Source organism: Pseudomonas brassicacearum subsp. neoaurantiaca (genome assembly GCF_013608025.1).
Taxonomy (GTDB): domain Bacteria; phylum Pseudomonadota; class Gammaproteobacteria; order Pseudomonadales; family Pseudomonadaceae; genus Aquipseudomonas.
Genome location: NZ_VDLV01000004.1, coordinates 1 through 112,285, shown reverse-complemented (window position 1 = coordinate 112,285; position 112,285 = coordinate 1). Strand labels below are relative to the sequence as shown.

The window sequence follows — 112,285 nt, the reverse complement described above, 5'->3', positions numbered from 1 at the left end:
GATGCCCTGACCGGCCTGCCGAACCGCAACAAGTTGGCGCGTCATCTGGATGATGCCCTGGCGGCCAAGGAACATTCCGCGCCGCTGGCGCTGCTGATGGTGGACCTGGACAACTTCAAGCCGATCAACGATTCGCTCGGCCATCCAGCCGGTGATGCGGTCCTGCTGGAGGTGGCCCAGCGGCTTCGCGACTGCACCCGCGAGCACGACCTGGTGGCGCGCCTGGGCGGTGATGAATTTGTCGTCGTGCTCAGTGGGATGGAAAACACCACCGAAATTGACCGGTTCTGCGCGCGGCTGATCGAAAGCCTGCAGCAGCCGATCCACTACGAGGCCCACTCGCTGCACATCGGTGCCAGCATCGGCATCGCTGTCAGCCGCCGCCAAGGCTACGTGCCGGGCGAGTTGATCCGCTGCGCCGACATCGCGCTCTACCAGGCCAAATCCGAGGGCAAGAAGACCTGGTGCTATTTTGCCTCGCACATGAACGATCAGATCCAGCATCGTCGCCAATTGGAAAGCGACCTGCGCCAGGCGGTGAAAAAAAACGAATTCGTCCTGCATTTCCAACCGCGCTACACCGTCGATGGACGGGAGATCGTTGCCGTCGAAGCGCTGGTCCGCTGGCAGCATCCAACCCAAGGCCTGTTGGGCCCCGATGCCTTTATTCCACTGGCCGAGCAAACCGAGCTGATCGTTCCGCTGTCACGCTGGGTGTTGCGTGAAGCCTGCGAAACCGCGCTGACCTGGCCGGGCGCGCTGATGGTTTCGGTCAATCTGTCGCCGGCGCAATTCGAACGCAGCGACGTGGTGGAGGATGTGCGCCAGGTCTTGATCGAAACCCATTTCCCGGCGAGTCGGCTGGAGTTGGAAATCACCGAGAACGTCATGCTCAACGATGTGGACGGCGCGCTGCAGGTGATGAATGCGCTCAAGGAACTGGGCGTGCGCTTGAACATGGATGATTTCGGTACCGGGTATTCATCTCTCGGTTATTTACGCACTTATCCGTTCGATGGCATCAAGATCGACAAGCGCTTCATCGCCTCGATGAGCAACAGCAGCAATGACCGCGCCGTGGTCCAGGCGATCATCAATTTGGGCAAGGCGATGGGCTTGACCGTGACCGCGGAAGGCGTGGAAACGCTGGCCCAACTGGGTTCGTTGGGCACCGATCAATGTCACGAAGTGCAAGGCTATTTCCTCAGCCGGCCCATCGACAAGCAGGCGTTTGCGAACCTGCTCGAGAGCGGTCGATCGCTGCCGCGAACCGGTTCCTGAGGATTGCTTGCAACCTGTGCAGCTTGTCGCCGGTCACAGATAGTGTCTTCGCATATCGAGTTCATGGCCCATGAAAAACCTGCGGATCGCGACCTTCAACATCAACGGCATCCGGGCCCGGCTACCTAATCTGCTGGAGTGGCTGGAGCGGGAGAAACCAGACGTCGTCTGTTTGCAGGAGCTCAAGGCGGCAGACAAGGACTTTCCGGCGGCGGAGTTGGAGTCCGTGGGGTATGGGTCGATCTGGCACGGCCAGGCTTCGTGGAATGGCGTCGCCATCCTGGCCCGCGATGCGCAACCGCTGGAAAGCCGACGCGGTCTGCCGGGTGGCGACGATGACAGCCACAGTCGTTATCTTGAAGCAGCGGTGCATGGCGTCCTGGTGGGGTGTCTTTACCTGCCCAACGGCAATCCACAGCCTGGCCCGAAGTTCGAATACAAACTGGCCTGGTTCGAGCGGCTGATCGATTATGCGCGGGGGCTGCAGGCGAGTGACCATCCGGTGGTGCTGGCTGGCGATTACAACGTAGTGCCCACTGACATGGACATCTACAACCCGCGGTCATGGCTCAAGGATGCGCTGCTGCAGCCAGAAAGCCGTGAATGCTATCAGCGGTTGCTGGATCAAGGCTGGACAGACGCGTTGCGCCATCTCTATCCCGAGGAGCGGATCTACACCTTCTGGGATTATTTCCGTCAGCACTGGCAGAAGAATTCCGGGCTGCGCATCGACCATTTACTGCTCAACCCACTGGCCAGTGCCTACCTGAGCGAGGCGGGCGTGGACGCCTGGGTGAGGAACCAGCCACATCCCAGCGATCACGCCCCGACCTGGATCCGGTTGTCTTCGCGCAAACGGCGCTGAACAGCGCAGTACCCTGTAGATTGTCCGTGGACGGGAAATGCCTTATACCTGCCCGATCGCAGTGCGCTTATTGAAAGCCCTGCATCGGACAGGAAAGGACATCCCCATGAGCCAACCCCGACTGAGCGATACCGGTCGTTATCTGCGACGCCTGGGCTTCGACGCGGCACCCCCACCCACCCTTGAAACGCTACGCCAGCTCCAAGGGCGCCACACCGCCGAGTTTCCTTTTGAAACGCTTTCGACGCTGCTGCGCCAGCCGGTACCCCTTGATCTTGAGTCGGTCGAGCGGAAGGTTTTCGAACAGGGACGCGGCGGTTATTGCTACGAACTCAATCAACTGTTCTTCGTGCTGTTGCAGACGCTCGGCTTCAACGCACGGGCCGTCACCGGACGGGTTGTCATGAACGCACCTGAAGGTGCCTGGACCGCACGGACCCATCGCTTGAGCCTGGTGACGATCGATGATGTTCGCTATATCACCGACGTCGGCTTCGGCGGCATGGTGCCGACTGCGCCGCTGCTGTTGGACAGCCGTGAGATTCAGATGACCCCGCACGAGCCGTACCGCATTGAGGTCAACGAAGACGGCTACCTGTTGCGTGCAAAAGTTGCCGATGAATGGCGTCCGATGTACCTGTTCGACCTGCAACGCCAAGAGGAAATCGATTTCACCGTCGGCAATTGGTACGTCTGCTCCCACCCGGAATCACCGTTCATGGGGCGCCTGATGGTTGCTCGCACCGGCGATGGGTTGCGCAAGACCCTGAACGGCAATAGCTATGCCTTGCACCGAATCGGGCAAGAAAGTGAGCGTCGCACCATCTATGACGCCGATGAATTGATTGAGGTGCTGGAGAAGGAGTTCAGCTTGCGAGTGCCGCCATTGGCGTCGCTGCGCCCGGCAATCGAGCAGCTATTGGTGTGACGTTTTGATCGTTATGGTTTGGAAATTGCAGCCCTGTTGATGCCGCCACTGACAACAAGTTGTATACAACTCTATGGACATTTGTCCTGACTTTTGAATACAGTGTGCGCATAACAAAAAACAGGGAACCCCCGAACCATGAAAACGCCCCATGTTTCACTCCCACGGCCCGAGGACGAAAACCTCGGCGTCGGCGCGAATATGGCTTACGGCCTGCAACATGTGTTGACCATGTACGGCGGCATCGTCGCGGTGCCCTTGATCATCGGCCAGGCGGCCGGATTGTCGCCGGCTGACATCGGCCTGCTGATCGCCGCTTCATTGTTCGCGGGGGGACTGGCAACCCTGCTGCAAACCCTCGGGCTGCCGTTTTTTGGCTGCCAATTACCACTGGTCCAAGGTGTTTCGTTCTCAGGCGTCGCGACCATGGTCGCGATTGTCGGCACCGGTGGCGAAGGGGGATTCCAGGCGATCCTGGGCGCGGTCATCGCCGCATCCCTGATTGGCCTGCTGATCACTCCGGTGTTTTCGCGAATCACCCGGTTCTTCCCGCCGCTGGTCACCGGCATCGTCATCACTACCATCGGCCTGACGCTGATGCCAGTGGCGGCGCGCTGGGCGATGGGCGGCAACAGCCACGCCCCTGACTTCGGCAGCATGGCCAACATCGGCTTGGCTGCTTTGACGCTGATACTGGTGTTGCTGTTGAGCAAAATGGGCAGCGCAACCATTTCCCGGTTGTCGATCCTGCTGGCGATGGTCATCGGTACGGTTATCGCGGTGTTCCTCGGCATGGCGGATTTTTCATCGGTCAGCGAAGGCCCGATGTTCGGTTTCCCAACACCGTTCCACTTTGGCATGCCGACCTTTCACATCGCCGCGATCCTGTCGATGTGCATTGTCATCATGGTGACGCTGGTGGAGACCTCAGCCGACATCCTGGCGGTGGGCGAGATCATCGACACCAAGGTCGATTCCCGACGGCTGGGCAACGGCTTGCGGGCCGACATGCTGTCGAGCATGATCGCGCCGATCTTCGGTTCCTTCACCCAGAGCGCCTTCGCTCAGAACGTCGGCCTGGTGGCGGTGACTGGCATCAAGAGTCGTTTCGTGGTGGCCACTGGCGGGGTTTTCCTGGTGGTGCTCGGGCTGTTGCCGTTCATGGGCCGGGTGATCGCCGCCGTGCCGACGTCCGTGCTCGGCGGTGCCGGTATCGTGCTGTTCGGTACCGTTGCGGCCAGTGGTATCCGGACCCTGTCGAAGGTCGATTACCGCAACAACGTCAACCTGATCATCGTCGCCACGTCCATTGGCTTCGGTATGATCCCCATCGCCGCGCCTAACTTCTACGACCATTTCCCAAGCTGGTTCGCGACGATTTTCCATTCAGGTATCAGCTCTTCGGCCATCATGGCGATCGTCTTGAACCTGGCCTTCAACCACCTCACCGCCGGTAATTCCGATCAACAATCGGTGTTCGCCGCCGGCACCGAGCGGGTCTTGCGTTATCAGGATCTGGCCGCGTTGCGCGAAGGCGACTATTTCAGCGACGGCAAACTGCACGATTGCGACGGCAATGAAATACCGGTGGTGGCGGTGCCTGACCATCTGGCGCCAGAGCATGGCCCGGCGCGACTGAAAAGCAGCGAGCATGTCTGAACCCTGAGTATTCGCGCCAAAAAAAGCAGCCTGCGGTTCTTGACCGCAGGCTGCTTTTTTATTGCCTCATGGCTGATTACCAGCGACCGTAGTGACCGCGTGGCGGGCCGTAGTAATAGCCCCGTGGTGGCCCGTAATAAACCGGCGCCGGGCGGTAGTAGATCGGTTGTTCCACATACACCGGCTGCGGTTGGTAGTAGACCGGAGGGGGTTGCTGTACGTAGACCGGTTGCGGTTGCACATAAACGGGTTGCTCGACGTACACCGGCCGGTCACGGTTGATGAGCGCGGAGCCAACGATGGCAGAGCCGACGATGGCGCCGAACACTGCGGGCCCCTCCCAACCACCGCGACCATGGGCGGATGCCTGGCCGGTGACCGCGAGTGCCCCCACGAGCAGGGCGATGATGGGGAGTTTGCGTTTCATGGCGATTCCTCGTTCCGGCCCCGGCGCCTGTGGTCTGCAACAGACCCGAGTAGGGGCGCGGGGATACTTCCTATGACAGCGATTTTCCCAGGATTTGCGACGCCGTTGGGTAAATATTGTGTAAGGTCTGTCGCTGTTTTTTTTACACAAATGGGCGAGTCGCTGCGCTACGCCCGGTGTCTGATCATCGAATAAACCGGTCAGGACGGCGATTGCGTTTGTCCGAAAAGTGCTCGAAGGAGACCCGTATGCAAATGAACCCCAACAAAGACACCCAGTTGTGCATGTCCCTGTCGGGGCGCCCAGGCAATTTCGGCCTGCGTTTCCACAATCATCTGTATGAACAATTAGGGCTGAATTTCTACTACAAGGCGTTCAGCAGCCAGGACCTGCCCGGGGCCGTGGGTGGTATCCGCGCGTTGGGGATTCGTGGATGCGGCGTGTCGATGCCGTTCAAGGAGGCTTGCATAGCCTTGGTCGATGAGCTGGATCCTTCCGCTGCGGCGATCCAATCGATCAACACCATCGTCAATACCAACGGTCATTTGAAGGCCTACAACACCGATTACATTGCGATCGCGCAACTGCTGCAAAGCCATGCCGTGCCCAAGGAGTCCACGTTCGCCCTGCGCGGCAGTGGTGGCATGGCCAAGGCGGTCGCCAGTGCCTTGCGCGATGGTGGCTATAAAAACGGGCTGATCGTGGCTCGCAACGAAACCACCGGACGAGCCCTCGCCGACTCATTGGGATACGACTGGCAAGCCGAACTGGGTGATCGTCGGCCACAGATGCTGATCAACGTGACGCCAATCGGCATGACCGGCGGCGCGGAGGCGGATCACCTGGCGTTCGAACCTTCTGCTATCACTGCCGCAGAGACCGTGTTCGATGTCGTGGCGATCCCCTCGGAAACGCCGCTGATCATGCGCGCGCGGGAGGAGGGCAAGCGGGTCATCACAGGGCTGGAGGTCATTGCGATCCAAGCCCTGGAGCAGTTTGTCCTGTACACCGGCGTGCGGCCCAACCTGGAACAGTTCGAAAAAGCCGTGGCTTTTGCCCGGGCCGCGTAGCGCTGTTACTCCAACCGCGCCAACCGTTCTTCCAGCGACGTGATTCGCGCTTCGAGCTCTTCGATGCGCTCCAGCGACACGCCGCTGGCAGCGTTGCGCTCGGCTGGCTGGTGGCGGGCGGCGAGGATGGCCTCGATGTCCGCCGGGTCGCCCATGGCATGCACATAACGGTCTTCACGCTGGCCCGCCTGGCGCGGAACCAGTAGCGCCAGTCCGCGGGCGATCAGGCGCTCAAGTTGATGGACCACCTGCTCGGTATCTTCGAAGTCGTGCATGCGGCCGCTGCGGGTCAGCAGTTCATTGACCGTTTGCGGGCCGCGCAGGAACAGCAACCCCATCAGGATCACTTGGGCTGGCACCAATTCCAGCGCCTTGTCGACCCGGTGCTCCCAGCGGTCGGCCCGGCTGCCCATGACCAATCGGGTAAAGCCGCGGCCTTCCAAGGCCCGCAGGCTTTGGCCGACCTGGCCTGGATTGAGATTGGTCACCGGCTCCCGGCTGGTTTTCTGGTTGCAGGCCAGCACCAGCGCATTGAGGGTGAGGGGATAGGTCTCGGGGTTGGTGGCCTGTTTTTCGATCAGTGCGCCGAGAATGCGGATTTCCGTGCTGTTGAGCCGTGGTTCGTCGGCCGGGCTTTGTTCTTCGATGCTCATCGCGCGTTCCCTATGCTGTGGAAGCCGCCTAGCCTAATCCTTGCGCAATAAAAGACAAGGTGCGTAACAAGCCATGGCTATAATCGCCCACGTTCGATGTATTCCCTTCTATCACTCCCGTGAGATTGCCATGACTATTTCTCTGTATGCCGCTTCCGTCCCGGTTTTCAAGCAGATGCTCAACGCCCTGAGCGATGTCCTGAACAAGGCCGAAGCCCACGCCACCTCGAAGAACATCGATCCGAACGCTTTCCTGCAGGCCCGCCTGTTCCCGGACATGTTCCCGCTGGTGCGGCAGGTGCAGATCGCCGTGGACTTCGCCAAGGGGGTTTCCGCGCGCCTGGCCGAGGTTGAAGTGCCGAAATATGAAGACAGCGAGACCACCTTCGCCGAGCTGCAAGCGTTGATCACCAAGGTGCTGGCCTTTATCGAAGGGATCAAGCCAGAGCAGATCGATGGCAAGGAAGGCATCGAGATCGTGACGCGTCCTGGCACGCCAAAGGAAAAGCGCTTTACTGGCCAGAATTATTTGCTGACCTACGGCCTGCCGCAGTTTTTCTTCCACGTGACCACGGCGTACGCGTTGTTGCGTCATAACGGTGTGGAAGTGGGCAAGCGCGATTACATGGGCGCTTTCTAAAGCCACAGCCATGAAAAAGCCCGGAACGGTGCAAGCCGTTCCGGGCCTTTCTTTTTTGCGCTGTTGTACGGTTTACGCAGTACGCTGCGCCCGCTCTTCCTCGCCCAGGCAAGCCGCCGCCGTAAACAAGACATCGGTAGACGAGTTCAGGGCTGTTTCAGCCGAATCCTGCAACACACCGATGATGAAGCCCACCGCAACCACCTGCATGGCGATTTCACTCGGAATACCAAACAGGCTGCACGCCAGCGGGATCAGCAGCAGCGAACCACCGGCAACGCCGGAAGCACCGCAGGCGCAGATCGCTGCGACGACGCTCAGCAATACGGCGGTGGGGACATCCACCACGATGCCCAGGGTATGCACGGCCGCCAGTGTCAGGACCGTGATGGTGATGGCCGCGCCAGCCATGTTGATGGTTGCGCCCAACGGGATGGAAACCGAGTAAGTATCCTCATGCAGGCCAAGACGTTTGCTCAGTTCCAGGTTCACCGGGATGTTCGCCGCCGAACTGCGGGTGAAGAACGCGGTGATGCCGCTCTCGCGCAGGCAGGTGAACACCAGCGGGTACGGGTTGCGACGCAGCTTCCAGAACACGATGAGCGGATTGACCACCAGCGCCACGAACAGCATGCAACCGATCAGCACCGTCAACAGATGCAAGTAGCCGAGCAGGGCGTTGAAACCGGAGGCAGCGAGGGTCGATGCCACCAGTCCGAAGATCCCCAGCGGCGCGAAGCTGATGACCAGCCGTACGATCACCGTCACGCCGTTGGACAGGTCTTCCAGCACGGTGCGCGTGGTTTGGCCTGCGTGGCGGATGGCGATGCCCATGCCGATGGCCCAGGCCAGGATGCCGATGAAATTGCCGGTCATCAACGCACGGACCGGGTTATCGACCACGTTGAGCGCCAGGCTTTGCAACACTTCGCTGATGCCGCCGGGCGCCGTGACGGCGACGTCCTGGGTGGCCAGCACCAGGCTGGAGGGAAACAGCGTGCTGGCGATGACTGCGACCACTGCCGCGGCAAAGGTACCCAGCAGATACAGGAACAGGATGGGCCGGATGTGGGTTTCCTGGCCGTGCTTGTGGTTGGCGATCGAGGCCATGACGAGTACGAACACCAGGATCGGTGCTACGGCCTTGAGTGCCGATACAAATACCTTGCCGATGAACTCGGTGGATTTCGCCAGATCTGGCGCCAGCCATGCCAGGACAATACCGGCGATCAGGCCGATGATGATTCGTGTGACCAGGCCAGTCTGTTTCAGGCGTTGCAAAAGGGAAGGGGACACAGCAGTCATAACGGCATCTCTGATTTTTTTATGTGCAACGGTCAGCCAATCAGGGCAACAAGCGGGCAGGCCACATGAGCTGGACCGAAAAGAAGATAGAGCGATTTTGCAGGCCGCGGACTTTATCACAGCCCGACGAAAAATCTGACGGACCTGTGACGATCCGTCACCGCATGTTTAAGCGCGTTTTGCCAGAAGGGACATTCTGTTAGGCTTTGCCTTCCTCATCTTTCAATATCTCCAGCGGGCCTTTGGCTAACGCTGGTGTCGTCGTTTTGTTGGAGTCTTGCATGCTGTTGCCCATTTTTCTGTTGTCTGCCGCCGGATTTACGGTGCTGACCACGGAATTCATCATCGTCGGTCTGCTCCCCGCCATTGCTCGCGATCTTCAGGTGAGCATTCCCCAGGCCGGGCTGCTGGTGACCTTGTTTGCGTTTACGGTGGCGGCGTTCGGGCCTTTCCTGACCGCTTGGTTCGCCCGTGTAGAACGGCGCAAATTGTTTATCAGCGTGCTGGTGATGTTCGGCTTGGCCAACACATTGGCGGCGCTGGCCCCGAATATCTGGGTGATGGCCGTTGCCCGGTTGATCCCGGCGCTGGGCCTGCCGGTGTTCTGGGCGTTGGCCAGTGAAACGGCGGTGGATATTGTCGGGCCGCAGTTCGCCGGGCGTGCCATCGCCAGGATCGGTTTCGGCATCGTCTGCGCCACCGTGTTCGGCATCCCGGTGGGCACGCTGATCTCTGATGCGTTTGGCTGGCGCAGTGCCTTTGCGATCCTGGCGGTCATCGCGTTTGCCAAGGCGTTGCTGCTGTTCATTTACCTGCCGAAGACCAACCTGCATCTAAAGCAAGTGAGCTTGCGCTCGCAATTCAAAATCTTGCGCAGCCCGTTGATGCAAGGGCATGTGCTGCTGTCGATTCTGGTCTTCAGCGGCATGTTTACCGCCTATACCTACCTGGCGGATATTCTTGAACGCCTGGCCGGCTTCGACGGCACGCTCGTGGGCTGGTGCCTGATGGGCTTTGGCGCCGTGGGCTTGCTGGGCAATTCCCTGGGCGGTCGCGCGGTGGACCGGCACCCGCTGATCGCATCGATGGTGTTCTGCCTGTTCATGATCGGCGGCATGGTGGCGCTGGTGCCAAGCATCCATTCGACCTTGGGTCTGGCGGCTGCGATGGGCATTTGGGGCGTGACCCAAGCAGCCTTGTTTCTGGTCAGCCATGTACGGCTGATGAAGGCGGCACCCGAGGCGCCGGCGTTTGCGGCGTCGCTGAACATCGCCGGCGCCAACCTGGGCATCGGCCTGGGCGCGATGGTGGGCGGGCGGGTCATCGATACCCTCGGCTTGGGCAATGTCGGTTTCGCGGCGGCCGGATTCATCCTGGTGTCGATCTTGCTGGCGTTGCTGTTGATGACATTCAAGCCTCGTGCGGCCTGCGCTTAGGCGCTGAACAACTCGCGGCGTGCGCCATCTGCGATCGCGACGATGCCTGGATGGCTGACCTTGCGTTCCACGGAAATGGCGTAGAACGACTCGCTCACGGCATCGGTCTGGCCGATGACCTGCACGCCGTATTGCTGCTTGACCTCTTCAGCGATCACGCTGGGGCCGATGAAAATCCCGCTACCGGATTGACCAAACGCCTGCATCAGCGCGCTGTCGTCGAATTCACCGACGATCCGCGGCTGGATCTGCTGCTCGGCGAACCAGCGTTGCAGGCGGCTGCGGACCACAGTTTCCGGCCCCGGGATCAGCAGCGGCGCGTCATGCAGGCCGTGGGGGAAATCCCGCCCATGCCGAGCGGCCAGCGCGGCGGTGGCGAAAAAGCTGATTCCGCATTCTCCCAGCTTCTGGCTGAAGCCCTTGATATCCAGGTGGCTCGGCATCGGGCTGTCGGAAATCACCAGGTCCAGGCGTTGAATCGCCAGGTCGGCCAACAGCCGTTCGAGCTTGTCCTCGCGACAGGTAATGCGCAGCGGTTCAGTCAATTCCATGGTCGGCGCCAGCAGCCGATAAACAATCGATTTGGGCACAACATCCGCCACCCCGACCCGAAACAGCGTTTGTTGCTCGTTGGGCTGGGCCCGCAGCATCAGTTCCAATTCGCCGCCCAGCTGAAACATGTGCTCGGCGTACGGCAATGTCTGGCGGCCGGCCTCGGTCAGTTCCAGTTGGCGTCCGACACGACGGAACAGCTTGATGTTATAGGTCTGTTCGAACAGTGAAATCTGCCCGCTGATGGTCTGCGGGGTCAGGTTCAGTTGCTCACAGGCCCGCACAATGCTCCCGGTTTTCGCCACCACCCAGAAATAATGCAACTGTCGATAATTGAGCATGACATTCGCTGATTCGTAAAAACCGAAGTATAGCCGCTAAAAATACGAATTTTCCTGAAGTATTTCCGTCTCTAGAATTCCGGGCCATCGGTGAGCCATCTTTTGTGCTCGGTCTATTCTCTGAGAGGCACTGTCCATGATGCATAGAAACCTGGGGCTCGCAGCCTTGCTGTCGTTGTCGTCGATGGCCCTGGTGGGCTGTGAACAAGCGGAAAAAAGCGCTCAGCAACTTGCCCAGCAAGTGAAAGAGCAAGCGGTCGAAACGGCCAAACAGGCCATCGACGATACGCACAAGGCGGCCGAACAAGCCCTCAGCGAGGCTACGGGTGGGCTGATCAGTCCCAAGAAGGCGCCTGAAAAAAACGCTGAAGAATCCGAATCTGCCACCAAGACCCTCTAACCCCGTCACATCGAGTCAGGACTGACCCATGGATTATCTGTTACAACTCGCCGCCAGCCCCACCGCCTGGATTGCCCTCGCAACCCTGGTCGTCATGGAAATCGTGCTCGGCATCGATAACCTGATCTTCATTTCGATTCTGACCAACAAGCTGCCCGAACAACACCGTGTCAAGGCACGACGGGTCGGCATCGGCATGGCCCTGATCCTGCGCCTGGGCCTGTTGAGTACTATCGCCTTCATCGTGCAGTTGACGGAGCCGGTCATCGAAATACTCGGCCAGGCGTTTTCGTGGAAGGACATGATCCTGATCGCCGGCGGTCTGTTCCTGCTATGGAAAGCCACCACCGAGATTCATCACAGCATGGACCCGGCGCCCAACGACCCCAAATCGGCCTCGTCTGGCGTGACCTTGGGTTTCGCCGCCGCGATCGGTCAGATCCTGATGCTGGACCTGGTGTTTTCCATCGACAGCATCATCACCGCAGTAGGCATGACCGAGCACCTGCCGATCATGATTATCGCCGTGGTGGTTTCGGTCCTGGTGATGCTGCTGGCGGCCGAGCCGTTGGCGAAGTTCATCAATGACAACCCGACGGTGGTCATGTTGGCCCTGGGCTTCCTGATCATGATCGGCATGACGCTGATCGCCGAAGGTTTCGGTGCCCATGTGCCCAAGGGTTATATCTATGCGGCGATGGCCTTCTCGGCAGCGATCGAGGTGTTGAACATGTTGTCCCGGCGTGCCAGGGAAAAGGCGATGGTCGAGAACAACTGATTCCAACGCGGACAAAAAAGCCGCCCCGGTCCAACGCCGGGGCGGCTTTTTTCATGAGTGGCCGATAAATATCAATGTGCCGTGGCGTGGCGCCTGGCGGGTTTCGAGGTTTGCTGCGCTTGCTGCGCAGGGCTGTGGTGGTGGCGCCGGGCGATCCGCAATACGCCCCACAACATGGCCGTGGCTACGCTCAGCCAGCCGAATATCAGCATCAGAATAGTCGTCGTCAGGCTCATCTGTGCCTCCTTCTGCCCAAGGTCGGGCAATGCACTCATTACAATGGACAGTCTAGTCGCTGGAGTGTTACGGGCAGTCGATCCGAAGAATCGACCAACGGATCGGTTCGTTCTATCGCGATGGCGAAACTGTCGTTAATCGCTATACCCAGGCCTGCGGGCGCCTTATGATCGTCCGCCCAAGCCCGGCCCGGATGCCGGGTCTGCCTTAACGAGAGAGTCGTCATGTCGCTGGTCATTTCATCTTTTCGATCACTGGTATTGGCGGTGTCCTGCCTCGTCGCCCTGGTGGGGTGCGCGGGAAGCGTGTCGCCGCAGATCAAGCGCCTGCCTGAACGGGTGGAACTCAACAGCGTGCCGTTCTATCGGGGCGAAATGTACCTCGGCGCCCCGCAGTCGCTGGCGGCGCTGCTGACGTTGCAGGGCACCGTCATCACCCCGGGACTGTTGGAAAAACCCTTGCACTTGCCGGGTGGCGAGCCTCGGTTGCAGCAGAGCCTGCAAACCCTGGCACGTGAGTATGGGCTGATGGTCTATCCGCTCGAAAGCGAGCTTGGCGCGTTGCTTGAACAGGTGGCGGCGGGTTATCCCGTGCTGTTGCGCTACACCGAGGGTTCGGCGTTCTGGTCCGGCCCGCGATATGCAATTCTCGCTGGGTATAACCGACAGAAACGCACGGTACTGCTGCGCTCCGGGATGAATCGACGGGCATTGATGAGTTTTGGTGCGTTCGAATCAGCCTTCAAAGATGCTGGTGGTTGGGCGGTGCTGGTCCAGCAACCTACGCAGCTTCCGGCCAATGTCGACTCGCAGCGCTGGTTGAAGGCCGCCGGTGAATTGGCCGGGGCAGGGCAGGAACAGGCGGCAGCTCGCGCCACCAAGGCGTTGGGGAATGCACACTGAAGTGACATTCCCGTTCGTCACCTGCCGGGCACAACCTTGCCTGCCTCGGGTTCTTATCGTCAGGGCCTGGAGTCTCCGGGCCATGATTCGAGGAGGCAGCAATGGCACAGTCGAAAACACCTTCGGGGCCGCATTCTTCCGAGCATTCATCTGGCGATGACGATCTGGGGTTCGATCCGGATTCACCGGATCTCGACGATCCTCAAGTCGACCCGATAGGTCCCGCGAAGGCGCCCCGGGATGAGAAGGATCAGGATCCGCCTTCTTCCAGGCCTTATGATCCATTGGGTGATCTGAAGCCCTGAATGTGAATAGCCCCGACGAGTCGGGGCTATTCAATGTGGGCGTATCCACCTTACTTGGACGCTTCCACCACGCCGCTCTGGCGACTCTTGAGGTTCTTGGCGGCTTTGTATTGCAAGGCGACTGCCGGAACGCTGGCGCTTTTTCCGGTCTCAACCCAACTGCGAATACGGCTGGCATCGGCAAAATGAGTGTATTTGCCGAATGCATCGAGAATGACCAGGGCCATCGGCCGATTACCCATTTTGGTCAACAGGACAAGGCAATGACCGGCCTCGTTGGTGAAGCCGGTCTTGGTCAGTTGGATGTCCCAGTTGGCCTTGTGCACCAGATGGTCAGTGTTGCGGAAACCGAGGCTGTAGACCGGTTTACGGAACGTCACGGTCTTTTCCTTGGTAGTGCTCAGTTCACTCAACAGCGGGTATTTGCGAGCGGCCATCAAGAGTTTCGTCAGGTCGCGGGCGGTGGACACGTTGTGGATAGACAGGCCGGTCGGCTCGACGTAATGGGTGCTGGTCATGCCCAGCGCCTTGGCCTTGGCATTCATCGCCGCGATAAACGCCGCGTAGCCGCCAGGGTAGTGATGGGCGAGGCTGGCCGCAGCGCGGTTTTCCGAGGACATCAATGCGATCAGCAACGTATCCCGGCGTGACAGTTCGCTGTTGAGCTTGACCCGGGAGAACACGCCTTTCATTTCCGGCGTGTTGGTGATGGTCATGGAGATGTATTCGTCGAGGTCCTGCTTGGCGTCCAGCACGATCAGGCCGGTCATCAACTTGGTCACCGAAGCGATCGGCACCACGACGTCCGGATTGCTCGAATAGACCACTTTATCTGTCTGCAAATCCAACAGGATGGCACTGCCGGAGGCGACCTGAAGTTTCGATGTGTCCCGTGGCGCCGCGATGGTTTCCTGCGCATTGACGTTTTGCGTGATGAAGTTGCCTGTGAAAACGAAAAACAGGCTGAGGATCGAAAGACGGATTTTCACGCGAGTAGACTCGATAGAGTTAAAGAGGCCGTTGAGCAGCGGCTTGTTAAAAAAAACGCCGCATTTTATGAGTATGGGCGAGGACAGCGCTATATGCCCATGCCACCGGGGCTGAAGAATAAATAAAGTTTAATGGATGGGGATTCTGGCGAATCGGATCTGAAAAATTTGTAATCCGAGCGCCACGAGGCTGATCAAAGCTCCGGACCCGGAAAAAGCTGTGGGAGCGAGCTTGCTCGCGATAGGGTCGTGTCCAGTCAACGGGTATGTTGGCTGGTGCGCCGCTATCGCGAGCAAGCTCGCTCCCACAGGTTTGGGTGGGGCTTTTGTCAGCTATGCAGCGTCTCGGCCGCGTACAGCGTGTTCTCCAGCAAGCAGGCGCGGGTCATCGGGCCGACGCCGCCGGGTACCGGGGTGATCCAGCCGGCGCGGGGCAGGGCAGTCTCGTAGACCACGTCACCCACCAGCTTGCCGTCATCCTGGCGATTGATGCCCACGTCGATGACGATGGCGCCTTCCTTGATCCACTCACCTTTGACCAGGCCTGGCTTGCCTGCCGCCACGACCACTAGGTCGGCACGGCCGACGTGGCCCGCCAGGTCCTTGGTGAAACGGTGGGTCACGGTGACGGTGCAACCGGCCAGCAGTAACTCCATCGCCATTGGACGGCCAACGATATTGGACGCGCCTACGACGACGGCATCGAGCCCGTAAAGATCCACACCGGTGCTTTCCAGCAAGGTCATGATGCCCTTGGGAGTGCAGGGGCGCAGCAGGGGGATGCGTTGGGCGAGGCGGCCGACGTTATAAGGGTGGAAGCCATCGACGTCTTTGTCCGGGCGGATACGCTCCAGCAGCTTGGAGGCGTCGAGGTGTTCGGGCAACGGAAGCTGGAGCAGAACGCCATCGATGTTCGGATCGTCATTGAGACGGTCGATCAGGTCGGCCAGCGCTTGCTGAGTGGTTTCGGAAGGCAGGTCGTAGGCCTGGGAAAGGAAGCCGACCTCTTCACAGTCTTTACGCTTGTGCGAGACATAAACCTGAGAGGCAGGATCGCTGCCGACCAGGATCACCGCCAGGCCGGGCGTGCGCAGACCTTGCTCGCGGCGCTCGGTGACTCGTTGGGCGATCTGCTGGCGCAGGCTGGCGGCGATCGATTTGCCGTCGATAAGTTGTGCAGTCATTGCGCGTGGTTAACCATCGAGAGGGGAAAAAAAGAGAACGCATTCTCGCATGCCGAGGCGTGAGGGCAAAGGCGCTTGGTCTGCAAATTCCCCTAAGCCCTTTAATTAAATGAATTTTTTTCAGAAAAGAGTTGACGACCTATCAGGCCGTCTATAACATTCGTCGCACTTGTCGGGCACAGCCTAGCACTGGTTAAGAAGGTGGAGCGGAGTTGGTTGTTTCAACTCGGTAAAACTGAAAGCACTTAGTTTGTAATCGTCCAAGAATACAGATTAATAAGGCGCCCGTAGCTCAGCTGGATAGAGCATCCGCCTTCTAAGCGGATGGTCGCAGGTTCGAGTCCTGCCGGGTGCGCCATTAGGCAGCTTTGGCACAAGTAACGCAACAAGGCAATATGGTGGGCGTAGCTCAGTTGGTAGAGCACGGGATTGTGACTCCCGTTGTCGTGGGTTCGATCCCCATCGTCCACCCCATATTCTAGAAAGGCGCCAGATTTAACGGTCTGGCGCCTTTGCTTTAAACAGCTTGAAACGCGGATGTGGTGGAATTGGTAGACACACTGGATTTAGGTTCCAGCGCCGCAAGGTGTGAGAGTTCGAGTCTCTCCGTCCGCACCATACAAGTGGCTATTTGATTAGCAGAGAACGGCGCAGAACCTGAAAAGGGCTGCGCCGTTTTTGTTTTCAAGGATTGTGTGTTCGCGCCGGCTAAGGTTTCACGCGGGCGCGACGTGTCGATTCGTCGTAAAAGTGTTTCGCGATGATGCTCGACGCGTTCGCCGGCCTTCCTCTGGAGGCTGCATGCCAGGCAGTTGGAAATGTCGCTTCTATATATAGAAGCGCTTTGCAGAGCCTTGGCGGTGAACGACTGTATTTGCAAACCGGGCGGGGCATGACCGATTGTCCCGCTCCTTAATTCGGCGCCTGTTTCCTGCGCGTTTTCAGTAGGGTGACTTCTTGAGTTTGACCTACTAGAATGCATGCCCTTGATTCTGGGGTCGGAAACGCCCGGCCAACGTCTGTGCAACGAGGAATATCCATGCAAGTTTCTGTTGAAAATACTTCTGCTCTTGAGCGCCGCATGAGCATCACCGTGCCAGCTGAGCGTATCGAGACTCAGGTCAACAAGCGTCTGCAGCAGACTGCCCAAAAGGCCAAAATTCCAGGTTTCCGCCCAGGCAAAGTGCCAATGAGCGTGATTCGTCAGCGTTATGAAGCTGATGCGCGCCAGGAAGCCGTGGGCGACGTGATCCAGTCTTCGTTCTACGAAGCCGTTGTCGAGCAGAAGCTGAACCCGGCTGGCGCTCCTTCCGTCGAGCCTAAAGTGCTGGAAAAAGGCAAGGACCTCGAGTTCGTTGCCACGTTCGAAGTGTTCCCTGAGTTCACTGTCGCCGGTTTCGAGTCCATCGCCGTCGAGCGCCTGAGCGCTGACGTGTCGGACGCCGACCTGGACAAGATGCTGGACATCCTGCGCAAGCAGAACACCCGTTTCGAAGTGACTGATCGTGCCGCTCAAACCGAAGATCAACTGAACATCGACTTCGTCGGCAAGGTCGACGGTGAAGTGTTCGCTGGCGGTTCCGCCAAGGGCACTCAACTGGTGCTGGGCTCCGGCCGCATGATCCCAGGCTTCGAAGATGGCCTGGTCGGCGCCAAGGCTGGCGAAGAGCGCGTCCTGAACGTGACCTTCCCAGAGGACTACCAGAACCTGGACCTGGCTGGCAAAGCCGCTGAGTTCACCGTAACCGTCAACAGCGTTTCCGAGCCGAAGCTGCCTGAGCTGAACGAAGAATTCTTCGCCCAGTTCGGTATCAAGGAAACCGGTTTGGAAGGTTTCCGCGCCGAAGTTCGCAAGAACATGGAGCGTGAGCTGCGCCAGGCCATCAAGTCCAAGGTGAAGAACCAGGTCATGGACGGTCTGCTGGCCTCCAACCCGATCGAAGTGCCAAAGGCCCTGCTGGACAACGAAGTGAACCGTCTGCGCGTGCAGGCCGTCCAGCAGTTCGGCGGCAACATCAAGCCGGACCAATTGCCTGCCGAGCTGTTCGAAGAGCAAGCCAAGCGCCGCGTCGTGCTGGGTCTGATCGTTGCTGAAGTGGTCAAGCAGTTCGAGCTCAAGCCTGACGAAGCCCGCGTCCGCGAACTGATCCAGGAAATGGCCTCGGCCTACCAGGAGCCTGAGCAAGTCGTGTCCTGGTACTACAAGAACGACCAGCAACTGAACGAAGTCCGTTCGGTTGTGCTGGAAGAACAAGTTGTGGATACTGTTCTGCAGAAAGCTAGCGTGACCGACAAAGCGGTCTCTTACGAAGAAGCGGTCAAGCCGGTGGAAGCTCCACAAGCCGATTGATGGTTTCGCGGTAAGAAACACACCCATAAGCCAGCCTTCGTGCTGGCTTATGCGTATTCAAGACATAACTATTTGGGAGTGACTGCGAGACATGTCCCGCAATTCTTTTTATCAGCAGAGCTCTGACATCCAGGCCGCAGGCGGTCTGGTCCCGATGGTTATCGAGCAGTCCGCCCGTGGCGAACGTGCCTATGACATCTACTCGCGTCTTCTCAAGGAGCGAGTGATCTTTCTGGTGGGCCCGGTAGAGGACTACATGGCCAACCTGATCTGTGCACAGCTGCTGTTCCTTGAAGCGGAAAACCCGGACAAGGATATCCATCTCTATATCAACTCGCCGGGCGGTTCGGTGACTGCCGGCATGTCGATCTACGACACCATGCAGTTCATCAAGCCGAACGTCTCGACCACCTGTATCGGCCAGGCGTGCAGCATGGGTGCGTTCTTGCTGACCGCCGGTGCTCAGGGCAAGCGTTACTGCCTGCCGAACTCGCGTGTGATGATTCACCAGCCACTGGGCGGTTTCCAGGGCCAGGCATCGGATATCGAGATCCATGCCAAGGAAATCCTCTTCATTCGCGAGCGCCTCAACACCTTGATGGCCAAGCACAGCGGGCGCACCCTTGAAGAAATCGAGCGCGATACGAACCGCGACAACTTCATGAGCGCCGAAGCCGCACGTGAGTATGGCCTGATCGACGAAGTGATCAGCCAGCGCCCCGCTTAAAATAAGCCGCTCAAAATGAAGGTGGTCGGCACGTCCGATCACCTGCGGGCTTGAAAAAGCCCGCAATTGCCTTCATCTTGTGTTGCAAGCCTATCGGATTTGGATCGATCGAATGACTGACACCCGCAACGGCGAGGACAACGGCAAACTGCTTTATTGCTCCTTCTGTGGCAAAAGCCAGCATGAAGTACGCAAATTGATTGCCGGCCCCTCGGTCTTCATTTGCGACGAGTGCGTCGACCTGTGCAATGACATCATCCGTGAGGAGGTGCAGGAAGCCCAGGCCGAAAGCAGCGCGCATAAGTTGCCTTCGCCCAAAGAAATCAGCGGCATCCTTGACCAGTACGTAATCGGTCAGGAACGCGCGAAAAAGGTACTGGCCGTAGCGGTCTACAACCACTACAAGCGCCTGAACCAGCGTGACAAGAAGAATGACGAGGTCGAACTCGGCAAGAGCAACATCCTGCTGATTGGCCCGACAGGCTCGGGTAAGACCCTGCTTGCCGAAACCCTGGCCCGCTTGCTGAACGTTCCGTTCACCATCGCCGACGCAACCACCCTCACCGAGGCGGGTTACGTGGGCGAGGACGTCGAGAACATCATTCAGAAGCTGCTGCAGAAGTGCGATTACGATGTGGAAAAAGCCCAGATGGGTATTGTCTACATCGATGAAATCGACAAGATTTCCCGCAAGTCCGACAACCCGTCGATCACCCGGGACGTTTCCGGTGAAGGCGTGCAGCAGGCCTTGCTGAAGTTGATCGAAGGCACGGTTGCCTCCGTTCCGCCCCAAGGCGGTCGCAAGCATCCGCAGCAGGAATTCCTGCAGGTCGACACCCGTAACATCCTGTTCATCTGTGGTGGTGCGTTCTCTGGCCTCGAAAAGGTCATCCAGAATCGTTCCACTCGCGGCGGCATCGGCTTCAACGCCGAAGTGCGCAGCAAGGAAGAAGGCAAGAAGGTCGGTGAATCCCTGCGTGAAGTCGAGCCTGACGATTTGGTCAAGTTCGGTCTGATCCCTGAATTCGTAGGTCGTCTGCCGGTCCTGGCGACGCTGGACGAGTTGGATGAAGCGGCGTTGATGCAGATTCTGACCGAGCCGAAAAACGCCCTGACCAAGCAATATGCCAAGCTGTTCGAAATGGAAGGTGTAGACCTGGAATTCCGTTCCGACGCGCTGAAATCAGTCGCTAAGCGTGCCCTGGAGCGTAAAACCGGTGCCCGTGGGTTGCGCTCGATTCTCGAAGGCGTATTGCTGGACACGATGTACGAGATACCGTCGCAGTCCGACGTCAGTAAAGTCGTCATCGACGAAAGCGTCATAGAAGGCAAGTCCAAGCCACTGTATATCTACGAAAACAGTGAGCCGGCTGCCAAGGCTGCACCGGACGCTTGAATGTCCCGCAGTTGAAATAAAAGAAGGGGCCTTCGGGCCCCTTTGCTATTAGCGCGTTTTAGACGTGTCTTAGCGCTTGTTTTTTTTGAAGGCTGCCCCCATCTTGGTTTCAAGCTTACTTCCATCTGTTTACGGCCTTACGGCCGCCGTAGAGGCGAAATCATGAAGACAACCATCGAATTGCCTCTCCTGCCATTGCGCGATGTCGTGGTGTATCCGCACATGGTTATCCCGCTGTTCGTGGGGCGCGAGAAGTCCATCGAAGCCCTTGAGGCCGCGATGACGGGTGATAAGCAGATTCTTCTGATCGCTCAGAGAAATCCTGCCGACGACGATCCCGGCGAAGACGCACTTTATCGCGTAGGTACGATTGCAACGGTCCTGCAACTGCTCAAGCTGCCCGACGGTACCGTCAAGGTCCTGGTTGAAGGCGAGCAGCGTGGGGCAGTCGAGCGTTTCAGCGAAGTGGACGGGTACTGCCGTGCCGAGGTCTCGCTGATCGACGAAGTCGAAGCGCCGGAACGTGAATCCGAGGTGTTTGTCCGCAGCCTGCTGTCGCAGTTCGAACAGTACGTGCAGTTGGGCAAGAAGGTGCCTGCCGAGGTGCTGTCGTCGCTCAACAGCATCGACGAGCCCGGACGCCTGGTCGATACGATGGCGGCCCACATGGCCCTCAAGATCGAGCAGAAGCAGGAAATTCTTGAAATCATCGATTTGTCGGCCCGTGTAGAACACGTGCTGGCCTTGCTCGATGGCGAGATCGACTTGCTGCAGGTCGAAAAGCGCATTCGCGGTCGCGTCAAGAAACAGATGGAGCGCAGCCAGCGCGAGTACTACCTGAACGAGCAGATGAAGGCCATTCAGAAAGAGCTCGGTGATGGCGATGAAGGTCATAACGAAATCGAGGAGCTGAAGAAGCGCATCGATGCCGCCGGCCTGCCAAAGGACGCGCTTGCCAAGGCCCAGGCTGAACTCAACAAGCTGAAGCAGATGTCGCCGATGTCGGCGGAAGCCACCGTGGTGCGTTCCTACATCGACTGGCTGGTCCAGGTGCCGTGGAAAGCCCAGAGCAAGGTTCGCCTGGACCTGGCGCGTGCCGAAGACATCCTGGATGCGGACCACTACGGTCTGGAAGAGGTCAAGGAGCGCATTCTTGAATACCTCGCCGTGCAAAAGCGCGTGAAGAAAATTCGCGGCCCGGTGCTGTGCCTGGTCGGGCCTCCGGGGGTCGGTAAAACCTCCCTGGCGGAATCGATTGCCCACGCCACCAACCGCAAGTTCGTTCGCATGGCGCTCGGTGGCGTGCGCGACGAGGCGGAAATTCGCGGCCATCGTCGGACGTACATCGGTTCCATGCCGGGAAGATTGATTCAAAAGATGACAAAGGTTGGCGTGCGCAACCCTCTGTTCCTTTTGGATGAAATCGACAAGATGGGCAGCGATATGCGCGGTGATCCGGCATCTGCGTTGCTTGAAGTGCTCGATCCGGAGCAGAACCATAACTTCAACGATCATTATCTGGAAGTCGATTACGACTTGTCGGACGTGATGTTCCTTTGCACCTCCAACTCGATGAATATTCCGCCAGCCTTGCTGGACCGGATGGAGGTGATTCGTCTGCCGGGCTACACCGAAGACGAGAAGATCAACATCGCCGTCAAATACCTTTCGCCGAAGCAGATCCAGGCTAATGGCTTGAAAAAGGGCGAGCTGGAATTCGATGAGGAAGCGATCCGCGACATCATCCGTTACTACACTCGCGAGGCCGGTGTGCGTGGCCTGGAGCGTCAGATCGCCAAGGTCTGCCGCAAGGCGGTGAAGGAACATGCTTTGGAAAAACGCTTTGCGGTCAAGGTGACTTCGGACTCGCTGGAGCATTTCCTGGGCGTACGTAAATTCCGCTATGGCCTTGCCGAGCAGCAGGACCAGATCGGTCAGGTGACCGGTTTGGCGTGGACACAAGTCGGTGGCGAGTTGCTGACCATCGAAGCTGCTGTCGTGCCGGGCAAAGGCCAGTTGATCAAGACCGGTTCCCTGGGGGATGTCATGGTCGAATCGATCACCGCGGCACTGACGGTTGTTCGCAGCCGTGCCCGTAGCCTGGGCATTCCGCTGGACTTCCATGAAAAGCGCGACACTCACATCCACATGCCTGAAGGTGCGACGCCCAAGGACGGTCCTAGTGCTGGCGTAGGCATGTGCACGGCATTGGTATCGGCGCTGACCGGCATTCCGGTGCGGGCCGATGTTGCCATGACCGGGGAAATCACCCTGCGCGGCCAGGTGCTGGCGATTGGCGGCCTGAAGGAAAAACTGCTGGCGGCTCACCGTGGCGGCATCAAGATCGTGATCATTCCCGAAGAGAATGTTCGTGATTTGAAGGAAATTCCTGACAACATCAAGCAAGATCTTCAGATCAAACCGGTTAAATGGATTGACGAGGTCCTGCAAATTGCGCTGCAATACGCGCCGGAGCCCTTGCCGGATGTGGCTCCGGAGATTGTCGCGAAGGAAGAAAAGCGAGAGTCTGACTCTAAGGAAAGAATTAGCACGCATTAATACGCATTTGCCTGGGGGGCTTCCTTGACAGTTTTTTAGAGCCCTTGTTATAAAGCGGCTCTTAAGTGTCTGCAGGCCATTCAGCACTCGTTTTTGCTTTCACCAAAAAAACTTAGAATCATCTCAAAATAGATATAAGGGGACTTAGAGTGAACAAGTCGGAACTGATTGATGCTATCGCTGCATCCGCTGATATCCCGAAAGCTGCTGCTGGCCGTGCGCTGGACGCTGTAATCGAATCCGTCACTGGCGCTCTCAAGGCTGGCGACTCTGTTGTTCTGGTTGGTTTCGGTACTTTCTCCGTTACCGATCGTCCAGCTCGTGTTGGTCGCAACCCGCAGACCGGCAAGACGCTGCAGATCGCTGCTGCCAAAAAGCCAGGCTTCAAAGCTGGTAAAGCGCTGAAAGAAGCCGTTAACTAAGGTTTCATTGAGTTTATCCGGGTCGGGGTCATGCCTGGCTTGGCAGCGGAGCGGTAATGCGTCCGGTAACATCCGGGCTGTCACGCCAGGGCTCGCGGGTTCGAGCCCGGTCCGCTCCGCCAGTTACGAGAAGGCGCATCCTCGGATGCGCCTTTCTTCTATCCGGATTCTACCCACGCTCCACGGTTGCCTAATTTGAAGTTCAACCGTTTCTGGGGGACGCATGCTGCAGAATATCAGGGACAATTCACAAGGCTGGATTGCCAAGACCATCATCGGAGTCATCGTCGCATTGATGGCGTTGACCGGTTTCGATGCCATTTTCAAAGCCACCACCAACAGTAACGAAGCGGCCAAGGTCAACGGCGAAAACATCAGCCAGAACGAGCTGAGCCAGGCGGTCGATATGCAACGCCGTCAGCTCATGCAACAGTTGGGCAAGGATTTTGATGCTTCGTTGCTGGACGAAAAAATGCTGCGCGACTCGGCGCTCAAGGGCCTGATCGATCGCAAATTGCTGTTGCAAGGTGCCCATGACGCGAAATTCGCGTTCTCCGACGACGCGTTGGACCGAGTGATCGTGCAAACGCCTGAGTTCCAGGTTGATGGCAAGTTCAGCCCCGAGCGTTTCGATCAAGTGATTCGCCAGTTGGGTTATGGTCGCTTGCAGTTCCGCCAGATGTTGGCTCAGGAAATGCTGATCGGGCAATTGCGCGCCGGCTTGGCTGGCAGCGGCTTCGTCACCGATGCGCAGGTGCTGGCGTTCGCCCGCCTGGAAAAGCAGACCCGTGATTTCGCCACCCTGACCGTCAAGGCAGATCCGTCGGCGGTGAAGCTGACCGATGACGAGGTCAAGGCTTACTACGACCAGCATGCCAAGGAATTCATGACGCCTGACCAGGTCGTCATCGATTACCTTGAATTGAAGAAAGCGTCTTTCTTCGACCAGGTCAGCGTCAAGGACGAAGACTTGCAGGCGGCCTATCAGAAAGAGATCGCCAACCTGTCTGAACAACGGCGGGCTGCGCATATCCTGATCGAAGTGAACGACAAGGTCACCGAAGCCCAGGCCAAGGCGAAGATCGAGGAAGTCCAGGCTCGCCTGGCCAAAGGCGAATCGTTTGAAGCCTTGGCGAAGGAATACTCCCAGGATCCGGGTTCGGCAAACAATGGCGGTGACCTGGGTTATGCCGGGCCAGGCGTCTACGATCCCGAGTTCGAAAAAGCGCTGTACGCCTTGAACAAGGATCAGGTTTCGGCACCGGTGCGAACCGATTTCGGCCTGCACTTGATCAAGCTGCTGGGCGTTGAAGCTCCTGAGGTTCCGACCTTCGCGAGCCTGAAGGACAAGCTCACTCGCGAGCTGAAGGCCCAGCAGGTGGAGCAACGCTTCGTCGAAGCGACCAAGCAATTGGAAGATGCATCGTTCGAAGCTTCGGACCTCGCCCAACCGGCCCAGGACCTGAAGCTGACCGTGCACACGTCGGCGCCGTTCGGTCGTGAAGGCGGGGAAGGGATTGCAGCCAACCGCGCCGTCGTCACCGCCGCGTTCAGCCCGGAAGTCCTGGATGAGGGCGCCAACAGCACCGCCATCGAACTGGACCCTGAAACGGTCGTGGTGCTGCGTGCCAAGGAGCACCGCAAGCCTGAGCAAATGCCGTTGGAAAGCGTGGCCGGGCCTATCCGCGCCCAGTTGGCCAAGGAGCATGCCAGCGCGGCCGCCAAGACCCGCGCCGAGGAGCTGATCGCCAGCCTGCGCGATGGCAAGACTGCATTGGACAAGGCCGTCAATGGTCAGGGCTGGAAAGCCGTCGAAGCGGCTACCCGTGGTCAGGAGGGTGTCGATCCTGCCGTGTTGCAGGCGTTGTTCCGCATGCCCAAGCCTGAGTCGAAGGACAAGCCGACGTTTGCCAGCGTGACATTGGCTGACGGCAGCGTGACGGTCTTGCGCTTGAACGGTGTGAACGAAGCGGCGGCACCGACCGAGGCAGAAAAAGCCGAATATCGCCGCTACCTGGCGTCCCGTGTCGGCCAGCAGGACTTCGCGGCTTATCGCAAGCAGTTGGAAAGCCAGGCAGACATCAAGCGTTTCTGATGATCTGAAGGTTTTGCTTGCCAGGACCCCAGCCGAAAGGTTGGGGTCTTTTTGTTTCTGTGTATTGCTATGGATGAGGATGTTTCGTCGATTCGTCGAGTTTTGTCTTTTTCCTGTCGAGAACCCCCCGTAGACTTGTAAGCCCTTTGAGACATGATTAGCCAAGCTGCCCGGCAGCGTTCTGTTGCACAATACGCGCCGGACTGTTTTTCCCAGGATGTTCAATGTTCAGATCATTTCACATGCGCACCGTTGGGCTGGCATTGCTGTTGGCCGTCGCAACCGGTTGTTCCTCCAAGAAGGCGGCCATCTACGAGCACGAGAACTTTGATGATTCGGGCACGTTCTCGCGCACTTATCCTGTGACTGATGTGGCGACCTGCGAAGCGGGCCGTCGGGCATTGCTCAGCCAGGGGTACATCATCACCAGCAGCGATCCGAAGCTGGTCAGCGGTCACAAGAGTTTCCAGCAGACCGGTGACACCCACATGGAGATCAGTTTCAACCTGGTCTGCGCCGAGGATGGCGGCCCTGGACATCGCGCGACCATATTCGCCAACGCCCTGCAGGACCGTTATGCCCTGAAGAAAATCAATAACTCTGCCAGCCTGGGCGTAGGGGTATTGGGGTCTGTGTCGATGCCGATTGGCTCTTCGGATGATTCGATGGTCAAGGTGGCCAGCGAAACCGTGTCGGCAGCCAAGTTCTACGAGCGTTTCTTTACGCTGGTAGAGCTCTTCCTGCCTCCGGAAGCAAAAAAAGCCGTCGAGACCGGCGAAAAACCGAAAACCGAGCTCGGCATTCCCGAGCCCAAGGCCGAACCGGCTGCCTTGGTGCCTGCTCCTGCCCCTCAGCCGGCGGCGCTGCAGGCACCGGAACCGACGCCAGCCCCTGCGCCAGCGACGCCGGTCGAACCTGCGCCAGCCGTATCGGAACCGGTCGCACCACCGGTCGAGCCGGCGCCGATTGCCCCCAGTGAGCCCGAGTCCTACGCACCTTCGTCGACGGAAACCATTACGCCGCCACCGGCCAGTTCCCTGCCGGCGCCGACCGAGCCCATCCAGCCACTTCCTGCGTCCTGAGGCGGTGTAGCAAGGGACGTAATCCCTTGCTACATCTCCCGGCTTTAAATTCCCGATGCTGTGCTACGTTTAATTCATGAAGCCTTGGCTTCATGTTTTGTTCATAAAGCAGCTTTATGCTGATTTCCAGGCCTTCAGGCATTGGTTCAACGAAATTGGGAAGGACACGCAATGGACGACTATCAGGAAGAGCTGCTGGAATATCAGGCGTATGAGCTGGATCCGCTGGAGCCCGCCGAAGACGCGACGGAGCTGTAGGTAGGTTGGATAGCTGCCGCGGTATGTCTCAGAGAGCGACGTTCAAGCGCCCTTGCGGCTGCGACGAAATTCTCCCGGCGTCTGGTTGTTCCAGCGCTTGAAAGCACGCTGAAACGCCTCGGCTGAGGCAAACCCGAGCAGGTAGGCGATTTCGCCGAACGCCAGTTCCGTGTCGCGAATGTACGTCATGGCCAGGTCTCGGCGGGTGTCGTTGAGGATCGCCCGGTATTGCGTACCTTCTTCAGCCAGCTTGCGACGCAACGTCCAGGTCGGCAATTTCAGGCGCGTGGCGACTTCTTCAAGGTCAGGTTCCCGTCCGCCACTGAGCAACGGTCCCAGTAATTGGATGATGCGTTCGCGCAAGCTGCGCGTTCGTGTCAGTTGCTCCAGTTCCCGCTCGCATAGCTGAACCAGATGGTGCCAGGTGCTGGGGCAGTGCTGACGGTTGCGCTGGGCGAGACTGTCCAGGCCCAGGCGCAGTTGGTTCTGTTCGGCGCCGAACTGGATTGGGCACTCGCCTAACACACGATAGGCCGCCAGATACTCCGGCTCCTGGAATTCGATTTCGATACGCTCAGCCCGCAGCGCGATGTCGCTGATGCTGGATAGCTGTTGGAGCCAGCCGGCGATGATCGAATCCACGACAAAGCGGTTAAAGGCGTTGTACGGACTGATGGAATAGAACCGCAGCCACGCACCTCGCGCATCCTCGTGGAAGCTCGATTGCCCACGGTAGTTGGAACCGTATAAGGGTTCGAAGCGGATCATGCAGCGTGCGGCTTCGCGTACGGTAGGTGCTTGTGCGGCGGTGACGCCGGCCAGCCCGGCCTGGCTCAAGCGGCTGAGCTGGCCCATGCGCAGGCCCAGGGCCGGATCCTGGGTCAGTTGGATCGCGGCATGGCCCAAGCGCATGTAGCGCGGAATCGACAGGCGAGCCCAGGGTTCGGCCAGGCGCGCCGCGTCGAGGCCGTACTGTTCAAGCAGTGGCTGGGGATCCTGCCCATGGCTGGCCACAGCATCAGCGAGGCTATGGACGAAGCCTACGGACAAGTCGCCCAGGCGCATCGGCTGCGGCTTCATGTTCATAGCCACAGGTTGAGCAGGCGTGCCCCGCGGGCTTCGCCGTCGGCGAATTGCTGGCCGTCGTGGCTGATGAAACTCTGCCCGGCGCTGCCGCTGTCCCAGAATTGCCCACGCAAGAACACGCTGACGCCGCCACGGGCCTGGCTGACCGGCAATTGGCTGGTCAATGTCAGGCGCCGCCAGGCTTGGCCTTCGTTCACTTCACCGGGCTTGAGGCTCACTTCGCTCGGAGTGGTCAGGCCTTTGTAGCCGTTCCAGGGTTTGTTCCAGCCATCGCGACCGGCGACGAAGGCCGGCACAGCGATCAGCTGCGCGCCTTGTTCGTCGAGTTGTCGATAGTGCAGCGGGTACCAACTGTCGGTACCAATCAGCACGCCCAGGCGTCCAGCGGGCGTCTCAATGACATGCGTGACATCCGGCCGTTCGGCCTGGAGCACGTCCTGCTGGTCAAACGCCGGATAGCGTTGACGCTGGGGCTGGCCGATGGGGCGGCCGTCGCGACCGAACACCAGGCTGCTGTTGTACAGGGCGCCGCGCCCGACGGTCAGTTCGCCTTCGCTGACGCTGGGCTCTGGCAGGACGATGGACCCGGCCACCAGCGTTACGTTGAATTCCCTGGCGAGCCCACCGAACAGCATCTGATAGTCGCGGGCCATGGCGCCTGCCTTCATGCGCAGGTACGCATCGTCCAGGCGGTTGTCGCCCTGGGCACCGGCCAGTGCGCGAATGAACGCGAGCGGGTTGCTGAGCGCCAGCCAGTGCATGGCCTGTTTCAAGGTCGGTGCCTGGTAAACCTCGTCTTTTTCACCGCTGACCATCAACCAGGTGCCGATGTGCTCGGGCAGGACCACGATAGTCTTGTCGTTGAGAAACCCTTGGTCGCGAGCAGTTTGCAGGTAGGCGGCGAGCTTTCGATGCAGGCGCTCGGGGGTCTGGTAGTCGGTGGGAAACAATTCCGGCTGGATACCCAGCAGGTTGCCTCGATCGGCGGGGGTGCCTTGGTCGACCGCCAGGTTGATCCGTAGATCCGACAGGTAATGGCCCATCGGGCGGTCTGCTGTCCACGAGGCGTAGGTGATCAGGACGGCCAACAACGCCAGGGAAAACAGCAGGTACAAAAATTTGCGCATGGGAACAGTCGGTCGCCGCGTACAGGGTCGTGATTTTCATCAAGAGTCACCTGGCAGGGTACGGAAAACAACGGATTAGCGAAAGGGTGTGCACCGGACAGGCCGGACATCACCCTAGGCTAACCCTAGTGACTCTTGGCCTTCCTGATGCGAAGCATGATCAGCAACATGATCAACAATACCGGCGGTGCCATGCCCAGTAGCGCTTCACGGGCAGACAGACTCGCCCCCAGCGTATGCAGTCCGCTATAGACCAGCTTGAACAAGTTGATCAGGTAGTAGGTGATGGCGATGATCGATAAGCCTTCCACGGCCCGTTGAATCTTTATTTGCGCGTCGGCACGTGCGTTGAGGCTGCGCAGGATCTCCGCGTTCTGGTCTTCCATCTCGACCTGTACGCGCGCCTGCAGCAGGTCGCCCAGGTTGGCAACGCTCATGGCGAGCTGTTCAAGCCGCTGTTCAGTGGCGGCGCAATACCGCACCGTTGGCTTGAAGCGCCGCTCGATGAACACGCCCAATCGCTGACAATCACCCAGGTGGCTTTCCCGCAACTCGCCCAGGCGTTCGAAGACCAGTTGCGCATAGGCTCGGGTTGCGCTGAACCGGTGGCGATTCTTGACCGTACTGCTGACGATCTGGCGGGAGAGTTGGGTGATATCTTCAAGCAAGGCCTTGGCATGCACGCCGCTGGCATTTGCATTGCGTTCGGAAAGCGCCACGAGGGTGCGATCGTATTCATTCAGTTGCGGGTCCAGCGCCTTGGCAGTGCTCAGCGACAACGATGCCATCATGCGATAGGTTTCGATTTCCAACAGCCGCCGGATCATCCGTCCCTGGCGGTAGGCGTTGAGTCTTCGATTGATGAACAGCAAGCGATTGGTACCGTCCTCGGTCAGCCGAAAGTCGCTCCAGACCACGGCATCGCCTCCGCCGACACTTGAGCCGCAGGGATCCTTAAAGCCGTAGCTGGACACGTCGAGCTCTGCTTCGCCGCGCACCAGCACCTGAACGGCATTGATGATGTGTTCGCGATGATCTTCGATGCCCCGCGCCAGGCACTCGGGCAGGGTGGCCCACTGCAGCTCATGGTTGCCCGCTGCAACGACCAGGGTCAGGGTGAAGAATTCGGTGTGGCGTTCCCACTTGAGAGGATGCCCGTCCAGCTGGGTTATGCCTTGTGCGGCATCGCTCGCCACGGTGTCGGGGCACAAGTGCCCGAGCAGCTTTTCGCACCGGACGTTGTCACCCAGCAAGGCCAAGTGAAAGACGTGGGCCGGTTCGTCGAAATACAGCGATGGACGGGCGTGCAATTCGTTGTGCAGCATTTTTCGTTGGGGATGCATGCGAGGCGACCGTGTGGTTAGCGTTATTGTTGGGTAGAGCACCTGCCAGCTTCCATAGGACTTGCGCGCTCTGCCGCAAGTCACGGCCCATTGCGCGGAGTCGCTGCGCATTTGGATCATTAAGTTGTCAGTTACGGTCATTGAGCGCTTGCACCCCGGCTCTTACGCTGTCGAGCAAGACGATGGAGGCCGAAGAGCTTCCGCATTTTCCGTAATCGCCCGAAGTGGAGTTACCGATGGCCGCCCCTCATTACCCGCATTTGCTGGCCCCGCTGGACCTGGGCTTTACCACGTTGCGCAACCGCACCTTGATGGGGTCGATGCACACCGGTCTCGAGGAGAAGCCGGGTGGCTTCGAGCGCATGGCGGCGTATTTCGCCGAGCGCGCCCGGGGCGGCGTGGGCCTGATGGTGACCGGCGGGATCGGGCCTAACGATGAAGGTGGCGTTTATTCCGGCGCGGCCAAGCTGACCACCGAGGAAGAGGCGCTCAAGCACCAGGTCGTCACCCGGGCGGTGCATGAAGCGGGTGGCAAGATCTGCATGCAGATTCTTCACGCCGGCCGCTATGCCTACAGCCCGAAGCAGGTGGCACCGAGCGCGATCCAGGCACCGATCAACCCGTTCAAGCCCAAGGAGCTGGACGAAGAGGGCATCGAGAAACAGATCAGCGATTTCGTCACCTGTTCGGTGCTGGCCCAGAAGGCCGAGTACGACGGTGTCGAGATCATGGGCTCGGAAGGTTATTTCATTAACCAGTTCCTGGCGGCCCACACCAACCACCGGACCGACCGCTGGGGCGGCAGCTACGAAAACCGCATGCGCCTGCCGGTGGAAATCGTGCGCCGCGTACGCGAGGCGGTCGGCCCGAATTTCATCATCATCTTCCGCCTGTCGATGCTCGACCTGGTGGAAGGCGGCAGCACTTGGGATGAGATCGTTCAATTGGCCAAGGCCATCGAACAGGCCGGCGCGACGATCATCAACACCGGTATCGGTTGGCACGAAGCGCGGATTCCCACCATTGCCACCAAAGTGCCGCGGGCGGCGTTCAGTAAAGTGACCGCCAAGCTGCGTGGCTCGGTGAGCATTCCGCTGATCACCACCAACCGTATCAACACGCCTGACGTGGCCGAGCGGATCCTGGCAGAAGGCGATGCCGACATGGTGTCCATGGCGCGGCCCTTCCTCGCGGATCCGGAATTCGTCAACAAGGCCGCCGCAGGCCGGGCGGACGAAATCAACACCTGCATCGGCTGCAACCAGGCCTGTCTCGACCATACGTTTGGCGGCAAGCTCACCAGTTGCCTGGTGAATCCACGTGCCTGCCACGAGACCGAACTCAACTATTTGCCTGTCACCCAGGTGAAGAAAATCGCCGTGGTCGGGGCCGGTCCTGCCGGGTTGTCCGCGGCTACCGTGGCGGCCGAGCGGGGGCATCAAGTGACATTGTTCGACGCGGCCAGCGAAATTGGCGGTCAGTTCAATGTCGCCAAGCGTGTGCCGGGCAAGGAGGAGTTCTTTGAAACCCTGCGCTACTTCAAGCGCAAGTTGCAGACCACCCATGTGGAAGTGTGCCTGGATACGCGGGTCGACGTGGCGCAACTGGTGGCCGGCGGTTTCGACGAAATCATCCTGGCCACGGGCATCGCGCCGCGGGTGCCGGCGATTCCGGGGGTGGAACATCCCAAGGTGCTGAGTTACCTGGATGTGATCCTCGAACGCAAGCCGGTTGGCCGCAGTGTCGCGGTGATTGGTGCCGGTGGGATTGGCTTTGACGTGTCGGAGTTCCTGGTCCATCAAGGTGTTGCGACCAGTCAGGACCGCGAAGCGTTCTGGAAGGAATGGGGGATCGACACCCACCTGCAGGCGCGTGGCGGTGTCGCCGGGATCAAGGCCGAACCCCATGCTCCGGCGCGCCAGGTGTTCCTGTTGCAGCGCAAGAAGTCCAAGGTCGGCGACGGCCTGGGCAAGACCACCGGCTGGATTCATCGCACGGGCTTGAAGAACAAGCAGGTGCAGATGCTCAACAGCGTCGAATACCTGAAGATTGACGATGAAGGCCTGCATATTCGCATTGGCGAAACAGGTGAGCCGCAAGTGCTGCCTGTGGACAACATCGTGATCTGCGCCGGGCAGGATCCGCTGCGCGAGTTGCAGGAAGGCCTGGAAGCGGCCGGGCAGACGGTCCACCTCATCGGCGGTGCCGACGTGGCGGCGGAACTGGACGCCAAACGCGCCATCGACCAGGGTTCGCGGCTGGCGGCGCAGTTGTAAGGCGCAAAGCCTCAAGCCCCGTGAATTCCATTGTGGGAGCGAGCTTGCTCGCGATAGCGGTAGGTCAGTCAAGTGGATGTGACTACTTGACCGCAATCGCGAGCAAGCTCGCTCCCACAGGAAGGGGCAACTGTTAAGATGCCGGCACCTCCCGCCCTGATCTTTTTTCAATGCTGCTTTCTGCCCTCGACTGGCACCCCCAGCCTCGCCTCGAACCCCTTCACCTGGACTGGCTCGTCCATGCCGGCGTCGAGGTGGCGGTGTTGCGCCTGGACCGGATCGATTCGCTGATCAGCGGCAACAAATGGTTCAAGCTGCTTCATCATCTGCGTGCCGCCCACGTGGCGGGTGCGGACGGGATCATGAGCCTTGGCGGCGCCTACTCCAATCACTTGCATGCATTGGCGGCGGCGGGCCAGCGATTCGGTTTCCCAACGGTGGGGCTGCTGCGCGGGCATCCTCGGGAAACGCCGACGGTACTCGACCTGAAAGCGTTCGGCATGACGCTGCACTGGTTGGGTTATGAAGGGTACCGAAGGCGCCATGATGCGAATTTCTGGACGCCCTGGCAGGCGCAATACCCACAGTTATGGGCGATCCCCGAAGGCGGCTCGGGGTTGCCTGGCGCGCAAGGTTGCATGATCTGGGAGACCCGCGTTCGCGATCAATTGGTGGGCTTGGGGTGGCCCGATTATCACGGTTGGTGGCTGGCGTGCGGCACAGGAACGTCGCTGGCCGGCCTTGTACTGGCGGAAGCGGGAAGGCGTCCGGTCCATGGTGTCCTGGCGGTTCCCGAAAGCCACGGCGTGAAGCAGCAAGTCGAAAGCATCGTGAAAGAGGCGCGATTGGGCAATCCGCTTTATGAACTGATTGACGGCAGTCGCGGCGGATTTGCCCGGGTTGACGAAGGCCTCACAGCCTTCATCGAAACCACCCCGCAGATCGAGCTAGAGCCGTTGTACACCGGCAAGGCGCTGATGCAGCTCAAGGCTCGGGTCGAGGCCGGGCAGTTTGCCGCCGGTACTCGGCTGATCTTCGTCCACACCGGCGGCTTGCAGGGCCGCCGGGGGTTCCAGTGATCGTCTTCAGCCGCGCTTGGGCATCATCCGCAGTAACGTGTTATCGCGCACCACATAGTGGTGATACAGCCCGGCCAGCGCATGCAGGCCAATCAGCCAATAGCCAATGGTGCCGCCGAGCACATGCCAGCCTTCCACTTGCTTGGCGAACGCCTTGTCCGGCTCGACAAGCAGCGGCAGGTCAAAACCGTAGAACATCACTTGATGCCCTTCGGCGCTGGTGATCAGCCAACCCAGCAGTGGCATGGCGATCATGAACAGGTACAACGCCCAGTGCATCAGGCGCGCCAGGAAGGTTTGCCAGGCGGGCGACGCTGGAAAAATCGCCGGGGCCTTGCCCATGCTGCGGGCGAACAGGCGTAGCCAGACCAGCACGAATACGGTCAGGCCAAGCATGAAATGCGCTTCCTTGATCAGCGTTCGACCGCCGCTGCCCTTGGGAAAAATGCCTCGGAACTCAATGCAGGCATAAACCACGGCCAACAGCACCAACATCAGCCAATGCAAGGTGACCGTGACGGTACTGTAGCGGTTTGCGGAATTTTTCCAGGGCATGCGGGTATCTCCAACCATCAGGGTAAAGCGCTGTCTAGAGCAGCGTTGTGCTTGCACTTTAAGCCCGTTTCGCTGGGTTTGCATGAGCCAGATCAGGTTGCGTCGATGAATTTATGATTCGCTCATGAAATGCTCTCGCCATTGCCGCCGACGGGAGCCCATTTTTCCGGCCGGCTCATGGGCTTTCTCAAGGTGTAACGTCCGGTGGGTTCAAGAGCCAGTCGAACAACAAGCCCGTATTGTTGTTGCTCGGCGCCACGGGGCGGGGCGACGCGGGGCCACCATTGCCCGGGCCGGGCTCGAGCAATCCCGCGCAAAGGACCGGTCGGTCGGGATCGCCGTCGAGGAAGCTCACCAGCACCTCGCTACCGGCCAGCAACGAAGGGTGATCGCCGGGCGTCAGGCGCGACACGGGTAGCGCGATGCCTTCATCATCGCGGTTCCAGAGGCTGACCATGAGCCGGCCTTGTAGGTCAGGCGTCACGGCCTGGCCAGGCGGACCGAGTACATAGGCGAGGTGAAAGCCGGGTATGCATGGCTTGGGATGTGTGAGGAGCGGTCGGTACACGGAGGACCAAGGGATCGCGCAGAACTGATTGCGGTAGTCCTTTCCCGCGGGTGGGGTAGGCAGGTTCGTTTCAAGAATTGAAAATTGTCGTCCACGATGCCGAATCTCGGTAATCAGCCATTGGTCGTTGAACGTCGATACCGGGTGCCCATCGATCCGCGCGATATGGCCGCTGCGCAGGGCCGGCGAGAGGGTGTGCCCGTGGATCTCTCGTTTTCGGTAGCGCAACCGCTCCAGGCGCCGCCGGCCTGCTTGGAAACGGTGAGTCCCTGTCGGGTCGTCACGCTTTCTTTCGTGGGCCGCCTCCTGGGATGCGGGGTTCGCGGTGTCGGTCGTTTCGGCCACTGCACGATCGCGAAATCCGCAGGGCGGACCAGGGGGGATTGAATGATGGCGTTGATACAACCGCGTAATGGCGCCGATTTTATCCGCCTCCATGAGGAGTTCAGCCGCCTGTATAGGAAAGCTCTTCGGATCCTCGGCAAACACCATGACGTGACCTTGGGGGCTGTGTTCGAAGTGGTAATGAATGCCTTCTTCTTCGCATAGCCGCTGCAGCAGCGTCAGGTCGCTTTCCTCGTACTGGATACAAAATGGCCGACACGGGTAATGACCATTTGGCAGTTCGAAGCGATAGCTATGGGCGGGCACTGCGTTTTCTTCCAGCAGGCGCTGCAGGATCTGCACAATGGTGAGCCGATGAAAAACTCGACGCTGCGGTTGTTGTTCCAGTCGCTGAATGTACGGCACCAGCGTCACCTGGTAGCCGACGCGGTGCGCAGCACCGGCGCTCAGGCTAACGCTGTGCACAATCCCGTGTATGCCGGACTCGCCGTCCAGGCGCAGGAAGGCCGCTTGGCCCAACAACGCGTCGGGACTGATCGGCGGCACCAGGCCGATCAGGTCGAGGTCGAAGCGGTACGGTTGATTGAGCGCTTCCCGGCCGTTGAGCCTCAGGACATGCAGGCGCATGTCGCTTTGCATGATCGTCAGGCTGAAGGGATTTTCCATATCGTTGCGCATTGCCGCTCGTATTTTCACGGAGAGAAGTGCAGAGGGTACGAAACCCCAGCGAGTGACGCCGTGCCCGAACCGCTATTTCGGAAATGCCCTACAGCATGTTGTGGAAATGTCGATGAAGCGGGAACGATTTTTTGGTCGATCAGCCGGTTGTGGGCGTATAAACTTGCGCCACAGCGCCGGCCGGCAGATGTCTCGGCGCGTCAGACAAGAGAGTGAGTAATGGGCGCACAGTGGAAGGTTAAACACAAAGAAGCGGCTGCCAACGCCAAGGGCAAGATCTTCGGCAAGCTGGTGAAGGAAATCACCATTGCCGCGCGCAACGGCGCCGATGTCGCGACCAATGCGCATTTGCGGCTGGTGGTCGAGCAGGCCAAAAAGGCCTCGATGCCCCGCGAGACCCTGGAACGTGCGATCAAGAAGGGTTCCGGCCAGCTTGGCGAGACCGTGCAGTACCATCGCGTCACCTACGAAGGGTTTGCGCCCCATCAGGTGCCGCTGATCGTTGAGTGCGTGACCGACAACATCAACCGTACCGTCGCCGAGATCCGCGTCGCGTTCCGCAAGGGCCAACTGGGCGCCTCGGGCTCGGTGGCCTGGGATTTCAATCACGTCGGCATGATCGAGGCCGCACCGGACAGCCCGGACGTTGATCCGGAAATGGCGGCTATCGAGGCCGGGGCCCAGGATTTCGAACCGGGCGAGGACGGTGCGACGCTGTTCATCACCGAGCCTGCCGATCTGGACGCCGTGCAAAAGGCGTTGCCGGAGCAGGGCTTCACGGTGTTGTCCGCCAAATTGGGCTATCAGCCGAAGAACCCGGTCAGCGGCCTGACCGACGAGCAGATGGCCGAAGTCGAGGCATTCCTTGAAGGCCTCGACAACCATGACGACGTGCAGGACATGTTTGTCGGCCTGGCGGGTTAAGCCAAGGTCGCTGTGGTGAGGGAACAAGCTCCCTCGCCACGGTCGTGCAGTAAGTCTTCAATCTCCTCGAATCCGGGCCGCGCCAGCGCATCCGGCTGACAGCAGCGCGTCTCCAATTGCCGCAACCGCCCGAGCGCCTCCTCGGCGAGTGTCGGTTCGATCCGCGCAAGCAGTTCTCCCAGCAGAATCCCGAAGGCTCGCACCTCGATGCGCTGGAGGGCGCGTGCCTGCCAAGTGTCTGTCGTGGCATGGAACGACGCCGCGCCAAAATCCCCCAACAGGCAATCACCGTGGTCGTTGCGAAGGATATTGTGCCCGTACAGATCCCCATGGGTGATGCCCTGGCGATGCAGGTGGGCCATCACCGAAGCAATTCCTCGTGCAGTGCGCAAGGCAACCTCCGCCCGCAGGCGCAGCCCATCGGCGTACACATCACGCGTACAGGATTCCAGGCTCGGCAATCCGGCCAGGTTACGGTAATCCGGACCGATCAGTGCCATCACCAGCCCGGCCTGTTGCCCTGGATGGCCGTTGACCTGACCCAGCACCTCGATCAGGTTTGGATGCTTACCGGCGGTGATGCACGCATGCATCTCGTGCAATGGTGACCCGTCACTGGTCATCTGGCCTTTGTAAAGCTTGACCGCGACGTTCTGCGCTGCGCGGCCTGGTGGCTGCCACAGCGCTTGATGGATCACGCCCGAAGCGCCTTCGCCCAATGAGGCTTGCAAGCTCAGTTGCGCCCAGTCGATCGGCGTGGCGGCATGCAGCGCCTGGGCATCGGCTTCGGCTTCCAATGGGTTGCCGGCGTAGGCCAGCCAACTGAGGTTTGGCAGTTCCAGCAACCACGACGGCAGCTCGGCCAGCTGATTGGCGGAAACACGCAGCAATTCGAGGCGATGACACTGGGCCAGGCTCTTCGGCAACGCGCGCAGGCGATTACCGGCCAGCATCAGTTTTTGCAGATGCGGGCGTTGGCCCAGCTCATCCGGTAGCTGACTGATACGGTTGTCGGTCAGGATCAGCCAGCGCAGCAGTGGCGGCAATGCCGCACCCGTGACGCGTTCGATTTGGTTGGCCTTGAAGCCGACCATGGTCAATCCGGCGCAACGGCCCAGGCATTCGGGCAGTTCGGTGAAGCGATTATCCGAGCAGAACAGCACCCTCAGGTGGGTCAGCCGATAGAGGTCGTCGGGCAGTGTTTCCAACTGATTGCCGCTGAGGTTGAGTATCTCAAGGGAGTCGGCCAGTTCGAAGATTTCCCGAGGGAACTCCGTCAAGCCGCAGGCCAGGTCCAGTCGGGTTATGCCTGAAAGCTGGCCGGCGCGCAGTTGGGCGAGGGTGTGCATGGAAGGGTTCGCTGTTCGACAAGAGGAAAGCGCAGGAAAACCTGTGGCGAGGGAGCAAGCTCCCTCGCCACAGCTGATCAGCTTGGTTTATGGATTGGCGCATGATAACCGCAAAGCGCGTTCTAGCGCTCGATGCTGCGGTTCCACCGTGCGTTCCAGGCCGGACGTTGTTCATTGACCTGATCCCAATCCACCGCGATCGCGGTTTCCAGGTATTTTTTCATTGCTTCCACCTGGCCGCGGGTCTTGTCGGTGGTCGGTGTGTTGGGGTTGGACGGGATCTGGTCGCCTTCTTCAAGGGCGATGGCCTGGGCTTCGGGGGTCAGCAGGAACGCGGCGAGTTTCTGCGCGAGTTCGGGTTCGCTGTTCTGCGCGACGGCACATTCGGCGACGTTCAGCACCACCGCGCCTTCTTTCGGCTGCGCGTATTCGACCGGCATGCCCTTGAGTTTCAACGCGGTGACTTGGGTCGGCGTCAGTGGGAACAGCGCTGCTTCGTCCGTCTGCAACATTTCGGAAATTTTCGCCGAGCTGGGGATGTACTCCAACACGTTGCGCCCGACCGTGTTCGGCCACGCCTTGAAACCCGGCTCGACATCGGTTTCGCTGCCACCCTGGATCCGGTTGAACATCAGGAAACCGTGCAGGCCGAAGGTGGACGAGGCCATGGACTGGAAGACCACTTTGTCCTTGAATCGCGGGTCGGCCAGGTCCATCCACGAGGTCGGCGTATTCCAGCCTTTTTCCTTGAATAGCCGTGTGTTGTAGGCCAGCCCGGTGACGCCGAGGCTGACGGCGACGGCCTGGTCCTTGATGCGGCCCTTGGCCGGGATCTGCGCCAGGGGCGCGCTGTCTTGAAGCTTGTCGCACAGCCCCATGGCGATGGCGCGGTACATGATGCCGTCGTCCAGGAACATCACGTGCATCTGCGGGTTGCCCTTGCTGGCCTGGACCTTCGCGAGGATGTCGGCCGAAGTGCCCGGCACGATCACCACCTTGACGTTGTTGGCTTTTTCGAAAGCCGGCAAGACCTTGTCGGCGTACAACCGCTCCATGGTGCCGCCGTTCATGCCCAGATAAAGCGTCGGCTCGGCCAACGCCTGTGTGACCGGGAGCAGGGCGCCCAGGCAAGCGGAACCCAGCGAGCAGAAACCAAACAGTGCACTGCGTTTGACGTTATTCATTGGCGCGACCTTCCTCTATCAAGCAACGGAGATGGAGTGGAACCGGGTGATGGAAAACGAATCCAGCGGCGTGGACGAAGCCCCGCTGCAGATGATTTCGGTGAGCGCCTGGCCCACCGCCGGGCCGATCTGGAAGCCCGCGCCGGCAAAGCCGAACGCATGCAAGAGACCGGGTTGGGTGCTGCTGGGGCCGATCACCGGTTGGCGATCGGGCAGGTAGCCTTCGGTGCCGCTCCAGGTGCGAATCGCCTGGGCGCCCTCCAAGAACGGGTAGAGTTCGACGGCCTGGCGCAGGATCTCGATGACGGCGTTCTGGCCGGGCCGGGCGCGGGCGTCGTCCAGCGCGAAACCCTGGCCGCCGCCCAATACGCAATTGCCCCGGGCGACCTGTCGCGCGTAGATGCCGCCGCCTTCGACGCCGGTGCTGGCGTCCATCACCACCGGCAGCGGTTCGGTCACCAGCATCGCCGGGTGCCCGGCGTACATCGGCACTGCTTCGCCGAACTGCGCGGCAAACCGGCTCGCCCAGGCACCGGCGCAGTTCAACAGCCACGGCGCGCGAAACTCAAGGCCGGTTTCGGTGCGCACGGCAAAGTGCTGGCCGTCGTGCGTTACCTGGCTCACCGGGCACTGCTCGTGAACCTGCGCACCGTGCCTGCGGGCCGCCTGGGCAAATGCCGGCGAGACCAGCCGGGGGTTGGCATGGCCGTCGTCCGGGCACAGCGAGGCGCCGACCGCGACGCTGCCGACCCAGGGAAATCGCCTGCGCAATTCGTCGCGATCCAGCAACTGCAAATCGAGGCCAAAGCCCTGGCTGCTGGCGGCGTAATCCTGCAACGAACGCAAGTCATCGGGGCTGCGGGCCAGCTTCAGATGGCCGCTGCGCTGATACTCGCCGTCGATGCCGATCAACTGTGGCAATTGCCCCCAGATATCATGCGCCCGTTGCGACAGCGACAGTTGCGACAAGGGCCGGCCCTGGCGCCGTACGCCGCCGTAGTTCACGCCGCTGGAATGCGAGCCACAGAAGTCCCGCTCCAGCAGCGCCACACGACGCCCGGCCTTGCTCAGGAACAACGCCGCAGAGGCGCCGACGATGCCGCCGCCGATGATCACCGCATCGACTTCGATCATGGCTCGACCTCCAGGCCAAACGGCACGGGCTTGACCGGTGCCTGTGCCCGCAGGCGGCCGATGTCCCGAACGGCGCGGCCACTTTCATGGGCGATGATTTCCGCTGCCGCGGCACCGCACATCCGCCCTTGGCAGCGGCCCATGCCCACCCGGCAATGGGCCTTGACCCGGTTGATTTCCCAATGGCCTTCCCGGACGACCTGGCGGATATCGCCGACGCTGACTTCTTCGCAGCGGCAAATCATCAGGTCGTCGGGGGCACCGCCGGCCCAATCCTCGGGGAAGGGAAAGGCTCGCTCCAGGCCTTGGCGGAAATGGCCGATGCGGTCGAGGGACTGTTCCAGCTGGGCGCAGCGTTGCGGGTCGACTCGGTAACCGAGGTCTTCAAGTAGCACCAACGCGGCTCGTTCCCCGGCCATTTCAGCGGCGTCGGCGCCCATGATTCCGGCACCGTCGCCGGCCAGGTAGACACCGGCCGAACTGCTGCGTCCGGCACTGTCGCGTTGCGGCAGCCAGGACCGGTTGAGCGCGTTCCAGGCAAACTTGCAGCCCAGCAGGTCGGCCAGTTGGGTTTCGCTGCGCAGGCCATGGGCGAAGGCCACTGCATCGCAATCGAGGGTGTGCTCAATTTTTTTGTTGCGCCATTTCAACGACTGCACCCGGCGCTCACCTTCAATGCGCGCGAGGCTGGCGCCTTGATGTACCGGGACGCCATGAGCCGTGAGCCAGGCGCGGTAATAGAGCCCTTTGGCGAGCGTGGCCGGTTGCGCGAGCAGGCCGGGCAGGGCGCGGATCTGCGCGGTCAATGGCGAACTGTCGAGTACGGCGACGACGTTGGCGCCGGCCTTGACGTATTGGTACGCGACCAAATAAAGCAGTGGCCCGCTGCCTGCGAACACCACCCGCTCACCGATGGCGCAACCCTGGAATTTCAGGGCGATCTGCGCGGCGCCCAGGCTATAGACGCCTGGCAGGGTCCAGCCAGGGACCGGCAGGATCCGGTCAGTGGCCCCCGTTGCGACGATCACGCTGGCGTAATCCAGGCGAGCGGCGCGGCCCTCATGCAAGGTATCCAGCTGACCGGCTTCGGCGTTCCAGACCAGCGTGTCGGGGCGGTAATCGAGCTGCTTGCGCAACTCATCCAGAGTCTGGTGGATGGCGTTGGCCTTTGCTGCTTCGAAGCCATACAGCGTGTCCGATGGACGGGTGAAGTTCGCGGGCTGGCGCCGGTAGATCTGCCCGCCACCGCGCGCGGCTTCGTCCAGCAGGACCGGATAGAGGCCATGGGCGACCAGGGTTTGCGCAGCGCGGATACCGGCGGGGCCGGCGCCGATGATGACGATGGGTTTCATGGGCACCTCATTGGCGAGGCTTTGGCGGTGTCTTTGATGCCGCCTTCGCGAGCAGGCTCGCTCCCACAAGGAGTATGGGGTGGATGTGGGTCGGGGGCACGGCGCAGTTCCCCTGTGGGAGCGAGCCTGCTCGCGAAGAGGCCATACCTGGCAAAGCCCATCATACTTGCCGCCCCGGTTCGCGATTGATCTGCTGGCCGGCTTCAAGCATCGTCGAGCAGGCGCGCACGCGGCGGCCGTCGCCCAGTCGGACCCAGCAATCCTGGCACGCGCCCATCAGGCAGAAGCCGGCACGGGGCTCGGCGCTGAAATCGCTGCCACGCAGGTGGTCACCGCAGGTCAGCACGGCGGTGAGCACGGTATCGCCGAGCAATCCCTTGGCGGGTTCGCCGTCGAGCAAGAAGTCCAGGGCCGGGCGGTCAATTTCGGCCAGTCGTTTCAGCAGAGCCATGGCGCCCTCATTGTTTGCCTACCAGGACCCGATCCAGGCCATAGACCCGGTCGAGCAGAATCATGGTCAGCGCGGTGAGCGCGATGACCAGCGCCGAAACCGCCGCCATCATCGGATCGATGGATTCGGTGGCGTAGACGTACATGCGTACCGGCAGGGTTTGCGTGGCCGGCGAGGTGACAAAAATCGACAGCGTGACCTCATCGAAACTGTTGATGAACGCCAGCAGCCAGCCTCCGGCAACGCCGGGCAAAATCATCGGCAAGGTGATCTGCCGGAACAGGGTGAAACGACCGGCCCCCAGTGACTGCGCGGCTTGCTCGGCGCTGCGATCCAGGCCGATGGCCGAGGCCAATACCAGCCGCAGCACATACGGGGTGATCACCAGCACATGGGCGAAGATCAGCCAGCTGAAGTTGCCATTCACACCCATCAGAGCGAACAGCCGCAGCAGCGCGACGCCCAGCACGAGGTGCGGAATGATGATCGGCGACAGGAACAGACCGTTGAAGAAGTCCCGACCAGGAAACTCCAACCGGGTGATCGCCAGCGCCGCCGGCACCGCGATCAGCGTCGCCAACGAGGCCGCGCTGAACGCCAGGATCAGGCTGTTGTAGAACGCATCGACAAAGTCCGCGCGCTCGAACACGGCACGGAACCAGCGCAGGGAAAACTCCGTGGTAGGCAGGCTCAGGGTGTTTTCCGGCGTGAACGCGACCAGGCAGACCACCACCAGCGGCGCCAGCATGAACACCACCACCAAGGCATGAAACAACAGGGCGAAAGGACCGTTCCTGGACATGAAGAATTACCCCAATGACTTCTTGTAGCGGCCTTCGACCATGCGGTTCCACGACAGCATGATCAGCAGGTTGAGCAGCAACAGCGCGACGGCAATGGCCGCGCCCATCGGCCAGTTGAGTTCCGACAGGTATTGGTCGTAGATCAGCGTGGCGACCATTTTCAAGCGTCGGCCGCCGAGCAGGCCGGGGATGGCGAAAGAGCTGGCGGCGAGGCCGAACACGATGAGGGTGCCGGACAATACGCCCGGCATGATCTGTGGCAGCACCACCTTGCGGATCACCGTGAACTGGCTCGCGCCCAGGGAAAGGGCGGCCTGTTCGGCGGCCGGGTCGAGTTTTTGCAGTGACGTCCACACCGGAATGATCATGAACGGCAGCATCACGTGCACCAGGGCGATGACCACCGCGAACGGCGTATAGAGCAGCTTCATCGGTGAACCGCCTAGGGCCTGCAGCGTCTGGTTGACCAAGCCATCGGCGCCGAGCAGCAGGCTCCAGCCAAACGCTCGCACCACCACCGAAATCAGCAATGGCGTGAGGATCAGGATCAGGAAGATCGAACGCCACGGCGCACCCATGCGGCTGAGGATGTAGGCCTCGGGTACGCCGATCACCACGCAGAGCAGCGTGGTCAGCGCGCTGATCCAGAACGTGCGCAGGAAAATTTCGTAGAAATACGGGTCGCCCAGCAGGCTGGTGTAGTGCTCGAACGTGTAGGCGTCGCTGTTGATGCCCGATCCGTAGTCGAAGACGTTGAACGACAGCACCAGCGTCAGGCCGAGGGGAATCACCAGCAGACCCAGGTACAAGGCCAGGGCCGGGGCTGACATCCAATAGCCTTGGCGGCCGCGCTTCATGGCGTCGATCAGCTTCATGCCGGCACCTCATCCACGCTCAACACTCGCAGCAACGCCGGGTCCCAGTCCAGGCCGACGGCGGTGCCTTCGGCCAGGGGCGCCGAGCCGTCGTTGCGCCGCACCACGCTGAGTTCGCCCAGGCTGGTGTTGACGCCGTACAGCCATTGGCTGCCGAGGAAGAAGCGGTTGCTGACGGTGCCTTGCAGCCGTCCCGAACCGGGGGCACACAGGTCGATTTTCTCCGGACGCAGGCTCAGGGTCAGCTCGCCTTTACCGGCGCTGCAGGCTTGCACGACACCGGCGCTGTCACGTTCGCCGGGCAGCAGGTTGGCCTTGCCGACGAAGCCGGAAATGAACTCGGTGCGCGGGTGTTCGTAAAGGGTGTAGGGCGCGTCGATCTGGGTGATGCGGCCGGCCTGCATGACCACGACCCGATCGCTGATCGACAGCGCTTCGGACTGGTCGTGGGTGACCATCAATGTGGTGATGCCAACTTCGCGCTGGATGCGGCGGATTTCGAATTGCATTTCCTCGCGCAGGTTGGCGTCGAGGTTGGACAACGGCTCGTCGAGCAGCAACACCGGCGGTTCGATTACCAGCGCCCGGGCCAATGCGACGCGCTGGCGCTGGCCGCCTGAAAGCTCTCGGGGATAACGCTCGGCATGTCGGTCCAGGCGCACCAGTTTGAGCACGCGATCGACCCGGGACTGCAATTCGGCGCCGGGCACTTTGCGCATGCGCAAGCCGAAGGCGACGTTGTCCTTGACGGTCATGTGGGGAAACAGCGCGTAACTCTGGAACACCACGCCCAGGCCGCGACTGGCGGGCTTGGCGTGGGTGATGTCGCGCCCATCGAGCAGGATGCGGCCGCTGCTGGCCTCGACGAAGCCGGCGATCATTTGCAACGTCGTGGTCTTGCCGCAACCGGACGGCCCCAGCAAGGAAACGAACTCGCCTTTCTCAACCGAGAGGTTGGTGGCGACCACGGCGTCCAGGTCGCCGTAACGTTTGCTCAAGTCTTCAAGTTGCACGAAAGCCATGACTGCGCTCCACCTGAGATTGTTATGCGTCGCCGCGAGGCGCGCTTTTTTGTATGGGCAGATACGAAAGGATGTTGCGGGGTGCGTTGGCGCTCGATTTCTAGTCGGCTGCCGCTGTTGTTCGAATCGCCCCTGTATGGACGCAGAGTAGGACGAAGAATAGGATGGGCTCAATGGACTATTTCACTGAAGCGATGACTATTTTCAGTTTCACTCGGTGAGTAAATAATTGAGTAAAAAATCCTATGCCTGATTCCAGTGAGCGGAATATCGAAAAGAATGAAGTGGGAGTCGGCTCGGTCTCACGGTTGTTTGCCGTGCTGCGCAGCCTGGGCGAGACTGCCGAGGGAGGCGAGCGCGTCACGCAACTGGCCCAGCGCATCGGCCTGTCCCAGCCCACCACGCACCGCTTGCTGCGCAACCTGATGGACGAGGGCATGGTCGAGCAGGATGGGCGCAGCAAACGCTATCGCTTGAGCTTGGATTTCTTCGCCCTGGCCGCTCGCGCCGGCAACACCGGCAATCTACGGGAACTAGCGAGGCCCGCCATGTTGCGGTTGTCGGCTTCCCTGGGAGATTCGCTATTCTTGCTGGCGCGCTGCGGCTTCGATGCGATTTGCCTGGACCGCAGTGAAGGTCCGTTTCCGATCCGCACCTTCACCGGTGACATCGGCGGTCGAGTGGCCTTGGGCGTGGGGCAGGGCAGCCTGGCGATCCTGGCGTTCCTGCCTGAAGAAGAGCGCGACACGGTGATCCAATACAACCTGCCGCGGCTCAAGGATTTTCATCTCTACGATGAAGTCTTCCTGCGCACGGAAGTGGATAACGTCCGCACGCTGGGCTATGCAGGGCGCAACACCGGGGTGTTGCAGGGCATGGCCGGCGTGGCGGTGCCGATTCTCGATCGCGAGGGGCGGGCCGTGGCGGCTTTGAGCGTGGCAACCATCAGTGACCGCCTCGGGCCGGATCGCCTGCCGACCGTGGTGGAAATGCTCAAGCGCGAAGCCGCGTTGATCGGCCCACGAATCAACCCGTTCGACCCGCTGCTGCGCAGGCCTTCGCAGGTGTTCAGGCAGGGGTGAGTGGAGTCTTCCAGACTGTTGCACACCCTGTGGGAGCGAGCTTGCTCGCGATAGCGGTATGTCAGCCAGATCAGTTCCAACTGATCCACCGCTATCGCGAGCAAGCTCGCTCCCACAGGGGATTGATGGTCAAAAATTCAGGGTCTGCTTGAGCTTCTGCGCCGTCGGCGTATCGCTGGGGATGACCATCGCATAGTTGTATCCAGGTCCGGACCAGTACTCGGCTTGCAGCTCGCCATCGCGCCGGCTGCCGCGGGGCAGCAGGAAATTCCTTGGACCCGGTGGGCGGATATAGAAGCTGATCTTCTGGCCGCTCGAATCCTGATAGACCACCATCGCCGCCGCGCCTTGTTCAGTGCTGAGCAATCGTCCGCTGACCGGCTTGAAGCCCGCCGCCGAAAGGTCCGGCAATCGGTCGGCCTGGGTGAAGTAACGGTCGAGCCAGCCTTGCATGTTGTGTTCGTCGCCCGCCTGGTAATCGGCCGGAAGCACGCCTTGCTGGGCAATCAGCCGGTACGCCTGCAATGCGTCAGCCATCGGCGCCGCTGCGCTGAGCAGGGTTATTTGCCGGGCCTGCCATCCGCCCAATCCCCCGACACCCACGGCCAGCATCAGGGCCGCGGCGCTGGCGAGATGGCGGCGCGCACGATGTTTCATGCGTTGACGGATGACGGTCGGGTCGAGGCTCGGATTGAGCGGTTGCTGCAAGGTTGCACTCAGGGTCGTGCGCAAATGCTGCGCATCCTGCTGCCAGGCCCGCACGCGCTTGGCGATGGCGGGGTGGCTGGCCAGGTAGGTTTCCACCTGGCGCCGGTCGGCTTCGCTCAGTTGATGATCGACGTAGGCGTGCAGATCGTTGTCACTGGGGGGCATGCTGATCATTTGAGTATCCGCAGGGCAGGGCGGGCGATTTCGCCTTCGCTGAGTTGGCGCAATGCCTGGCGGGCACGGGACAGGCGCGACATCACGGTTCCGGTCGGGACACCCAGGATGTCGGCGACTTGCTGGTAGCTCAGGCCTTCCACAGAGACCCACAGCAGCAGCGCACGCTGTTCGGCGGGCAGTTGATCGAAAGCCTGGAGGGACGATTGGGCAACTACGCTGCGCTCGGCGGACGGGTGTGCATCGTCACGTCCGGTAAAGAACTCCAGCATGCGCGCGTACCGCCGGGAGCGGCGATGGGCATCGAGAAACTGCCGGTAAAGAATCGAAAACAGCCAGGCCCGCAGATCGCCCTCCGGGCGTTTGTCGTTCCATTTCGACAAGGCCCGTTCCAGGCAGGCCTGGACCAGGTCATCGGCATTGCTCGGATTGCGCGTCAGCGATACGGCAAAACGTCGTAGCCGCGGGATGAGCAGGCGCAACTGATCGTCGAGTTCGTTCATAGGGGCATGGCTTCGTGGGTCAGTCGCTGCTGGTGACTGGAAAGACGATCCAGGAAAGAGATTATTCCAGCGTAGGAAAAATAAATACGACGCGAGGGAATAAACCCATCAGGCTTTCGTCTGACGGGTCCTTTCCACAAATGGCCTTGTGCCTTGGAGTCTCCAAATGGTTGACCCTTCTTCTGGACCTCGGCCGCCACTGAGCGCCGCCAGTCTGACATTGCGCCTGACTGGCATTGCCGTGGTCGTTGCGGCATTGGCCGGGGCGTTTGCCTACGTCAACGGCACCCTCGACCCGCAACGCCTGACGCCCAAGGCGTTGGTCAATGTCCTGGAAGCAAACAACGGAGTCCATGCGGGTTTCCGGCGCAACCACTCCAAAGGTGTCTGCGTCGCCGGTTACTTTGAAAACAGCGGCGAGGCGCGCGCCTATTCCAGCGCGCAGGTGTTCAACTATGCGCGGACTCCGGTGGTCGGGCGTTTTGCGCTGCCCAGTGGCAACCCTTACGCACCGGATGGCAGTGTGCCGATCCGAAGCCTGGCATTGCGGTTTACCCAGGCCAACGGACAGCAATGGCGCACAGGCATGAACAGCATGCCGGTGTTCCCGGTGGGGACGCCCGAGGCGTTCTATCAGCTTCAACAGGCTCAGTCGCCGGATCCGACCACGGGCAAGCCGAACCCCGCGGCGGTGCCGGCATTTTTTGCCGCACATCCCGAGGCGATGCCGTTCCTGCAATGGATCAAGACGGCCAAGCCATCGGCCAGCTACGCCACCGAAACCTACAACGGAATCAATGCATTCTATCTGGTCAATCCTGCCGGGCAACGCCAGGCAGTGCGCTGGGGTGTGGTGCCGATGAGCCAGGATGCGGCGGACACGACACCGCCCCAAGGCCCCGATTTTCTTGAACAGGACCTGAGCAAACGCCTGGCGGCCGGCCCCTTGCGCTGGCGGCTGGACATCACCTTGGCCAACCCGGGCGATCCGGTCAACGACGCCAGCAAGGCCTGGCCCAGCGACCGCAAGGTAATCAACGCCGGGACCTTGGTGCTGGAGAACATTCAGTCCCAAGACAATGGCGAATGCCGCGACATCAACTACGACCCGCTGATCCTGCCCAACGGTATCGAAGGCTCCGATGACCCGTTGCTGGCCGCACGTTCGGCGGCTTACGCCAGTTCTTATCTGCGGCGCACCAGTGAAGTCAGCCAATTGCCCACCACCCAGGAGTCTCGCCAATGAACGCGCCTCGACATTTCGCACCGTTGGCTCGGCTGCTGCATTGGCTGATGGCCTTGATGATCATCGCCATGCTGTTCATCGGCGCAGGCATGGTCGCCTCGGTGTCCGAGCGCCATGAATGGTTGCTGCAACTGCACAAGCCCTTGGGCATTGCGATCCTGCTGCTGGTGATTGTCAGGCTGGTGGTGCGCTTTACCACGCGGACGCCGCCATTGCCGGCCGATCTGCCGGGCTGGCAGGCATTGGCGGCCAAAGCCTCGCACGTCTTGTTGTACGCCTTGATGCTGGTCTTGCCGCTGTTGGGCTGGAGCATGATTTCGGCGGCGGGCGACCCGGTGATGCTCAGCGAATCGCTTCGCCTGCCTTCCATCCTGCCGGCGGATGCCCAGACCTTCGCACTGCTGCGCAAGGCCCATGGCTACCTGGCTTATTTGCTGTTCCTGACCGTGCTGGTGCATCTGGCGGCGGCGCTGTTTCACGGGTGGGTGCGCCGGGATGAAGTGTTGGACAGTATGTTGCGTGGCAAGCGTTGATCCTGTGATCCGTGGCGAGGGAGGTTGCTCGCGCTGGATCTGTAGGAGCTGACGAGCGAAGCGAGGCTGCGATCTTTCCATTTTGGATCAAGATCAAAGGATCGTCCGAACGCGGCCCGAGGCTTCGCCAGCTCCTACAGAGCCGATCGGCTATCGATGGCGGGGCGCCGATGGGACCTCAGCGCAACTCGTCGACCATTGTCTCAATGGTGCTCAACACATCCTTGCCCAGTTGCATCGAGCGTTTGCCGGACCAGCCGGTGTGTGGGTTCGGGTGGTCGTTGTGGTCCTTGAACGGCATTTCCAGGGTCAGGGCCAGGCAGTCATATTTCTGGCCGACGGCGTTGCAGGCCAGGGTCATGTTGGCCTGGCCTGGTTCGTCGCGTGTGTAGCCATAGGTCGTCTGGAAGTCCTTGGTCTGGCGCTTGAGGTGGCTGCGAAAACGCTCTTCGAGATCGGCGATCCGTGGCGTGTACCCTGGGTTGCCTTCGCAACCGGCGGTGAAGACGTGGGGGATTTCTTCATCGCCGTGAATGTCGAGGAACAGGTCTACCCCATATTTTTCCATCTGCTGCTGTACGAAAAACACCTCGGGGCTGATTTCCGGATTGGCATTCTGCCAAGCCCGGTTCAGGTCCTGCCCCATCGCATTCGTGCGCAGGTTCCCGTGGAACGCGCCATCCGGATTCATGTTGGGGACCAGATACAGGTCGGCCTTGGCCAGCAAACGGTTCAGTTGTGTATCGTCCTGGTGCTGGAGGCGTTCGATTACCCCCTCCATAAACCACTCGGCCATGTGCTCGCCGGGATGTTGCTGCGCAATGATCCAGATCTTTCGGCGGCCCTCGGCACCGCTGCCCTTGCGCAGCAATGGAATGTCACGGCCTTCGACGCTCTTGCCGGTGGCCAACAGTTCGGTTCCGGCCTTGTGCTGCGCTTGCTCGACCAGCCAATCGTGACGGCCCCGGCTGTAGGGTTCGAAATAGGCGAACCAGGCATGAGACTGTTCGGCTTCCAGATGAAAGCGCAGGGCATCGCCTTCGAATTGCGTAGGAATACGGAACCAGTTGACGTGATCGTAGGACGCGACAGCCTGATAGCCGGTCCAGGCCTTGTTATAGGAGGACTGGCTGGCATTGAGCAGGCGAAAGGAATATTCCTGCCCGACGTGCAAGCCGCTGGCCTTGAAGTGAAACCACTGGAAATGTGCGCTACGGGCGTCAGGCCGAATCTTCAGCAGCGATTGCAGAGGGTTGCTGATATCTACGACTTCAATGTTGCCGCTGTCAAAACTGGCGCTGATATCGAAGGAGGATTTAGCCACGGTCACGGTTCCTGCAGAGGATTTTTGTGCCGTTACTTTACACTCAAGGCGGGGGAAACCGGGACGATTTGCACTGATGAAAAAAGGGGGCGCCCTCCCTGGACGCAGAAGCAGAGTAGAGTCTTGTTCGCCGATTCTCAAGTGCTGCCTGTCGCGGGTTTGTCAGCGGGATGGCGCCGGGACTTTTGCAGGCGGATGGGCATTTGCTATCATCGCCAACATTGAAATCAGCACCTTCCAAAAGACTTCATTAGCCTGAAGCCATAAGCCGAAAAACGGCAAAAAAAAGACCCGGCAAAAAGCCGGGTCAAAAACCGTGATTAGCCTGATGAGGAGATATGCCAGAAGTCCGACCTAAGGTCTCCTGGCCTATCGACTGATCTCGCGACCAGTTGTTGCAATAATAATCATTATCATTTGCAAGTCAAATGATTTTATCGCACCGATTGGAAAATTATTTCCCCTGGCCCGCATTCGTGGCGCCATTCCCTCGCGCGATGCCTAGCGAGCAGGGTAGCCGTCAAGGGATCGGTCGAGCATGACCTTGACCAGATCAATCATGTGCACGACAGAAAATGCCAGGTCACGGTTCGAACCGTTCAGTCGATTGGCAGATTCGTGGGCAGTGGCCGCAGCGCAGCGCAGCAGATCGCAAGCGTGGACCAAGGCTTCCTCGCCGCTGATGTTGCGGTTCACGTCGAAAAAGCGGTGCTCGGCCTGGGCTGCTGCAACACTTGGTTTCAAGTAGTAGTCCAAGGCGCGTTGGGCCGCCGGACAATCCTGAAACGATGGGAATGCCGCGTCCAGGGAAGTGACGGGTTCGTTTTTGTTGGGCGTGTCCATTTGTCGAGTTTCTCCGTGTGAGTATGAAATCCTGTGTTCCCAGCTTAGTACGCAGCGTAATTGTGACGACAATTTAAATACTACAATTTGTGTTTTGATGGGCGTGGTCATCCACGTATCGTGCCGCTCATGGATAAATGGATAGAGTTGGTCAAGGCCAAGATGAAGGAGCTGCACATCACTCAGGTGGTGCTTGCAGAGCGTTTGGGAATGTCACAAGGCGGTATCGGTCACTGGCTGACCAAGCGCCGGCAGCCCAGTCTTGGAGATATGAACCGGGTGCTGAAGGAACTGGGGCTCGAGTTTCTCGAAGTGGCCATGGTGATCCGCGAGCCGGACACCTCCACGGACGAGGGCATGGCCCTGGCGCGGAAGTACAATCCGTACTTTCGCTACCCCATCAGCGAATGGCACGACATCGGCACCGTTCGTGAAGGCGATTTCGTTGATTATGGGCCGTCGCGCTATGAGTTGACGGACTACCATGCCCAGGGAGATGCGTTCTGGCTGGTGGTCGTGGGGGATGCGATGACCGCGCCAAGCGGGCTCAGTATTCCCGAGGGCATGTCGATCCTGGTTGACCCGGCGATCGAGGCGGTGCCCGGTAAACTGGTGATCGCCCAATTGCCTGGCAGCAGCGATGCGACCTTTCGCAAACTGATCGAAGAGAGCGGTCAGCATTACCTGGTTCCGCTCAATCCTACTTACCCGAAAAGCTTGTACACCGAGCAATGCCGAATCATCGGCGTGGTCGTGCAGGCAACCATCAGGTTCTGAACCGAATCGGCCCGGACAACGGGCCGATGCCTATTCTTCCAGCGCCACCAGCACGCTGCCCTCGCTGACCATCTCACCTTCCTGGCAATACAACTCTGTGACCACGCCGGCCTTGGGCGCACGGATGCTGTGCTCCATTTTCATGGCCTCCAGCACAACGAGCTGTGCACCGGCTTCCACCGTCTGGCCGGTACTTACCAACACTCGAACGATGCTGCCGTTCATGGGCGCAACCAGGCCGCCGTGCGGGTTGTGACTGGCCTCGGCGGCGGCCAACGGGTCGTATGACTCGACTCGGTGCAGATCGCCCTGCCATTGCAGGTAGACGCTGTCGCCCTGGCGAATCACCCGGTGGCCGCGACGTACGCCATTACGCTCGATCATAAGGTGCTCGCCTTTGAGCTCAGCAAACAGGGGGACATTGCCCAACGTCACCGCGCGATCCTGACCGTCACAGATCAGATGCAAGGTTATTTCCTGTGGCAGTCCGAGGCGCAGCCCACCGGTATTGCTCCAGGGAGAGTTCAGGTCATCGGCGCGGACCTGCGGCTGGAGGCTCAAGGCGAAGGCTTGGGCCGCCGCGTGCCAGAAGTCGTCATCCAATTCACCTGGCTCGGGCAGCAGTTGCGCCTGGTAGCGTGGGATAAATCCAGTGTCCAGCTCCGCTGCGGCAAACGCCGGGTGAGCGACGATGCGCCGCAGAAAACCGATATTGGTCTTCAGGCCGCCAATGGCAAACTCGTCCAGCATCGCCAACAGGCGCAAACGGGCCTGCTCGCGGTTTTCGCCCCAGGCGATCAGCTTGCCAAGCATCGGGTCGTAGAAAGACGAAATCTCGTCGCCTTCTTCAACGCCGCTGTCGACTCGCCGACCTTCGCCTCCAGCAGATTCGCGGTACAACGTCAGGCGCCCGGTGGCGGGGAGGAAATCATTCGCCGGGTCTTCGGCATAGAGCCGTACTTCGATGGCATGGCCGCGCAGTGGCACTTGGTCCTGAGTGATGGGCAACGGCTCGCCAAGGGCGACGCGGATCTGCCAGGCCACCAGGTCCAGTCCAGTGATCGCTTCAGTGACCGGATGCTCGACCTGCAGCCGAGTATTCATTTCCATGAAGAAAAACTCACCCCGCGAGTCCAGCAGGAACTCCACCGTGCCCGCGCCGACATAGCCGATCGCCTGGGCCGCACGCACGGCGGCTTCGCCCATCGCCCGGCGCAGTTCCGGGCTGAGGCCGGGCGCAGGCGCTTCTTCGACGACCTTTTGATGGCGACGCTGGATCGAGCAGTCCCGCTCGTTGAGGTACAGGCAGTTGCCATGCTGGTCGGCGAACACCTGGATTTCCACGTGGCGTGGCTTGAGCAGGTATTTCTCCACCAGCATGCGCGCATCGCCGAACGACGATTGCCCCTCACGCTGTGCCGAAGCCAAGGCTTCGGCCAGTTGGCTGACGTCTTCTACTACCTTCATTCCCTTGCCGCCGCCGCCCGCCGTTGCCTTGAGCAACACCGGGTAGCCAATGCGCTCGGCGGCTGCGCGGAAGGTTTCCAGATCCTGGGCTTCACCGTGGTAGCCGGGCACCAACGGCACGCCAGCGGTTTCCATCAAGGCCTTGGCGGCGGATTTGCTGCCCATGGCGTCGATGGCCGAGGCAGGGGGGCCTAGGAAAATCAGCCCGGCTTTTTCGATGGCCCTGGCGAACCCGGCATTCTCGGAAAGGAAACCGTAGCCAGGATGAATCGCCTGGGCACCGCTGGCCTGGGCCGCGGCGATCAGTTTGTCGATTTGCAGGTAACTGTCGGCCGCCTTGCTGCCGCCCAGGTCGACGCAGATATCGGCCTCACGGCAATGACGCGCGTTACGGTCCGTGGCGCTGTGCACGGCTACGGTGATCAGGCCCATGGCCTTGGCGGTGCGCATGACGCGGCAGGCGATTTCACCGCGGTTGGCCACCAATAAAGAGGTAAGGGCAGGGGCGCTCATCGACGCGGCTCCTTGTTATCTGATTCGGCTTGCCAGTTCGGCGGTCGTTTTTGCAGGAAAGCTCGCAAGCCCTCCTGGCCTTCAGGGCTGACGCGTATCCGGGCGATGGCGTTCTCGGTGTAGCGCCGCAACGCCGGGGTGAGTGCACCGTTGCCGACCTCACGGAGCAGTTCCTTGCTGGCACGCATGGCCGCCGGACTGTTGAGCAGCAGATTGTCGATCCATTGCCCGAGTTGATCGTCCAACGCCTCGGCCGGGTAACTTTCCGACAGCAGTCCAATCTCTTTCGCACGTTGTCCGCTGAAACGCTCCGCGGTCAGGGCGTAGCGTCGCGCCGCGCGCTCGCCAATGGCCTGCACCACGAACGGGCTGATCACCGCAGGCGCCAGGCCAATCCGTACTTCGGACAGACAGAACTGTGCTTCGTCGGCCCCAATGGCCATATCGCAGGCACTGATCAGGCCCAGTGCACCGCCAAATGCGGCACCTTGGACCACAGCCAATGTAGGAATCTTCAGTTTGGCGAGGTTGTACATCAGCTCCGCCAGTTCCCGGGCGTCGTCCAGGTTCGTGTGGTAGTCGAGCTCGGCGGACTGTTGCATCCAGGCCAGGTCGGCGCCGGCGCTGAAGTGTTTGCCACGGCCACGGAGCAACAGGAAACGCAAGGTCGAATCGCTGCCGACCTCGTCCAGGGCGAGGATCAGCTCGCGGATCATCTCGGCGTTGAACGCGTTGTTCTTTGACTCGCGGCTGAGCCACAACGTGGCAAAGCCGCGTGGGTCGGTGTGCAATTCGAGGGTGTTGTACTGAGTCATGGGCATTTTCCCGATTACATCCTGAACACGCCGAAGCGGCTCGATTCGATGGGCGCGTTCAGCGACGCGGACAAGGCCAGGCCCAATACGTCGCGGGTCTGCGCCGGGTCGATGACGCCGTCGTCCCACAGCCGCGCGCTGGAATAATAGGGGTGCCCCTGTTCTTCGTATTGATCGAGAATCGGTTGCTTGATCTCGGCCTCCTGGCTGGCGCTGAACGGCTGACCGCTGCGTTCGGCCTGTTCGCGCTTGACCTGCACCAGCACGCCGGCGGCTTGTTCGGCGCCCATCACGCCGATCCGGGCATTCGGCCACATCCACAGGAACCGTGGATCGTAGGCGCGACCGCACATGCCGTAATTGCCCGCGCCGAAACTGCCTCCGATGATTACGGTGAATTTCGGTACCCGGGCGCAAGCCACGGCGGTCACCAGTTTCGCACCATGCTTGGCGATGCCGCCGGCTTCGTATTTCTGGCCGACCATGAAACCGGTGATGTTTTGCAGGAACAGCAGGGGAATCCCACGCTGGCACGCCAGTTCGATAAAGTGCGCGCCTTTCTGCGCAGCCTCGGCGAACAGGATGCCGTTGTTGGCGAGGATGGCGATCGGGTAACCGTGCAGATGGGCGAAGCCGCACACCAGGGTCGTTCCGAAGAGCGCCTTGAATTCATCGAATACCGAGCCGTCGACGAGGCGTGCGATGACTTCCCGCACGTCGAACGGCTGTTTGGCGTCGGCCGAAACCACGCCGTACAGTTCGTCGCCCGTGTACAGCGGGGCGACGGGCGCACGCTGCTGCAGCTCGCCGAGTTTGCGCCAGTTGAGGTTGGCAACGCTGCGGCGGGCCAATGCCAGGGCGTGTTCATCGCTGTCGGCGTAATGGTCAGCCACGCCGGAGATTTTGCAGTGCACATCGGCGCCGCCCAGATCCTCGGCGCTGACCACTTCGCCAGTGGCGGCTTTTACCAAAGGCGGGCCGGCGAGAAAGATCGTCGCCTGCTGGCGGACCATGATCGCCTCGTCCGCCATCGCCGGTACGTAGGCGCCACCGGCAGTGCAGGAGCCCATGACCACGGCAATCTGCGGGATGCCCTGGGCACTCATGTTGGCCTGGTTGAAAAATATCCGGCCAAAATGCTCGCGGTCGGGAAACACTTCGTCCTGGCGTGGCAGGTTGGCGCCACCGGAATCCACCAGGTAGATACAGGGAAGGCGGTTCTGTTGGGCGATGGCCTGGGCGCGCAGGTGTTTTTTTACCGTCAGCGGATAATACGAGCCTCCTTTGACCGTCGCGTCGTTGGCGACGATCATGCACTCGACACCTTCCACGCGACCGATGCCGGCGATCACGCCGGCCGCCGGAACATCTTCTCCATAGACTTCGTAAGCCGCCAGCGGGCTGATTTCCAAGAACGGCGAACCAGGGTCCAACAAGCGATTGATGCGTTCGCGCGGCAACAGTTTGCCCCGGGACGTGTGCCGCTCCTGGGCCTTGGGCCCGCCGCCTTGCTGGACATGGGCGAGCAAGGTGCGCAGGGCCTCGACTTGTCCGAGCATCGCATCGCGGTTGGCGATGAACTCCGGCGAGCGAGCGTTGAGCTGAGTATGCAGCGTGGCCATGGTCAGCTCCGTTAGCGGGTTTCGTTGAACAGTTCGCGGCCAATCAGCATCCGACGGATCTCACTGGTGCCGGCGCCGATTTCGTACAGCTTGGCGTCACGCAAGAGACGGCCAGCCGGGAATTCGTTGATGTAGCCATTGCCGCCCAATATCTGGATCGCATCCAGCGCCATTTGCGTGGCGCGCTCGGCGCTGTAGAGGATCACCCCGGCGGCGTCCTTGCGGGTGGTTTCGCCGCGCTCGCAGGCCTGGGCCACTGCGTACAGATAGGCGCGACTGGCGTTGAGCTGGGTATACATGTCAGCGACTTTGCCCTGGATCAGCTGGAATTCGCCGATGCTCTGGCCGAACTGCTTGCGGTCGTGGATGTACGGGACGATCAAGTCCATGCACGCCTGCATGATGCCGGTCGGGCCGCCGGACAAGACCACGCGCTCGTAGTCGAGGCCGCTCATCAACACTTTCACGCCGCCGTTGAGCACGCCGAGGATATTTTCCTCAGGCACTTCGACGTCATCGAAAAACAACTCGCACGTGTTCGAGCCGCGCATGCCGAGCTTGTCGAACTTGTTGCTGCGGCTGAAACCTTTCCAATCGCGCTCGACGATGAACGCGGTGATGCCGTGGGCGCCTTTTTCCAGGTCGGTCTTGGCGTAGATCACGTAGGTGTTCGCGTCAGGACCGTTGGTGATCCAGGTCTTGCTGCCGTTGAGCACGTAGTGGTTGCCACGCTTGTCGGCCCGAAGCTTCATCGAAACCACGTCGGAGCCGGCGTTCGGTTCGCTCATGGCAAGGGCGCCGATATGCTCGCCGCTGATCAGCTTGGGCAGGTATTTGTTCTTCTGCTCATGGGTGCCGTTGCGGTTGATCTGATTGACGCACAGGTTGGAGTGGGCGCCGTAGGAGAGGGCGACCGAGGCCGAGCCGCGACTGATTTCTTCCATGGTCACGACATGGGCCAGATAGCCCAGGCCGGCGCCGCCGTATTCTTCGGGGACGGTGATGCCCAGCAGGCCCATGTCACCGAACTTGCGCCACATGTCGGCGGGGAACAGGTTGTCGATGTCGATCTGTGCCGCCCGCGGCGCCAGTTCTGCCTTGACGAAGGACTGCACTTGGTCGCGCAACATGTCGATGGTTTCGCCGAGGGCAAAATTCAGGGATGGGTAGCTCATGGGACACCTTTTGGATTTTTTGTCGGGTGCGGGGAGCGGCATGGCGGCTCTCACCTTTACGTTAACGTAAGCTTGTGATGAATGGCTGTCAATCGCTCTTTACGTTAACGTCAACTTAGGCGAGAGTAAGGCCGCTTCTGCATGAGATTCACCGATACCCCACTAATAAAGACAAAAGAGGGCGCGTCATGGATCAACCCTGTTCTCACCCGCAACTCAGCTACACCCGCGGCTCCCAGGCCAAGGCCTTGCTCGCGCAGACCATCGGCCAGGCGTTCGACCAGACTGTCGCCCAATTCCCTGACGGCGAGGCGCTGGTGGTTCGCCACCAGTCGCTGCGCTACAGCTGGCGTGAACTGGCCGAAGCGGTCGACCTGCATGCCCGGGCCTTCCTGGCGCTGGGCCTGCAGACCGGCGACCGCCTCGGCATCTGGGCGCCGAATTGCGCGCAATGGTGCATCACTCAGTTCGCGAGCGCGAAGATCGGGGTGATCCTGGTCAACATCAATCCCGCGTATCGCGCCTCTGAACTCGAGTACGTGCTGAAGCAATCCGGTTGCCAATGGCTGGTGTGCGCGGGAGCGTTCAAGACCTCGGATTACCACGCCATGCTGCAAGCGCTGGCGCCGGAGTTGGCAGAGCAAGCGATCGGGCAATTGCGAAGCGAGCGCCTGCCAGACCTGCGCGGCGTGATCAGCCTTGATCCGCAGCCGCCCTCGGGCTTTTTGTCCTGGTCGCAGTTGGCCGCCCTCGGCGCAGCGGTGTCGCCAGGGCAATTGGCCGAGCGTCAGGGGAGCCTGCATTTCGATCAGCCGGTGAATATCCAGTACACCTCAGGCACCACCGGATTTCCCAAGGGCGCGACCCTCAGCCATCACAACATTCTCAACAACGGTTACATGGTCGGCGAAAGTCTCGGCCTGAGCGCTGACGATCGGCTGGTGATCCCGGTGCCGCTGTATCACTGCTTCGGCATGGTCATGGGCAACCTGGGGTGCGTGACGCACGCCAGCACCATGATCTACCCCAGCGATGCCTTCGATCCCTTGCTGACCCTGCGGACCGTGGCCGAGGAAAAAGCCACGGCGCTGTACGGCGTTCCCACGATGTTCATCGCCATGCTCGACCAGCCACAGCGAGGGGATTTCGACCTGTCCAGCCTGCGCACCGGAATCATGGCTGGGGCCACTTGCCCCATCGAGGTGATGCGGCGGGTCATCAACGAGATGCACATGGCTGAGGTGCAGATTGCCTATGGCATGACGGAAACCAGTCCGGTGTCGTTGCAGACCGGTCCCACGGATGAGCTGGGATTGCGCGTGACCACCGTCGGGCGGACCCAGCCGCAACTCGAAAGCAAGATCATCGACGCGGCGGGCGATATTGTTCCCCGCGGGACCATTGGTGAATTATGCACGCGGGGCTACAGCGTAATGCTCGGCTATTGGAACAACCCCAAGGGCACCGCCGATGCCATCGATCCGCAAGGCTGGATGCACACCGGCGACCTGGCGACCATGGACGAGCAGGGTTACGTCTGCATCGTCGGGCGCAACAAGGACATGATCATCCGTGGCGGGGAGAATGTTTACCCGCGCGAGCTGGAGGAGTTCTTTTTCACCCATCCCGCAGTGGCCGATGTGCAGGTGATCGGTATCCCGTGCTCGCGTTATGGCGAGGAGATCGTCGCCTGGATCAAGTTCCATCCCGGCCACAGTGCCACCGAACAAGAACTGCAAGCCTGGTGCAAGGAGCGCATCGCCCATTTCAAGACGCCGCGTCATTTCAAATTCGTCGAAGAATTCCCGATGACGGTCACTGGCAAGATCCAGAAATTTCGCATGCGTGAAATCAGCATGGAAGAACTGGCGAAGACGGAGTGAAAAAAGTCCCGCTCGATGGACGGGCGGGACAATTGGCTCTTTTGCGCTTTAGTTGGCCCTATCCGCCAGCCGGATCTCTTCAAGATGTCGCAGTCGATTTTCTTTATGGATCCGTTGGGTTGTCACCCGGTCCGGGTAGCAACGCATGAACATTTGCGTGAAATGCTCACCGTAGTGGATGCGTGCGCCATCGTCCGCCTTCAGCAATGGCCGCACCGAGGCCTTGAAGCTTGGCTCGTGGAAATAAGCCATGGCAAAACGTTCCCGGGTGTTGAGCTTGACCTTGTGGGGCGTGGATAACAGATATCCGTCGGTCATGAATTGCAAGATGTCACCTGGAAACACGGTCAGCACTGATGGTTGCGGTGTCACGAACGTCCAAGGCTCATCATTTTCGAATAGCCCCGCAGTACTTTCCGCCGAGAGCCAGTTGCGATTACGGTGTTCGCCTTTGACGGGAGGACGGATATATAACCCCCCCACGTCATCCTGTGTAGCGATCACCAGCATCCCATAGTCAGTATGGGCGCCGATGCCCCGGCAGGTTTTTGAAGATTCGCTGGGAAAACGCAACACGCGCATATGATGCCAACCGTCCTGACTCAGATTCGTCAGGGTGTGTATTTCCAGCCCCAAGCCAAGTGCGACGAGTTTTAGTAGCTTTTCTCCGATGAGATCCAGCTCTGCCAGGTAGGCGTTCATGCTGTCGCGGTAGGCGTCATTGGGCCAAGGCACCGGGCCATGGCAGGGCCAGCCTCCTTTGACGCGATCATCGTGTTGCGGCAAATCCTTGCAGATCGTGAAAATTTCCGACTGGTCGAACTCGCCTGCGGTCATTTCCTCCCCCGACGCGACGTAACCCGCGTAGCTGAGATCGCTGACGTGCCTGGATTTTTCTTGGGCGGATTGTTTGAAAAAAGCTTTGCTGGCGGCCATTGCCCCTTGGATTTTCTTGTCCTGGGCGGGCTCTGTCCTGATCTGGAAAATACCGTCCTTGCGCCAAGCCTGGATGAGCCGTTGGCCCAGCCAAAGATTGCCTTGGTCGGCATGGACGTCTTCAGGTAATTCGAACGTTTGTAGAAGGGTCATGTGGAGCGTCTCCTTAATAATTAAAGAGACGTGCATTCACAGATGTGACGTTGAACAGCACCATCAACGGAACTGCACCAGGCTAACCGCGGGAGGCCTGGATTCATGTACGTCGTTTCCCCGGAAGGGAACGACCCTTATAAGTCCACGGCGGAACATTGGCAATAGACGGGAATCGGGCAAGCCGAGGCGAGGGTGATCGTGATCGTGATCGTTGGGCGAAGCGGGAGAAAACGCAGAAAGCACAAAGGGGAGCCGAAGCTCCCCTTTAATTTTGTCGTCGCGTGCTCTTTTTTTATTATTGAGGGGCGGCCTGTTGTTGTTTTTGGCAGCCGTGGCCCTTTACCGCTGTTTTTGGCGATCCCCATCCGGGATCAAGAGCAAACGTATTTTTTTGAGCGCTGATCTGCTTTTTCGCCTGGCGATCCAACCGATTCGGGAGCTACCTGAAGGTAGTTTTATTGTTCTCTGCCCGGTTGCGGGTTGCTCCTGAAAGCACCCTGAAAAGCACATCTTCTCCAAAAAAATCTGTTAGCTACGTCTCTGTCGTGTTGTTTTTGTTATGTCAGAGTCGTTTCGTCTTGTTTTTATTGGGTTGTCGCTTTTTTTTATTCTTGTTGTGCAAGAGATATAGCAGGTGCCGTGCCAACTTTAAAAATCCTATATAAATCAACGGCTTGATTTTTTTGTCGGAAAATTCATTCCTGGAAACCCTGACAAATTGTTTCCGTGTTACTCGTTTCACCCCCGTTACAAACGGGGGCGGTAACACCTCACTGCGCCAGCCGCGCCTTCGCAACGCGCGAACCGGTCGGACGGCCGAGCACGTCACAAATCTGCCGGCCCGCGGCGATGAGCGCGTCCAGGTCGATGCCGGTCTCGATGCCGAGGCCATTGAGCAGGTACAGCACGTCTTCAGTCGCGACGTTACCGCTGGCACCCTTGGCATAAGGACAGCCACCCAGGCCTGCGATGGAACTGTCGAACACGGCGATGCCCTCCAGGAGGCTGGCGTAGACATTGGCCAGGGCCTGGCCGTAGGTGTCGTGGAAATGTCCCGCAAGTTTGTCCCGAGGCACGTCGGCGCTCACCACCTCGAACATCCTGCGCGTCGCGCCGGCGGTACCGGTGCCGATGGTGTCGCCCAGGGATACTTCATAGCAGCCCATCGCGTACAACTCCCGGGCGACCCAGGCCACTTGTTCAGGCTTGACGTCGCCTTCATAAGGGCAACCCAGCACACACGATACGTAGCCGCGTACGCTGACACCGTTGCGCTTCGCCGACTCCATGATCGGAGCGAAGCGCTCCAGGCTTTCCTTGATGGTGCAGTTGATGTTGCGCTGGGAAAACGCTTCGGACGCAGCGGCGAACACCGCGACCTCTTTCACGCCTGCTGCCAGCGCATCTTCAAAACCCCTCAGGTTCGGCGCCAAGGCGCCATACGTCACGCCGGGCTTGCGCTGGATTTGCGCGAAGACTTCGGCCGAGCCGGCCATCTGCGGCACCCATTTAGGCGAGACAAAGCTGCCGACTTCGATGTAACCGAGGCCGGCAGCGCCCAGAGCATCCACCAGGCGCACCTTGTCGGCGACGCTGATGGGTTGCGATTCATTCTGCAGGCCGTCGCGCGGGCCGACTTCGATCAGGCGTACAAAGGAGGGGAGGGACATGGGGTTGACCTGTAGTGGGTTGCAGAACATCGTGAACGATGATGGGACCCTTGTGGGAGCGAGCTTGCTCGCGATAGCGGTAAAACTGACAAAATTGATATTGACTGACACTCCGCCATCGCGAGCAAGCTCGCTCCCACAGGGTTACTGTTGTGTTACTGGACGATTTCCTCGCCCTTGATCGTCTGCTCCAGCGCCTGGATGCAGCGTTCCTCGGCGGTGTCGAGCTCCAGCTTCATCTGTTCGATATCCAGTAGCTGCTGTTCGAGCTGCTCACGGCGCTCGGCGATTTTCGCCAGCATGCTGTGGAGTTGTTTCTGATTGCCGCTGCTGGGGTCGTACAGTTCGATCAGCTCGCGGCATTCGGCGAGGGAGAAACCAATGCGCTTGCCTCGCAGGATCAGTTTCAGGCTGACCTTGTCCCGCGGTGAATAGACACGCTCCTGGCCACGACGCTCCGGGCTCAACAGGCCCTGTTCTTCGTAGAAGCGAATGGCTCGGGTGGTGATATCCAATTCGCGGGCGAGGTCGGAGATGCTGTAGGTCTGGCTGCTCATGGAAGCGCTCGAAACGAAAGAATTAGCGCTAAGCTAAGGGCAGGTTGACGTTCACGTCAAGATAAGAGCGCCTGCATGACATCCGGCGGACCTGTGGGAGCGAGCTTGCTCGCGATAGCGGTGTGTCAGCCAGGGAAATATCGGATGTGCCGACGCAATCGCGAGCAAGCTCGCTCCCACAATTTATGGCCTGCTAGACCCTATCGAGCTTCTTCTCATGGGCCGTCACCTGCTGGCACAGCTCGATCATCTGTTCGCGCATCCAACGGTTGGCCGGGTCCTGGTCAGTGCTTTCATGCCAGTAGAGATGGGTCTCCACCGGCGGTACATCGTTGACGGGCACGTGGACCGCATGCAGATCGTGGCGGCGGGCAAAACGTTCGGGAACCGTCATGACCATGTCGGTCTGCTGCAGCACTTGGGAAGCCATCAAATAGTGTTGCGAGCGCAGGGCAATCTTGCGCTGTATGCCTATTTTACCGAGGGCCAGATCGACATAGCCCAGGCCGTTGCGGCGACTGGAAATATGCACATGGGTCTGGGCCAGGTAATCGTCAAGACTGAGCTTCTCCTTGCCTGCCAACGGATGACCCTTGCGCATGGCGCACACGTAACGGTCTTCCATCAGCTTGACGTGGCGCACCTGCGGGTCAGTGTTGAGTGGGGCGTCGACCGCGAAGTCCAGGCGTCCGGCGGCCAGTTCCTTGGTGGTTTCCCGACGCTTGGACAGGAAACTCTCGATGGCCACCGTCGGCGCCAGGCGGCGCAAGCGCTGGAACAGCGGCGGCAGGATCACGCCTTCGGTGAGGTCGGTCATGCTGATGCGGTAGGTCTTGACGGCTTGCAGCGGATTGAAGATCCGGCTTTCCTGCACCGACACCCGTAGCAGCGACAAGGCGTTGCGCACCGGCCCGATAATATTCTGGGCCATGGGCGTGGGCACCATCCCTTGGGCGGTGCGCACGAACAGCGGGTCGTTGAAGGTCTCGCGCAAGCGCGCCAAGGCGTTGGACACGGCCGGCTGAGTGATACCGACGATCTGCCCGGCGCGGGTCAGGTTGGCTTCGGTGTAGATGGCATCGAAGACAATGAAAAGGTTGAGGTCGACCTTGCTCAGATTCATGGCGCTGCACTCTTATTCTTGGGCTTGTATGAGGTGCCGGGTGGCAATGCAAATCAGTGAACCATATATCGGTGATGAATGTTAATACACGCCGAGAATAGGTTAGGTAAATTTTCGTAGCTGAACTAGCATCGCTTTCATGACCTGAAAACAACCTCTGCCAGAAGGTGCTGCCGATGGATTTTGCCTACTCCCCCAAGGTTCAAGAACTGCGTGAGCGCGTCACGGCGTTCATGGATGCCTACGTCTACCCGGCCGAAGCGGTGTTCGAGCGGCAGGTGGCTGAAGGCGACCGCTGGCAGCCCACAGCCATCATGGAAGAACTCAAGGCCAAGGCAAAAGCCGAGGGCTTGTGGAACCTGTTCCTGCCGGAATCCGAACTGGGCGCCGGTCTGACCAACCTGGAATACGCGCCGCTGGCGGAAATCATGGGACGCTCATTGCTGGGGCCGGAGCCGTTCAACTGCTCGGCGCCGGACACCGGCAACATGGAAGTCCTGGTGCGCTACGCCAACGAAGAACAAAAGCAACGCTGGCTTGAGCCGCTGCTGCGCGGCGAGATCCGCTCGGCTTTCGCCATGACCGAACCGGACGTCGCCTCTTCGGACGCTACCAACATGGCCGCCCGCGCCGAGCGTGAGGGTGATCAATGGGTCATCAATGGCAAGAAGTGGTGGACTTCAGGTGCCTGCGATCCGCGCTGCAAGATCCTGATCTTCATGGGCTTGAGCAACCCCGACGCGCCACGCCATGCCCAGCACTCGATGATCTTGGTACCGGTGGACACCCCCGGGGTAAAAATCGTCCGGCCATTGCCGGTATTCGGCTACGACGACGCACCCCACGGTCATGCCGAAGTGCTGTTCGATAACGTGCGGGTACCGTACGAAAACGTCCTATTGGGCGAGGGACGCGGTTTCGAGATCGCCCAGGGCCGTCTTGGTCCAGGCCGGATTCACCATTGCATGCGCTCCATCGGCATGGCGGAGCGCGCCTTGGAATTGATGTGCAAGCGCGCCGTCAGCCGCACTGCCTTCGGCAAGCCGTTGGCGCGCCTGGGCGGCAATATCGACAAGATCGCCGACTCGCGGATGGAAATCGACATGGCGCGCCTGCTGACCTTGAAGGCGGCGTACATGATGGATACCGTCGGTAATAAAGTGGCGAAGAGTGAAATCGCCCAGATCAAGGTCGTTGCGCCAAACGTGGCCTTGAAGGTCATCGACCGGGCGATCCAGGTCCATGGCGGCGCGGGAGTTTCCAATGATTTCCCCCTGGCCTATATGTATGCCATGCAACGCACCCTGCGCCTGGCCGACGGCCCCGATGAAGTCCACCGCGCTGCTATTGGCAAGTTCGAGATCGGCAAATATGTGCCCAAGGAGATGTTGCGTAGCGGGCGCTGAAGCTCATTCGCGCTGACACCGCTTTCGCGAGCAAGCTCGCTCCCACAGTGGCTCGGTGGTAAGACGGATATTTGAGGCACAACCCATTTATGTGGGAGCGAGCTTGCTCGCGATTGCGGCCGCCTGGGCAGCGAATCAGCTCACTCCTTGACGCTCATGTACTCCTCGGCCCAACGGATATATTCCTCGGGCTGGGTGTAGGTGTGGGTCAGTTCGGTGGCGCTCAGGTCTGATGCCTGGGTGAAGATCTGACGTTGCTCCCGCAGGCTGTCATAGGTCGCCTTGATCGCGGCGAAATAGGCGCCATGGCCATCGATCGTGACGCGCACGCCCAGCTCGGCCAGGCGTTTATCATCCCGCAGCAACGGATTGCCATAGGTCACGAGCATCAAGGGGACATTCAGGTTTTCGCTGATCTGCTCCAAATGCTCGAAATCTTGCACGCCCACCATGCAGATGCCGTCCGCGCCGGCCCGTTCGTATTGCCGGGTGCGGCTGATGATTTCCTGGACCGGCAGGATCCCGGCATTGGTGCGGGCAATGATCGCCATTTCCGAATCGACCCGTGCCTCCAATGCCGCGCGAATCTTGCCGACGCCTTCGGCCACGCTGATCAGGTCGGTGGATTTGCGACCAAACTGGGCCGGCAGCAAAGTATCTTCGATGGTCAGCGCAGCCACGCCGGCGCGCTCGAGTTCGATGATGGTACGCATCACGTTCAGTGCGTTGCCGTAGCCATGGTCGGCGTCGGCAATGAACGGCAGTTGGGCCACGCGGCCAATCCGGGTCGCCTGCTCGGCAAATTCACTGAGGGTGATCAATGCGAAGTCCGGCGCGCCCAATACCTGCAACGACGCCACCGAGCCTCCCAGGATACCCACTTCGAAACCCAGGTCGGCGGCAATGCGCGCCGACATTGGATCAAACACCGAGGCGGTGTGATAGCAGGTCTTGGAAGCCAGCAGTTGGCGAAAATTGCGACGCAAATCTTGATGGGAGAGCCTGGACATATGAGTTCCACCAATGGAATGGAAGGGCTTGAGCAAAAATGTCAACGCCGAAAGATCCAAAGGCTATCACGTGGCAAGCGCAGAGATGATGACGAATGCGTATAGGCGATGCCGTTATGGCATCAGGCCAGAGCCCGCCGGCAGGAAAGCCCGTAACACACCGTTACGCTGCAACCGCTTGTTGCCCTGCTCGGGCAATGCTAAGGCGCGCACGGTGTCACCCGGCTGCACTTGCAGGCGTTTGGCGGTGACGCGGTCGACGAGCAGGCTATCGCCGTGTTGATGGGCGCGGCCGCTGGTGACGCGGCAGTTTTCCAGGCGTCGGTTATGAATCAGCCAGATCGGGGCCTGTTCGTCCGGTGTACCGATCGCCAGCGTCAGCGGCTGGCTGTCGCGCACGCTACGGATCTTCGACACCGGCGCCTCGACGACCGGGCCGCCGTCGAAAATATCAATGTACCCCTTATGGGCGAAACCCTCGGCACTGAGGATTTTCAACGCCGGTTCGGTGTTGGGGTGAGCCTTGCCAATCACGGCCTGGGCTTGTTCGGTGAGCAGGCAGGTGTACAGCGGCTGACGCGGCATCAATTCGGCGATGAATGATTTGTTGCCCATGCCGGACAGCTGATCGGCGTAGCTGAAGTCCTTCTGGAAGAAGTGCCTTCCCAGGCTGTCCCAAAAAGGCGAGCGGCCTTGTTCATCGGCGTGGCCGCGCAGTTCGGCAATCAGCTTTTCGCCAAACAGGCTGGGGAACTCGGCGACGAACAACAAGCGCGCCAAGGACAGCAGCCGGCCATTATGGCCCCGACGCTGATCGGGCCGCAGGAACAACGAGCAGATTTCCGATTGCCCGGTCATCTCATTGTTGAGGAACAATGTCGGGATCTGCCGCTGGATACCCAGCTCAGGGGCCGAGCTGACCGTCACGCCGACGCGATAGTTGTACCAGGGTTCACGAACCCCGACGGCCCCGGTCAGCGCACTGATGCCCACCACTTGTCGATCATCGTCCTCAAGCACGAACAGGTAGTCGGCATCAGCCCTTTCAACCTGTCCGGCAAAGGTACGTTGCGCCCAGCGCACGCGATGCGCCAGGCGTTCCTCGTTCGCCGGCAAGCTGGTGAAGCCCGGGCCGGCGCAGCGGGCCAGGTCCAACAATGCAGGCAGATCTGTCAGGGCGACGGGGCGGACGATCATGAAACGGCTCCTTCGTCATGCCCGGCGCGGTGTCGAGGGGCGGCATGGAGTCTGATCGATGTCATAGGCTCACCACCCGGATCCGCTCACCCTCGGTAATTCCCAGTGCCGCCAGCATCTCAGGGTGCAATGCCACCGGGCCCTCGCCACTGACGTCCAGGTCCGCGATGATGGCCCGATAACCTGCGAGGCCATCGTTGCTCACGAGATACCGCCCACGCGCATCGATTACTCGGCTTTGCCGGGTGATGACCGAGCGACTTTCAACGATCGAGCGAATGTTCGTGGTTCGACCGTGCAACGTCGGCCCACCGTCGAAAAGGTCCACATAGCTGTTGGTTTCGAAACCCTCGCGCTCGAGTATGTCGAACGCCTCCTGGCCGTCGGGGTGCACTCGGCCGATACAGGCCTGGGCCGCTTCCGGCAACATCGGCACATAGATCGGATATTGCGGCATCAATTCAGCAAGGAAGGTACGGCTCTGCAGGCCGCACAGGCGTTCGGCTTCGGTGTAGGGCAGGTCGAAGAAGTGCTGGCCGATGGCGTCCCAGAACGGAGAGCGACCGTCTTCACTGCTGAAGCCGACGATTTCCGTGATGACCGATTCGGCAAAGCGCCGGGGATGAGCGCCAATGAACATCAGCCGCGCCCGGGACAGCAACTCCGATTCCGGGGTGCGCACGCGAGTCGCGTCGATGTGGAAACCGCGCAGCAATGTCTGGCCACTGAGGTCCTGGCACAACGACAGCGCCGGCACGCCGTGGTGGATGTTCAGTTCCCTGGACTCGCTGGAAAATGGCCGATGGCGCAGGCTGAAGAACGGTTCGTTGCAACCGGTGCTGGCGATGATCTCCGAACAACCCACCAAGTGGCCGGACGCGAGGTTCTGCAAGACAAAGAAATAGTTTTCCCCGCCCGGTGCCTGCACGTCGGCTTCGAACGAGGCGCACGACCCGAGGATTTTCTCCCGCAGGCGGTCGGTGTCGTCTGGAAGCGAAGTGACACCCACCAGGCTGTCGCGGGCCAGTTGCTGCAGTTGCGGCAAATCGGATAACTGAACTGGACGTAAGGCCAGCATGGATTGCACTCCTGTTCCAGAGAACCCGATGACCTGCACCGGGCTTGACGATCACTGTCGATGTCCACGCGTTGAAGCTGAAAACTGAAACTGATCACCGTCGCGTCATAGCAGCGGTGCGAGATAGGCACTCCAGGTCCGTATCGATTCGAGACTGCGCAGCAGATCATTGCGCACTTCGATCAGCACCGAATCGAGGCCGCGTCCGTCGCCGTGCACCGGTACCGTCATGTCACTCAAGGGGCTGACTTTGTAGGGTTGATTACCGGCGGCCCGCAGCGAATGCCGTCCCAACCCTTCGACGATGCGCTGGGCATATTCCCTGGCTTCGCCAAACAGAACCCCGGCCTCGAGGGCGCGCGGTTGGCCGTAGAACACCGGTGTGAAACTGTGAATGCCCACTACTCGCACGGTCCGCTTATCCGCCAGGCGCTGGTCGATCAAAGCCTTTAACTGATCATGAAATGGATGGAAGAGGCACCGTTGGCGGTATTCGCGCGTAGCGTCGTCCAGGGACTGGTTGCCGGGAATCTGATAGATCTCACTTTGGGCCGGGATGCTGTCGGCAACGTGAAGTGGACGATTCAGGTCGATCAACAGCCGCGAGTAGTTGGCTGAAAGCAAGGTTGCGCCGAGGGTTTCGGACAGCCGTTCAGCCAGGGCCAGGGCACCGATGTCCCAGGCAATGTGTTCCTGGGCGGCGGTTTCATCCAGGCCGAGGTCATTCAGCGCGCTTGGGATGAAGCGGCTGGCGTGTTCGCAAACCAGCACTAACGGATGATCGGAATCTTCCCGCAGTAATCGGAAAGCGGGCTTGGTGTACAGACCCGCTTCAGCACATTCAATGGGTTCACGCATAGTGTTTACAAAGCTCGGCAAATGACTGCGTCTGGGTCGAGGCCAATGTCCGGGCGTTCAAGGCGAACCAGGTCCCAGCCAACAGGCCGGGCAAGACTTCGAGTGCAGCCCAATCGCGCGGCGGTCGCATGACCTGGTGTTCCGATGGCGTCAATACCAGGCATGGAACGGTGATCTGGTCTCTGGAGAGAGGCATCCGTGCTCCTTGCCTGGATGAGTGTCGAATTCTTTGGTAACGCTCAAAATAGTATTTGGGTAGCAGGTGCTACGTGTCCAGAGGTTTTTACGTTCCGTTTAAAAAGCCAGAAAATATCTACAGAAGCCTTGTAGGACAAGGGTTTGGCTGTAGCTCCGTCGTATGTCAGGCAGAGCTTTTTTCAGTGTGGGAAATTACGCCCCTTTGTCTCAGTTATTTGATTTCATATAAGGTGCTGTACAAGAAAATCAGGGATTGTTCCTGCCATGACCTCTCCCGAAATCGAGTATCCCGCGTGCAAGCCACTCGCCTGACCCTGATGTGCCATGGCCGTACCGCCGCTCAGAAAGCAGCGCGTTTCGGCTTGGATGAACCCTTGGATGCCGACTGGCTGGCGAAGCGTCCTGACATCGGACGCGAATACCGGAACGTCCGCCGTCTGCTATGCGGGCCGGAGCTGCGAACGCGCCAGACCGCCGCGCTGCTGGGTGGCGAGCCGCGGCCGATCCAAGCCTTGGCCGATTGCGATTTTGGCCAGTGGCGCGGTCTGTCCGTCGATGAGTTGCTCAAGACCGAACCGCAACTGCTCAGCACCTGGCGCGACGACCCGGATGCCGCGCCCCATGGTGGTGAGTCGGTCAACCGGCTGTGCCGCCGCGTCGGTGATTGGCTGGCAACCCTGGAAAACACACCGGGCCACTACCTGGCAGTGACCCATCCATTCGTGATTCGCGCTGCGCTGGTAAATGTGCTGGGTTGTCCCATGGCCACGTTCAACCGGATCGACATCGAACCGCTGGGCGTCGTCGACCTGCGCTTCAACGAAGTCTGGCGATTGCGCATGCAGGAACCCGCGTAAATGAAGAAATTGTCTGTGATAGGCATCGGCGCCGGGGACCCGGATCACCTGACGATGCAGGCGGTGAAGGCCTTGAACCAGGTGGATGTGTTTTTTCTCATGGACAAGGGGGCCGCCAAGGAGACGCTGCTGGATCTGCGCCGCGAAATCTGTCAACGCTACATCGTCGGTCGTACGTACCGTTTCGTCGAAGCCTACAGCCCCGAGCGCCAACGCGACGACCTGGACTACACAGCGAGCGTCGAAGCATTGAACCGGGCGAAGCAAGCCACCTTTGAAAGATTGATCAACGAAGAATTGTCTGACGGGCAGCACGGCGGTTTCCTGGTGTGGGGCGACCCGTCGTTGTACGACAGCACCTTGCGCATCCTGCAGGCGATTCTCGACGCGGGGCGCTGTGCCTTCGAATTCGAGGTGATCCCCGGCATCACCAGCGTCCAGGCTCTTGCGGCGAAGCATAAAGTGCCGTTGAACACGATTGGCGGTTCGCTGGAGATCACCACCGGACGTCGGTTGGCGGCGGGGCAGGTGGGCGACGCGGCCAGCGTCGTGGTGATGCTCGATGCTGGGGATGCCTACCAGTGCGTGAGCGATCCCGATACGCAGATCTACTGGGGCGCTTATGTGGGAACGCCAGATGAACGGCTGATCGCCGGACGGTTGGGAGACGTGGCCGACGATATCGAGCGCACGCGCAAGGCAGCGCGAAAAGAGCATGGCTGGATCATGGACACATACCTGTTGCGCCGGAGTTGATAGCGACACAACTCAACCGTGGCGAGGGAGCTCGCTCCCGCTGGGTTGCGCAGCAACCCCGACATCTGACAGTCATGCGCTTAATCTTGCGCCTGCTTCGCAGTCGAGCGGGAGCAAGCTCCCTCGCCACGGGGGATAGGGTCTTGGCCGCGGCGCACCTTTACCCCCGGCCAAACCGCTCCCGATACACCGACGGCGCCACGCCCACCACGCTGCGGAACGCCACGCGAAAACTTTCCACCGAACGGTAGCCACACAGCTGGGCAATGTTATCGGTGTTATCTGCAGTGCTTTCCAACAGTTCCCTGGCCCGGGCCAGGCGTTCATGTTGCAGCCAGGCCTTGGGCGATACGCCGCAGGCTTGGGTGAAGCGGCGCAGGAAGGTTCGTTCGCTCATCGCCGCGCGGCTTGCCAGTTCGCGCACGCCCAGCGGTTCGTGGAGGTGCTCGCGGGCCCACTGCATGATACTGGACAAATCACCGCGTGGCGTGCGGCTGACCGGTGAGGGGATAAATTGTGCCTGGCCGCCGGTGCGTTGCGTCGGCATGACCAGCCGGCGCGCCACGGCATTGGCGACCTGGGCGCCGAAATCCCGGGCCACCAGGTGCAGGCACGCATCGATGCCTGCGGCGCTGCCGGCGGAAGTAATGAGTTGGCCCGAGTCGACATACAGCACATCCGGGTCGACACGAATGGCGGGATAGCCTTGCGCCAGTTCGTCGGTGTAGCGCCAGTGTGTCGTCGCCGCCAAGCCATCAAGCAGTCCCGTGGCTGCCAGGACGAACGCCCCGGAGCAGATCGACAACAAGCGGGCACCGCGGGCGTGGGCACGGCGCAGGGCTAGGAGCAGGGCGTCGGAGGGCGGTTCGCTGCGGCTGCGCCAGCCTGGCACGATAATGGTCCGGGCGGTGTCGAGCAGCTCCATGCCGCCATCGGCCAGGACCTGGAAGCCGCCCATGGCGCGCATCGGGCCGTCGTCGACGGCGACGATACGGTGCTCATACCAAGGGAAATCGAACTCGGGCCGGGCCAATCCGAAGATTTCCACGGCAACACCGAATTCGAATGTGCACAAGCCGTCATACGCGAGGATGGCGACCAGGCCGGGAGCAGGCTGCATTTGGCGGAAAATTCCCACAGAGTGTCTTGTCCGCCACTGTAGCGGTTCACGTCGGGGGGATAAAGTCTGTTTCAGTCTTCATCTGTCCCGGAGTAACCACGCATGACCAGTCTTGTTAGCGAAGTGCCTGCTGCGCCATCCGACCTCGCCCTGCAGCATTTCAGCCGTCGCCTGATGTTCGAAACCGATTGTTCCGATGTGCATGCCAGCCAAGAGGCGGGCGCCGTCGATTTTGTGCTGGTGGACGTGCGCGGACCGTTGGCCTACGAACGCGGGCATGTGCCTGGAGCGATCAACCTCCCGACCCGGACCCTCACTGCCGAGGCGTTGGCGGCCTACCCCAAGGCCACGCTGTTCGTGGTGTATTGCGCCGGCCCGCATTGCAACGGTGCGAACAAGGCGGCGGTGCGCCTGGCAACGCTGGGTTACCCGGTCAAGGAAATGATCGGCGGGGTCATGGGCTGGCTCGATGAGGGCTTTCGCCTGACAGGTTCCGTCGAGCGTGTGGCGGAAAAGGCGATCAGCTGCGATTGCTGAAAGCTTGCTCGCGCTGGGCCCTGTAGGAGCTGGCGAAGCCTGCGATCTTTTGATCTTTGATCTTTGAAAAGATCGCAGCCTCGTTTCACTCGGCAGCTCCTACGCAGCTCCTACGCAGCTCCTACGCAGCTCCTACGCGGTATTTCTATAACTATTTGTCGCCTCGACGTAATTTCCCTCCTGAGTGCATCTCTAGACTCCGGGCCACTTCGGTTTTCACCGGCCGAATGCTGTTTCCGAATCTGCCTATAACGATCAATAAATACCCTGCGCACTCAGGAGCAAAAATGAAGAAATTAGCCATGTTCGGTGCCCTGGCACTGTCCGTATTGTCCTTCTCGGCCGTGGCCGAAGACGCCAAGCCGATCCGTCTCGGGATCGAGGCCGGCTATCCCCCCTTTTCGATGAAGACCCCTGACGGCAAGTTGGCCGGTTTCGATGTGGATATCGGCGACGCGCTGTGCGCGCAGATGAAGGTCAAGTGCACGTGGGTCGAGCAGGAGTTCGACGGTCTGATCCCGGCGCTGAAGGTCAAGAAAATCGACGCGATCCTGTCGTCCATGACCATCACTGACGATCGCAAGAAAAACGTCGACTTCACCATCAAGTACTACCACACCCCGGCGCGCTTCGTGATGAAGGAAGGCTCCGACGTCAAGGACCCGCTGACCGAGCTCAAGGGCAAGAAAGTCGGTGTGCTGCGCGCCAGCACCCATGATCGCTTCGCGACCGAGGTACTGGTGCCGGCGGGGATCAACCTGGTGCGCTACAGCTCCCAGCAGGAAGCCAACCTGGACATGGTCGCCGGCCGCCTCGACGCGATGCTGGCCGACTCCGTCAACCTCGACGAAGGCTTCCTGAAGACCGACGCCGGCAAAGGCTTTGCCTTCGTTGGGCCGACCTATGAAGACGCGAAATACTTCGGCGGCGGCGCCGGCATCGCGGTGCGCAAGGGCGACAAGGAGCTTGCCGAGAAATTCAACGCGGCCATCACCGAAATCCGCGCCAATGGCACGTACAAGAAAGTCCAAGACAAGTACTTCGCCTTTGACGTCTACGGGCATTAATCACTGAAGTCTTCAGATGGCCCGCCGCTCACCCGGCCGGCCATCTTCTTCATGGGCGATTGTTTTACCCTGCGCCTGTCGAGAAACCGATATCTGGAGAGCCTATGCAACGCATCGACCATACCTTGCCCTGGAGCCACCTGGGCACGGAACGTTCGCTCAGCGTATTTCGTTACGGCCATGGCCCGCGCAAGGCGTATATCCAGGCCAGCCTGCACGCCGATGAATTACCCGGCATGCGCACGGCATGGGAATTGAAACAACGCCTCAACGCGCTTGAAGCCCAAGGGCTGCTCAAAGGGGTCATCGAGCTGGTGCCGGTGGCCAATCCGATCGGCCTGGACCAGCATCTGCAAAGTGCCCACATGGGGCGTTTCGAGTTGGGCAGTGGCAAGAACTTCAACCGATCCTTCGTTGAACTCAGTGCCCCGGTGGCGCAACGCATCGGTGAACGCCTCGGGGATGACCCGGCCGCGAACATCACCTTGATTCGCCAGACCATGATCGAGGTGCTGGATGATCTGCCGCCGCCACCTTCTCAACTCGAAGCCCTGCACCGGCTGTTACTGCGTCACGCCTGCGACGCCGATGTCACGTTGGATCTGCATTGTGATTTCGAGGCCGCGATCCACTTGTACGCGTTGCCACAACAGTGGCCGCAGTGGCGCTCGTTGGCGGCGCGGTTGAAGGCCGGCGTGGCGTTGCTGTGTGAAGATTCCGGCGGCAGCTCGTTCGATGAGTCTTGCTCGACGCCGTGGTTGCGCCTGGCGAGGATTTTTCCGCAAGCGGCGATTCCGCCGGCCAACCTGGCGACGACGCTGGAACTCGGCGGCATGGGCGACACCCGGGTGGAGCAGGCCCAGGCCAACTGCGAAGCCATCCTCGGGTTCCTGGCGGAACAGGGCTTTATCGGCGGCGATTGGCCGGCCGCGCCGCAAGCGTGCTGCGAAGGTTTTCCCTTCGAAGGCACCGAATACCTGTTTGCACCGCACCATGGCGTGGTGAGTTTCCTGCGCGAAGCGGGCGAATGGGTGGAGCGGGGCGATCCGCTGTTCGAAGTGGTCGATCCGTTGAATGACCGGGTCACCGTTGTTCCTGCTGGCACCAGCGGGGTATTGTTCGCGCTGGATCGTGGACGCTACACCCAGCCGGGCATCTGGCAGGCGAAAGTCGCCGGGCGCGAGCCGATTCGGGCGGGGAAATTGATCAACGACTGATGAGCGCTGTCTACCTCACCGCACGGTCGTTGCCGTGCGGTTATCAAACGATGGAGGAAGACTGATGCTCAAAGCGTTCGCCCTGTTTCTGCTGCTGGTATCCGTCGGCGTGCAGGCCCAACCTTCGCTGCACACCGACTTGCCACTCAACTACCTGGCCCGCGCGGACGAAAAGGCCGGGAACCGGCCCCTGGTGATTTTCCTGCACGGGTCGGGCAGCAATGAAGAGGACCTGCTCAGCCTCGCGGACGAACTGCCCGAGCACTACAACTACCTTTCGGTACGGGCGCCCAAGTCCATGGAACCGGGTCACTACCAGTGGTTCGCCAAGAAGGGCGAGGGTGCGTATGACGGTGATACATCGGATTTGAAGGCCAGCGGCCAGATGCTCCTGGAATTCATCGACAAGGCCCGGGCCAAATATCCGACCGATGCGAGCAACGTCTATCTGGTGGGCTTCAGCCAGGGGGCGATGATGAGCTACGAAGTCGCCTTGCGACACCCCGAAGCCGTTGGCGGTATTGCCGCGATGGGCGGGCGGGTGCTGTCGGTGCTGCGGGCCGAACTGACGCCCGACGAATCGCGGCGGGCGCTGGCGGTGTTCATCGGCCACGGTACGGTCGATCCGATCATTCCCTACCGTGACGGCACCGACGCCGACACATTCCTGAAAACGCTGGCCCTGGAGCCGGAATTCCATGCCTACCCGGGCCTTGGCCATAACATCAGTGCACAGGAAGTGAAGGATTTGCGGGCCTGGCTGGAGCGACTCAATCCTTGATATGCACACCGGCCCCTTGTGGGAGCGAGCCTGCTCGCGAAGGCGGCACTACAGTCCATGAAGATGTTGGGATGGGTGGCCTCTTCGCGAGCAGGCTCGCTCCCACAACACCGCGGCAAATCATCACTTCCCGCTGGCGATCTGCTTCACCAGCGCTTCATGACCGGCCTGGTCGCTGGCCCTGGAAATGATCTGCACCACGGCCATGCGCGTGCCGGATGCACCGATCAGCGTGGTATCCAACGTCGGCCCGCCTCCCTGCGTGGCCTTGGTATCGAGCTGACGCAGGCCCAGGCCGGTGGTTTTCTGAGTCAGGCTCTGTTCGCCGAGGATCTTGGCATCGGGCAGGGCCTTGGTTTTCTGTACGGCGAAATCGGCGAAGGTGGAATCGAGAAAGGCTGCGTCGTTATCTTTTACGTTCGCGCCGCCGACCAGGGTGTTCTCCGCTGCGATGACCACGGTTCGGGTGGTGGCATTGCTGTACATCGTGCCGGACGCCCCGGCGGTCCCCTGCGCCACATCCCCTGCGGACAAGGGCGTCGCCGTGAAGCCCTTGGGCAGGGTGAAGATGAATTTGCCGCCCAGCATCGTGATCTTCTGGGCCGGCGTTTGCGCCACGGCTTTGGGCTGGGCAGCCAGGACAGGCAATGCGACGAGGCTGGCGACAGCCGTCAGCAGCAGGGCGGCAGCGTTTTGACTCAGCGATGACATTCAATTGCTCCACGGGTGGTCGTGCTTGAAGACCGATCATCCCACGGTCGTCGTCCCTGACTCCACTGTGCTGACCGGATACGGGCGCGAACGCGCTTGCGATTCGATATGACAGGGGCGGCTCAGTCCGGTTCGACGTCCAATTGCAGGCTGTCGTCGGCCAGGCGCTCGGTACGCCGGACGATGCCGCTGATGCGCCGGCCTTCGGCGCTGAACACGACGATCTGGGCTTTCGCCAGGTCTTCGGGCAGCGGCGGGCGTACATGCAGGGCAAACCACGGCGGCTCGCCATCATCGAGACGTTTTACATCGAATTGGCACTCGACGCTTTTGGTCTCGCGACCGAACAGCGTGTCGAGACCGTAATCAAGATGACTGTTTGTGGCTGGGTTTGGGTCCATTGGCAATCTCCCTGGGCGCGCGCTCGGCTATTGTTCAAGTGAGTCTTGCACAATCGGAAAATTCCGTTGGATGAGCGGCCTGGATCGCGGTGCTGGCGATGCTGGTAGAATCGCCCACCTTGACTTACGAGAGGTATGCCCATGAGCGAGCCGATTCGCCTGACCCAGTACAGCCACGGTGCCGGTTGCGGCTGCAAGATTTCGCCCCAGGTGCTGGAAGTGATTCTGGCCGGCAGCGGCGCGCAGAACCTTGACCCCAAGCTGTGGGTGGGCAACGCCTCCCGGGATGATGCGGCGGTCTACGCCATCGACGAGGAGCGCGGGGTGGTCTCGACCACCGATTTCTTCATGCCGATCGTCGACGATCCGTTCGACTTCGGCCGTATCGCCGCCACCAACGCCATCAGTGATATCTACGCCATGGGCGGCGATCCGCTGATGGCGATCGCGATCCTCGGCTGGCCGGTCAATGTCCTGGCCCCGGAAATCGCCCGGGAGGTCATTCGCGGTGGCCGCTCGGTGTGCGATGAGGCGGGCATTCCCTTGGCGGGCGGGCATTCGATCGACGCGCCAGAGCCGATTTTCGGCCTGGCTGTCACGGGCCTCGTGCAAAAACGCCACATGAAACGCAACGACACCGCTGTGGCCGGTTGCCGTCTTTACCTGACCAAACCCCTGGGCATCGGCATCCTCACCACGGCGGAAAAGAAAGGCAAGCTGCGCGCCGCCGACGTGGGCCTGGCCCGCGATTGGATGTGCACGCTCAACAAGCCCGGCAGCCGTTTCGGCAAGCTCGACGGCGTGGCCGCGATGACCGATGTCACTGGCTTCGGCTTGCTCGGGCACTTGGTGGAGATGGCCGATGGCAGCCAGCTCACCGCGCGCATCCGTTATGACGCGGTGCCGCGCTTGCCGGGCGTCGAGTACTACCTGGACCTGGGTTGCGTGCCGGGCGGCACGTTGCGCAACTATGACAGTTACGCGAGCAAGGTCGGCCGTGTCCAGGAGTTGCACAAGCGCGTGCTGTGCGACCCGCAGACCAGCGGCGGCTTGCTGATTGCCGTCACGCCAGAAGGGGAAAGCGAATTCCTGCAGGTCGCTGTCGAGCTGGGCCTTGCGCTGGAGCCGATTGGCGAGTTGGTCGAGCGACAGACCCACGCGGTCGAGGTGTCTTGATGCCCAACGACATCACCGATTACCGCGATATCTTCCTCAATGATCGTCCGATGATGGATACCCGTGCGCCCGTTGAGTTCATCAAGGGCGCGTTCCCCGGCGTGGTCAACCTGCCGCTGATGACCGATATCGAGCGACAACGCGTCGGCACTTGCTACAAGCAGCAGGGACAGCAGGCCGCCATTGTCTTGGGGCATCAGTTGGTTTCCGGCGAAACCAAGGCCCAACGCATCCAGGCCTGGGCCGATTTCGCCCGGTCCCATCCCGACGGGGTGCTGTATTGCTTTCGTGGTGGCTTGCGCTCGCAGATTGTCCAGCAGTGGCTCAAGGACGAGGCCGGTATCGACTACCCCCGTGTCGGCGGTGGCTACAAGGCCATGCGGACCTTCCTGCTCGACACTGTCGAGCAGGCCGCTGCCCAGTGCGACCTGGTTCTGCTGGGCGGCATGACCGGCACGGGCAAGACCGAGGTGTTGGCGCAACTGCCCAATGCGCTTGACCTGGAGGGTTGCGCCAATCATCGCGGTTCGAGCTTTGGCAAGCGTGCCACCGGGCAGCCGTCCAACATCGATTTCGAGAACTTGCTGGCGGTGGATGTGCTGAAAAAGCGCACTGTCGGCATCGAGCAGTTCGTTTTGGAAGATGAGAGTCGGATGGTGGGCAGTTGCGCCGTCCCGCTGCCGTTGTACCAACGCATGCAACAGGTGCCGATGGTCTGGCTGGAAGACAGCCTGGAGCGGCGGGTCGAGCGAATCCTGCAGGACTACGTGATCAACCTGTGCGCCGAGTTCATCGACGTGCATGGCGACGAAGGTTTCGCTTTGTTTTCCGAGCGACTGCTGTCGAGCCTCGACAACATCCACAGGCGCCTGGGTGGCGACCGTCATCGGCGATTGATGGACATCATGGAAGCGGCCCTGGTCGAGCAGGCCAATTCGGGTGCCGTCGATTTGCATCGCGGCTGGATCGAAGGCCTGCTGCGCGAATACTACGATCCGATGTATGTATTCCAGCGGGAAAAGAAGGGCGGGCGGATCGAGTTCGCCGGGGAGCGGGTGGCGGTGTTGGAATATCTGAGTGAGCGCGCTGCCCGGCGGAAATGATAGTTGGGCCTTATGTGGGAGCGAGCTTGCTCGCGATAGCGGCCGATCAGTTGCGCATCTGTTGAATTGGCCGCCGCCATCGCGAGCAAGCTCGCTCCCACAGGGTGTTTTGTTGGCACCTTACGTCGGACACGTTTCCCGCCCATTATCCAACCCCTGCTTGTAGCTCTGGCTGGTCAGGCTGGCCTTGCCGTTGTGCCAGGTCAGTGTCAGCACGTACAGCGAATCGAAATCGCTCGACGCCCAGTCATCGGTGATCTTGAGCCGCTTGCCCACCGCTTCGCCCGCAACCTTGTTGATCAGTTCCGGCAAGTAGCCGTGGGACCAGGCGGTGTAGATGGTGGCGTTGTGGTATTTGTCGTGCAGCAGTTCGTTGGCCAGGTCGCTGGTGTCGTTGGCCGAATATTCGATGTTCACCGGCAAGCCCAACTTGATGGCGCTGGGGCTGATAGTCATCAATGGGCGGATGTAGCTGTAGGAATTGTCCAGCTCACCCTCTTCGACATTGCGGGTCGGGTTGGCGGCGAATACATAGTCGGCCTTGCCGAATTTTTCTGGCAGCAAGGTCGCCAGGTCGATGGCGCGATTCAGCCCTTGGCAATTGAGCTGGCCAAGGCCTCCGGCGGGTTTTTCGGCGTGGCGCAGGAACACCAGGGTCTGTACGCCATCGACGGGCTGGGCGCGGCTCACGCTGGACTCCAGCGACAACACCAGTCCAGAGACCACCAGCAGCGTCGGCAGCATCAGCCACGAACGGTGCTTCAGGTATTGGGTGAGTTTGCGTGGATTAATCATTGGATGGCCATCTTTGGTTTCGATTCAGGCTGACAAACCCCGGCACCGCGAGGCCTTTGGGCTCGGGTGTTTTCCTTGTCGTTACGCCGCTTCGATTCCTCGGGGCAGTTCTCTGAGTCCGTTTCCGCCCGTTGGTTCGATCCTGGCCGGTGCGCTGTGTTGTAAACGGCATTCCGCCACGGGATGAAGCGAATGTTAGCGACAGGATGTTGCGGAATTAAGAACGAGCGACGGCCCAAAGCCGATCGGCTGATTTATGCTTCAGCTTTCTGGCTGACACTTGGAATCCATTTCATGCCCAACCTGACTCCATTCCCCATCACCCAAAAATGGCCCGCCCAATACCCCGAGTGGATCCAGCTCTACTCCTTGCCAACCCCAAACGGGGTAAAAGTGTCGATCATGCTCGAAGAGACCGGCCTGCCCTACGAGCCGCATAAAGTCGATTTCGGCAGCAACGATCAGTTGTCGCCCGAGTTCCTGTCCCTGAACCCCAACAACAAGATCCCGGCAATTCTCGACCCCCATGGGCCAGGGGACCAGCCACTGGCGTTGTTCGAGTCGGGGGCGATCCTGATTTACCTGGCGGACAAGAGCGGTCAATTGCTGGCCCAGGAGTCGGCGGCGCGCTACGAAACGATCCAGTGGCTGATGTTCCAGATGGGCGGGATCGGGCCGATGTTCGGGCAGTTGGGGTTCTTCAACAAATTCGCCGGCAAGGATTACGAAGACAAGCGTCCGCGCGACCGTTATGTCGAAGAAAGCAAACGCCTGCTCAAGGTCCTCGATGGCCGACTCCAGGGGCGGGACTGGATCATGGGCGAGCGCTACACCATCGCCGATATCGCCACGTTCCCGTGGGTGCGCAATTTGATCGGGTTCTACGAGGCGGGTGATCTGGTGGGCATCCAGAACTTCCCCAACGTGACGCGGGTGCTGGAGCGTTTCCTGGCGCGACCGGCGGTGGCTCGCGGCCTGAAAATTCCAGAATGACGACGACGCGTCGATTCGATTTCAAGCAGCTGGACGTGTTCAGCGAAGCGTCGCTCAAGGGCAATCCGCTGGCGGTGGTGCTGGGAGCCGATGGGTTCAACGAAGAGCGCATGGCGTCTTTCGCCAACTGGACCAACCTCAGCGAGACCACGTTCGTGCTGGCGCCGCAGCACCCGGATGCCGATTACCGGGTGCGCATCTTCACCACATCGACCGAATTGCCGTTTGCCGGACACCCGACCCTGGGCAGTTGCCACGCATGGCTGGAAGCCGGGGGTGTGCCGAAAGGGCAGGAAGTCGTGCAGGAATGCGGTGTCGGGCTCGTCAGGATTCGCCGCAGCGACTTTGGCCTGGCCTTTCTGGCGCCGCCCTTGCTCAAGTCCGGCCCGCTGGAAGTCGACGTGCTGGAGCGAGTGCGCAAGGGATTGGGCCTTCCAGCTGAGGCGATAGTCGACGCGCAGTGGGTCGACAACGGCGCCGGTTGGTTGGCCTTGCTGCTCAAGGATCGCCAGCAGGTCTTGACGCTCAAGCCGGATTATCCCCAATTGCGAGACTTGGCCGTGGGGGTCGTTGCGCCGTGGGATCCGGTCGTCGATGGCGATGCCGCGCAATTCGAAGTGCGTGGGTTCATCGCCGGCGATGGCATGCCGGAGGATCCCGCCACCGGTAGCCTGAATGCCGGGCTCGCCCAGTGGATGCTGGGCAAGGGCTTGGCGCCCAGCGCCTACGTGGTCAGCCAGGGCGTGACCATGGGGCGGGCCGGGCGGATTCATGTCGAGCAGATCGGCGAAGAAGTCTGGATTGGTGGCGCCGTGGTGACCTGCATCAATGGCACGTTGACGCTCTGAGCGGATTATTGCCCTGCCGGTAACACTCTGTTTTCCCGCCGATGTTTGTGCCCTGGCCGGCCAGGGCATAAGCTTTGCTCCCTGTGATCGAGCCCCATTTTTGCCCCAGGAGTCCCATGTCCAGCCAGTTCCCCGAAGCACGTCCACGCCGTCTGCGCCGCAACGCAAGCTTGCGCAGCCTGTTCCAGGAAACCGAGTTCACCCTGAACGACCTGGTGCTGCCGATTTTCGTCGAAGAAGAAATCAACGATTTCGTGCCGATCAAGAGCATGCCGGGTGTGATGCGTATCCCTGAATCGAAACTGGCTGGTGAAATCGAGCGCTATGCCCGCGCCGGCATCAAGTCGGTGATGACCTTTGGCGTGTCCCATCATCTGGACAGCGACGGCAGCGACACGTGGAGTGAGCGTGGCCTAGTGTCGCGCATGGCCGGGATCTGCAAGGACGCCGTGCCGGAAATGGTCGTGATGTCCGACACCTGCTTCTGCGAGTACACCGATCATGGCCACTGCGGTGTGCTGCACGGCCATGAAGTGGACAATGACCGGACCCTGATCAACCTGGGCAAGCAGGCCGTGGCGGCGGCGCGTGCCGGTGCCGACGTCATCGCGCCGTCGGCGGCCATGGACGGACAGGTCCAGGCCATTCGCAAGGCCTTGGACGAGGCGGGCTTCAGCCAGACGGCCATCATGGCGTATTCGACCAAGTTTGCCTCGGCGCTTTATGGCCCGTTCCGCGAGGCGGGTGGCAGTGCCTTGAAGGGCGACCGCAAGAGCTACCAGATGAACCCGATGAACCGTCGCGAAGCACTGCGCGAATCCTTGCTCGACGAGCAGGAAGGCGCCGATGCGCTGATGGTCAAGCCGGCCGGGGCCTATCTCGACATCATCCGCGACATCCGCCAGGCGTCGAACCTGCCGTTGTCGGCCTATCAGGTCAGCGGCGAGTACGCGATGATCAAATTTGCCGCCCAGGCGGGTGCGATCGACGAAGCCCGCGTGGTGCGTGAAAGCCTTGGCGCGATCAAGCGGGCAGGGGCGGACCTGATTTTCACCTACTTCGCCATGGACCTGGCGTTGAGTGGGATCTGACCCAGCATTGCACTTAAGAAAGATGCTGGACCCGTGACGAGGGAGCTTGCTCCCGCTCGGCTGCGATCTTTCCCCTGTCACTTGAATTTCAAGCGAAAGATCAAGATCAAAAGATCGCAGGCTCCGCCAGCTCCTACAGAGTCCAGCGGGAGCAAGCTCCCTCGCCACGGGTGCATAGGCAGCGGCATAACCTTATGGGGGCAAGCTTGCTGCCTATTGGATTTCTACGGGCTTTTGGTCGTATGGTTGCTCCCGAACAATGGATCTGATGGAGCACCATGCAATTCACTCGATTGACGATCAGTCTCGCCGCCTTGCTGGCCCTGGCCGGTTGCGGCACGCGCCAGGCCCAGGAGCCGGAGCGCCAGCCTGCCGAGGTCAAGGCGCAAATCGTTCGGTTATTGCCGGCCAAGACCGCTGACCGAGAAGGCTGGGCCACGGATATCTACGTCGCCTTTTCGGCTCAACAGATCCCGCCGACCACCCAGAATATCTGTTCGGTACTGGCGGTGACTGAACAGGAATCGACTTTCCAGGCCGACCCCACCGTACCGGGGCTGGGCAAGATTGCCCGGCAGGAAATCGACCGACGCGCGGCGAAGGTCCATGTCCCGGGACTGCTGGTCAGCGCCGCGCTCCAGGTGCGCTCGCCGAATGGAAAAAGCTACAGCGATCGTCTCAGTGCGGCGCGAAGCGAGAAGGAACTCAGCGCGATTTTTGACGATTTCATCAGTATGGTGCCGCTGGGCAAGACCCTGTTCGATGGTTTCAATCCGGTGCACACGGGTGGCCCGATGCAGGTCAGCATCGCGTTCGCCCAGGCCAATGCACGGAATTATCCCTACACGGTGGATGGCTCGATTCGGCGGGAAGTGTTCAGCCGTCGTGGCGGCATGTATTTCGGCGTGGCCCATTTGTTGGGGTATCCGGTGAGCTACACCGAGCCGCTGTACCGGTTCGCCGATTTCAACGCCGGTTGGTACGCCAGTCGCAACGCCGCGTTCCAGCATGCAGTGAGCCGCGCTTCGGGTATCTCCCTGGCCCTGGACGGCGATTTGATCCTGCATGACTCAATCATGCCCGGTAGCACGGAGCTGGCGGTGCGCACGTTGGGCAAGTCGTTGGGGATGCGCAACCCGACCATCCGCGATCAGTTGGAGTTGGGTGACAGCCTGGCGTTCGAGGACAGCAAGCTCTACAAGCGTGTGTTCGAACTGGCTGAAAAGGCCGAGGGCAAGCCATTGCCTAGGGCGGTGTTACCGGGGATCGTGCTCAAGAGTCCTAAAATCACTCGCAAGCTGACCACTGCATGGTTCGCCAAGCGCGTGGACGAACGGTACCAGCGGTGCATGGCTAGGGCTTCGGGGCGCTAAAATCCTTGGACATGAAAAAGCCCGGCGGATAAGGCCGGGCTTTTGCCGGGGTCATGTTGTTCGCTCAGGACAAGCGATGAACTCGTGGCGAGGGAGCTTGCTCCCGCTGGGACGGTCCGACGCTTCGGGCGTAGCGGCCCCTTTTTTTGTGAGCGCTTCGCGCTCAAGCGGGAGCAAGCTCCCTCGCCACGGATTGTGTTGAACGTCATTCGAGGCTGGATCAGGCATCGCAATCAAGCAACTCATGCACGGTTCTGAGCCAGGCGATCGGAGCCACCTTCGGCAACGCGGCGTTCCAGCAAGCGATCGGAGCCACCTTCGGCGACGCGGCGTTCCAGCAGGCGATCGGAGCCACCTTCGGCGACGCGGCGTTCCAGCAGACGATCGGCACCGCCTTCAGCGACGCGGTTTTCGATCAGGCGGTCGGAGCCGCCTTCAGCGACGCGGCGTTCCAACAGACGATCGGCACCGCCTTCAGCGACGCGATTCTCGATCAGGCGATCGGAGCCACCTTCGGCAACGCGGCGTTCCAGCAGGCGATCGGAGCCACCTTCGGCGACGCGGCGTTCCAGCAGGCGATCGGCACCGCCTTCAGCGACGCGGCTTTCGATCAGGCGATCGGAGCCACCTTCAGCAACGCGGCGTTCCAGCAGACGGTCGGCACCGCCTTCAGCGACGCGGTTTTCGATCAGGCGGTCGGAGCCACCTTCGGCAATGACGGGTTGGGCGGAGGCGGCGAATACGTTGGCTGCCAGGACCGAGAAAGCGAAGCTGAGGATGATTTGGCGTTTCATGATGGTGTGCTCCAGGGGGTGCGTTGTTTGTGTGGGGCCATTGTTGCGCCGGGCACCGGGGAGGAGAACTTCATTGAAATGATGGTGAACATCGATGGCGGTGATAGCTCGTCGGACTGTTGCCGATGAGCTTGATGGAACGCTGATGGTGCTTCGGGTTCTACCGGCTGAATCCCTTTGCAGGAGGCAAGCACATGTATCAGTTATTCGGCCACATTCAGTCGGGGTCCTCGGCCGTGGAAATTGCCCTGTGTCTGTGCGGGGTGCCTTACCGCCGGGTCGATACCTATTCGACCGAGGACAATGAAGCGGCGAAAGAACTCGAGGCGTTGAACCCGCAGAAGCAGGTTCCGACCCTGCAACTGCCAGACGGCTCGGTCCTGACCGAGGCGGCGGCGATCCTGATCCACCTGGGGTTGTCCTTTCCGGAATCGAAGCTGCTGCCGGAAAACCCGGCCCAGCGTGGGCAGGTCATACGCGGCCTGGTCTACATCGCCGCCAATTGCTACACGCCCATTGGGATCATCGATTTCCCTGAACGCTGGCTGCCGGACGCGGACGAGGCTGTGCGGGAGCGACTGGTGACGGGCACGAAACAACGGCTGTATCGCAATTGGGCCTTGTTTGCCGACCAGTTTCCGGGGACGCCGTTCCTCAGTGGTGCCGAGCCTGGGGCGCTGGATATCCTGGCGGCAGTGATCACGAAGTGGGTCGAGACCCGGGAGGCAATGCTCAGCGCCCGCCCCGAGTTCTACGCCTTGCTGGAGCGTATCGACCACCATCCGCGTATCGCGCCCGTGCTGTCACTGCATTGGCCTGAGTGAATCACGGACAGGCGTTGCGCGAGGCCGCTTGCCCGACGAGTTCGACAAACTGCCGGACGTTGTTCTGATGGCCCTTCACCAAGTCATCAATATTGCCTGCGGCCGGCGTCTGCAGGCTGCTGCGGCAGGTCAGGGCGCCTGATGCGCTGCCAAGGTTGCGCAATCGCCACTGCACGTCCATGCGAGCGTACCGACCGGGAACCGAATCGAAGCGCTGCACGTCCACCCGCAGCAACCGCTTCGGTGCGCCGGGATTGCTCAGTTGTTCGTCGAGGCTGCTGCGCAGTTCGTCCGCCAGGCTTGCGCCCCACCATTCGGTCTCCAGGATCGCCAACCCGCTGTCGCCCTGGCGGATGACCATCTGGGTACGATCCACTTGCGGTGGCACGCTGAGTTGCTCGATCTGGATATCCACCCCTGCGCGTGCCTGGCCGGTCGGTTGCGCCGGGCTCAGGGTGTGATAGTGGATGGGGTCGCTGCGGCAGGCGCCGAGCAGCAGCGCCAGGGCGATCAACGAGCATCTCAGCGTCAGTGGCATCAGGCGTGCTCCAAGGGTCATTCTTTCACCGGGAAGGAAAGGTTCTGCGCCGGGGCGTCTTTCGGACGGCCGCGCAGCAACGATTCGGGGTGACGGCTCAGGTAGTCGGACAGTTCGCGCAACGACCGCGACATGCGCCCCAGGTCATCCAGGGTCTGGGTGAGTTGTTCGCGCTGTGGGGAATCCTCCGCCAGGGTTGAATTCGCCGACTGCAAGGTCTTGCTCACGTCCTGCAAGGTACTCTGCACGCCCGGAAGGGTCTTGCTGTTGAACTGCGACAGGCCTTTGCGCAGCTCAACGAGGTTGCCGTCCAGATTGCTCGCGATGCTTTCCAGCGGCAGCTTGTTGATACGCTCGATCACCGTCTGCAGTTGTTCCTGCAGTTGCTGGAGGCTACCCGGAATCGTGGGGATCCGCAGGGGCCGGGCGGACGTGTCGAAGGCGACTCTTTCGGCCTTGGGATAGAAATCCAGCGAAATGTACAACTGCCCGGTCAGCAGGTTGCCGCTGCGGGCCTGGGCGCGCAGGCCCCGCTCGACGAAACTGCCGACCAGCCGAGCCGCCGCGGCTTCATCTTCCGGGTCGTAATCCAGGGATTTGAGCAACTTCTCGTGCGCCTTGCCCAGCAGTTGTGGGTAGATCACGATGCCGACGTTGACGGGAAACGTGCGCTGCTTCTCGTCGAAATCCAAGTTCATGGCCACCACTCGGCCGATCTCGATCCCGAGGAATTCCACCGGGGCCCCGACGCGCAACCCGCGCAAGGCCTGGTCGAAGCGCAAGGCCAGGTACTGCGCCTTGCCACTGGGCGGGGCGAGGGCGCTCTGCTGGTCGGCGAACAGCTCGAAATTCTTGTCCTCGGCGGCAGGCGTGTCGTTGGGACTGTATTCCGGTGCCCTGAAGGCAATGCCACCCACCAGCAAGGCGGACAAGGATTCGGTCTTGACCGCGAAGCCGTTGGCACCGACGTTCACGTCGACCCCGCTGACGTTCCAGAAACGGGTGTTCTCGGTGACGTAGGCGTCGTTTGGCGCATTGATGAACACCTCGATGTTGACGCCCTTGCCGTCGGCATCCAACGCGTAGGAGACCACTTGGCCCACCGGGATCTTGCGCAAGTAGACCGGCGAGCCGATGTCCAGCGAGCCAAGGTCCTGGGAGTGCAGGGTAAAGCGCTTGCCCGGCTCGCCATAGGTGATGGGCGGCGGAGCCTCCAGGCCGGTGAAGGACTTGGCGCGGACTTTCGAATGGCCGGCATCGGCGCCGATGAAATCGCCCGACAGCAAGGTATCGATTCCGGAAATCCCGCCCGCGCCGATGCGTGGCCTGACCACCCAGAACACCGAATCTTCATGGGTGAAGGTGTCCGCAGTCTTGGCGAGCTTGACCGTAGCGGTGACATTTTTCTGGTCCTCGCTCAGTTGCACATCGGTAACCTGGCCAATCACCACGTTGCGGTATTTGACCGGGGTCTTGTTGGCCGTCAGGCCTTCGCCTGTCTTGAAGGTAATGGTGATGGTCGGGCCTTCCTGCAGCCAGTTATGCACCACCAGGGACACGCCCACCAACACCGCGATGATCGGCACGATCCACACCAGCGAGACCGTCCAGCGACGGCTGGTGACATGCGCGCGGCCCGGCGTGGGTTGTCCATCAGTGGCTTGCGACTTCATCCATGGTCTCCTCGGAGGGTTGGGTGTCCCAGATCAAGCGGGGGTCGAAACTCATGGCCGAGAGCATGGTGAACAGCACCACGAGGCCGAAGAAAAGGATTCCCGGTCGCGGTTCGATATCGCTCAGCGCCTGGAATTTCACCAGGGCCGCCACCAACGCCACGACCAGCACGTCGAGCATCGACCAGTAGCCGATGACCTCGACCAGCCGGTACAGCTTCGCGCGCTGGACCTGGGCCCAGGTGCTGCGCCGTTGCACGGTCACCAGCAGCAGCGTCAACACGACGAACTTGATGCCCGGCACCGCGATGCTGGCGATGAAGATGATCAGCGCGATGTCCCAGGCACCGCTGTGCCAGAACTCGAGGACGCCACTGATGATGGTGCTGTCCGCGCCTTCGCCGAGCATCTGGGTGTTCATGACCGGCAGCAGGTTGGCCGGAATATAAAACACCAGGGCTGCCAGCATATAGGCCCAGGTGCGGGTCAGGGTATCGGGTTTGCGCCGGTGCAGGCGGGCATCGCAGCGCGGGCAGGTCTCGGGTTCGTCGGTCATGTCGCATGCCAGGCCGCAGCTGTGGCACAGGCACAGGTTCAAATCATCGGCCCGGGGCGGGTTGCCCAGCGGTGCGCCGTTCACAGGCGATCCCACAGATCACGGACATCGCGGCCGGCGATGCGGATCATCAGCAGGCTCAACGCCCCTAGGGCGAACAGGCCGATGCCCGGCAGCACATCAAGCAGCCCGGCGAGCTTGATGACCGCGACCAGCGCCCCCAACAGGCACACTTCCAGCATGCTCCATGGTCGCAGCGTTTCCAGGCTGCGCATGCACAGGTTGAACGCCGGCGCCCGGCGGTTTGAATAGGCGTAGCTGAGCACCCAGAGCAAGAGCGCCAATTGGAAGGCTGGGGCGATGATGATCGCGACCGCGGCGACCAAGGCAATGAAGATAATCGGCCCCTGGCTCAGGGCCACGACCGAATCCCAAAGAGTCGCGCTGTTGCTCAAGCCCTGGAGCCGGATGCTCATCACCGGATAGACATTGGCAAAGGCCCAAAGCACCGCCGCGGTGATGGTCAAGGCCAGGCGCTGCTCGATGGTCAGGCCGTCGTAGCGCTGGATCACCGCATGGCATTGCACGCACAAGGCTCTTTGATGCGGGCCGAGCTCAACCGGCTCGTACACTGCATCGCAATGTTCACAAATGATCAGTCGGTCGGTGAGGGCCATCGGGATGCTCGGGCAGGGACAACTCCTTCAATATAGAAGTGAGTCGAAAATGAGCAACCCGCCCGAGTCGATCATTCGCCGCGAATGTATTGCTCCAGTTGTCTGATCAGGTCCGCCTGCTCGGCAATGGCCTCTTTTACCAGGTCGCCGATGGACAACAGGCCGACGAGCTTGCCGTCCTCCACGACGGGCAAATGCCGCAGATGTTTTTCGGTCATGATGCTCAGGCACGTCTCGACGTTCTGGTGGGGATCGATGGTAATGACCGGGGAGACCATGATGTCGCTGACTTTCGTACCTACCGAGGAGCGCCCGTGCAGGACCATTTTGCGCGCATAGTCGCGCTCACTGATGATGCCCAGCACTTCGTCGTTCTTCACCACCAGCAGCGCACCGACGTTTTTCTCGGCCATGCGCATCAGGGCCTGCAAAACCATGTCGTCCGGTGAAATGGTGTGCACTTGCTGGTTTTTCTCGTCTTTTATCCGGAGCAACTGCGCGACGGTTTTCATGGGGAGGCCTCGGGTGTCGTTTTTTGCGGGTGATTAAAGAATCGTAGACCTAACGGCGCAGAGCAAGCGATAAAGCGGCGGCCAATCGTCCAAAAGCGTCATAGTTCGTGAATTAGCGCTGAAATGATGCCATGCGCGGTTGTGGCGAGGGAGCTTGCTCCCGCTGGGTCGGTCCGACGCTTCGGGCGAAGCAGCCCCCGCTTTTTTGGCGACCGCTGCGCAATCGAGCGGGAGCAAGCTCCCTCGCCACAGGTAGAATGCGTGACATCTGAGTTTCGAGGTTTCAGCGGTGAATCTACAGCAGGGCTTCGTCCTGACCCGGCATTGGCGCGACACCCCCGCGGGCACCGAAGTCGAGTTCTGGCTGGCGACGGATGCCGGCCCCCGGCGCGTGCGCCTGCCGGTGCAACCCTCGGTGGCGTTTGTGCCGCAGGTCCAGCGCGGTCAGGTCGAGGCGTTGTTGCAAGGGGAAAAGGACGTTGAGCTGCGTCCCCTGGACCTGCTGGATTTCGAGCATCGCCCGGTGCTGGGCCTGTATTGCCGGCAGCATGCGCAACTGATGCGCCTGGACACCACGCTGCGGCGCGCCGGCGTGGAAGTATTCGAAGCCGACATCCGCCCGCCGGAGCGCTACCTGATGGAGCGCTTCATCACTGCTCCGGTCTGGTTCGGCGGCACGCCATCGGCCGACGGCCTGCTGCTCGACGCCCAGATGAAGCCGGCGCCCGAGTACCGGCCGCCGCTGCGGCTGGTGTCCCTGGACATCGAAACCACCGCTCAGGGCGAGTTGTATTCCATTGCACTGGAAGGCTGCGGCGAACGCCAGGTGTATATGCTCGGGCCGCCGAATGGCGATGATCGCGAGGTGGATTTCCAGCTCGAATACTGCGAATCCCGCACGCTGCTGTTGAAGAAGCTCAACGAGTGGTTCGCCCGTTTCGACCCTGACGCGATCATCGGCTGGAACCTGGTTCAGTTCGATCTGCGCGTGCTCCATGAGCATGCCCGCCGGCTGGCCGTGCCGCTGCGCCTGGGACGCGGCGGGGAGGAAATGCAGTGGCGCGAGCATGGAGCACGCAACAACCATTTTTTCGCTTCGGCGGCGGGGCGGCTGATCATCGACGGGATCGAATCCTTGCGCTCGGCGACTTGGAGTTTTCCGTCGTTCAGCCTGGAAAACGTTGCGCAAACCCTGCTGGGCGAAGGCAAGTCCATCGACAACCCGTACCAGCGCATGGACGAGATCAACCGCATGTTTGCCGAGGACAAGCCGGCCCTGGCCCGCTACAACCTCAAGGACTGCGAGCTGGTGACGCGGATCTTCGCCAAGACCGACCTGCTCGAGTTCCTGTTGGAGCGCGCCAGCGTCACCGGCCTGCCGGCGGATCGCAGCGGAGGCTCGGTGGCGGCGTTCACGCATCTCTACATGCCGCTGATGCATCGCCAGGGGTTTGTCGCACCGAACCTTGGCCAGCGTCCGCCCGAGGCCAGCCCCGGCGGGTTCGTCATGGATTCCCAGCCGGGGCTCTACGAGTCGGTGCTCGTGCTCGACTACAAGAGCCTGTATCCGTCGATCATCCGCACCTTCCTCATCGACCCGGTGGGACTGATCGAAGGCCTGCGCCATCCGGACGACGACACGTCGGTGCCAGGCTTTCGCGGGGCGCGGTTCTCCCGTACCCGACACTGCCTGCCGGCGATTGTCGCGCGCGTCGCCGAAGGCCGGGAGACCGCCAAGCGCGAACATAACGCGCCGCTGTCCCAGGCGCTGAAAATCATCATGAACGCGTTCTATGGCGTGCTCGGCTCCAGTGGCTGTCGCTTCTTCGACCCCCGGCTCGCGTCGTCCATTACCTTGCGCGGCCATCAGATCATGCAACGCACCCGGCAGTTGATCGAAGCCCGGGGGCATGTGGTGATCTATGGCGACACCGACTCGACCTTCGTCTGGCTGCGCCGCTCCCACGACCAGGAAGAAGCGGCGGCGATTGGCCGGGAACTGGTGGCTTACGTCAACCAGTGGTGGCGCGAGCATGTGCTTGATGAGTTCGGCCTGGAGAGCGCGCTGGAGCTGCAGTTCGAAACCCATTTCAAGCGCTTCCTGATGCCGACCATTCGTGGCGCGGAGGAGGGCAGCAAGAAGCGCTACGCCGGCTTGGTGACCCGCGCTGACGGCAGCGACGAAATCATCTACAAGGGCCTGGAAACCGTGCGCACCGATTGGTCGCCGCTGGCCCGGCAGTTCCAGCAGGAGCTGTATGGACGGATCTTTCATCGCCAGCCCTATCAGGATTACGTGCGCGATTATGTGCGCCAGACGCTGGCCGGCGCGTTCGATGAGCGCCTGGTCTACCGCAAGCGCCTGCGCCGTCCCTTGGACGATTACGAACGCAACGTGCCGCCCCACGTACGGGCCGCGCGGCTTGCCGATGAGTTCAACGAACGCCAGGGCCGGCCACGGCAGTACCAGAATGGCGGCTGGATCAGCTACGTGATCACCGTCGCCGGCCCCGAGCCGCTGGAAACCCGCAGCGCGCCCATCGATTACGACCATTACGTGACCAAGCAGCTACAGCCGGTGGCGGACGCGATCCTGCCGTTTGTGGGGGACGACTTTTCGACCCTGGTTGGCGGGCAGATGGGCTTGTTCTGATGCCGCTGAGTAATGGGCTGGAGGGGGAGGCTCTTGTGGCGAGGGAGCTTGCTCCCGTTCGGTTGCGCAGCAGCCGCCTAAAAGCGAGGGCTGCTTCGCACCCCAGCGGGAGCAAGCTCCCTCGCCACAGAACCTTCGATTCCCCAGGCTAAACCATCGCCAACCGCTGCTTCCCCTGAGGCTGCGGAAACACCAGATCCAGCGCCGCCAGATCCTGAGGCTCAAGCCGCAGTTGCGCCGCTTCGGCATTCTGGCGCACATGTTCAGGCTGCACGGCCTTGGGAATGGCAATGACGTTGTCCTGGCGCAACAGCCAGGCCAGGGCAATCTGTGCCGGCGTTGCGCGGTGGCGCTCGGCGATCTGCTGCACGGTGTGATCCTTGAGCAAATGTCCGCCCTGGCCAACCGGGCAGTACGCCATGATCGGCATGCGTTGCCGTTGGCTCCAGGGGAGCAGGTCGAATTCGATGCCGCGTTCTTGCAAGTTGTACAGCACCTGGTTGGTGGCGCAGGCCGGCGCGGCCAGCTCCTCCATATCGTCGACGTCAAAGTTGGACACACCCCAGCGACCGATCTTGCCTTCTTCGCGCAGCCGCTCAAATGCTTCGACGGTTTCTTCCAACGGGTATTGGCCGCGCCAGTGCAGCAGATAGAGGTCGATGTAGTCGGTGTCGAGCCGCCGCAGGCTGCGTTCGCAGGCGAGCGGGATACCTTTTCGGCTGGCGTTGTGGGGGTAGACCTTGCTTACCAGGAACACTTGGTCGCGCAGCCCGGTAATCGCTTCGCCGACGATTTTTTCGGCGCCGCCCTCGGCATACATTTCCGCGGTGTCGATGAGGGTCATGCCCAGCTCGATGCCCAGGCGCAGGGCCGCCACTTCTTTCTTGTGATGGGACGGTTCTTCACCCAGTCGCCAAGTGCCCTGGCCGATCACCGGTACGGATACGCCGGCCAATTCCAGAGTTTTCATTCACATCTCCTGTTGTACGGGACGATAAAGTCTGTGGCAGCAGGATAGACCAGGTGTTCAGGTTTGATTCGTGCTGGAAAGCAGCCGGGGAGGCGCTGCGTCCCGAAAGCATGACGCAGAGCGTCACAGGAGGCGTTCCCACGCGTAGTGTGGGAACGCCTGGTCGATGGGATTACTCCGCCGAGAACTTCAGGACCATGGCCTGGGTGTAGGTCTGGCCCGGATTCAGTCGCGTGGTAGGGAAGTCCGGCTGGTTCGGCGAGTCGGGGAAGTGCTGGGTCTCCAGAGTGAACGCGCCCCAGTGCGGATAGACCTTGCCTTGCTTGCCCTTGACCGTGCCGTCGAGGAAGTTGCTGGTGTAGAACTGCACGCCGGGTTCGGTGGTAAAGAGCTGCAGGCGCCGCCCGGACTTCGGATCCTGGACGTCGGCGGCGAGCTTGCCCACATCACCCTTGGCATCGAGCACCCAGTTGAAATCGAAACCGCCCTGTTTCGGCTCGGCGAACTTCAACTGCTGATGGTCGGCCTTGATATGGGTGCCGATCGCGGTTGGCTTGGTGAAATCCATCGGCGTACCGGCCACGGGCGCGAGTTCGCCGGTGGGAATGAGCTTGGCGGTCACCGGCGTGTAGCGGGACGCGTGCAGGGTCGCGACTTGCTTGAGAATGTCGCCGTTGCCGGCACCTGCCAGGTTGAAATAGCTGTGGTTGGTCAGGTTCAGCACGGTCGGTTTGTCGGTGGTGGCGGTGTAGTCGATGCGCAGCTCGTTCTGGTCGTTGAGGCTGTAGGTGACATCGGTTTTCAGGTTGCCGGGAAAGCCCATCTCACCGTCCGCCGACACATACGTCAGGGTCACGCCGACCGAATCCTTGCCATTGTGAGGTTCGGCTTTCCAGACCCGCTTGTCGAAGCCTTGCGGTCCGCCGTGCAAGGAATTGTCCTTGTCGTTCTGCGGCACCTGGTAGCGCTTGCCGTCCAGCTCGAACGCGCCGCCTGCCAGGCGATTGCCGAAGCGGCCAATGGTGGCGCCGAAGTACACGGTGCCGTTCTTCTGGTAGCCCTGCACGTCGTCGAAGCCGAGCACGATGTCGTCGGTCATGCCGTTTTTGTCCGGCACGATCAGCGACTGGAGAATCCCGCCATAGGTGATGACGGTAGCCTCCATGCCGTTGCTGTTGCGCAGCACGTATTTTTCAACGGGCGTGCCGTCATTAGTCTTGCCGAAGGCAGCGCGTTCATTGGTCAGGCCGGCGGCCTGGGAAGAGGTGGCAATCATCAGAGAAACTCCGAGGGCCGTGAGCAGATGTCTGGATTCCAGCATGGTGTGACCTTCCTTTCCTGTTGTTTTGTTGTTGTTTTTAACGTGGTCGAGTCCGTTACTTGGTCGGACAGCGATGAAGGTTTTTCTGTTCAGTAGTCTTTCTATTTGAGGGTAGAGAAGGGATTTATAGCTATAAATCGGGATTTATCAATTAAAAAGTAAGACTAATTGATCGAGGCGAAGCTTGCCAAGGCGTGAGCGTCTGCGTGGGTCGCCGCACTTTTATGGTTTTTGCCGCTCTATCCATGGCCAGAAAGCGGCAACCCCGACCGCTTTCCCCATGTCCAGACCGAGATTCGATGGCCGGTGTTTTAAATCCCGTAATGAGGTCGCCATGTCGCTGCGGCTTGCTGTTGGCGGGGCTGTTACTGCTGCTTTGCGGCGGGTGCAGCCACCAGCAAGGCCAGGACATGGTCACGCAGTTCAGCAACGCCAGGCCCCAAGAGTTTTTGCAGACCAGCGTCGACCGCATGGCCACGCTCTCGATGCATGACAACCTGCAAAGTCTTTATTTGCTCATGCACAAGCTTTACCTGCGTAACCCCGAAGAGTTGCGCAAGTCAGGCTTTCTCGACGCCCGCACGGCCGTGAAGCAGGTTCGCCAAGCCATCGAACAGCAGCAGCCCTTGCCGGCCTTGGGCAACAAAAAAGACCTGGCCGCCCTGAGCTATGCCATGAGCCCGGAATTTCTTGGCGATCGTGTCGGCGCGTTCATCTATGCCATTGGCAGCATGCTGGTGACGGCCCATGGCAACCGCCTCGAGTTCTACATGACCGACACCATCGATCCGCGCTTCGTCAGCAACGCCGCGCGCAATATCGAGAAAGCCACGTGGCTGCTCGGTCAGCGACAGAACAAGGACGGCACGCCGATGCTGTTTTCCAATGAGATTTCGGAGGAGGGCAGCAACCTGAGTTTCGCTGTCGAGTTCGGCAAGATCGTCGCGCGCCTCGACCTGCTGACGCAGATGCTCGATGAGCGTTACCGGCGCATCGGGTTGAACTACGCCCAGAGCCTGTTGTTCCTCAATTTCCTGCCGGTCCAGTAACGATCGCAAAAAAGGAATAAACATAGATCACATCGATATAGGGAGTTATAAGAAAAATCGCTATGCTCGCGGCCAGATTTTTCATGCGGTTGCGCTGAGACGGGTTGATGGATTTCGGTAATGTCGGTTTAGTCGTAGCGGGCCTGGTGGTCGGTTTCATCGTCGGAATGACCGGTGTCGGGGGCGGATCGCTGATGACCCCCATTCTTTTATGGTTCGGTATCAACCCCGCAACGGCGGTGGGTACGGACCTGCTGTACGCGGCCATTACCAAATCCGGCGGCGTGCTGGTCCATGCGAAAAATCGCAATATCGATTGGGCCGTCACTGGTTGGCTGACTTTGGGCAGCGTGCCGGCGGTGGGGCTGACGCTGTGGTTTCTCAACAGCCTGCACAGCTCGCCTGACGCCATGAACGCGGTCATCAAGCAAGCCCTCGGCTTCGTGCTGTTTGCCACTGCCCTCGCGATTCTGTTCAAGAAACGCCTTCTGCAATTCGCCCACGACCGCGCCGGCGGTCACTACAACCCCAGCGGCTCGCGGCTCAACGTACTGACGGTCATTACCGGCCTGGTGCTGGGCACGATGGTCGCCTTGACCTCCATCGGCGCTGGCGCCCTGGGCACTGTCGCGTTGTTCATCCTTTATCCGTTCCTGGCCACCAAGCGCCTGGTGGGAACCGAAATCGCCCATGCCGTGCCGCTGACCCTGGTGGCGGGCCTGGGCCATGCGAGCATGGGCAACATGGACTGGCACATCCTGGGCTTCCTGCTGATCGGTTCGTTGCCGGGCATCTACTTGGGCAGCCATTTGTCGGGACGTATTTCCGATGAACTCCTGCGCCCTTGCCTGGCGGTGATGCTGGCGATGATCGGCTTCAAACTGGCCTTCTGATTTGCTCGGAGTCATGGATGCCTAGCCGGAGTCATACCTGTAAACCAGGTACTGATGAGGCCACGATCCATGAACAGCCCAGCCAGAGATCTGCTGCAACGCCTGCGCCGTCGTCGCGCCGAACCGCGCACCGACATCGCCGATATCCTGCGTCACCACGCCGAACCACTGCCGGCCGAGGACAGCCCGGCGTTTGGCGAGATGTTCGATCGCTTCGCCGATGCCAAGGTCGTGTTGATCGGTGAAGCGAGCCATGGCACCCACGACTTCTATCGCACCCGTGCCGCCATTACCCGGCACCTGATCCAGCACCACGGCTTCGGCATTATCGCCGTCGAAGCCGACTGGCCCGACGCCGGGCAAATCGACCGCTGTGTTCGCCACCTCGGGCCCTCGGCCTGGAAACAACAGGCCTTCGCACGGTTTCCGAGCTGGATGTGGCGCAACACGGAGGTGCAGTCCTTCGTCCGCTGGCTGCGCGATTACAACCTCGCTCAGCCTGACGCCCGGCGCGTGGAATTTCGCGGCCTGGATGTCTACAGCCTGCGGCACTCCATCGATGAGGTGCTCGGCTACCTCGACCAGTCATATCCTCACTTGGCCCGTGATGCCCGGCACCGTTATGGCTGCCTGACACCCTGGCACGACGACCCGGCGCTGTATGGTCACTTCACCGAACGCGGCAACCTGGCGACCTGCGAGGATGCGGTGGTCGAGCAGCTCAACACCTTGCTTGCCGAGCGTCTCGATCCGCTGATCAAGGATGACGAAGGTTTTTTCAGCGCCATCCAGAACGCCCGGGTGGTGCGCGCCGCCGAGCAGTACTACCGCGCCATGTATCGCGGCGGCAAGTCCTCCTGGAACCAGCGGGACCGGCATATGTTCGACACCTTGCAAAGCCTGCTGGAACATCGCGGGCCCGAGGCGAAAGCGGTGGTCTGGGCGCATAACTCCCACATCGGCAATGCCGCCGCGACACGCATGGGCTGGGAAGGCGAGTTCAATATTGGACAGCTGTGTCGCATGGCGTATGGCCGCGACGCGGTGCTGCTGGGCATGGGCACTGACCGTGGCAGCGTGGCGGCCGCTGATGACTGGGACGCGCCGATGAAAATCAAGCAAGTGGTTCCGGCGTTGGTCGGCAGTTGGGAGCGGGAATTTTTGCAAGCAGGCGTGCGCGCATCGCTGACCGACTGGCGAACGGCACCTGACGAAGCGCTGCTGGACGCGTTGTCCGAGCCGTTGCTCGAACGCGCCATCGGCGTGATCTACCGACCTGAAACCGAACGCCAGAGCCATTATTTCGAAGCGGTACTGGCCGAGCAGTTCGACGCCTGGCTCTGGTTCGAGCAGACCGAAGCGGTCACGCCGTTGCCAACGCCGCACACGCAGGAGCATGAAGAGGACACGTTCCCGTTCGGCCTCTGAACGCGCTGTATCGCGGTTGCGCTATGGGGCCGCTGGCCTAAGCTTCAAGGCAGGCCTATGTGGTAACGGGCGACTCTCGCGGAACAATCGCCGCCATGTGCAATCAGTACAGCGTAAATATCAAAAGGAGAGGCGCATGCTTATTCGGTCGTTGACCTTCGCTACCTTGCTGGCCTTCGTTGGGCCCCTGTTCGCCGCCGATGGCGACTCACCCCTGGTGGCGGAGGTGGGCAAGACCCGCCCCTTGATCGTCATCGCGCCCAGCACCGTCGACCCCGCCTGGGTCAGCTTGAAAAAAGCCCTGGATGAACCGGCGGGCAAGCAGGGCTTCTCCGAGCGCAACATGGTGCTCTACACCGTGCTCAACACCATCGGCCAACGGGATGGCAAAGACCTCGACCCGCAAAGCACCATGGCGCTGATCCGCTCCCTCAAGCTGGGAGCCGGTGCGCAGACCAAGATCATCCTGGTGGGCAAGGACGGGGAGAAGAAGCTTGAGCATTCAGGCGCGATCGAGCTGAAGGAGCTGTTCGACACGGTCGACAAACTGCCCGCCGCTGAAAAAGAAGCGGCAGCGCCAACTCCGCCACCCGCACCAGAACCGGCACCGACCAAGGATACGAAAGGTGCCAAGCCGGGCAAGGCGGCCAAGCCGGCGGCAGCGCCGCAGCCATTGGATGATTGAACTCCAACAGCACCGAGGTTCCGTGGCGAGGGAGCTTGCTCCCTCGCCACAAAAAGCGGACCTCATTGCTGTTCCAATGCCATCAGGATTTTGTGTGCGGCCTTCACCCGCTCTTCAATCGGGTAGTTTTTGTTCGCCAACATCACGATCCCCAGGTCCTTTCCCGATACGAACGCCGCATACGCGCCGAAACCATTGGTAGACCCGGTCTTGTTGATCCAGGCGCCGCCCGGGGCTGGCTGCGGCGGGGTGAGCGGTTCGGTCTTTTGTGGGGTCAGGGCCATTTGCGGCGTGTTGCCGGCGAGCAGGTCATTCACGGTGAATGGCGCAAGGTAGAACTCCCAGCCGAGTCCCTGATTCATTCCACCGACCTTGTAGAAACCTGTGTGGGTCGTGGTGATCGCTTGTTTCAAAACCTCGTCCAGCTTTTCGGGCCGCAGGTTGGCCTCGACGAAACGAATCAGGTCCGCTGAGCTGGTCTTCACCCCATACGCCTCGGAATCCAAGGCGCCAGGTCCGACTCGCACGGGCTTGCCATCCTTTGCATATCCCTGGGCGTATCGGCTCGATTGCTCCTGCGGCACCCGTACGTAACTGTGCTTGAGGCCCAGCCCCGGCATCAGCGTCTTTTCCATCAGATCATCAAAAGGTTGACCCAGTGCGCGGGCCGCCAGATGGCCAAACAGGCCGATGCTCGGGTTGGAATAGAGCCGTTGGGTGCCGGCCGGGTAGAGCGGTTTCCAGGAAGCGTAGTAACCGAACATCCGCTCGGGATAGTCTGCATCGTCGGGAAACTGCAAAGGTAGGCCGCCCGCCGTGTAGGTCGCGAGATCCAGCAGGCGGGTGTTTGCCAGCGCTGCTCCGTTCAGTTCGGGGGCGTAGCGGCCGGCGGGGTCTGACAATTGCAGCTTGCCCCGGGCCTGGGCGTAGGCGCCGAGCGTTGCGGTGAAGGTCTTGCTGATCGAGCCGATTTCGAACAGGGTCTGGTCGGTGACAGGCTTTTTCGTGTCCTTGGAGGCCACGCCATAATTGAAAAACTGGCGTTGGCCATTGCGGGTGATCGCCACCGCCATGCCCGCGATGTCCTGTTGTTTCATCAGCGGCTGGATAACGCCGTTGACCGTGTCTTCAATACGCTCCTGGGCGAAGCCAGGGGAAGTTCCGAGGATCAGGAAAAAGCTCCCGGCGAGTATCGATTTGGCAATATGCATCGTAAAGCGCTCTCGTTGCCTTCCTTGAGGGGCGGTCAATCTAGGGCGTTTTTGGCTGCCCGGCAATCCGAAGCCATCGGACCGAGGTGCGTTTGCGAGCCGTCCGGCAGAGCGGTGGGAACATTCCTATAAAACGACTGATGGCCAGAAGCGACCGGACCTCAAGCCAAACCACACAAAGCGGCAGTCGCCGGGTAAACTCGCGGCTCTTTCTGAAGGAGTTCACATGAGTTACTACCAGCCCGGCATTCTCGCCACCCCTGTTCCGCCTCAGGCTCGTCATTTGTTTTTTGCCCTGGAATCGGTCGAGGCGCTGCCGGCTGCGATCGATAAGTTGTTGCTGCAATTGGATGGCCGCGCGGTCGTCGGTTTCGGTGAGTCGCTGGTGCAGGCCTTGGGCGCCCAGGTTGAAGGCTTGCGGGCGTTTCCTGCGTTGGCCGGGGCCGGCGTGGATAACCCGTCGACCCAGCATTCACTGTGGTGCTGGTTGCACGGCGAGGACCGGGGCGAGTTGATGCACCGCAGTCGCGCCCTTGAAGCGGCGCTGGCACCGGCCCTGCGCCTGGTGCAGATGAACGAGACCTTCCGCCACATGACCGGCCATGACCTGACCGGCTACGAAGATGGCACCGAAAACCCCCACGATGAAGCGGCGGTCGCCGCCGCCCTGGCCCAGGGCACCGATGGATTGCGCGGCGGCAGCTTCGCCGCGATCCAGCAATGGCAACACGATCTGGACGGGTTTGCCGCGATGCAACCCCACGAGCGCGACAACATCATGGGTCGGCGCCTGAGCGACAACGAGGAAATCGAAGAGGCGCCGGAGTCGGCCCACGTCAAGCGCACCGCCCAGGAGAGCTTTGCCCCGGAGGCCTTCGTCGTGCGCCGTTCCATGCCGTGGATCGAAGGTGATCGTGCTGGCCTGATGTTCCTGGCGTTCGGCTTCTCCCTGGATGCGTTCGAGGCGCAACTGCGCCGCATGAGCGGCCTCGAGGACGGCATCACCGATGGCTTGTACCGCATGAGCCGACCGATCACCGGTGGTTATTACTGGTGCCCACCGCTGCTGGACGGGCGCCTGGACCTGCGCGCACTGGCCCGCTAGGGAGCAGCGCCGCCCCGGTAAGCGGGCCGCGTTGTGCAAATCGTCGGGTCAACGCTATTCTTGGGCCCGACGTGTTTGCGTGGAACGGGAGAGCAAGCGTGGATAAAGTCATCGTCATCACCGGTGGCGGGCGCGGGATCGGGGCGGCTACGGCGCTGTTGGCGGCCGACCTGGGCTATCGGATCTGCATCAATTACCAATCCGATGAAAACGCTGCCCAGGATGTCCTTGAACAGGTCCGGGCCAAGGGCGCGCAAGCCATCGCGGTGCGGGCCGATGTGAGCATCGAGGATGAAGTGGTCGGCCTGTTCAACCGTGTTGACGCCGAATTGGGGCGTGTCACCGCCCTGGTGAATAACGCCGGTACGGTCGCCCAAAAGTCCCGCCTCGATGAAATGTCCGAATTCCGCATCCTGAAAATCCTCAAAACCAACGTGCTGGGCCCGATCCTGTGTGCCAAGCATGCGGTGCTGCGCATGTCGCCCCGGCATGGCGGGCAGGGTGGCAGCATCGTCAACGTCTCGTCGATGGCTGCCCGCCTGGGCGCGCCGGCGGAGTATGTCGACTACGCGGCCTCGAAAGGCGCGCTGGATACTTTCACCGTGGGTCTGTCCAAGGAAGTGGCCGGCGAAGGCATTCGCGTCAACGCGGTACGCCCAGGCTACATCTACACCGATTTCCATGCTCTGAGCGGCGATCCGGACCGGGTCAGCAAGCTGGAGTCGGCGATTCCCATGGCCCGGGGCGGACGTCCCGATGAAGTGGCCGAAGCGATTATCTGGCTGCTGTCGGACAAGGCGTCGTATGCGACCGGGACGTTTGTCGACCTTGGGGGTGGGCGCTGAGAACTGGGCGGTCTGCCCTGGCCTCATCGCGAGCAAGCTCGCTCCCACAGGGATTGCGTTCCAAATGTGGGAGCGAGCTTGCTCGCGATGACGGTAGTGCTGGCAAACCAAATATTAGAACGACCGAATAATCCGCCCCAACGTCTCCATGGCCTTCTCCGAGACCTCGGTCCAAGGCCCGCCATAGTTCAGCCGAATGCAATTCCTGAAGCGCCGGGTCGGTGAAAAGATCGGCCCGGGGGCGATGCTGATGCCTTGGGCCAGCGCCATCTGGAACAACTTCAGCGAGTCGATCTGTTCCGGCAACTCCAGCCAGAGGAAGTAGCCGCCCGCCGGCTGGCTGACGCGGGTCTGGGCCGGGAAGTAACGGCCGATGGCCGCGAGCATCGCGCTTTGCTGTTCTTCCAGGGCATAGCGCAACTTGCGCAGGTGTCGGTCGTAGCCACCGTGTTGCAAGTAATCGGCAATGGCCGCCTGGGCCGGCATCGAGGCGCACAGGGACGTCATGAGCTTGAGTCGTTCAATCTTCTGGGCGTAACGCCCGGCGGCGACCCAGCCAATGCGATAACCCGGGGCCAGGCTCTTGGCGAACGAACCGCAATGCATCACCAGTCCTTCGGTATCGAACGCCTTGGCCGGTTTGGGTGCCTGTTGGCCGTAATAGAGTTCGGCATAGACGTCGTCCTCGATCAACGGCACCTGGTGTCGGCGCAACAACTCGACCAGTGCCTGTTTCCGGGCTTCGGGCATGGTCGCGCCCATGGGGTTCTGGAAGCTGGTCATGCACCAGCACGCCTTGATCGGATGGCGCGCCAGCGTCTGCTCCAGCACGTCGAGGTCGATGCCGTCACGTGGATGCACGGGAATTTCCACGGCCTTGAGTTTCAGCCGCTCCAGCACTTGCAGGCTGGCGTAGAACGCCGGGGCTTCGATCGCCACCAGGTCGCCCGGCTCGGTCACGGCTTGCAGGCACAGATTCAAGGCTTCCAGGGCGCCGTTGGTGACCAGCAATTCCTCCATGGGCAACATCAGCCCGCCGACCATGTAGCGCAAGGCAATCTGCCGGCGCAGTTGCGGATTGCCCGGTGACATGTCGGTGACCACCATGCGCGGGTCCATGTCCCGGGTGGCGCTGGCCAGCGAACGGGACAGTCGTTGCAACGGAAACAGCGTGGGGCTGGGGAAGGCCGAGCCGAATGGCACGGTGGCGGGATCCTTGATCGAGTCGAGCACCGAGAACACCAGTTCGCTGACGTCGACTTCGGTGGATTCATGCACCTGGGTGCTTATGACCGGTTCGCAGAACGGGCTCGGCGCATGATTGTTGACGAAGTAACCGGAACGCGGCCGCGCCCGGATCATGCCGCGTCGCTCGAGCAGGTAATAGGCCTGGAATACGGTGGATGGGCTGACGCCGTAAGTCTGGCTGGCGAAGCGCACCGACGGCACGCGCTGGCCGGGCCCGAGCATGCCGGAGCGGATCAGTTCAGCGATGTCATCGGCGAATTTTTCGTAGCGTTTCATGGCGGGGCCCAGTCTTGAGTGACATTTGCGGCACTTAACTATTTGTGGCACTTAACTGTGGGAGCGAGCTTGCTCGCGATAGCGGTGGTTCAGTTTGCATTCATATTGGATGTACCACCGCCAATCGCGAGCAAGCTCGCTCCACAGGGTGCCCGGCATCTTACGGGTTCACCGATTCATCGGTGCGACAAAACGGCTTTTTGCTTCGCTGTAGATATCAGGCTCGTCACTGTCGGCAACCTTGAAGGTCATTTCCTGGGAACCACTCCGGGGCCGTTCGCTGAGCATCGCCACCGATACCGGCACGTCGATGATTTCTCCCGGCGCCAGGCTCAGTTGCGTCTTGCCCTGCAGGACGAAGCCGTCAGCGTCCACCAGGGATAATTGATAGGCCTGGCGTTGCTGGGTCTTGTTGATGATCTTCAGGCTGTAGATATTCTCGATCTGGCCTTGGCTGTTTTCACGGAACAGGCCACGGTCCTTGCTCACGTCCAGCGACACCATGGGCCGCTGCACCAGCGCCACGGCCAGCGCACCGATCATCACCAGCAGCACGGCGGTATAGCCAATCAGGCGTGGCCGCAAAAGGTGAGTCTTGCCGCCTTGCAACTGGCGTTCGGAGGTGTATTTGATCAAGCCGCGGGCGTAGCCCATCTTGTCCATGATCGAGTCGCAGGCGTCGATGCATGCCGCACAACCGATGCACTCCATTTGCAAGCCATCGCGGATATCGATGCCGGTGGGGCAGACTTGCACGCACATCTGGCAATCGATGCAGTCACCCAGGCCAATTTCGGCGGGATTCACCTCGCGTTTGCGCGGCCCGCGAATTTCGCCACGGGCTACGTCGTAGGAGATGGTCAAGGTGTCCTTGTCGAACATCACGCTCTGGAATCGCGCATAAGGGCACATGTGCATGCACACCGCTTCACGCAACCAGCCGGCATTGAGGTAGGTGGCCCCGGTGAAAAACAGCACCCAGAACAGGCTGACGCCGCCGATTTGCAGGGTCAGCAGTTCCTCGGCCAGCGGACGGATCGGCGTGAAATAGCCCACGAATGTCAGGCCGGTGAGCAGGCTGATGACGAGCCACAACGTGTGCTTGGCCGAGCGCCGCAATAGTTTGTCCAAGCCCCACGGCGCGGCCTGCAGCTTGATTCGCTGGTTGCGTTCACCTTCGGTGATTTTTTCGACCCACATGAAGATCCAGGTCCACGAGCTCTGCGGGCAGGTGTAGCCGCACCACACGCGCCCGGCGAACACGGTGATCGCAAACAGGCCGAACGCGGCGATGATCAGTAGCGCCGACAGCAGGATGAAATCCTGGGGCCAGAAGGTCGCGCCAAAAATGTGGAATTTGCTTTCGGAAAGGTCCCAGAGTACCGCTTGGCGATCACCCCAGTTCAGCCACACCGTGCCGAAGAACAGCAGGAACAGGACGCCCGCACCGCTGATGCGCAAGGTGCGGAACAAACCGGTGAAGCTGCGGGTGTGGATCAGGTTGTCGGTGGTCCTGGATTTTATCTTTGTGGGTGTGGGGTCGAAGGTCTGAATCAACTGGACGGGGATTCTGTCGCTCATGGTCGGTCGCTCATCAGCCGCTATCTGGCCGGGGCACTATGACCATCGAACTGATTGCATAACAGACTCAGGTGGCTTGATAAAAACCGGATCAGATGGTGCGGAGGCCTTGTTCTGCGACACTTTGAAGCACTTGGGGCTTTGTGCTTGGGATGGCGTGTATATCCGTTTCTGCGGTCACGGCGGCTGGCGGTTCCGCTCTTACACCGGGGGGCAAGAGCAAGAGCGGGGCATCAGCCGGGATCTATTTAGCTGAACCACCGCTTTCGCGAGCAAGCCCACTCCTACATTGGATTTTCGCCAGCCATCCAATGCACATACGCCGCAAAACCCTGTGGGAGCGAGCTTGCTCGCGATGAGGCCAGTACACAAACATCACCGCAAACTGACACACCGCCTTCGCGAGCAAGCTCACTCCCACAGGAGATATGCGATACACCAGACACCAGGTCGGCCCGAAGGCCGGAGTGAAGGCATGCCGAGCCTTGGCGAGGCACCGAGTGGTGGGGCAAGGGCCCTTCGGTTACTTTCGACTGGGCCGGCTTCCGGGCTTTTCGAAAGTGACCCGCTATAAGAGCGGAACCATCAGTAGCCGTTACCGAAGAAACGGATATACACACCAATCCTAAACCTAGCAACAGCCTCAGTCAGATAACCGACCCCCCATCCGTCGCCTTCAAATTCTGCCGCCCATCAACCGCGCCAGCCACGGTCAGGGCATCGACCTCCGCTTCAGTCAGATAAACCCGCCCGCCATTGAGCTCCACGGCCGACATGGCCTTGTCCGGGTCGGTGATGATGGTCAGCTCGCTGGCCGGGCGTTGTTCCGAGCCGTTGGGCGTGTCGAAATGACAGGTCCGGTTGTCGTCGATACGTACGGTCATGGTAATGCTCCTTCCTGTATGCCTGAACGTTAGGCGCCACTCGATCCGCAGGGTTCTTCGCGGCTGATCAGCGGTCGCACGTCTCGCATCGCTCGCGGTCCATCGTTTATCGAGCGAAGAGAGGACGTTACATGGAAGCGTGGTGGCATGAAGTCTGGGTGACTCTGCAAGCGGAATTCGCCGACATCACCGACGCCCAGCAAATGACCCGGGTGACGGTGCGCCTGGTGATGGCTGCACTGTTGGGGGGCATCCTGGGGTTCGAGCGTGAGCACAAGGGCAAGGCCGCCGGTGTGCGTACCCATATGCTGGTGGCGCTGGGCGCCGCGCTGTTCGTGCTGGTGCCGCAGATGTCCGGGTCACAGGCTGACGCGATGAGTCGGGTGATACAGGGCGTGGTGGCCGGCATCGGTTTCCTCGGCGCCGGCACCATCTTGAAGAATACCGATGGCGATATGAGCCACGTAAAGGGACTGACCACCGCTGCCGGCCTGTGGATGACCGCTGCCATCGGCGTCGCCGCCGGGCTCGGTCGGGAGGCGACGGCGGTGCTCAGCACGGTGCTGGCGCTGGGGATTTTCAGTGTGATGCCGGTGATTGTCCGGGCGTTGGAGAAGGAGGATAAAGCTTGACATCAGTCAGTTAAAATTCATGAGTGCTCTGAATAGTCAAAATCCGTGGCGGCCTGGATGAATGCATCATCTAGTGTTTCGGTATTATATCTGTTCATGAACGCGGCGCCGTTATCAAAACGTTGGAACCGACGCTGGCTTATCATGTAAAAAAGGTCGCAATTATTTACAATTTCCTCTACTTGGTGAGATGAAACTAATATTGTGGTTCCCTCCCTGACCGCGCCCCGAAGACATCTCCAAATATAGTGCCGGAATTCTGGATCGACGCCAGCGGTGGGCTCATCCAGGATTACAAGATCGGATGGAATGCACAGCAACGTAAGGGCGAAAAACCAGCGAGTCTCTCCATAGCTGCATAGAGAGGACTTTTTATTCCATATTTCTTTATAGCGATTAACAATTTCGGGGCTCCATCTAGATAGTCTTTCCAGCGCTTTTGTTTGGCTGATAGGGTGATCGGATGAGAGGGTTGTTACCATTTTAAAAATATCGCGCATGCGGAGTGCAGGAGGTGTAGTGATTATTTGTGAAAGGTATAAGGTTTTTTTGAATGTATTCTCTATGGTGCCGTGTTTTATTTTTTTTAATTTGCAGATTATATCAAAGAGGCTGGTTTTTCCGGATCCGTTTGGGCCAAGTAAGCCGACGATTGAACCTCGTTGTATTTCCAGGTGTGCCTTGGATAGAATAAGTTTTTCGTCATAGGAAAGCTCGATGTTGTCGATGACTAAATAGCTCATTAATAGCGACTCCATACTGGATTGATTCTAAGGTGGTTTTTTGTGAGTTTGTAGGAGAGCCCGAAAGCCAAAATAATCAGTAACGAGCTGTATGGATTGCGCAGCCCGCCCTCAGTCATTATGCGATAGGCAAGTGCTAAAGGGTTGCCGATATTCATAATGCTAGTAATTTTATCGGTGTCGTTCGCTCCCATCATTCCCAGAACCAACATGCAGAAAGAGAGTATAGAGAAGGTGGTGTTTGAGTTCTGGAAATCAATAGGGAGTAATGTGAGTAGCAGGCCTATCACGCAAAATAACATGAAAGATAAATAGAATCGTGTGACGATGATTATGAGCTCATAGAACTCATAATCGCCAAAGGCTGGGCGTGTAATGAGATAAAATACTGTACAGTAAAGGATCGAGATAAGGGAGTAGGCTAGCAGGTGTGATCGAAGGAATAGGCTTTTAGCTTGTGCTGAGTAAATGAAGGATCTAATAAATCCGCTTTCCCTTCGGCCCACTATATAAAAAGAGAATCCGAACAGCGCAACACTGGAGGAAATATAAGCATAAAACCAGCTGGTCGTAAGGGTGTAGTCGCCCGTGAAGTAATTAAGATCCTGTCTTGTTGCAGCGAGCAAATAGAAGAGCGCGCAGGGCGATACCATGATCCAAAAAAACGCTATAGGTTCTTTTAGTTGTTCTTTGACGAAAAGTTGAGAAAGTATAAGTGTCCGGATGTGCATGGCGTTATCTCCTAAGGGAATGGAACCATTTTTTCTTTTCGGGATGGATCGATAATGTCAGAGAATCTTGAAGAGTAATTGTTGCTAATGTTTATATTTTTTGAATTGTCCATGTGCATAAATAATGAGGGGGATATGAATTTGCAACCTATATATGAACGGTTTTCTATTTGGATGGGGGCTGTGTAGAGGTAACCTTCTATGTTTTGGTCGGCTAGGGTTTGCAGTAGGCCGCTAAGATTAAAGGGATGAGGATTTATTTGTGCGCTTTGCGCTTTCCAGACTGAGCCCGAGGAGGTTATCTCTGTAAAGGTTTGATAATTGTTGCATTGCATGAAATGTCGTAGATAGGAGTCGTGTATATGATCGATACCTATGTTGAGTTCAGCAAGCAGATGCATGTATCTGAACGTTTGCCATAACTCATAGAGGGATTTCTCTATCGCCTGCGCCTTCGTTTCTGCGTACGACATACCTGTGCAGTACCTGACATTTTTATTCGGGTTGCTGTTTCCGTAAATGCTGATAATGCATGCGCCAGGGAAGCTGTCGTCGGAGATGTCGATTAGAGATAGTTCTCCTCGTGCTAATAATATATTGTATAGCTTGAGTGAAGTGCTGTTCTTGGTCTCTGCTATTACTTCAAGGGGGTTTAGTATTCTTCGGTATTTTTTTGTTAGCCAGAATCGAAGGAGAAACTGGCGTTCAAGTGTCTCCTTCACTGCGCCAAGAAGCGCGCTTTCATAGTTGCTGTGAAAACTGCAACCGCAGGTATCGCGGCTAGGGTAGATGTCATTGTCTCTATCATTGCCGTAGTAACTTAGCGAAATGCAGATTGTAGGAATTTTACATGCGGAGCAGTCAGAAATTCGAATAGCATCGCTCATGTTGAAAACATGGTTCGATAAGGCCGGCGTGGTGTTTCTTTTGGTGCGAGTTTGACCAAATGCCTTAATAAATTTTCTGGCTTCAACGGTGCCCACAGCTCTTTCAAGTGTCATGGTGGTATTGGAATTTACTTCAAGATAGAAGTGGCGTCGTTCAAAGTATTCGCCGATTGCGGTTGTTAAAGCGGCGGATGCGCCACCGATTCCTGAGCCGACAGTTAGCCAGTCGTCACTGACTTCGACACTAAAAGGAAAGTCGAAAATGCAGGGTGGTTGGTACCAAAGTTTCGTAGGGTAGGTTGGATTCTGGCTGTCATTGTTAATATTCATTATTTACCTATGAGATGGACGCAAGCGGGATAAAATAGCGTTGGGTTCAGACCGATGGATTTACACAGCATGTTGTCTGAGAAGCCTGACCACTGTCGGCTTTTAAGGTCTAATTTTTTACTGTGTAAGTCGACCAGCATGTACATTGATCCGGCTTCCATCATTGCCAGTCTGTATCCCCTGTAACGGTACTTAAATAGAATTTTTGGCATGTATATCACGTAAATTATTGCTAGGCTGGGAGTTCCAATTCCTTGCGCTAGCGGCAATATTGATTTTTTTAGCTTGTCCGTGTCGAAGTTATTTTGCACTACCTCAAATTTTTTCGAATTTGGAAGTAGGTGTAATATTTTGTCCCCGCTTGGCCAGTCGTTTTGAGTGTTTAATGAACAACAAAATACCTCCACGGGGTAGAGCGCCCCAGCACTAGGGTATCCGCGGTTGTGGGCGGTCGAGTTTCTACTAGTAAGAGGGCTCAAGAGCTCTAGCACTTTGTCAAAAGGCGTGGCAGCATCTTTGAAGTAATTACAGGAAGGGTTTCTGTGGAGTGGGCTGGTCTCGTCGAAAGAGCCAATCTCTATATCGTTAAGTGTGATGTCTAAATCTGGATAAAGTTGAAGTTCATTGCCGGTTAGGTTGCGGAGGTCCTGAACTGATAAATGGTGAAGCTGTGCGATGTTTTTTACGGAGTCATGAATAATAAAGTTGCCCTTGGTGTGGAAGTTTAATACCTCGTCGACGACCTCCGCATGGTTGAACTTTAAATAGTAATCATGAGGGATATTTTTCATGTCAGGTCCTCAAGCAATCGCAAGAGTGCCAATGTGAGACAATTTCTTCGGTAAGGGTCCCGGTGTCCAAATCGACAGAGGTCGTACTGACGGCATTGTCTTGGAAACGTCGGCCTACGTCGTACTCCGTGTGGAGGCTGATTTTACGTAAGATGGCGCCTGCAGCTAGGTTTCGCTGCAGTAAGTTAAGCTGCTGGGAAGGAGACGCGATATTTTGATCGTGGCAGAATCTCATTAACGCGGTCCAGCTGTTACGTGAAGGGTTACGTTGTTCGTAATTTAATTGACGGTCGATAATGCAGAAATGACATGGATTGCCCAGCTCATTTATATAGGGTTGCCCAACATGAAATATCTTGCCAGTCAGATAACTTACGGAGATTGCACTGGCTGGAGCTAGGCGAAGCAGCTTGAAGTATAAATTTTTGATTCTCGAGTAATCATATTGCATGTTAATAATTTTGATGAATTTAGCGCCGTTTTTTGATTCCTCGATTAATGCATTGTCGTTGTAGAAAAACGCGTGCTCGGCGTTTAGCTCTTGACTGGCTATTGCCTCCAGCTCACCCTTTACTGGCCAGTCGTGAAGAATTATTGTTTTTTCGTAGTATGGATTGTCTGGTGCGGCTTTTAGGTTTATAACGCTTTCTAAGAAGTGCTTGGTGTTTTTTGTTGGTAGTTTGTTGTTTGTGAATATCTGATTAAGTTCGTCAGTGTCTATTGATTTTTTTCCTGTGGCTTTGAGTTCGATTAAGGCTGCGTGTAATCTTTTTGAGGTTATTTTTGTGGCGCCGCAGTCGGATATCAGTAAGGTGTTGTTTTGAAGGCGAAGCAGGTTATAGTCTATGAAGGTCAGCTGCATTTTCTGTCCTCAAGGTTCCTCCACGTAATGGAAGGAACCTTTTCCTCTTAATAATATTTTAAAGAGTGCGCTTGTTTTTTAAATCTCACATCCCTCTTGAACCACCCGTGCCGCCGCCGCCAGTGCCGCCAGCTCCGCCACAGCCTCCATTACCACCACCGCTGCCGCCACTACATCCACCGCCACCACCACACCCGCCACTTCCACCACAACCTCCCGCACCCCCTGAGCCTCCGGCAACTTCAGGATTTGTTCCCGATTTAAAGTTGTTGTCGAAGTTGAAGATAAGTTGGCCTAGCGGGTTTCTTAAGCTTGTTTTCATTTTGGTTCTCCATAAGTAGTGCGCCACGTTTTTTCGTGACAGTTCATATGTAGAGCTATATGTGTGACAGCGCAAGAGCTTGATTTTTGTTCGCAAGAATTATCTCTCACAGTCCTAGGAAATGTCTGTCAAAAGAATGTAGGTATAGCGGGATGGGGAGGGCGCGGTTGATCAATCGTTTTTTTCTTATAAATAATAAAAAATAGAGGCCAAACAGCTGGTTAGCTGGTGACGGAATAGTTAGGTTCAATAAAAAGGATGTTTATAGATATAGGACGGTTCTTACCGGTTATTTCCCATGCCAGTAATGTTCTGTTACTAAGTTCTGGCGGCAAACTGTGGAGCTAGGCTCGGTTCACCGCCCGGTTCCGCATCTATCCTTAAAATCAAACCCGCTCCGGCGGCGCCTCGCTCGGTGGATCGCCATGGGGCGGCTGAGGATCCAGTGGCGGGTCTTTTTCCGGAATCGGCTCAGGATCGGGGCTGGGTGGCGGCAGGTTGGGGTCGTCGATGTTCGGATCGGGTGTTTCGGCCGGGATGGGAATGTTCATCGGGTCGGGCCTCCGGGACGCAAGTGGCTTGAGTCGTGCTT

Annotated in this window: 108 protein-coding genes, 3 tRNA genes and 1 pseudogene (1 of these 112 cut by a window edge); 52 read left to right on the top strand and 60 right to left on the bottom strand. The window is 60.0% G+C overall.

From position 1 onward, the window contains the following. The 4 genes from FHK92_RS03640 to FHK92_RS03625 form a co-directional block, all read left to right on the top strand. On the top strand, positions 1-1,281 hold the 3' end of the coding sequence (locus FHK92_RS03640) for a bifunctional diguanylate cyclase/phosphodiesterase (protein ID WP_181286866.1). 1,296 nt of this gene lie to the left of the window's left edge; 1,281 of the gene's 2,577 nt are visible here — the last part of the coding sequence; its start codon lies beyond the left edge, outside the window; the stop codon is at positions 1,279-1,281. Positions 1,282-1,351: 70 nt separating this feature from the next. After that, a complete protein-coding gene (gene xth / locus FHK92_RS03635; protein WP_181286865.1) occupies positions 1,352-2,146 on the top strand; it encodes an exodeoxyribonuclease III in 795 nt (264 codons plus the stop codon). Positions 2,147-2,252: 106 nt separating this feature from the next. Further along, positions 2,253-3,074, top strand: a complete 822-nt coding sequence (locus FHK92_RS03630) for an arylamine N-acetyltransferase family protein (RefSeq protein ID WP_181286864.1) — start codon at positions 2,253-2,255, stop codon at positions 3,072-3,074. A gap of 138 nt (positions 3,075-3,212) precedes the next feature. Next, positions 3,213-4,733 carry a nucleobase:cation symporter-2 family protein gene (locus tag FHK92_RS03625; protein ID WP_181286863.1) on the top strand — a complete coding sequence of 507 codons (1,521 nt, stop codon included), beginning with the start codon at positions 3,213-3,215 and terminating at the stop codon, positions 4,731-4,733. Between the two features lie 76 nt (positions 4,734-4,809). Here the strand turns inward: FHK92_RS03625 and FHK92_RS03620 are convergent, their stop codons facing one another. Further along, entirely contained in the window at positions 4,810-5,160 is a 351-nt protein-coding gene (locus FHK92_RS03620; RefSeq protein ID WP_181286862.1) for a hypothetical protein, read from the bottom strand. Between the two features lie 248 nt (positions 5,161-5,408). Here FHK92_RS03620 and FHK92_RS03615 point away from each other — a divergent pair, with 248 nt between their 5' ends. Next, positions 5,409-6,230 carry a shikimate 5-dehydrogenase gene (locus FHK92_RS03615; protein ID WP_181286861.1) on the top strand — a complete coding sequence of 274 codons (822 nt, stop codon included), beginning with the start codon at positions 5,409-5,411 and terminating at the stop codon, positions 6,228-6,230. A 5-nt stretch (positions 6,231-6,235) separates the two neighbouring features. On the opposite strand, the gene FHK92_RS03610 is transcribed toward FHK92_RS03615, so the two are convergent. Then, on the bottom strand, positions 6,236-6,883 hold the full coding sequence (locus tag FHK92_RS03610; RefSeq protein ID WP_181286860.1) for a YceH family protein: 648 nt from the start codon (positions 6,881-6,883) through the stop codon (positions 6,236-6,238). Positions 6,884-7,013: 130 nt separating this feature from the next. Between FHK92_RS03610 and FHK92_RS03605 the strand changes: the two genes are divergently transcribed. After that, on the top strand, positions 7,014-7,523 hold the full coding sequence (locus FHK92_RS03605) for a DUF1993 domain-containing protein (protein WP_181286859.1): 510 nt from the start codon (positions 7,014-7,016) through the stop codon (positions 7,521-7,523). A gap of 72 nt (positions 7,524-7,595) precedes the next feature. Here FHK92_RS03605 and sstT read toward each other — a convergent pair whose 3' ends face one another. Then, the gene (gene sstT, locus FHK92_RS03600; RefSeq protein ID WP_181286858.1) at positions 7,596-8,828 is read right to left on the bottom strand and encodes a serine/threonine transporter SstT; all 1,233 of its coding nucleotides are present in this window, start codon (positions 8,826-8,828) and stop codon (positions 7,596-7,598) included. 281 nt (positions 8,829-9,109) lie between these two features. Here sstT and FHK92_RS03595 point away from each other — a divergent pair, with 281 nt between their 5' ends. Further along, entirely contained in the window at positions 9,110-10,264 is a 1,155-nt protein-coding gene (locus FHK92_RS03595) for an MFS transporter (RefSeq protein WP_181286857.1), read from the top strand. Here FHK92_RS03595 and nhaR read toward each other — a convergent pair. Further along, positions 10,261-11,157 (bottom strand): transcriptional activator NhaR, encoded by an 897-nt coding sequence (nhaR, locus tag FHK92_RS03590; protein WP_181286856.1) that lies wholly within the window; start codon positions 11,155-11,157, stop codon positions 10,261-10,263. The genes FHK92_RS03595 and nhaR overlap by 4 nt on opposite strands. A 136-nt stretch (positions 11,158-11,293) precedes the next feature. Between nhaR and FHK92_RS03585 the strand changes: the two genes are divergently transcribed. Further along, positions 11,294-11,557 (top strand): hypothetical protein, encoded by a 264-nt coding sequence (locus FHK92_RS03585; RefSeq protein ID WP_181286855.1) that lies wholly within the window; start codon positions 11,294-11,296, stop codon positions 11,555-11,557. 28 nt (positions 11,558-11,585) lie between these two features. After that, the gene (locus FHK92_RS03580) at positions 11,586-12,335 is read left to right on the top strand and encodes a TerC family protein (protein WP_030140015.1); all 750 of its coding nucleotides are present in this window, start codon (positions 11,586-11,588) and stop codon (positions 12,333-12,335) included. Between the two features lie 71 nt (positions 12,336-12,406). Here FHK92_RS03580 and FHK92_RS03575 read toward each other — a convergent pair whose 3' ends face one another. After that, on the bottom strand, positions 12,407-12,571 hold the full coding sequence (locus FHK92_RS03575) for a hypothetical protein (protein ID WP_181286854.1): 165 nt from the start codon (positions 12,569-12,571) through the stop codon (positions 12,407-12,409). Positions 12,572-12,796: 225 nt separating this feature from the next. Here FHK92_RS03575 and FHK92_RS03570 point away from each other — a divergent pair, with 225 nt between their 5' ends. After that, complete coding sequence (locus FHK92_RS03570; protein ID WP_181286853.1) at positions 12,797-13,474, top strand: peptidase C39 family protein; 678 nt, start codon at positions 12,797-12,799, stop codon at positions 13,472-13,474. A 101-nt stretch (positions 13,475-13,575) separates the two neighbouring features. Further along, entirely contained in the window at positions 13,576-13,779 is a 204-nt protein-coding gene (locus FHK92_RS03565) for a DUF6021 family protein (protein ID WP_039589130.1), read from the top strand. 50 nt (positions 13,780-13,829) lie between these two features. On the opposite strand, the gene pbpG is transcribed toward FHK92_RS03565, so the two are convergent. Beyond that, the gene (gene pbpG / locus FHK92_RS03560; protein WP_181286852.1) at positions 13,830-14,768 is read right to left on the bottom strand and encodes a D-alanyl-D-alanine endopeptidase; all 939 of its coding nucleotides are present in this window, start codon (positions 14,766-14,768) and stop codon (positions 13,830-13,832) included. Between the two features lie 329 nt (positions 14,769-15,097). Further along, entirely contained in the window at positions 15,098-15,952 is an 855-nt protein-coding gene (folD, locus tag FHK92_RS03555) for a bifunctional methylenetetrahydrofolate dehydrogenase/methenyltetrahydrofolate cyclohydrolase FolD (RefSeq protein WP_030140019.1), read from the bottom strand. A gap of 281 nt (positions 15,953-16,233) precedes the next feature. Here folD and FHK92_RS03550 point away from each other — a divergent pair. From FHK92_RS03550 to FHK92_RS03505, 10 genes are all read left to right on the top strand, one after another. Beyond that, positions 16,234-16,310: transfer RNA gene (locus FHK92_RS03550), tRNA-Arg, on the top strand. Between the two features lie 40 nt (positions 16,311-16,350). Continuing rightward, positions 16,351-16,426 (top strand) — tRNA-His (locus tag FHK92_RS03545). A 59-nt stretch (positions 16,427-16,485) separates the two neighbouring features. Further along, positions 16,486-16,570: transfer RNA gene (locus FHK92_RS03540), tRNA-Leu, on the top strand. A gap of 421 nt (positions 16,571-16,991) precedes the next feature. After that, on the top strand, positions 16,992-18,302 hold the full coding sequence (gene tig, locus FHK92_RS03535; protein ID WP_181286851.1) for a trigger factor: 1,311 nt from the start codon (positions 16,992-16,994) through the stop codon (positions 18,300-18,302). Positions 18,303-18,393: 91 nt separating this feature from the next. Beyond that, a complete protein-coding gene (clpP, locus tag FHK92_RS03530) occupies positions 18,394-19,029 on the top strand; it encodes an ATP-dependent Clp endopeptidase proteolytic subunit ClpP (protein WP_030140021.1) in 636 nt (211 codons plus the stop codon). Positions 19,030-19,141: 112 nt separating this feature from the next. Further along, positions 19,142-20,425: an ATP-dependent Clp protease ATP-binding subunit ClpX gene (gene clpX / locus FHK92_RS03525; RefSeq protein ID WP_030140022.1), complete on the top strand. Its 1,284-nt coding sequence runs from the start codon at positions 19,142-19,144 to the stop codon at positions 20,423-20,425. A 162-nt stretch (positions 20,426-20,587) separates the two neighbouring features. Next, the gene (lon, locus tag FHK92_RS03520; RefSeq protein WP_181286850.1) at positions 20,588-22,984 is read left to right on the top strand and encodes an endopeptidase La; all 2,397 of its coding nucleotides are present in this window, start codon (positions 20,588-20,590) and stop codon (positions 22,982-22,984) included. Between the two features lie 149 nt (positions 22,985-23,133). Then, a complete protein-coding gene (locus FHK92_RS03515; RefSeq protein WP_008077714.1) occupies positions 23,134-23,406 on the top strand; it encodes an HU family DNA-binding protein in 273 nt (90 codons plus the stop codon). A 223-nt stretch (positions 23,407-23,629) separates the two neighbouring features. Then, positions 23,630-25,501 carry a SurA N-terminal domain-containing protein gene (locus tag FHK92_RS03510; RefSeq protein ID WP_181286849.1) on the top strand — a complete coding sequence of 624 codons (1,872 nt, stop codon included), beginning with the start codon at positions 23,630-23,632 and terminating at the stop codon, positions 25,499-25,501. A 224-nt stretch (positions 25,502-25,725) separates the two neighbouring features. Beyond that, complete coding sequence (locus FHK92_RS03505; protein WP_181286848.1) at positions 25,726-26,583, top strand: DUF2242 domain-containing protein; 858 nt, start codon at positions 25,726-25,728, stop codon at positions 26,581-26,583. A gap of 300 nt (positions 26,584-26,883) precedes the next feature. Here FHK92_RS03505 and FHK92_RS03500 read toward each other — a convergent pair whose 3' ends face one another. The 3 genes from FHK92_RS03500 to FHK92_RS03490 all read right to left on the bottom strand — a co-directional run bounded on the left by FHK92_RS03500 (position 26,884) and on the right by FHK92_RS03490 (position 30,397). Then, positions 26,884-27,921 (bottom strand): AraC family transcriptional regulator, encoded by a 1,038-nt coding sequence (locus FHK92_RS03500; RefSeq protein ID WP_181286847.1) that lies wholly within the window; start codon positions 27,919-27,921, stop codon positions 26,884-26,886. Positions 27,922-27,923: 2 nt separating this feature from the next. Beyond that, positions 27,924-29,054 (bottom strand): nitrilase-related carbon-nitrogen hydrolase, encoded by a 1,131-nt coding sequence (locus FHK92_RS03495; protein ID WP_181286846.1) that lies wholly within the window; start codon positions 29,052-29,054, stop codon positions 27,924-27,926. 125 nt (positions 29,055-29,179) lie between these two features. Continuing rightward, positions 29,180-30,397, bottom strand: a complete 1,218-nt coding sequence (locus tag FHK92_RS03490) for a DUF3422 domain-containing protein (RefSeq protein ID WP_181286845.1) — start codon at positions 30,395-30,397, stop codon at positions 29,180-29,182. A gap of 236 nt (positions 30,398-30,633) precedes the next feature. Here FHK92_RS03490 and FHK92_RS03485 point away from each other — a divergent pair, with 236 nt between their 5' ends. Further along, positions 30,634-32,673 (top strand): oxidoreductase, encoded by a 2,040-nt coding sequence (locus tag FHK92_RS03485; RefSeq protein WP_181286844.1) that lies wholly within the window; start codon positions 30,634-30,636, stop codon positions 32,671-32,673. Between the two features lie 170 nt (positions 32,674-32,843). Beyond that, the gene (locus FHK92_RS03480; RefSeq protein ID WP_181286843.1) at positions 32,844-33,752 is read left to right on the top strand and encodes a 1-aminocyclopropane-1-carboxylate deaminase/D-cysteine desulfhydrase; all 909 of its coding nucleotides are present in this window, start codon (positions 32,844-32,846) and stop codon (positions 33,750-33,752) included. Positions 33,753-33,758: 6 nt separating this feature from the next. Here the strand turns inward: FHK92_RS03480 and FHK92_RS03475 are convergent, their stop codons facing one another. Further along, a complete protein-coding gene (locus FHK92_RS03475) occupies positions 33,759-34,307 on the bottom strand; it encodes a cytochrome b (protein ID WP_181286842.1) in 549 nt (182 codons plus the stop codon). A 187-nt stretch (positions 34,308-34,494) separates the two neighbouring features. Then, on the bottom strand, positions 34,495-35,898 hold the full coding sequence (locus FHK92_RS03470; RefSeq protein WP_181286841.1) for a type VI secretion system Vgr family protein: 1,404 nt from the start codon (positions 35,896-35,898) through the stop codon (positions 34,495-34,497). A gap of 219 nt (positions 35,899-36,117) precedes the next feature. On the opposite strand from FHK92_RS03470, the gene FHK92_RS03465 reads away from it, so the two are divergent. After that, on the top strand, positions 36,118-36,822 hold the full coding sequence (locus tag FHK92_RS03465; RefSeq protein WP_181286840.1) for a YebC/PmpR family DNA-binding transcriptional regulator: 705 nt from the start codon (positions 36,118-36,120) through the stop codon (positions 36,820-36,822). Here the strand turns inward: FHK92_RS03465 and FHK92_RS03460 are convergent. The 8 genes from FHK92_RS03460 to FHK92_RS03425 all read right to left on the bottom strand — a co-directional run bounded on the left by FHK92_RS03460 (position 36,819) and on the right by FHK92_RS03425 (position 44,992). Beyond that, positions 36,819-38,171: a leucine-rich repeat-containing protein kinase family protein gene (locus FHK92_RS03460; RefSeq protein ID WP_181286839.1), complete on the bottom strand. Its 1,353-nt coding sequence runs from the start codon at positions 38,169-38,171 to the stop codon at positions 36,819-36,821. The two genes, FHK92_RS03465 and FHK92_RS03460, sit on opposite strands and share 4 nt — an antisense overlap. A 122-nt stretch (positions 38,172-38,293) precedes the next feature. Further along, complete coding sequence (locus tag FHK92_RS03455; RefSeq protein ID WP_030140053.1) at positions 38,294-39,355, bottom strand: ABC transporter substrate-binding protein; 1,062 nt, start codon at positions 39,353-39,355, stop codon at positions 38,294-38,296. An 18-nt stretch (positions 39,356-39,373) separates the two neighbouring features. Next, the gene (locus tag FHK92_RS03450; protein ID WP_181286838.1) at positions 39,374-40,489 is read right to left on the bottom strand and encodes an NAD(P)/FAD-dependent oxidoreductase; all 1,116 of its coding nucleotides are present in this window, start codon (positions 40,487-40,489) and stop codon (positions 39,374-39,376) included. After that, positions 40,486-41,841: an FAD/NAD(P)-dependent oxidoreductase gene (locus FHK92_RS03445; protein WP_181286837.1), complete on the bottom strand. Its 1,356-nt coding sequence runs from the start codon at positions 41,839-41,841 to the stop codon at positions 40,486-40,488. The genes FHK92_RS03450 and FHK92_RS03445 overlap by 4 nt, the downstream gene beginning before the upstream one ends. Positions 41,842-42,001: 160 nt before the next feature. Next, entirely contained in the window at positions 42,002-42,292 is a 291-nt protein-coding gene (locus FHK92_RS03440; RefSeq protein ID WP_181286836.1) for a (2Fe-2S)-binding protein, read from the bottom strand. A gap of 7 nt (positions 42,293-42,299) precedes the next feature. Continuing rightward, positions 42,300-43,094 carry an ABC transporter permease gene (locus FHK92_RS03435; protein ID WP_030140057.1) on the bottom strand — a complete coding sequence of 265 codons (795 nt, stop codon included), beginning with the start codon at positions 43,092-43,094 and terminating at the stop codon, positions 42,300-42,302. Positions 43,095-43,100: 6 nt separating this feature from the next. After that, on the bottom strand, positions 43,101-43,970 hold the full coding sequence (locus FHK92_RS03430) for an ABC transporter permease (RefSeq protein WP_181286835.1): 870 nt from the start codon (positions 43,968-43,970) through the stop codon (positions 43,101-43,103). After that, positions 43,967-44,992, bottom strand: a complete 1,026-nt coding sequence (locus FHK92_RS03425; protein ID WP_181286834.1) for an ABC transporter ATP-binding protein — start codon at positions 44,990-44,992, stop codon at positions 43,967-43,969. The genes FHK92_RS03430 and FHK92_RS03425 overlap by 4 nt, the downstream gene beginning before the upstream one ends. 245 nt (positions 44,993-45,237) lie before the next feature. Between FHK92_RS03425 and FHK92_RS03420 the strand changes: the two genes are divergently transcribed. Next, the gene (locus tag FHK92_RS03420) at positions 45,238-46,074 is read left to right on the top strand and encodes an IclR family transcriptional regulator (RefSeq protein WP_181286833.1); all 837 of its coding nucleotides are present in this window, start codon (positions 45,238-45,240) and stop codon (positions 46,072-46,074) included. Between the two features lie 129 nt (positions 46,075-46,203). Here the strand turns inward: FHK92_RS03420 and FHK92_RS03415 are convergent, their stop codons facing one another. After that, positions 46,204-46,956 carry an anti-sigma factor family protein gene (locus tag FHK92_RS03415; protein ID WP_181286832.1) on the bottom strand — a complete coding sequence of 251 codons (753 nt, stop codon included), beginning with the start codon at positions 46,954-46,956 and terminating at the stop codon, positions 46,204-46,206. After that, on the bottom strand, positions 46,953-47,459 hold the full coding sequence (locus FHK92_RS03410) for a sigma-70 family RNA polymerase sigma factor (protein WP_181286831.1): 507 nt from the start codon (positions 47,457-47,459) through the stop codon (positions 46,953-46,955). Before FHK92_RS03410 ends, FHK92_RS03415 begins: the two co-directional genes overlap by 4 nt. Before the next feature lie 166 nt (positions 47,460-47,625). On the opposite strand from FHK92_RS03410, the gene FHK92_RS03405 reads away from it, so the two are divergent. Beyond that, positions 47,626-48,705: a catalase family peroxidase gene (locus FHK92_RS03405; protein WP_181286830.1), complete on the top strand. Its 1,080-nt coding sequence runs from the start codon at positions 47,626-47,628 to the stop codon at positions 48,703-48,705. Continuing rightward, positions 48,702-49,238, top strand: coding sequence for a cytochrome b (locus tag FHK92_RS03400; RefSeq protein ID WP_181286829.1), 537 nt, complete (start codon positions 48,702-48,704; stop codon positions 49,236-49,238). Before FHK92_RS03405 ends, FHK92_RS03400 begins: the two co-directional genes overlap by 4 nt. Positions 49,239-49,416: 178 nt before the next feature. On the opposite strand, the gene FHK92_RS03395 is transcribed toward FHK92_RS03400, so the two are convergent. Together FHK92_RS03395 and FHK92_RS03390 are read right to left on the bottom strand one after the other, a co-directional pair. Continuing rightward, positions 49,417-50,568: a M14 family metallopeptidase gene (locus FHK92_RS03395; protein WP_181286828.1), complete on the bottom strand. Its 1,152-nt coding sequence runs from the start codon at positions 50,566-50,568 to the stop codon at positions 49,417-49,419. A 495-nt stretch (positions 50,569-51,063) separates the two neighbouring features. Further along, positions 51,064-51,405: a DUF6124 family protein gene (locus FHK92_RS03390; protein ID WP_181286827.1), complete on the bottom strand. Its 342-nt coding sequence runs from the start codon at positions 51,403-51,405 to the stop codon at positions 51,064-51,066. A gap of 129 nt (positions 51,406-51,534) precedes the next feature. On the opposite strand from FHK92_RS03390, the gene FHK92_RS03385 reads away from it, so the two are divergent. Continuing rightward, positions 51,535-52,182, top strand: coding sequence for a LexA family protein (locus tag FHK92_RS03385; protein WP_181286826.1), 648 nt, complete (start codon positions 51,535-51,537; stop codon positions 52,180-52,182). A gap of 30 nt (positions 52,183-52,212) precedes the next feature. Here FHK92_RS03385 and FHK92_RS03380 read toward each other — a convergent pair whose 3' ends face one another. Genes FHK92_RS03380 through FHK92_RS03365 form a run of 4 tightly spaced genes read right to left on the bottom strand, consistent with a single transcriptional unit; the run spans position 52,213 to position 57,774 of the window. Continuing rightward, positions 52,213-54,162 (bottom strand): acetyl/propionyl/methylcrotonyl-CoA carboxylase subunit alpha, encoded by a 1,950-nt coding sequence (locus tag FHK92_RS03380; protein WP_181286825.1) that lies wholly within the window; start codon positions 54,160-54,162, stop codon positions 52,213-52,215. Beyond that, positions 54,159-54,977 carry a gamma-carboxygeranoyl-CoA hydratase gene (locus FHK92_RS03375; protein ID WP_181286824.1) on the bottom strand — a complete coding sequence of 273 codons (819 nt, stop codon included), beginning with the start codon at positions 54,975-54,977 and terminating at the stop codon, positions 54,159-54,161. Before FHK92_RS03375 ends, FHK92_RS03380 begins: the two co-directional genes overlap by 4 nt. Positions 54,978-54,991: 14 nt before the next feature. Continuing rightward, entirely contained in the window at positions 54,992-56,599 is a 1,608-nt protein-coding gene (locus FHK92_RS03370; RefSeq protein WP_181286823.1) for a carboxyl transferase domain-containing protein, read from the bottom strand. 11 nt (positions 56,600-56,610) lie between these two features. Next, positions 56,611-57,774, bottom strand: a complete 1,164-nt coding sequence (locus tag FHK92_RS03365; RefSeq protein ID WP_181286822.1) for an isovaleryl-CoA dehydrogenase — start codon at positions 57,772-57,774, stop codon at positions 56,611-56,613. 188 nt (positions 57,775-57,962) lie between these two features. On the opposite strand from FHK92_RS03365, the gene FHK92_RS03360 reads away from it, so the two are divergent. Next, positions 57,963-59,657 carry an AMP-binding protein gene (locus FHK92_RS03360; RefSeq protein WP_181286821.1) on the top strand — a complete coding sequence of 565 codons (1,695 nt, stop codon included), beginning with the start codon at positions 57,963-57,965 and terminating at the stop codon, positions 59,655-59,657. Between the two features lie 48 nt (positions 59,658-59,705). Here FHK92_RS03360 and FHK92_RS03355 read toward each other — a convergent pair whose 3' ends face one another. Next, positions 59,706-60,746, bottom strand: a complete 1,041-nt coding sequence (locus tag FHK92_RS03355) for an isopenicillin N synthase family oxygenase (protein WP_181286820.1) — start codon at positions 60,744-60,746, stop codon at positions 59,706-59,708. 201 nt (positions 60,747-60,947) lie between these two features. Here FHK92_RS03355 and FHK92_RS03350 point away from each other — a divergent pair, with 201 nt between their 5' ends. After that, positions 60,948-61,151 carry a hypothetical protein gene (locus FHK92_RS03350; RefSeq protein WP_181286819.1) on the top strand — a complete coding sequence of 68 codons (204 nt, stop codon included), beginning with the start codon at positions 60,948-60,950 and terminating at the stop codon, positions 61,149-61,151. Positions 61,152-61,519: 368 nt separating this feature from the next. On the opposite strand, the gene FHK92_RS03345 is transcribed toward FHK92_RS03350, so the two are convergent. The 3 genes from FHK92_RS03345 to FHK92_RS03335 form a co-directional block, all read right to left on the bottom strand. Next, entirely contained in the window at positions 61,520-62,419 is a 900-nt protein-coding gene (locus FHK92_RS03345; RefSeq protein WP_181286818.1) for a hydroxymethylglutaryl-CoA lyase, read from the bottom strand. 155 nt (positions 62,420-62,574) lie between these two features. Beyond that, positions 62,575-62,976 carry a MerR family transcriptional regulator gene (locus FHK92_RS03340; protein WP_030140075.1) on the bottom strand — a complete coding sequence of 134 codons (402 nt, stop codon included), beginning with the start codon at positions 62,974-62,976 and terminating at the stop codon, positions 62,575-62,577. Between the two features lie 193 nt (positions 62,977-63,169). Next, complete coding sequence (locus FHK92_RS03335; protein WP_181286817.1) at positions 63,170-64,099, bottom strand: LysR family transcriptional regulator; 930 nt, start codon at positions 64,097-64,099, stop codon at positions 63,170-63,172. A 176-nt stretch (positions 64,100-64,275) separates the two neighbouring features. Here FHK92_RS03335 and FHK92_RS03330 point away from each other — a divergent pair, with 176 nt between their 5' ends. Then, complete coding sequence (locus FHK92_RS03330; RefSeq protein WP_181286816.1) at positions 64,276-65,505, top strand: acyl-CoA dehydrogenase; 1,230 nt, start codon at positions 64,276-64,278, stop codon at positions 65,503-65,505. Between the two features lie 140 nt (positions 65,506-65,645). Here the strand turns inward: FHK92_RS03330 and FHK92_RS03325 are convergent, their stop codons facing one another. The 5 genes and pseudogenes from FHK92_RS03325 to FHK92_RS03305 form a co-directional block, all read right to left on the bottom strand. After that, positions 65,646-66,515 carry an isocitrate lyase/PEP mutase family protein gene (locus FHK92_RS03325; protein ID WP_181286815.1) on the bottom strand — a complete coding sequence of 290 codons (870 nt, stop codon included), beginning with the start codon at positions 66,513-66,515 and terminating at the stop codon, positions 65,646-65,648. Between the two features lie 163 nt (positions 66,516-66,678). Continuing rightward, positions 66,679-67,712 (bottom strand): annotated as a pseudogene (astA, locus tag FHK92_RS03320) (arginine N-succinyltransferase). 61 nt (positions 67,713-67,773) lie between these two features. After that, entirely contained in the window at positions 67,774-68,790 is a 1,017-nt protein-coding gene (locus FHK92_RS03315; RefSeq protein WP_181286814.1) for an arginine N-succinyltransferase, read from the bottom strand. A 105-nt stretch (positions 68,791-68,895) separates the two neighbouring features. Then, positions 68,896-69,648 (bottom strand): N-formylglutamate amidohydrolase, encoded by a 753-nt coding sequence (locus tag FHK92_RS03310; RefSeq protein WP_181286813.1) that lies wholly within the window; start codon positions 69,646-69,648, stop codon positions 68,896-68,898. After that, positions 69,641-69,844 (bottom strand): hypothetical protein, encoded by a 204-nt coding sequence (locus FHK92_RS03305; RefSeq protein WP_181286812.1) that lies wholly within the window; start codon positions 69,842-69,844, stop codon positions 69,641-69,643. Before FHK92_RS03305 ends, FHK92_RS03310 begins: the two co-directional genes overlap by 8 nt. A gap of 295 nt (positions 69,845-70,139) precedes the next feature. On the opposite strand from FHK92_RS03305, the gene FHK92_RS03300 reads away from it, so the two are divergent. Further along, positions 70,140-70,703: a histidine phosphatase family protein gene (locus FHK92_RS03300; protein ID WP_181286811.1), complete on the top strand. Its 564-nt coding sequence runs from the start codon at positions 70,140-70,142 to the stop codon at positions 70,701-70,703. Beyond that, the gene (gene cobF, locus FHK92_RS03295) at positions 70,704-71,459 is read left to right on the top strand and encodes a precorrin-6A synthase (deacetylating) (protein WP_181286810.1); all 756 of its coding nucleotides are present in this window, start codon (positions 70,704-70,706) and stop codon (positions 71,457-71,459) included. A 160-nt stretch (positions 71,460-71,619) separates the two neighbouring features. Here cobF and ftrA read toward each other — a convergent pair whose 3' ends face one another. Beyond that, positions 71,620-72,579 carry a transcriptional regulator FtrA gene (ftrA, locus tag FHK92_RS03290; RefSeq protein WP_181286809.1) on the bottom strand — a complete coding sequence of 320 codons (960 nt, stop codon included), beginning with the start codon at positions 72,577-72,579 and terminating at the stop codon, positions 71,620-71,622. Between the two features lie 102 nt (positions 72,580-72,681). Here ftrA and FHK92_RS03285 point away from each other — a divergent pair, with 102 nt between their 5' ends. The 4 genes from FHK92_RS03285 to FHK92_RS03270 all read left to right on the top strand — a co-directional run bounded on the left by FHK92_RS03285 (position 72,682) and on the right by FHK92_RS03270 (position 76,181). Next, entirely contained in the window at positions 72,682-73,116 is a 435-nt protein-coding gene (locus FHK92_RS03285) for a rhodanese-like domain-containing protein (RefSeq protein ID WP_181286808.1), read from the top strand. A gap of 287 nt (positions 73,117-73,403) precedes the next feature. After that, a complete protein-coding gene (locus FHK92_RS03280) occupies positions 73,404-74,183 on the top strand; it encodes an ABC transporter substrate-binding protein (protein WP_181286807.1) in 780 nt (259 codons plus the stop codon). 104 nt (positions 74,184-74,287) lie between these two features. Continuing rightward, positions 74,288-75,400 (top strand): succinylglutamate desuccinylase/aspartoacylase family protein, encoded by a 1,113-nt coding sequence (locus tag FHK92_RS03275; protein ID WP_181286806.1) that lies wholly within the window; start codon positions 74,288-74,290, stop codon positions 75,398-75,400. Between the two features lie 64 nt (positions 75,401-75,464). Further along, positions 75,465-76,181, top strand: a complete 717-nt coding sequence (locus FHK92_RS03270; protein WP_181286805.1) for an alpha/beta hydrolase — start codon at positions 75,465-75,467, stop codon at positions 76,179-76,181. A 123-nt stretch (positions 76,182-76,304) separates the two neighbouring features. Here FHK92_RS03270 and FHK92_RS03265 read toward each other — a convergent pair whose 3' ends face one another. After that, positions 76,305-76,892, bottom strand: a complete 588-nt coding sequence (locus tag FHK92_RS03265; protein ID WP_181286804.1) for a hypothetical protein — start codon at positions 76,890-76,892, stop codon at positions 76,305-76,307. A 122-nt stretch (positions 76,893-77,014) separates the two neighbouring features. After that, entirely contained in the window at positions 77,015-77,293 is a 279-nt protein-coding gene (locus FHK92_RS03260; protein ID WP_375154598.1) for a hypothetical protein, read from the bottom strand. Between the two features lie 141 nt (positions 77,294-77,434). Between FHK92_RS03260 and selD the strand changes: the two genes are divergently transcribed. Together selD and mnmH are read left to right on the top strand one after the other, a co-directional pair. Further along, complete coding sequence (gene selD / locus FHK92_RS03255; protein ID WP_181286802.1) at positions 77,435-78,469, top strand: selenide, water dikinase SelD; 1,035 nt, start codon at positions 77,435-77,437, stop codon at positions 78,467-78,469. Further along, complete coding sequence (mnmH, locus tag FHK92_RS03250; RefSeq protein ID WP_181286801.1) at positions 78,469-79,572, top strand: tRNA 2-selenouridine(34) synthase MnmH; 1,104 nt, start codon at positions 78,469-78,471, stop codon at positions 79,570-79,572. Before selD ends, mnmH begins: the two co-directional genes overlap by 1 nt. Before the next feature lie 120 nt (positions 79,573-79,692). Here mnmH and FHK92_RS03245 read toward each other — a convergent pair whose 3' ends face one another. After that, entirely contained in the window at positions 79,693-80,367 is a 675-nt protein-coding gene (locus FHK92_RS03245) for a histidine phosphatase family protein (protein ID WP_181286800.1), read from the bottom strand. A 294-nt stretch (positions 80,368-80,661) separates the two neighbouring features. Here FHK92_RS03245 and FHK92_RS03240 point away from each other — a divergent pair, with 294 nt between their 5' ends. The 4 genes from FHK92_RS03240 to FHK92_RS03225 all read left to right on the top strand — a co-directional run bounded on the left by FHK92_RS03240 (position 80,662) and on the right by FHK92_RS03225 (position 84,672). Next, positions 80,662-81,360 carry a glutathione binding-like protein gene (locus tag FHK92_RS03240; protein WP_181286799.1) on the top strand — a complete coding sequence of 233 codons (699 nt, stop codon included), beginning with the start codon at positions 80,662-80,664 and terminating at the stop codon, positions 81,358-81,360. Then, the gene (locus FHK92_RS03235; RefSeq protein WP_181286798.1) at positions 81,357-82,208 is read left to right on the top strand and encodes a PhzF family phenazine biosynthesis protein; all 852 of its coding nucleotides are present in this window, start codon (positions 81,357-81,359) and stop codon (positions 82,206-82,208) included. Before FHK92_RS03240 ends, FHK92_RS03235 begins: the two co-directional genes overlap by 4 nt. Before the next feature lie 116 nt (positions 82,209-82,324). Further along, positions 82,325-83,299: a porphobilinogen synthase gene (gene hemB, locus FHK92_RS03230; RefSeq protein ID WP_181286797.1), complete on the top strand. Its 975-nt coding sequence runs from the start codon at positions 82,325-82,327 to the stop codon at positions 83,297-83,299. A gap of 278 nt (positions 83,300-83,577) precedes the next feature. Beyond that, on the top strand, positions 83,578-84,672 hold the full coding sequence (locus FHK92_RS03225; protein WP_181286796.1) for a DUF1615 domain-containing protein: 1,095 nt from the start codon (positions 83,578-83,580) through the stop codon (positions 84,670-84,672). 242 nt (positions 84,673-84,914) lie between these two features. Here FHK92_RS03225 and FHK92_RS03220 read toward each other — a convergent pair whose 3' ends face one another. Then, positions 84,915-85,466 carry a phage infection protein gene (locus tag FHK92_RS03220; RefSeq protein ID WP_181286795.1) on the bottom strand — a complete coding sequence of 184 codons (552 nt, stop codon included), beginning with the start codon at positions 85,464-85,466 and terminating at the stop codon, positions 84,915-84,917. A gap of 194 nt (positions 85,467-85,660) precedes the next feature. Between FHK92_RS03220 and FHK92_RS03215 the strand changes: the two genes are divergently transcribed. Then, positions 85,661-86,290 (top strand): glutathione S-transferase family protein, encoded by a 630-nt coding sequence (locus FHK92_RS03215; protein ID WP_181286794.1) that lies wholly within the window; start codon positions 85,661-85,663, stop codon positions 86,288-86,290. Position 86,291: 1 nt separating this feature from the next. Here FHK92_RS03215 and FHK92_RS03210 read toward each other — a convergent pair whose 3' ends face one another. From FHK92_RS03210 to FHK92_RS03190, 5 genes are all read right to left on the bottom strand, one after another. After that, complete coding sequence (locus FHK92_RS03210) at positions 86,292-86,828, bottom strand: PqiC family protein (protein WP_181286793.1); 537 nt, start codon at positions 86,826-86,828, stop codon at positions 86,292-86,294. Between the two features lie 17 nt (positions 86,829-86,845). Beyond that, positions 86,846-88,501: a PqiB family protein gene (locus FHK92_RS03205; protein WP_181286792.1), complete on the bottom strand. Its 1,656-nt coding sequence runs from the start codon at positions 88,499-88,501 to the stop codon at positions 86,846-86,848. Further along, positions 88,482-89,126 (bottom strand): paraquat-inducible protein A, encoded by a 645-nt coding sequence (locus FHK92_RS03200; protein ID WP_181286975.1) that lies wholly within the window; start codon positions 89,124-89,126, stop codon positions 88,482-88,484. Before FHK92_RS03200 ends, FHK92_RS03205 begins: the two co-directional genes overlap by 20 nt. Before the next feature lie 11 nt (positions 89,127-89,137). Next, complete coding sequence (locus FHK92_RS03195) at positions 89,138-89,734, bottom strand: paraquat-inducible protein A (RefSeq protein WP_181286791.1); 597 nt, start codon at positions 89,732-89,734, stop codon at positions 89,138-89,140. A gap of 71 nt (positions 89,735-89,805) precedes the next feature. Next, on the bottom strand, positions 89,806-90,246 hold the full coding sequence (locus FHK92_RS03190) for a CBS domain-containing protein (protein ID WP_030138503.1): 441 nt from the start codon (positions 90,244-90,246) through the stop codon (positions 89,806-89,808). Between the two features lie 289 nt (positions 90,247-90,535). On the opposite strand from FHK92_RS03190, the gene FHK92_RS03185 reads away from it, so the two are divergent. Continuing rightward, positions 90,536-92,899: a DNA polymerase II gene (locus FHK92_RS03185; protein WP_181286790.1), complete on the top strand. Its 2,364-nt coding sequence runs from the start codon at positions 90,536-90,538 to the stop codon at positions 92,897-92,899. A gap of 148 nt (positions 92,900-93,047) precedes the next feature. Here FHK92_RS03185 and FHK92_RS03180 read toward each other — a convergent pair whose 3' ends face one another. Both FHK92_RS03180 and FHK92_RS03175 read right to left on the bottom strand, forming a co-directional pair. Next, a complete protein-coding gene (locus FHK92_RS03180; protein WP_181286789.1) occupies positions 93,048-93,869 on the bottom strand; it encodes an aldo/keto reductase in 822 nt (273 codons plus the stop codon). Between the two features lie 172 nt (positions 93,870-94,041). Next, the gene (locus FHK92_RS03175; protein ID WP_181286788.1) at positions 94,042-95,190 is read right to left on the bottom strand and encodes an aldose epimerase family protein; all 1,149 of its coding nucleotides are present in this window, start codon (positions 95,188-95,190) and stop codon (positions 94,042-94,044) included. Positions 95,191-95,489: 299 nt separating this feature from the next. Between FHK92_RS03175 and FHK92_RS03170 the strand changes: the two genes are divergently transcribed. The 4 genes from FHK92_RS03170 (at position 95,490) to FHK92_RS03155 (ending at position 99,245) form a co-directional block, all read left to right on the top strand. Then, entirely contained in the window at positions 95,490-96,239 is a 750-nt protein-coding gene (locus tag FHK92_RS03170) for a hypothetical protein (protein WP_181286787.1), read from the top strand. Positions 96,240-96,346: 107 nt separating this feature from the next. Continuing rightward, positions 96,347-97,132, top strand: a complete 786-nt coding sequence (locus FHK92_RS03165; protein ID WP_181286786.1) for a sulfite exporter TauE/SafE family protein — start codon at positions 96,347-96,349, stop codon at positions 97,130-97,132. Between the two features lie 69 nt (positions 97,133-97,201). Then, on the top strand, positions 97,202-98,560 hold the full coding sequence (locus FHK92_RS03160) for an erythromycin esterase family protein (RefSeq protein ID WP_181286785.1): 1,359 nt from the start codon (positions 97,202-97,204) through the stop codon (positions 98,558-98,560). Between the two features lie 136 nt (positions 98,561-98,696). After that, entirely contained in the window at positions 98,697-99,245 is a 549-nt protein-coding gene (locus FHK92_RS03155; RefSeq protein WP_181286784.1) for a DUF4174 domain-containing protein, read from the top strand. A 62-nt stretch (positions 99,246-99,307) separates the two neighbouring features. On the opposite strand, the gene ampC is transcribed toward FHK92_RS03155, so the two are convergent. Continuing rightward, the gene (gene ampC / locus FHK92_RS03150; protein ID WP_181286783.1) at positions 99,308-100,456 is read right to left on the bottom strand and encodes a class C beta-lactamase; all 1,149 of its coding nucleotides are present in this window, start codon (positions 100,454-100,456) and stop codon (positions 99,308-99,310) included. 226 nt (positions 100,457-100,682) lie between these two features. On the opposite strand from ampC, the gene FHK92_RS03145 reads away from it, so the two are divergent. Next, a complete protein-coding gene (locus tag FHK92_RS03145) occupies positions 100,683-101,561 on the top strand; it encodes a Dyp-type peroxidase (RefSeq protein WP_181286782.1) in 879 nt (292 codons plus the stop codon). 98 nt (positions 101,562-101,659) lie between these two features. Further along, entirely contained in the window at positions 101,660-102,406 is a 747-nt protein-coding gene (locus FHK92_RS03140) for an SDR family oxidoreductase (protein ID WP_181286781.1), read from the top strand. 114 nt (positions 102,407-102,520) lie between these two features. On the opposite strand, the gene mapR is transcribed toward FHK92_RS03140, so the two are convergent. The 3 genes from mapR to FHK92_RS03125 form a co-directional block, all read right to left on the bottom strand. Continuing rightward, positions 102,521-103,930 (bottom strand): GntR family transcriptional regulator MpaR, encoded by a 1,410-nt coding sequence (mapR, locus tag FHK92_RS03135; RefSeq protein WP_181286780.1) that lies wholly within the window; start codon positions 103,928-103,930, stop codon positions 102,521-102,523. 168 nt (positions 103,931-104,098) lie between these two features. Next, positions 104,099-105,511, bottom strand: a complete 1,413-nt coding sequence (gene ccoG, locus FHK92_RS03130; protein ID WP_181286779.1) for a cytochrome c oxidase accessory protein CcoG — start codon at positions 105,509-105,511, stop codon at positions 104,099-104,101. Between the two features lie 647 nt (positions 105,512-106,158). Continuing rightward, the gene (locus FHK92_RS03125; RefSeq protein WP_039589213.1) at positions 106,159-106,395 is read right to left on the bottom strand and encodes a DUF3203 family protein; all 237 of its coding nucleotides are present in this window, start codon (positions 106,393-106,395) and stop codon (positions 106,159-106,161) included. 131 nt (positions 106,396-106,526) lie between these two features. Here FHK92_RS03125 and FHK92_RS03120 point away from each other — a divergent pair, with 131 nt between their 5' ends. Continuing rightward, positions 106,527-107,027 carry an MgtC/SapB family protein gene (locus tag FHK92_RS03120; RefSeq protein WP_181286778.1) on the top strand — a complete coding sequence of 167 codons (501 nt, stop codon included), beginning with the start codon at positions 106,527-106,529 and terminating at the stop codon, positions 107,025-107,027. A 17-nt stretch (positions 107,028-107,044) separates the two neighbouring features. Here FHK92_RS03120 and FHK92_RS03115 read toward each other — a convergent pair whose 3' ends face one another. From FHK92_RS03115 to FHK92_RS03085, 7 genes are all read right to left on the bottom strand, one after another. After that, on the bottom strand, positions 107,045-107,770 hold the full coding sequence (locus tag FHK92_RS03115) for an ATP-binding cassette domain-containing protein (RefSeq protein ID WP_181286777.1): 726 nt from the start codon (positions 107,768-107,770) through the stop codon (positions 107,045-107,047). Further along, on the bottom strand, positions 107,770-108,501 hold the full coding sequence (locus FHK92_RS03110) for an ABC transporter permease (RefSeq protein WP_181286776.1): 732 nt from the start codon (positions 108,499-108,501) through the stop codon (positions 107,770-107,772). Before FHK92_RS03110 ends, FHK92_RS03115 begins: the two co-directional genes overlap by 1 nt. A gap of 11 nt (positions 108,502-108,512) precedes the next feature. Beyond that, the gene (locus FHK92_RS03105; protein ID WP_181286775.1) at positions 108,513-109,718 is read right to left on the bottom strand and encodes a YcaO-like family protein; all 1,206 of its coding nucleotides are present in this window, start codon (positions 109,716-109,718) and stop codon (positions 108,513-108,515) included. Then, positions 109,718-110,509, bottom strand: a complete 792-nt coding sequence (locus FHK92_RS03100) for a SagB/ThcOx family dehydrogenase (RefSeq protein ID WP_181286774.1) — start codon at positions 110,507-110,509, stop codon at positions 109,718-109,720. Before FHK92_RS03100 ends, FHK92_RS03105 begins: the two co-directional genes overlap by 1 nt. A 1-nt stretch (position 110,510) precedes the next feature. Next, positions 110,511-111,371, bottom strand: coding sequence for an McbB family protein (locus tag FHK92_RS03095; RefSeq protein ID WP_181286773.1), 861 nt, complete (start codon positions 111,369-111,371; stop codon positions 110,511-110,513). 78 nt (positions 111,372-111,449) lie between these two features. After that, positions 111,450-111,593, bottom strand: coding sequence for a hypothetical protein (locus FHK92_RS03090; protein WP_181286772.1), 144 nt, complete (start codon positions 111,591-111,593; stop codon positions 111,450-111,452). 486 nt (positions 111,594-112,079) lie between these two features. Next, a partial coding sequence (locus tag FHK92_RS03085) for a hypothetical protein (protein ID WP_219915945.1) occupies positions 112,080-112,285 on the bottom strand: 206 nt, incomplete at its 5' end.

Excerpts from the sequence above, each read along its gene's own strand:
- FHK92_RS03380 (WP_181286825.1), bottom strand. The coding sequence starts at position 54,162 with ATGAGCGCCCCTGCCCTTACCTCTTTATTGGTGGCCAACCGCGGTGAA.
- FHK92_RS03400 (WP_181286829.1), top strand. The coding sequence starts at position 48,702 with ATGAACGCGCCTCGACATTTCGCACCGTTGGCTCGGCTGCTGCATTGG.
- FHK92_RS03155 (WP_181286784.1), top strand. The coding sequence starts at position 98,697 with ATGCTTATTCGGTCGTTGACCTTCGCTACCTTGCTGGCCTTCGTTGGG.
- FHK92_RS03195 (WP_181286791.1), bottom strand. The coding sequence starts at position 89,734 with ATGGCCCTCACCGACCGACTGATCATTTGTGAACATTGCGATGCAGTG.
- FHK92_RS03390 (WP_181286827.1), bottom strand. The coding sequence starts at position 51,405 with ATGGACACGCCCAACAAAAACGAACCCGTCACTTCCCTGGACGCGGCA.
- FHK92_RS03500 (WP_181286847.1), bottom strand. The coding sequence starts at position 27,921 with ATGAAGCCGCAGCCGATGCGCCTGGGCGACTTGTCCGTAGGCTTCGTC.
- FHK92_RS03485 (WP_181286844.1), top strand. The coding sequence starts at position 30,634 with ATGGCCGCCCCTCATTACCCGCATTTGCTGGCCCCGCTGGACCTGGGC.
- FHK92_RS03475 (WP_181286842.1), bottom strand. The coding sequence starts at position 34,307 with ATGCCCTGGAAAAATTCCGCAAACCGCTACAGTACCGTCACGGTCACC.
- FHK92_RS03615 (WP_181286861.1), top strand. The coding sequence starts at position 5,409 with ATGCAAATGAACCCCAACAAAGACACCCAGTTGTGCATGTCCCTGTCG.
- mapR (WP_181286780.1), bottom strand. The coding sequence starts at position 103,930 with ATGAAACGCTACGAAAAATTCGCCGATGACATCGCTGAACTGATCCGC.
- FHK92_RS03100 (WP_181286774.1), bottom strand. The coding sequence starts at position 110,509 with ATGAAAAATATCCCTCATGATTACTATTTAAAGTTCAACCATGCGGAG.
- FHK92_RS03310 (WP_181286813.1), bottom strand. The coding sequence starts at position 69,648 with ATGCGTGAACCCATTGAATGTGCTGAAGCGGGTCTGTACACCAAGCCC.
- FHK92_RS03210 (WP_181286793.1), bottom strand. The coding sequence starts at position 86,828 with ATGCCACTGACGCTGAGATGCTCGTTGATCGCCCTGGCGCTGCTGCTC.
- FHK92_RS03410 (WP_181286831.1), bottom strand. The coding sequence starts at position 47,459 with ATGAACGAACTCGACGATCAGTTGCGCCTGCTCATCCCGCGGCTACGA.
- tig (WP_181286851.1), top strand. The coding sequence starts at position 16,992 with ATGCAAGTTTCTGTTGAAAATACTTCTGCTCTTGAGCGCCGCATGAGC.
- FHK92_RS03445 (WP_181286837.1), bottom strand. The coding sequence starts at position 41,841 with ATGAAACCCATCGTCATCATCGGCGCCGGCCCCGCCGGTATCCGCGCT.
- FHK92_RS03175 (WP_181286788.1), bottom strand. The coding sequence starts at position 95,190 with ATGCTGGAATCCAGACATCTGCTCACGGCCCTCGGAGTTTCTCTGATG.
- FHK92_RS03490 (WP_181286845.1), bottom strand. The coding sequence starts at position 30,397 with ATGCATCCCCAACGAAAAATGCTGCACAACGAATTGCACGCCCGTCCA.
- FHK92_RS03220 (WP_181286795.1), bottom strand. The coding sequence starts at position 85,466 with ATGAAACGCCAAATCATCCTCAGCTTCGCTTTCTCGGTCCTGGCAGCC.
- FHK92_RS03205 (WP_181286792.1), bottom strand. The coding sequence starts at position 88,501 with ATGAAGTCGCAAGCCACTGATGGACAACCCACGCCGGGCCGCGCGCAT.
- FHK92_RS03240 (WP_181286799.1), top strand. The coding sequence starts at position 80,662 with ATGCCCAACCTGACTCCATTCCCCATCACCCAAAAATGGCCCGCCCAA.
- FHK92_RS03575 (WP_181286854.1), bottom strand. The coding sequence starts at position 12,571 with ATGAGCCTGACGACGACTATTCTGATGCTGATATTCGGCTGGCTGAGC.
- FHK92_RS03120 (WP_181286778.1), top strand. The coding sequence starts at position 106,527 with ATGGAAGCGTGGTGGCATGAAGTCTGGGTGACTCTGCAAGCGGAATTC.
- FHK92_RS03245 (WP_181286800.1), bottom strand. The coding sequence starts at position 80,367 with ATGATTAATCCACGCAAACTCACCCAATACCTGAAGCACCGTTCGTGG.
- FHK92_RS03570 (WP_181286853.1), top strand. The coding sequence starts at position 12,797 with ATGTCGCTGGTCATTTCATCTTTTCGATCACTGGTATTGGCGGTGTCC.
- FHK92_RS03470 (WP_181286841.1), bottom strand. The coding sequence starts at position 35,898 with ATGCGCAACGATATGGAAAATCCCTTCAGCCTGACGATCATGCAAAGC.
- FHK92_RS03580 (WP_030140015.1), top strand. The coding sequence starts at position 11,586 with ATGGATTATCTGTTACAACTCGCCGCCAGCCCCACCGCCTGGATTGCC.
- mnmH (WP_181286801.1), top strand. The coding sequence starts at position 78,469 with ATGCCCAACGACATCACCGATTACCGCGATATCTTCCTCAATGATCGT.
- FHK92_RS03620 (WP_181286862.1), bottom strand. The coding sequence starts at position 5,160 with ATGAAACGCAAACTCCCCATCATCGCCCTGCTCGTGGGGGCACTCGCG.
- FHK92_RS03265 (WP_181286804.1), bottom strand. The coding sequence starts at position 76,892 with ATGTCATCGCTGAGTCAAAACGCTGCCGCCCTGCTGCTGACGGCTGTC.
- FHK92_RS03355 (WP_181286820.1), bottom strand. The coding sequence starts at position 60,746 with ATGACCCTTCTACAAACGTTCGAATTACCTGAAGACGTCCATGCCGAC.
- FHK92_RS03105 (WP_181286775.1), bottom strand. The coding sequence starts at position 109,718 with ATGAATATTAACAATGACAGCCAGAATCCAACCTACCCTACGAAACTT.
- FHK92_RS03280 (WP_181286807.1), top strand. The coding sequence starts at position 73,404 with ATGAAGAAATTAGCCATGTTCGGTGCCCTGGCACTGTCCGTATTGTCC.
- FHK92_RS03420 (WP_181286833.1), top strand. The coding sequence starts at position 45,238 with ATGCCTGATTCCAGTGAGCGGAATATCGAAAAGAATGAAGTGGGAGTC.
- FHK92_RS03605 (WP_181286859.1), top strand. The coding sequence starts at position 7,014 with ATGACTATTTCTCTGTATGCCGCTTCCGTCCCGGTTTTCAAGCAGATG.
- FHK92_RS03285 (WP_181286808.1), top strand. The coding sequence starts at position 72,682 with ATGACCAGTCTTGTTAGCGAAGTGCCTGCTGCGCCATCCGACCTCGCC.
- FHK92_RS03385 (WP_181286826.1), top strand. The coding sequence starts at position 51,535 with ATGGATAAATGGATAGAGTTGGTCAAGGCCAAGATGAAGGAGCTGCAC.
- ftrA (WP_181286809.1), bottom strand. The coding sequence starts at position 72,579 with ATGCAGCCTGCTCCCGGCCTGGTCGCCATCCTCGCGTATGACGGCTTG.
- FHK92_RS03315 (WP_181286814.1), bottom strand. The coding sequence starts at position 68,790 with ATGCTGGCCTTACGTCCAGTTCAGTTATCCGATTTGCCGCAACTGCAG.
- FHK92_RS03510 (WP_181286849.1), top strand. The coding sequence starts at position 23,630 with ATGCTGCAGAATATCAGGGACAATTCACAAGGCTGGATTGCCAAGACC.
- lon (WP_181286850.1), top strand. The coding sequence starts at position 20,588 with ATGAAGACAACCATCGAATTGCCTCTCCTGCCATTGCGCGATGTCGTG.
- FHK92_RS03440 (WP_181286836.1), bottom strand. The coding sequence starts at position 42,292 with ATGGCTCTGCTGAAACGACTGGCCGAAATTGACCGCCCGGCCCTGGAC.
- FHK92_RS03370 (WP_181286823.1), bottom strand. The coding sequence starts at position 56,599 with ATGGCCACGCTGCATACTCAGCTCAACGCTCGCTCGCCGGAGTTCATC.
- FHK92_RS03415 (WP_181286832.1), bottom strand. The coding sequence starts at position 46,956 with ATGATCAGCATGCCCCCCAGTGACAACGATCTGCACGCCTACGTCGAT.
- FHK92_RS03095 (WP_181286773.1), bottom strand. The coding sequence starts at position 111,371 with ATGCAGCTGACCTTCATAGACTATAACCTGCTTCGCCTTCAAAACAAC.
- folD (WP_030140019.1), bottom strand. The coding sequence starts at position 15,952 with ATGACTGCACAACTTATCGACGGCAAATCGATCGCCGCCAGCCTGCGC.
- FHK92_RS03305 (WP_181286812.1), bottom strand. The coding sequence starts at position 69,844 with ATGCCTCTCTCCAGAGACCAGATCACCGTTCCATGCCTGGTATTGACG.
- ccoG (WP_181286779.1), bottom strand. The coding sequence starts at position 105,511 with ATGAGCGACAGAATCCCCGTCCAGTTGATTCAGACCTTCGACCCCACA.
- FHK92_RS03270 (WP_181286805.1), top strand. The coding sequence starts at position 75,465 with ATGCTCAAAGCGTTCGCCCTGTTTCTGCTGCTGGTATCCGTCGGCGTG.
- FHK92_RS03610 (WP_181286860.1), bottom strand. The coding sequence starts at position 6,883 with ATGAGCATCGAAGAACAAAGCCCGGCCGACGAACCACGGCTCAACAGC.
- nhaR (WP_181286856.1), bottom strand. The coding sequence starts at position 11,157 with ATGCTCAATTATCGACAGTTGCATTATTTCTGGGTGGTGGCGAAAACC.
- clpP (WP_030140021.1), top strand. The coding sequence starts at position 18,394 with ATGTCCCGCAATTCTTTTTATCAGCAGAGCTCTGACATCCAGGCCGCA.
- FHK92_RS03180 (WP_181286789.1), bottom strand. The coding sequence starts at position 93,869 with ATGAAAACTCTGGAATTGGCCGGCGTATCCGTACCGGTGATCGGCCAG.
- hemB (WP_181286797.1), top strand. The coding sequence starts at position 82,325 with ATGTCCAGCCAGTTCCCCGAAGCACGTCCACGCCGTCTGCGCCGCAAC.
- ampC (WP_181286783.1), bottom strand. The coding sequence starts at position 100,456 with ATGCATATTGCCAAATCGATACTCGCCGGGAGCTTTTTCCTGATCCTC.
- FHK92_RS03565 (WP_039589130.1), top strand. The coding sequence starts at position 13,576 with ATGGCACAGTCGAAAACACCTTCGGGGCCGCATTCTTCCGAGCATTCA.
- FHK92_RS03225 (WP_181286796.1), top strand. The coding sequence starts at position 83,578 with ATGCAATTCACTCGATTGACGATCAGTCTCGCCGCCTTGCTGGCCCTG.
- FHK92_RS03170 (WP_181286787.1), top strand. The coding sequence starts at position 95,490 with ATGGCCGGTGTTTTAAATCCCGTAATGAGGTCGCCATGTCGCTGCGGC.
- FHK92_RS03275 (WP_181286806.1), top strand. The coding sequence starts at position 74,288 with ATGCAACGCATCGACCATACCTTGCCCTGGAGCCACCTGGGCACGGAA.
- FHK92_RS03425 (WP_181286834.1), bottom strand. The coding sequence starts at position 44,992 with ATGGCTTTCGTGCAACTTGAAGACTTGAGCAAACGTTACGGCGACCTG.
- FHK92_RS03480 (WP_181286843.1), top strand. The coding sequence starts at position 32,844 with ATGCTGCTTTCTGCCCTCGACTGGCACCCCCAGCCTCGCCTCGAACCC.
- FHK92_RS03505 (WP_181286848.1), top strand. The coding sequence starts at position 25,726 with ATGTTCAGATCATTTCACATGCGCACCGTTGGGCTGGCATTGCTGTTG.
- FHK92_RS03365 (WP_181286822.1), bottom strand. The coding sequence starts at position 57,774 with ATGAGCTACCCATCCCTGAATTTTGCCCTCGGCGAAACCATCGACATG.
- FHK92_RS03340 (WP_030140075.1), bottom strand. The coding sequence starts at position 62,976 with ATGAGCAGCCAGACCTACAGCATCTCCGACCTCGCCCGCGAATTGGAT.
- FHK92_RS03165 (WP_181286786.1), top strand. The coding sequence starts at position 96,347 with ATGGATTTCGGTAATGTCGGTTTAGTCGTAGCGGGCCTGGTGGTCGGT.
- FHK92_RS03190 (WP_030138503.1), bottom strand. The coding sequence starts at position 90,246 with ATGAAAACCGTCGCGCAGTTGCTCCGGATAAAAGACGAGAAAAACCAG.
- FHK92_RS03455 (WP_030140053.1), bottom strand. The coding sequence starts at position 39,355 with ATGAATAACGTCAAACGCAGTGCACTGTTTGGTTTCTGCTCGCTGGGT.
- FHK92_RS03125 (WP_039589213.1), bottom strand. The coding sequence starts at position 106,395 with ATGACCGTACGTATCGACGACAACCGGACCTGTCATTTCGACACGCCC.
- FHK92_RS03325 (WP_181286815.1), bottom strand. The coding sequence starts at position 66,515 with ATGTCCAGGCTCTCCCATCAAGATTTGCGTCGCAATTTTCGCCAACTG.
- FHK92_RS03495 (WP_181286846.1), bottom strand. The coding sequence starts at position 29,054 with ATGCGCAAATTTTTGTACCTGCTGTTTTCCCTGGCGTTGTTGGCCGTC.
- FHK92_RS03630 (WP_181286864.1), top strand. The coding sequence starts at position 2,253 with ATGAGCCAACCCCGACTGAGCGATACCGGTCGTTATCTGCGACGCCTG.
- FHK92_RS03405 (WP_181286830.1), top strand. The coding sequence starts at position 47,626 with ATGGTTGACCCTTCTTCTGGACCTCGGCCGCCACTGAGCGCCGCCAGT.
- selD (WP_181286802.1), top strand. The coding sequence starts at position 77,435 with ATGAGCGAGCCGATTCGCCTGACCCAGTACAGCCACGGTGCCGGTTGC.
- FHK92_RS03460 (WP_181286839.1), bottom strand. The coding sequence starts at position 38,171 with ATGCACACCCTCGCCCAACTGCGCGCCGGCCAGCTTTCAGGCATAACC.
- FHK92_RS03160 (WP_181286785.1), top strand. The coding sequence starts at position 97,202 with ATGAACAGCCCAGCCAGAGATCTGCTGCAACGCCTGCGCCGTCGTCGC.
- FHK92_RS03375 (WP_181286824.1), bottom strand. The coding sequence starts at position 54,977 with ATGACTCAGTACAACACCCTCGAATTGCACACCGACCCACGCGGCTTT.
- FHK92_RS03110 (WP_181286776.1), bottom strand. The coding sequence starts at position 108,501 with ATGCACATCCGGACACTTATACTTTCTCAACTTTTCGTCAAAGAACAA.
- FHK92_RS03115 (WP_181286777.1), bottom strand. The coding sequence starts at position 107,770 with ATGAGCTATTTAGTCATCGACAACATCGAGCTTTCCTATGACGAAAAA.
- FHK92_RS03345 (WP_181286818.1), bottom strand. The coding sequence starts at position 62,419 with ATGTCCCTCCCCTCCTTTGTACGCCTGATCGAAGTCGGCCCGCGCGAC.
- FHK92_RS03330 (WP_181286816.1), top strand. The coding sequence starts at position 64,276 with ATGGATTTTGCCTACTCCCCCAAGGTTCAAGAACTGCGTGAGCGCGTC.
- FHK92_RS03435 (WP_030140057.1), bottom strand. The coding sequence starts at position 43,094 with ATGTCCAGGAACGGTCCTTTCGCCCTGTTGTTTCATGCCTTGGTGGTG.
- FHK92_RS03260 (WP_375154598.1), bottom strand. The coding sequence starts at position 77,293 with ATGGACCCAAACCCAGCCACAAACAGTCATCTTGATTACGGTCTCGAC.
- FHK92_RS03625 (WP_181286863.1), top strand. The coding sequence starts at position 3,213 with ATGAAAACGCCCCATGTTTCACTCCCACGGCCCGAGGACGAAAACCTC.
- xth (WP_181286865.1), top strand. The coding sequence starts at position 1,352 with ATGAAAAACCTGCGGATCGCGACCTTCAACATCAACGGCATCCGGGCC.
- FHK92_RS03465 (WP_181286840.1), top strand. The coding sequence starts at position 36,118 with ATGGGCGCACAGTGGAAGGTTAAACACAAAGAAGCGGCTGCCAACGCC.
- clpX (WP_030140022.1), top strand. The coding sequence starts at position 19,142 with ATGACTGACACCCGCAACGGCGAGGACAACGGCAAACTGCTTTATTGC.
- FHK92_RS03335 (WP_181286817.1), bottom strand. The coding sequence starts at position 64,099 with ATGAATCTGAGCAAGGTCGACCTCAACCTTTTCATTGTCTTCGATGCC.
- FHK92_RS03235 (WP_181286798.1), top strand. The coding sequence starts at position 81,357 with ATGACGACGACGCGTCGATTCGATTTCAAGCAGCTGGACGTGTTCAGC.
- sstT (WP_181286858.1), bottom strand. The coding sequence starts at position 8,828 with ATGACTGCTGTGTCCCCTTCCCTTTTGCAACGCCTGAAACAGACTGGC.
- FHK92_RS03360 (WP_181286821.1), top strand. The coding sequence starts at position 57,963 with ATGGATCAACCCTGTTCTCACCCGCAACTCAGCTACACCCGCGGCTCC.
- FHK92_RS03145 (WP_181286782.1), top strand. The coding sequence starts at position 100,683 with ATGAGTTACTACCAGCCCGGCATTCTCGCCACCCCTGTTCCGCCTCAG.
- FHK92_RS03430 (WP_181286835.1), bottom strand. The coding sequence starts at position 43,970 with ATGAAGCTGATCGACGCCATGAAGCGCGGCCGCCAAGGCTATTGGATG.
- FHK92_RS03585 (WP_181286855.1), top strand. The coding sequence starts at position 11,294 with ATGATGCATAGAAACCTGGGGCTCGCAGCCTTGCTGTCGTTGTCGTCG.
- FHK92_RS03215 (WP_181286794.1), top strand. The coding sequence starts at position 85,661 with ATGTATCAGTTATTCGGCCACATTCAGTCGGGGTCCTCGGCCGTGGAA.
- cobF (WP_181286810.1), top strand. The coding sequence starts at position 70,704 with ATGAAGAAATTGTCTGTGATAGGCATCGGCGCCGGGGACCCGGATCAC.
- FHK92_RS03595 (WP_181286857.1), top strand. The coding sequence starts at position 9,110 with ATGCTGTTGCCCATTTTTCTGTTGTCTGCCGCCGGATTTACGGTGCTG.
- FHK92_RS03450 (WP_181286838.1), bottom strand. The coding sequence starts at position 40,489 with ATGATCGAAGTCGATGCGGTGATCATCGGCGGCGGCATCGTCGGCGCC.